At 71.4% G+C, this 113,911-nt stretch carries 95 protein-coding genes and 6 pseudogenes (1 of these 101 cut by a window edge); 48 read left to right on the top strand and 53 right to left on the bottom strand.

What is annotated here, in order from left to right; translation table 11 throughout:
- Window positions 1–197: the 5' portion of a DUF1304 domain-containing protein gene (locus tag ACWCRD_RS35060; protein ID WP_450969756.1), read on the bottom strand. The gene continues 166 nt to the left of window position 1, outside the view; only the first 197 of its 363 coding nucleotides appear in the window; it begins with the start codon at window positions 195–197; its stop codon lies off the left edge, out of view.
- Between the two features lie 106 nt (window positions 198–303).
- Here ACWCRD_RS35060 and ACWCRD_RS35055 point away from each other — a divergent pair, with 106 nt between their 5' ends.
- Window positions 304–780 carry an N-acetyltransferase family protein gene (locus ACWCRD_RS35055; RefSeq protein WP_450969755.1) on the top strand — a complete coding sequence of 159 codons (477 nt, stop codon included), beginning with the start codon at window positions 304–306 and terminating at the stop codon, window positions 778–780.
- On the opposite strand, the gene ACWCRD_RS35050 is transcribed toward ACWCRD_RS35055, so the two are convergent.
- Window positions 758–1,984: a PucR family transcriptional regulator gene (locus ACWCRD_RS35050; RefSeq protein ID WP_450969754.1), complete on the bottom strand. Its 1,227-nt coding sequence runs from the start codon at window positions 1,982–1,984 to the stop codon at window positions 758–760. The two genes, ACWCRD_RS35055 and ACWCRD_RS35050, sit on opposite strands and share 23 nt — an antisense overlap.
- A gap of 317 nt (window positions 1,985–2,301) precedes the next feature.
- Between ACWCRD_RS35050 and ACWCRD_RS35045 the strand changes: the two genes are divergently transcribed.
- Genes ACWCRD_RS35045 through ACWCRD_RS35025 form a run of 5 tightly spaced genes read left to right on the top strand, consistent with a single transcriptional unit; the run spans window position 2,302 to window position 6,652 of the window.
- Window positions 2,302–4,038, top strand: coding sequence for an ATP-binding protein (locus ACWCRD_RS35045; RefSeq protein WP_450969753.1), 1,737 nt, complete (start codon window positions 2,302–2,304; stop codon window positions 4,036–4,038).
- A 5-nt stretch (window positions 4,039–4,043) separates the two neighbouring features.
- Window positions 4,044–4,454, top strand: a complete 411-nt coding sequence (locus tag ACWCRD_RS35040; RefSeq protein ID WP_099933429.1) for a roadblock/LC7 domain-containing protein — start codon at window positions 4,044–4,046, stop codon at window positions 4,452–4,454.
- A complete protein-coding gene (locus tag ACWCRD_RS35035; protein ID WP_390697695.1) occupies window positions 4,451–4,822 on the top strand; it encodes a DUF742 domain-containing protein in 372 nt (123 codons plus the stop codon). Before ACWCRD_RS35040 ends, ACWCRD_RS35035 begins: the two co-directional genes overlap by 4 nt.
- Window positions 4,803–5,408, top strand: a complete 606-nt coding sequence (locus ACWCRD_RS35030) for a GTP-binding protein (protein ID WP_344401300.1) — start codon at window positions 4,803–4,805, stop codon at window positions 5,406–5,408. Before ACWCRD_RS35035 ends, ACWCRD_RS35030 begins: the two co-directional genes overlap by 20 nt.
- Window positions 5,405–6,652, top strand: a complete 1,248-nt coding sequence (locus ACWCRD_RS35025) for a cytochrome P450 (RefSeq protein ID WP_450969752.1) — start codon at window positions 5,405–5,407, stop codon at window positions 6,650–6,652. The genes ACWCRD_RS35030 and ACWCRD_RS35025 overlap by 4 nt, the downstream gene beginning before the upstream one ends.
- A 67-nt stretch (window positions 6,653–6,719) precedes the next feature.
- Here ACWCRD_RS35025 and ACWCRD_RS35020 read toward each other — a convergent pair whose 3' ends face one another.
- The 3 genes and pseudogenes from ACWCRD_RS35020 to ACWCRD_RS35010 all read right to left on the bottom strand — a co-directional run bounded on the left by ACWCRD_RS35020 (window position 6,720) and on the right by ACWCRD_RS35010 (window position 12,037).
- Entirely contained in the window at window positions 6,720–8,444 is a 1,725-nt protein-coding gene (locus ACWCRD_RS35020; protein WP_450969751.1) for a hypothetical protein, read from the bottom strand.
- Between the two features lie 436 nt (window positions 8,445–8,880).
- Entirely contained in the window at window positions 8,881–10,515 is a 1,635-nt protein-coding gene (locus ACWCRD_RS35015) for an amidohydrolase (protein ID WP_450969750.1), read from the bottom strand.
- Window positions 10,516–10,534: 19 nt separating this feature from the next.
- Window positions 10,535–12,037, bottom strand: a pseudogene (locus ACWCRD_RS35010) (APC family permease).
- Window positions 12,038–12,161: 124 nt separating this feature from the next.
- Here ACWCRD_RS35010 and ACWCRD_RS35005 point away from each other — a divergent pair.
- Window positions 12,162–12,905 carry a TetR/AcrR family transcriptional regulator gene (locus ACWCRD_RS35005; RefSeq protein WP_450969749.1) on the top strand — a complete coding sequence of 248 codons (744 nt, stop codon included), beginning with the start codon at window positions 12,162–12,164 and terminating at the stop codon, window positions 12,903–12,905.
- A gap of 78 nt (window positions 12,906–12,983) precedes the next feature.
- The gene (locus ACWCRD_RS35000; RefSeq protein WP_450969748.1) at window positions 12,984–13,376 is read left to right on the top strand and encodes a VOC family protein; all 393 of its coding nucleotides are present in this window, start codon (window positions 12,984–12,986) and stop codon (window positions 13,374–13,376) included.
- A gap of 94 nt (window positions 13,377–13,470) precedes the next feature.
- Here ACWCRD_RS35000 and ACWCRD_RS34995 read toward each other — a convergent pair whose 3' ends face one another.
- Window positions 13,471–13,755 carry a DUF4235 domain-containing protein gene (locus tag ACWCRD_RS34995; protein ID WP_344401654.1) on the bottom strand — a complete coding sequence of 95 codons (285 nt, stop codon included), beginning with the start codon at window positions 13,753–13,755 and terminating at the stop codon, window positions 13,471–13,473.
- Between the two features lie 42 nt (window positions 13,756–13,797).
- Window positions 13,798–14,811, bottom strand: coding sequence for a glutathione S-transferase family protein (locus tag ACWCRD_RS34990; RefSeq protein WP_450969747.1), 1,014 nt, complete (start codon window positions 14,809–14,811; stop codon window positions 13,798–13,800).
- A 50-nt stretch (window positions 14,812–14,861) separates the two neighbouring features.
- Here ACWCRD_RS34990 and ACWCRD_RS34985 point away from each other — a divergent pair, with 50 nt between their 5' ends.
- Window positions 14,862–15,923: a cation diffusion facilitator family transporter gene (locus ACWCRD_RS34985; RefSeq protein ID WP_450969746.1), complete on the top strand. Its 1,062-nt coding sequence runs from the start codon at window positions 14,862–14,864 to the stop codon at window positions 15,921–15,923.
- A gap of 126 nt (window positions 15,924–16,049) precedes the next feature.
- On the opposite strand, the gene ACWCRD_RS34980 is transcribed toward ACWCRD_RS34985, so the two are convergent.
- Window positions 16,050–16,502, bottom strand: coding sequence for a nitroreductase family deazaflavin-dependent oxidoreductase (locus tag ACWCRD_RS34980; protein ID WP_450969745.1), 453 nt, complete (start codon window positions 16,500–16,502; stop codon window positions 16,050–16,052).
- A 328-nt stretch (window positions 16,503–16,830) separates the two neighbouring features.
- Here ACWCRD_RS34980 and ACWCRD_RS34975 point away from each other — a divergent pair, with 328 nt between their 5' ends.
- A complete protein-coding gene (locus ACWCRD_RS34975) occupies window positions 16,831–18,030 on the top strand; it encodes a cytochrome P450 (protein ID WP_450969744.1) in 1,200 nt (399 codons plus the stop codon).
- A gap of 13 nt (window positions 18,031–18,043) precedes the next feature.
- Window positions 18,044–18,250 carry a ferredoxin gene (locus ACWCRD_RS34970; protein WP_344401312.1) on the top strand — a complete coding sequence of 69 codons (207 nt, stop codon included), beginning with the start codon at window positions 18,044–18,046 and terminating at the stop codon, window positions 18,248–18,250.
- A gap of 11 nt (window positions 18,251–18,261) precedes the next feature.
- Here the strand turns inward: ACWCRD_RS34970 and ACWCRD_RS34965 are convergent, their stop codons facing one another.
- Window positions 18,262–18,813 (bottom strand): TetR/AcrR family transcriptional regulator, encoded by a 552-nt coding sequence (locus tag ACWCRD_RS34965; protein ID WP_450969743.1) that lies wholly within the window; start codon window positions 18,811–18,813, stop codon window positions 18,262–18,264.
- Between the two features lie 128 nt (window positions 18,814–18,941).
- On the opposite strand from ACWCRD_RS34965, the gene ACWCRD_RS34960 reads away from it, so the two are divergent.
- Window positions 18,942–19,403 carry a nuclear transport factor 2 family protein gene (locus ACWCRD_RS34960; RefSeq protein ID WP_450969742.1) on the top strand — a complete coding sequence of 154 codons (462 nt, stop codon included), beginning with the start codon at window positions 18,942–18,944 and terminating at the stop codon, window positions 19,401–19,403.
- Between the two features lie 26 nt (window positions 19,404–19,429).
- Window positions 19,430–19,963, top strand: a complete 534-nt coding sequence (locus ACWCRD_RS34955) for a flavoprotein (protein ID WP_450969741.1) — start codon at window positions 19,430–19,432, stop codon at window positions 19,961–19,963.
- Between the two features lie 4 nt (window positions 19,964–19,967).
- Here the strand turns inward: ACWCRD_RS34955 and ACWCRD_RS34950 are convergent, their stop codons facing one another.
- The gene (locus ACWCRD_RS34950) at window positions 19,968–20,831 is read right to left on the bottom strand and encodes a hypothetical protein (RefSeq protein WP_450969740.1); all 864 of its coding nucleotides are present in this window, start codon (window positions 20,829–20,831) and stop codon (window positions 19,968–19,970) included.
- Between the two features lie 211 nt (window positions 20,832–21,042).
- Between ACWCRD_RS34950 and ACWCRD_RS34945 the strand changes: the two genes are divergently transcribed.
- On the top strand, window positions 21,043–22,014 hold the full coding sequence (locus tag ACWCRD_RS34945) for an aldo/keto reductase (RefSeq protein ID WP_450969739.1): 972 nt from the start codon (window positions 21,043–21,045) through the stop codon (window positions 22,012–22,014).
- A gap of 173 nt (window positions 22,015–22,187) precedes the next feature.
- Here ACWCRD_RS34945 and ACWCRD_RS34940 read toward each other — a convergent pair whose 3' ends face one another.
- Window positions 22,188–23,006, bottom strand: coding sequence for a phytanoyl-CoA dioxygenase family protein (locus ACWCRD_RS34940; protein ID WP_450969738.1), 819 nt, complete (start codon window positions 23,004–23,006; stop codon window positions 22,188–22,190).
- A 64-nt stretch (window positions 23,007–23,070) separates the two neighbouring features.
- Between ACWCRD_RS34940 and ACWCRD_RS34935 the strand changes: the two genes are divergently transcribed.
- Together ACWCRD_RS34935 and ACWCRD_RS34930 are read left to right on the top strand one after the other, a co-directional pair.
- Window positions 23,071–23,988, top strand: a complete 918-nt coding sequence (locus ACWCRD_RS34935; RefSeq protein WP_450969737.1) for a helix-turn-helix domain-containing protein — start codon at window positions 23,071–23,073, stop codon at window positions 23,986–23,988.
- Between the two features lie 373 nt (window positions 23,989–24,361).
- On the top strand, window positions 24,362–26,209 hold the full coding sequence (locus ACWCRD_RS34930; RefSeq protein ID WP_450969736.1) for a ricin-type beta-trefoil lectin domain protein: 1,848 nt from the start codon (window positions 24,362–24,364) through the stop codon (window positions 26,207–26,209).
- A 9-nt stretch (window positions 26,210–26,218) separates the two neighbouring features.
- Here ACWCRD_RS34930 and ACWCRD_RS34925 read toward each other — a convergent pair whose 3' ends face one another.
- From ACWCRD_RS34925 to ACWCRD_RS34915, 3 genes are all read right to left on the bottom strand, one after another.
- Window positions 26,219–27,472 (bottom strand): SLC13 family permease, encoded by a 1,254-nt coding sequence (locus tag ACWCRD_RS34925; RefSeq protein WP_450969826.1) that lies wholly within the window; start codon window positions 27,470–27,472, stop codon window positions 26,219–26,221.
- Window positions 27,473–27,554: 82 nt separating this feature from the next.
- Window positions 27,555–28,238 carry a DUF4232 domain-containing protein gene (locus ACWCRD_RS34920; protein ID WP_450969735.1) on the bottom strand — a complete coding sequence of 228 codons (684 nt, stop codon included), beginning with the start codon at window positions 28,236–28,238 and terminating at the stop codon, window positions 27,555–27,557.
- A gap of 127 nt (window positions 28,239–28,365) precedes the next feature.
- Window positions 28,366–29,730 (bottom strand): serine/threonine-protein kinase, encoded by a 1,365-nt coding sequence (locus ACWCRD_RS34915; RefSeq protein ID WP_450969734.1) that lies wholly within the window; start codon window positions 29,728–29,730, stop codon window positions 28,366–28,368.
- 19 nt (window positions 29,731–29,749) lie between these two features.
- Between ACWCRD_RS34915 and ACWCRD_RS34910 the strand changes: the two genes are divergently transcribed.
- The gene (locus tag ACWCRD_RS34910) at window positions 29,750–30,319 is read left to right on the top strand and encodes an RNA polymerase sigma factor (protein ID WP_450969733.1); all 570 of its coding nucleotides are present in this window, start codon (window positions 29,750–29,752) and stop codon (window positions 30,317–30,319) included.
- Between the two features lie 95 nt (window positions 30,320–30,414).
- Here the strand turns inward: ACWCRD_RS34910 and ACWCRD_RS34905 are convergent, their stop codons facing one another.
- Window positions 30,415–32,787 carry a SpoIIE family protein phosphatase gene (locus tag ACWCRD_RS34905; protein WP_450969732.1) on the bottom strand — a complete coding sequence of 791 codons (2,373 nt, stop codon included), beginning with the start codon at window positions 32,785–32,787 and terminating at the stop codon, window positions 30,415–30,417.
- A 256-nt stretch (window positions 32,788–33,043) separates the two neighbouring features.
- On the opposite strand from ACWCRD_RS34905, the gene ACWCRD_RS34900 reads away from it, so the two are divergent.
- Together ACWCRD_RS34900 and ACWCRD_RS34895 are read left to right on the top strand one after the other, a co-directional pair.
- The gene (locus ACWCRD_RS34900; RefSeq protein WP_450969731.1) at window positions 33,044–36,139 is read left to right on the top strand and encodes a glycoside hydrolase family 2 TIM barrel-domain containing protein; all 3,096 of its coding nucleotides are present in this window, start codon (window positions 33,044–33,046) and stop codon (window positions 36,137–36,139) included.
- Between the two features lie 156 nt (window positions 36,140–36,295).
- On the top strand, window positions 36,296–38,539 hold the full coding sequence (locus ACWCRD_RS34895) for a glycoside hydrolase family 9 protein (protein ID WP_450969730.1): 2,244 nt from the start codon (window positions 36,296–36,298) through the stop codon (window positions 38,537–38,539).
- A 6-nt stretch (window positions 38,540–38,545) separates the two neighbouring features.
- Here the strand turns inward: ACWCRD_RS34895 and qcrB are convergent, their stop codons facing one another.
- Both qcrB and sigJ read right to left on the bottom strand, forming a co-directional pair.
- Window positions 38,546–40,045, bottom strand: coding sequence for a cytochrome bc1 complex cytochrome b subunit (gene qcrB / locus ACWCRD_RS34890; RefSeq protein WP_450969729.1), 1,500 nt, complete (start codon window positions 40,043–40,045; stop codon window positions 38,546–38,548).
- Complete coding sequence (gene sigJ, locus ACWCRD_RS34885; RefSeq protein ID WP_450969728.1) at window positions 40,042–40,968, bottom strand: RNA polymerase sigma factor SigJ; 927 nt, start codon at window positions 40,966–40,968, stop codon at window positions 40,042–40,044. Before sigJ ends, qcrB begins: the two co-directional genes overlap by 4 nt.
- Window positions 40,969–41,222: 254 nt before the next feature.
- Here sigJ and ACWCRD_RS34880 point away from each other — a divergent pair.
- The 3 genes and pseudogenes from ACWCRD_RS34880 to ACWCRD_RS34870 all read left to right on the top strand — a co-directional run.
- Window positions 41,223–41,576, top strand: a pseudogene (locus ACWCRD_RS34880) (MFS transporter); the annotation flags it as partial.
- 67 nt (window positions 41,577–41,643) lie between these two features.
- A complete protein-coding gene (locus ACWCRD_RS34875; RefSeq protein ID WP_450969727.1) occupies window positions 41,644–42,315 on the top strand; it encodes an MFS transporter in 672 nt (223 codons plus the stop codon).
- A complete protein-coding gene (locus ACWCRD_RS34870; protein ID WP_450969825.1) occupies window positions 42,312–42,923 on the top strand; it encodes a hemerythrin domain-containing protein in 612 nt (203 codons plus the stop codon). Before ACWCRD_RS34875 ends, ACWCRD_RS34870 begins: the two co-directional genes overlap by 4 nt.
- A gap of 29 nt (window positions 42,924–42,952) precedes the next feature.
- Here the strand turns inward: ACWCRD_RS34870 and ACWCRD_RS34865 are convergent, their stop codons facing one another.
- Complete coding sequence (locus ACWCRD_RS34865; protein WP_450969726.1) at window positions 42,953–43,672, bottom strand: 2OG-Fe(II) oxygenase; 720 nt, start codon at window positions 43,670–43,672, stop codon at window positions 42,953–42,955.
- Between the two features lie 14 nt (window positions 43,673–43,686).
- Window positions 43,687–44,178 (bottom strand): methylated-DNA--[protein]-cysteine S-methyltransferase, encoded by a 492-nt coding sequence (locus ACWCRD_RS34860; protein WP_450969725.1) that lies wholly within the window; start codon window positions 44,176–44,178, stop codon window positions 43,687–43,689.
- Window positions 44,179–44,324: 146 nt separating this feature from the next.
- On the opposite strand from ACWCRD_RS34860, the gene ACWCRD_RS34855 reads away from it, so the two are divergent.
- From ACWCRD_RS34855 to ACWCRD_RS34845, 3 genes are all read left to right on the top strand, one after another.
- Window positions 44,325–44,570, top strand: a complete 246-nt coding sequence (locus ACWCRD_RS34855; RefSeq protein ID WP_030937710.1) for a hypothetical protein — start codon at window positions 44,325–44,327, stop codon at window positions 44,568–44,570.
- 3 nt (window positions 44,571–44,573) lie between these two features.
- Window positions 44,574–44,951, top strand: a complete 378-nt coding sequence (locus ACWCRD_RS34850) for a toxin Doc (protein WP_365838911.1) — start codon at window positions 44,574–44,576, stop codon at window positions 44,949–44,951.
- Window positions 44,952–45,397: 446 nt separating this feature from the next.
- Complete coding sequence (locus tag ACWCRD_RS34845) at window positions 45,398–46,990, top strand: RICIN domain-containing protein (RefSeq protein WP_450969724.1); 1,593 nt, start codon at window positions 45,398–45,400, stop codon at window positions 46,988–46,990.
- Window positions 46,991–47,116: 126 nt separating this feature from the next.
- On the opposite strand, the gene ACWCRD_RS34840 is transcribed toward ACWCRD_RS34845, so the two are convergent.
- From ACWCRD_RS34840 to ACWCRD_RS34830, 3 genes are all read right to left on the bottom strand, one after another.
- Window positions 47,117–48,094, bottom strand: a complete 978-nt coding sequence (locus ACWCRD_RS34840; protein ID WP_450969723.1) for a 2-hydroxyacid dehydrogenase — start codon at window positions 48,092–48,094, stop codon at window positions 47,117–47,119.
- A complete protein-coding gene (locus ACWCRD_RS34835) occupies window positions 48,091–49,260 on the bottom strand; it encodes a lactate 2-monooxygenase (RefSeq protein WP_450969824.1) in 1,170 nt (389 codons plus the stop codon). Before ACWCRD_RS34835 ends, ACWCRD_RS34840 begins: the two co-directional genes overlap by 4 nt.
- A 392-nt stretch (window positions 49,261–49,652) precedes the next feature.
- Complete coding sequence (locus ACWCRD_RS34830) at window positions 49,653–50,228, bottom strand: hypothetical protein (RefSeq protein WP_450969722.1); 576 nt, start codon at window positions 50,226–50,228, stop codon at window positions 49,653–49,655.
- A gap of 324 nt (window positions 50,229–50,552) precedes the next feature.
- Here ACWCRD_RS34830 and ACWCRD_RS34825 point away from each other — a divergent pair, with 324 nt between their 5' ends.
- On the top strand, window positions 50,553–50,987 hold the full coding sequence (locus ACWCRD_RS34825) for a protease inhibitor (RefSeq protein WP_450969721.1): 435 nt from the start codon (window positions 50,553–50,555) through the stop codon (window positions 50,985–50,987).
- A gap of 139 nt (window positions 50,988–51,126) precedes the next feature.
- Here ACWCRD_RS34825 and ACWCRD_RS34820 read toward each other — a convergent pair whose 3' ends face one another.
- The 4 genes from ACWCRD_RS34820 to ACWCRD_RS34805 form a co-directional block, all read right to left on the bottom strand.
- Entirely contained in the window at window positions 51,127–51,504 is a 378-nt protein-coding gene (locus ACWCRD_RS34820) for an STAS domain-containing protein (protein ID WP_450969720.1), read from the bottom strand.
- Window positions 51,505–51,667: 163 nt separating this feature from the next.
- Window positions 51,668–52,675 (bottom strand): Ppx/GppA phosphatase family protein, encoded by a 1,008-nt coding sequence (locus ACWCRD_RS34815; protein ID WP_450969719.1) that lies wholly within the window; start codon window positions 52,673–52,675, stop codon window positions 51,668–51,670.
- A 39-nt stretch (window positions 52,676–52,714) separates the two neighbouring features.
- Window positions 52,715–53,209 carry a methyltransferase family protein gene (locus tag ACWCRD_RS34810; RefSeq protein WP_450969718.1) on the bottom strand — a complete coding sequence of 165 codons (495 nt, stop codon included), beginning with the start codon at window positions 53,207–53,209 and terminating at the stop codon, window positions 52,715–52,717.
- 98 nt (window positions 53,210–53,307) lie between these two features.
- Window positions 53,308–54,810: an MFS transporter gene (locus ACWCRD_RS34805; protein ID WP_450969717.1), complete on the bottom strand. Its 1,503-nt coding sequence runs from the start codon at window positions 54,808–54,810 to the stop codon at window positions 53,308–53,310.
- A gap of 222 nt (window positions 54,811–55,032) precedes the next feature.
- Here ACWCRD_RS34805 and ACWCRD_RS34800 point away from each other — a divergent pair, with 222 nt between their 5' ends.
- Window positions 55,033–55,560 (top strand): SRPBCC family protein, encoded by a 528-nt coding sequence (locus tag ACWCRD_RS34800; protein WP_450969716.1) that lies wholly within the window; start codon window positions 55,033–55,035, stop codon window positions 55,558–55,560.
- A 4-nt stretch (window positions 55,561–55,564) separates the two neighbouring features.
- On the opposite strand, the gene ACWCRD_RS34795 is transcribed toward ACWCRD_RS34800, so the two are convergent.
- The 5 genes from ACWCRD_RS34795 to ACWCRD_RS34775 form a co-directional block, all read right to left on the bottom strand.
- Window positions 55,565–58,384, bottom strand: a complete 2,820-nt coding sequence (locus ACWCRD_RS34795; RefSeq protein WP_450969715.1) for an NHLP bacteriocin export ABC transporter permease/ATPase subunit — start codon at window positions 58,382–58,384, stop codon at window positions 55,565–55,567.
- 1 nt (window position 58,385) lies between these two features.
- Entirely contained in the window at window positions 58,386–60,608 is a 2,223-nt protein-coding gene (locus ACWCRD_RS34790) for an NHLP family bacteriocin export ABC transporter peptidase/permease/ATPase subunit (RefSeq protein ID WP_450969714.1), read from the bottom strand.
- On the bottom strand, window positions 60,605–61,411 hold the full coding sequence (locus ACWCRD_RS34785) for an HlyD family efflux transporter periplasmic adaptor subunit (RefSeq protein ID WP_450969713.1): 807 nt from the start codon (window positions 61,409–61,411) through the stop codon (window positions 60,605–60,607). Before ACWCRD_RS34785 ends, ACWCRD_RS34790 begins: the two co-directional genes overlap by 4 nt.
- A 142-nt stretch (window positions 61,412–61,553) precedes the next feature.
- Entirely contained in the window at window positions 61,554–61,769 is a 216-nt protein-coding gene (locus ACWCRD_RS34780; protein ID WP_123969611.1) for a type A2 lantipeptide, read from the bottom strand.
- A 483-nt stretch (window positions 61,770–62,252) separates the two neighbouring features.
- Window positions 62,253–62,666 carry a PaaI family thioesterase gene (locus tag ACWCRD_RS34775; RefSeq protein ID WP_365838826.1) on the bottom strand — a complete coding sequence of 138 codons (414 nt, stop codon included), beginning with the start codon at window positions 62,664–62,666 and terminating at the stop codon, window positions 62,253–62,255.
- 189 nt (window positions 62,667–62,855) lie between these two features.
- Here ACWCRD_RS34775 and ACWCRD_RS34770 point away from each other — a divergent pair, with 189 nt between their 5' ends.
- Window positions 62,856–64,301: a S1 family peptidase gene (locus tag ACWCRD_RS34770; RefSeq protein ID WP_450969712.1), complete on the top strand. Its 1,446-nt coding sequence runs from the start codon at window positions 62,856–62,858 to the stop codon at window positions 64,299–64,301.
- A 157-nt stretch (window positions 64,302–64,458) separates the two neighbouring features.
- Here ACWCRD_RS34770 and ACWCRD_RS34765 read toward each other — a convergent pair whose 3' ends face one another.
- Entirely contained in the window at window positions 64,459–66,603 is a 2,145-nt protein-coding gene (locus ACWCRD_RS34765; protein ID WP_450969711.1) for a PP2C family protein-serine/threonine phosphatase, read from the bottom strand.
- Between the two features lie 334 nt (window positions 66,604–66,937).
- Here ACWCRD_RS34765 and ACWCRD_RS34760 point away from each other — a divergent pair, with 334 nt between their 5' ends.
- On the top strand, window positions 66,938–67,546 hold the full coding sequence (locus ACWCRD_RS34760) for a LuxR C-terminal-related transcriptional regulator (RefSeq protein ID WP_450969710.1): 609 nt from the start codon (window positions 66,938–66,940) through the stop codon (window positions 67,544–67,546).
- Between the two features lie 231 nt (window positions 67,547–67,777).
- Here ACWCRD_RS34760 and ACWCRD_RS34755 read toward each other — a convergent pair.
- The 4 genes and pseudogenes from ACWCRD_RS34755 to lanKC form a co-directional block, all read right to left on the bottom strand.
- Window positions 67,778–69,199, bottom strand: a pseudogene (locus tag ACWCRD_RS34755) (ATP-binding cassette domain-containing protein); the annotation flags it as partial.
- 760 nt (window positions 69,200–69,959) lie between these two features.
- Window positions 69,960–71,663, bottom strand: a complete 1,704-nt coding sequence (locus tag ACWCRD_RS34750) for an ABC transporter ATP-binding protein (RefSeq protein WP_450969709.1) — start codon at window positions 71,661–71,663, stop codon at window positions 69,960–69,962.
- Between the two features lie 99 nt (window positions 71,664–71,762).
- Window positions 71,763–71,882 carry a SapB/AmfS family lanthipeptide gene (locus ACWCRD_RS34745; RefSeq protein ID WP_232648652.1) on the bottom strand — a complete coding sequence of 40 codons (120 nt, stop codon included), beginning with the start codon at window positions 71,880–71,882 and terminating at the stop codon, window positions 71,763–71,765.
- Between the two features lie 75 nt (window positions 71,883–71,957).
- Entirely contained in the window at window positions 71,958–74,525 is a 2,568-nt protein-coding gene (gene lanKC / locus ACWCRD_RS34740; protein WP_450969708.1) for a class III lanthionine synthetase LanKC, read from the bottom strand.
- Window positions 74,526–74,721: 196 nt separating this feature from the next.
- On the opposite strand from lanKC, the gene ACWCRD_RS34735 reads away from it, so the two are divergent.
- The 3 genes from ACWCRD_RS34735 to ACWCRD_RS34725 all read left to right on the top strand — a co-directional run bounded on the left by ACWCRD_RS34735 (window position 74,722) and on the right by ACWCRD_RS34725 (window position 79,116).
- Complete coding sequence (locus ACWCRD_RS34735; RefSeq protein WP_450969707.1) at window positions 74,722–77,169, top strand: SpoIIE family protein phosphatase; 2,448 nt, start codon at window positions 74,722–74,724, stop codon at window positions 77,167–77,169.
- Between the two features lie 679 nt (window positions 77,170–77,848).
- A complete protein-coding gene (locus ACWCRD_RS34730; protein WP_450969706.1) occupies window positions 77,849–78,316 on the top strand; it encodes a sugar nucleotide-binding protein in 468 nt (155 codons plus the stop codon).
- Window positions 78,313–79,116, top strand: a complete 804-nt coding sequence (locus ACWCRD_RS34725) for a class I SAM-dependent methyltransferase (protein WP_450969705.1) — start codon at window positions 78,313–78,315, stop codon at window positions 79,114–79,116. Before ACWCRD_RS34730 ends, ACWCRD_RS34725 begins: the two co-directional genes overlap by 4 nt.
- Before the next feature lie 213 nt (window positions 79,117–79,329).
- Here ACWCRD_RS34725 and ACWCRD_RS34720 read toward each other — a convergent pair whose 3' ends face one another.
- The 4 genes from ACWCRD_RS34720 to ACWCRD_RS34705 form a co-directional block, all read right to left on the bottom strand.
- The gene (locus ACWCRD_RS34720) at window positions 79,330–81,279 is read right to left on the bottom strand and encodes a glycosyltransferase family 2 protein (protein WP_450969704.1); all 1,950 of its coding nucleotides are present in this window, start codon (window positions 81,277–81,279) and stop codon (window positions 79,330–79,332) included.
- Between the two features lie 120 nt (window positions 81,280–81,399).
- The gene (locus ACWCRD_RS34715) at window positions 81,400–81,984 is read right to left on the bottom strand and encodes a hydrolase (protein ID WP_450969703.1); all 585 of its coding nucleotides are present in this window, start codon (window positions 81,982–81,984) and stop codon (window positions 81,400–81,402) included.
- A 3-nt stretch (window positions 81,985–81,987) separates the two neighbouring features.
- Window positions 81,988–83,397: an MFS transporter gene (locus tag ACWCRD_RS34710; RefSeq protein WP_450969702.1), complete on the bottom strand. Its 1,410-nt coding sequence runs from the start codon at window positions 83,395–83,397 to the stop codon at window positions 81,988–81,990.
- Window positions 83,394–83,855, bottom strand: a complete 462-nt coding sequence (locus ACWCRD_RS34705) for a MarR family winged helix-turn-helix transcriptional regulator (protein ID WP_450969701.1) — start codon at window positions 83,853–83,855, stop codon at window positions 83,394–83,396. The genes ACWCRD_RS34710 and ACWCRD_RS34705 overlap by 4 nt, the downstream gene beginning before the upstream one ends.
- Window positions 83,856–83,951: 96 nt before the next feature.
- On the opposite strand from ACWCRD_RS34705, the pseudogene ACWCRD_RS34700 reads away from it, so the two are divergent.
- The 4 genes and pseudogenes from ACWCRD_RS34700 to ACWCRD_RS34685 form a co-directional block, all read left to right on the top strand.
- Window positions 83,952–84,347, top strand: a pseudogene (locus ACWCRD_RS34700) (SAM-dependent methyltransferase); the annotation flags it as partial.
- A gap of 59 nt (window positions 84,348–84,406) precedes the next feature.
- Complete coding sequence (locus tag ACWCRD_RS34695; protein WP_450969700.1) at window positions 84,407–84,907, top strand: metallophosphoesterase family protein; 501 nt, start codon at window positions 84,407–84,409, stop codon at window positions 84,905–84,907.
- A gap of 103 nt (window positions 84,908–85,010) precedes the next feature.
- Entirely contained in the window at window positions 85,011–86,438 is a 1,428-nt protein-coding gene (locus ACWCRD_RS34690) for an MFS transporter (RefSeq protein WP_450969699.1), read from the top strand.
- 140 nt (window positions 86,439–86,578) lie between these two features.
- Entirely contained in the window at window positions 86,579–86,797 is a 219-nt protein-coding gene (locus ACWCRD_RS34685) for a hypothetical protein (protein ID WP_450969698.1), read from the top strand.
- Between the two features lie 36 nt (window positions 86,798–86,833).
- On the opposite strand, the gene ACWCRD_RS34680 is transcribed toward ACWCRD_RS34685, so the two are convergent.
- Together ACWCRD_RS34680 and ACWCRD_RS34675 are read right to left on the bottom strand one after the other, a co-directional pair.
- A complete protein-coding gene (locus ACWCRD_RS34680; RefSeq protein ID WP_450969697.1) occupies window positions 86,834–87,934 on the bottom strand; it encodes an XdhC family protein in 1,101 nt (366 codons plus the stop codon).
- Window positions 87,927–88,157, bottom strand: a pseudogene (locus ACWCRD_RS34675) (hypothetical protein); the annotation flags it as partial. The gene ACWCRD_RS34680 and the pseudogene ACWCRD_RS34675, both read right to left, overlap by 8 nt.
- 167 nt (window positions 88,158–88,324) lie before the next feature.
- On the opposite strand from ACWCRD_RS34675, the gene ACWCRD_RS34670 reads away from it, so the two are divergent.
- Together ACWCRD_RS34670 and ACWCRD_RS34665 are read left to right on the top strand one after the other, a co-directional pair.
- The gene (locus tag ACWCRD_RS34670; protein ID WP_450969696.1) at window positions 88,325–90,298 is read left to right on the top strand and encodes a GTP-binding protein; all 1,974 of its coding nucleotides are present in this window, start codon (window positions 88,325–88,327) and stop codon (window positions 90,296–90,298) included.
- Window positions 90,299–90,392: 94 nt separating this feature from the next.
- Complete coding sequence (locus ACWCRD_RS34665; RefSeq protein WP_450969695.1) at window positions 90,393–92,249, top strand: cellulase family glycosylhydrolase; 1,857 nt, start codon at window positions 90,393–90,395, stop codon at window positions 92,247–92,249.
- A 72-nt stretch (window positions 92,250–92,321) separates the two neighbouring features.
- Here ACWCRD_RS34665 and ACWCRD_RS34660 read toward each other — a convergent pair whose 3' ends face one another.
- Window positions 92,322–93,569 (bottom strand): YncE family protein, encoded by a 1,248-nt coding sequence (locus tag ACWCRD_RS34660; RefSeq protein WP_450969694.1) that lies wholly within the window; start codon window positions 93,567–93,569, stop codon window positions 92,322–92,324.
- 177 nt (window positions 93,570–93,746) lie between these two features.
- On the opposite strand from ACWCRD_RS34660, the gene ACWCRD_RS34655 reads away from it, so the two are divergent.
- The 9 genes from ACWCRD_RS34655 (at window position 93,747) to hypA (ending at window position 101,653) form a co-directional block, all read left to right on the top strand.
- The gene (locus ACWCRD_RS34655) at window positions 93,747–94,409 is read left to right on the top strand and encodes a TetR/AcrR family transcriptional regulator (protein ID WP_450969693.1); all 663 of its coding nucleotides are present in this window, start codon (window positions 93,747–93,749) and stop codon (window positions 94,407–94,409) included.
- A gap of 873 nt (window positions 94,410–95,282) precedes the next feature.
- On the top strand, window positions 95,283–96,773 hold the full coding sequence (locus ACWCRD_RS34650) for a hypothetical protein (RefSeq protein WP_450969692.1): 1,491 nt from the start codon (window positions 95,283–95,285) through the stop codon (window positions 96,771–96,773).
- 1 nt (window position 96,774) lies between these two features.
- Window positions 96,775–97,863, top strand: a complete 1,089-nt coding sequence (locus tag ACWCRD_RS34645; protein WP_450969691.1) for an NADH-quinone oxidoreductase subunit B family protein — start codon at window positions 96,775–96,777, stop codon at window positions 97,861–97,863.
- A gap of 69 nt (window positions 97,864–97,932) precedes the next feature.
- Window positions 97,933–99,726, top strand: a complete 1,794-nt coding sequence (locus ACWCRD_RS34640) for a nickel-dependent hydrogenase large subunit (RefSeq protein ID WP_450969690.1) — start codon at window positions 97,933–97,935, stop codon at window positions 99,724–99,726.
- Complete coding sequence (locus ACWCRD_RS34635; RefSeq protein WP_450969689.1) at window positions 99,719–100,261, top strand: NifU family protein; 543 nt, start codon at window positions 99,719–99,721, stop codon at window positions 100,259–100,261. Before ACWCRD_RS34640 ends, ACWCRD_RS34635 begins: the two co-directional genes overlap by 8 nt.
- A complete protein-coding gene (locus ACWCRD_RS34630; RefSeq protein ID WP_450969688.1) occupies window positions 100,258–100,854 on the top strand; it encodes a DUF5947 family protein in 597 nt (198 codons plus the stop codon). Before ACWCRD_RS34635 ends, ACWCRD_RS34630 begins: the two co-directional genes overlap by 4 nt.
- A 41-nt stretch (window positions 100,855–100,895) precedes the next feature.
- A complete protein-coding gene (locus tag ACWCRD_RS34625) occupies window positions 100,896–101,102 on the top strand; it encodes a hypothetical protein (protein ID WP_450969687.1) in 207 nt (68 codons plus the stop codon).
- A 19-nt stretch (window positions 101,103–101,121) separates the two neighbouring features.
- Window positions 101,122–101,307: a hypothetical protein gene (locus ACWCRD_RS34620; protein ID WP_450969686.1), complete on the top strand. Its 186-nt coding sequence runs from the start codon at window positions 101,122–101,124 to the stop codon at window positions 101,305–101,307.
- Between the two features lie 7 nt (window positions 101,308–101,314).
- The gene (hypA, locus tag ACWCRD_RS34615; RefSeq protein ID WP_450969685.1) at window positions 101,315–101,653 is read left to right on the top strand and encodes a hydrogenase maturation nickel metallochaperone HypA; all 339 of its coding nucleotides are present in this window, start codon (window positions 101,315–101,317) and stop codon (window positions 101,651–101,653) included.
- A gap of 55 nt (window positions 101,654–101,708) precedes the next feature.
- On the opposite strand, the gene hypE is transcribed toward hypA, so the two are convergent.
- The 9 genes from hypE to ACWCRD_RS34570 all read right to left on the bottom strand — a co-directional run bounded on the left by hypE (window position 101,709) and on the right by ACWCRD_RS34570 (window position 111,374).
- Entirely contained in the window at window positions 101,709–102,776 is a 1,068-nt protein-coding gene (hypE, locus tag ACWCRD_RS34610) for a hydrogenase expression/formation protein HypE (protein ID WP_450969684.1), read from the bottom strand.
- Window positions 102,769–103,902: a hydrogenase formation protein HypD gene (gene hypD / locus ACWCRD_RS34605; RefSeq protein WP_450969683.1), complete on the bottom strand. Its 1,134-nt coding sequence runs from the start codon at window positions 103,900–103,902 to the stop codon at window positions 102,769–102,771. The genes hypE and hypD overlap by 8 nt, the downstream gene beginning before the upstream one ends.
- Window positions 103,899–104,216 (bottom strand): HypC/HybG/HupF family hydrogenase formation chaperone, encoded by a 318-nt coding sequence (locus ACWCRD_RS34600; RefSeq protein ID WP_450969682.1) that lies wholly within the window; start codon window positions 104,214–104,216, stop codon window positions 103,899–103,901. Before ACWCRD_RS34600 ends, hypD begins: the two co-directional genes overlap by 4 nt.
- Before the next feature lie 3 nt (window positions 104,217–104,219).
- A complete protein-coding gene (hypF, locus tag ACWCRD_RS34595) occupies window positions 104,220–106,559 on the bottom strand; it encodes a carbamoyltransferase HypF (protein ID WP_450969681.1) in 2,340 nt (779 codons plus the stop codon).
- Window positions 106,556–107,305 (bottom strand): hydrogenase nickel incorporation protein HypB, encoded by a 750-nt coding sequence (gene hypB / locus ACWCRD_RS34590; protein WP_450969680.1) that lies wholly within the window; start codon window positions 107,303–107,305, stop codon window positions 106,556–106,558. Before hypB ends, hypF begins: the two co-directional genes overlap by 4 nt.
- 46 nt (window positions 107,306–107,351) lie before the next feature.
- Window positions 107,352–107,948 carry a hydrogenase maturation protease gene (locus ACWCRD_RS34585; protein ID WP_450969679.1) on the bottom strand — a complete coding sequence of 199 codons (597 nt, stop codon included), beginning with the start codon at window positions 107,946–107,948 and terminating at the stop codon, window positions 107,352–107,354.
- Window positions 107,945–109,663: an enoyl-CoA hydratase-related protein gene (locus ACWCRD_RS34580; RefSeq protein ID WP_450969678.1), complete on the bottom strand. Its 1,719-nt coding sequence runs from the start codon at window positions 109,661–109,663 to the stop codon at window positions 107,945–107,947. Before ACWCRD_RS34580 ends, ACWCRD_RS34585 begins: the two co-directional genes overlap by 4 nt.
- A 66-nt stretch (window positions 109,664–109,729) precedes the next feature.
- Window positions 109,730–110,098: a low affinity iron permease family protein gene (locus ACWCRD_RS34575; protein WP_450969677.1), complete on the bottom strand. Its 369-nt coding sequence runs from the start codon at window positions 110,096–110,098 to the stop codon at window positions 109,730–109,732.
- A 46-nt stretch (window positions 110,099–110,144) separates the two neighbouring features.
- On the bottom strand, window positions 110,145–111,374 hold the full coding sequence (locus tag ACWCRD_RS34570; RefSeq protein ID WP_450969823.1) for a glycosyltransferase: 1,230 nt from the start codon (window positions 111,372–111,374) through the stop codon (window positions 110,145–110,147).
- Window positions 111,375–111,560: 186 nt separating this feature from the next.
- On the opposite strand from ACWCRD_RS34570, the gene ACWCRD_RS34565 reads away from it, so the two are divergent.
- Window positions 111,561–113,528: an RICIN domain-containing protein gene (locus ACWCRD_RS34565; RefSeq protein WP_450969676.1), complete on the top strand. Its 1,968-nt coding sequence runs from the start codon at window positions 111,561–111,563 to the stop codon at window positions 113,526–113,528.
- Between the two features lie 90 nt (window positions 113,529–113,618).
- Here ACWCRD_RS34565 and ACWCRD_RS34560 read toward each other — a convergent pair.
- A pseudogene (locus ACWCRD_RS34560) lies at window positions 113,619–113,911 on the bottom strand (hypothetical protein); the annotation flags it as partial.

The raw sequence follows: 113,911 nt of genomic DNA, 5'->3' as shown, positions 1-113,911 counted from the left end.
CAGACCAGACCGGCCGCGAGAAAGCCGTTGTAGAGCCCCTGGTTGGCGGCCATCGGCGCGGTGGCCCGCGCCATCTCGCGGTCGAAGCCGTGCAGCGCGCGCCCGGGCTTCTTCTGCCACAGGAACATCTCCATCACCAGGATGTAGGCGTGCAGGGCGGCCACCAGACCGACCAGTATGTTCGCGACCGTTTCCATTGCGAGGCTCCGTCATTCTTGTTTCGACTTCCTGGACAGGTGTCCACTATAGCGGGACAGGTGTCCAGGAAGTGTCACTGTCAGTGCCCGCCGATAGCCTGCGGGCATGACTGACCGACAGGTGATCGTGCGGCGCGCTCGCGCCGAGGACATACCGGGCCTCGTCGCCTCCAGCGCCGGGTTGTTCGCCGAGGACGGCGGCACGCGGGACAGCAGCGTGAACGTCGACTGGCCGCGCGAGCACGGCGCGCAGTCGTTCGCCGCGGCCCTGGAGGACCCGGCGCGACTCGTCCTCGCGGTGGAGCACGGCGGACAGGTCGTCGGACACCTGACGGGATCCGTCACCGGGCCCACGGAGAAGCGGACCGTCACCTCCGCGACCCTGGTCAGCATCCACGTCCGACCCGAGCACCGGCGCGCCCGCGCCGGAGACCGGCTGGTGGAGGAGTTCCTGGACTGGGCCAGGCGGCAGGGAGCCGAGTACGCCGAGGTGACCGCCTACGCGACGAACGCGGACGCCATCCGCTTCTACGAGCGGGGCGGCTTCACCGCCATGACGGTCACCCTGCGCCAGTCCCTGTAGCGCCGCGGCGCAGCTCCAGGGCGCGCAGGGCCAGCTGCATCTCGAACTGGGCTGCCGGGTCGTGCAGTCGGGAGCCGAACAGCTCGTCCAGCTGGCGCATGCGGTAGCGCACCGTCTGGGGGTGCACGGCCAGCCGGACGGCGACCTCGCTGGCGTTGTGGCCGCACTGCAGCCAGCTGAGCAGGGTCTCCGCCAGGCGCTCGCGCTGCGGCGGCCGCACCTGCTCCAGCGGGCGCAGCCGGTGCTCGGTCATGGCGTCGATCAGGGCGTCGTCGCGCAGAAGCAGCAGCGTGGCCAAGTGGTCCTGGCAGCGCACCATTTCACCGCCCGGGAGCACGCCCCGCCGCACCAGGTCCAGCGCCTCGGACGCCCAGCGCAGTGATCGCGCACCCTCCTGCAGGGCCACCGTCGGGCCCATCGCGGCCCGCCGACCGTGCAGCGCTCCGGCCACCGATCGCGCCCGGCCGGGCCCCTCCGGGTCCGGGACGACCAGCACGGCCGGCTGGACGTCGAAGCGGGCGAGGAACTCCGGCGCCACGATCGGCTGCCCGCCCGCCTGCGGGCGGTGGTCGATCGCCACCACCGCGAGCGCGCGCGGCACCGGCCAGCGTGCGCTGTGCGCGAGGTCCGCGATGGCCTCCGCGGAGGCCGGCGGATCCGCGGTGAGCAGGTCGAGCAGCCGGGTACGCCGCTGCTGCAGCTCACCGGCCGCGTGCAGCCGCGCCTCCGTGTAGCCGGCGGTCGTCGCTGCCGCCATCTCGTCCAGGTGCAGAAACAGTGCCTCGCCGAAGGCCGCCAGGACATTGCGCGGCAGCAGATCCGCGTCGACCAGCGCATTGACCCGTCGCCACGTCACCCGCGCGCCCAGCCGAAGCGCCGACTGGAACGAGTCGAGGCTGCGCCCCTCCTCGGCCTCCCCGCGGCCGATGCGCTGATACGTCGCCTTCACCGGCTTCCAGTCCGTGTCCGGCTTCGCCATCCGCTCCAGGAAGCCCTGCAGCGCATGGTCCACGCCGCGGTGCACACCCTGCATGTACGTGTCGTCGGCGGGGCGTGCGTACTCGGGGATCTCGGTCCTGATCGCCCGTACGACCTCCTCGGTGATGTCGGCGAAGAACGGTCTGAGGTGGTGGTGCAGGCCTGCCGGCAACGCGTTGAACGGACCGCGCGGTTCCTCCACCGGCACAGCGGCTCTCTTCGGCACGGCCGCGACGATACCCGTGGGTAATCCGTCAAGGCTTATCAACGGCGGACAGTCATGGACAGGTTAATTGTCATCACCTGACAAGTTCGCAGGTCCGTAAAGGGATTTGTCGATGTGTGTGTCGCTGTCTGAGAGTGATGGAACCCTCACTTCCGTCGGCTGTTCGAGGTTGATCCTTTCGGGTTCAAACCCGATAAGCTCCTGTGCGGCGCTGCGAGTTGACTCGATCGCGATCGGTCGTCCCGTGGTGCTTCACGCATCAGTGCGCTTCCCCTTGCACACCCCCCTGTTCGTTCGTGTTGCTTGTAAGGATGCAGATGGAACTCGCCACTCCGCCGCCGGCGGCGCGGGCCCCTGTCGCCTGGTACAGCTGGTGGTTGATGCCGCTGGCCTTAGGAGGCGGGACGGTTGCCGCCACGTTCATGAGCTCCGAGCGAATCGCCGCCGGTGCCGCGGGCATCGCGGCCACTGCCGCAAGCGCCGTGTGCGTACGGCTGCTGCTCCGCACCCGCACGCAGCTGAGCGCCGGCGAGAGCTCCTTCCGCGCCATGCAGGCCGAGCACTCGCAGCAGTGGCAGCAGCATGTCGCGGGCCTGGAGCGGAAGTACGCCGCCGAGCGCGGTTCGCTGGAGGCCCGGCTGGGCGATCAGTCCGGCGCCTACGAGGCGCGGCTGGCGGAGCAGAGCTCGACGTACGAGGCCCAACTGACCGAACAGGCACGGGCCTTCGAGGGACGCCTCGCCGACCAGGCCAAGTCGTACGAGGCCCAGATCGCCGACCAGGCCGAGGTCTGGCGGGAGCAGCTCGCCCACCAGCACGACGCGGTGGCCCGCCTCGCCAACGAGCAGCTGCCCGACGCGCTCAAGCAGCTGCGCGCCGGTGAGGCCATCGACGACCTGCTGCCCGAGCCCGGCCAGTGCGCCAAGGTCAGCGCCGACCTGCAGGCCGAACTGCGCAAGGTGCTGCGCACCGCCCTGATCGGCGTCGAGGAGGAGTTCAACCGCTCCACCACCGCCGAGCAGGCCGTGATCAGCATCGGCAACCGCATCCACGTGCTGACCAGCAAGCTCCGCGGCCGGCTGCACGAGATGCAGGGCGAGCACGGCCGGCTGCCGGCCGTCGCCCGCGGTCTGATGGAGCTGGACCAGGAACTCGGCCCCGCCGACTCCCTCGCCGCGAGCATCGGCGTGCTCGGCGGCTCGGACCGCCCGGGCCGGCAGTGGCAGGAGCCGCAGCGTCTGCTCAGCGTGGTGCGTGGCGGTATCGGCCGGATCAAGGACTTCCACCGTGTCGAGGTCCGTCATCTGCCCGAACTCGGCGTCGACGGCGGTCTGGTGGACCACCTGACGCTGATCTTCGCCCAGCTGCTGGACAACGCGGCCCGCTACTCGCCGCCCAGCGAGCCCGTGCTCGTCTCTGGCAAGGAGGTGCCCAACGGCGTCGGCATCGAGATCCAGGACTCCGGCAAGGGCCTGAGCGAGGAGAAGAAGCGCGAGGCCGAGGAGGCCCTCACCGGCACCGCGGCCGGTCCCGGCATCGGCGGGATCTCCGAGGACGCCAACATCGGTCTGCGCGTGGTCGGCGCCCTCGCTCGCCGCTACGGCATCCGCGTCACCTTCGCGGACTCGCCCTGGCTCGGCACTTCGGTGGTGGTCGTGGTCCCGCACAAGTACTTCAGCCCCCTTCCCACGGCTGCTGCGACGACTGCCACGACCACGGCGTCGACCTCGGTGGCCCCGCCCGCGGCGGCTGCGCCGGTGTCGGCGGCGGCGTCCGCCCAGCCGGTGGCCGAGCCTTCCGAGGCGGTGGAGACCACTCCCGGCGGACTGCCCCGGCGCCGCAGCAAACGGCACGAGGGGGAGGGCACGGCGCGGCCCCAGCCGGCCGAACGTACCGAGGAGACGACGGTCTCCGCCGTCCCGCCGGACGCCTCGTTCACCGGCCTGGCTGCCTTTGCCACCGCCGGCCGCGAGGCAGACGAGGAGTCCACCACGGAGGACACGCCGCCTTTCGGCAGCCGGTCCACCGAGCACCGCACTGAAGAGAGCGACTAGTCCACATGACGCAACAGGGAACCGACGTGAGCTGGGCGCTGCGCGATCTGGTGGAGTCCATCCCCGAGATCCGCTTCGCGCTCGTGGCCTCCAGCGACGGCAAGGCCATCACCTCCTTTGGCGCCGAAGACCCCGACGACGTGGACCGGTTCGCGGCCGTGGTGGCCGGCCTGCAGGCGCTGGCCCAGCCGGTCGCCGAGCAGTTCCCCAGGTATGCGGGGCAGCTGCGGCTGGCCATGATCGAGGTCGACGGCGGCCACCTCTTCGTCGTACGGGCCGGTGTGGAGACGTATCTCGGGGTCCTGGCCCGCGAAGGCCTCGACCAGGGGCTGCTCGGACACCAGATGAGGGACCTGGCCCGGAGGATGGGCGAGCTCCTCGGCACCACTCCGCGCCTGGAGGAGCACTCTGGATGAGTGCTCCCCGCAGGCCCACGGACCCGTCCGGTCTCGAGCGCTACTACGTCCTCACCGGGGGGCGCAGCGGACCGGGCGGTTCGGCGTCGAGTCTCGACGTGGCGACCCTCATCGTCTCCCTGGCCGCCCCCGCACCGGGTATGCAGCACGAACACGAGGACATCCTCCGGCGCTGCCGCGAACCGCTGTCGGTGGCCGAACTCGGCGCCCATCTGGGACTGCCCTTCAACATTCTCGCGGTGCTGCTGGCGGATCTGCTCGAGGCAGGCCGCGTCGAAGCCCGTGACCCCATCCCGGCGCACGGTGCCGGTCGCGGGCCCGACCTCGCGCTCCTTGAGGAGGTACTCAGTGGACTTGAACGGCTTTGATCACCCTGGCCGCCCGGCAGCCGGCGGCACCCGCTCGGTGAAGGTGATGATCGCCGGCGGCTTCGGCACCGGGAAGACCACCATGGTCCGCTCGGTCAGCGACATCAAGCCGCTGACCACCGAGGAGACGCTCACCCAGGCAAGCGCCGACGTCGACCATCTCATCGGCGTCGCCGACAAGACGGAGACCACCGTCAGCCTGGACTTCGGCAAGATCAGCCTCAACGACAGCCTGATGCTGTACCTGTTCGGCACGCCGGGACAGGAGCGCTTCTGGTTCCTGTGGAACGGACTGTTCAAGGGCGCGCTCGGCGCGGTGGTCCTGGTCGACACGCGGCGCCTGGCCTCCAGCTTCCGGGCCATCGAGGAGATGGAGCGGCAGAACGTCCCGTTCGTCGTCGCCCTGAACGTCTTCCCCGACTCCAAGGACTATCCGGTCGAGGAGATCCGCGACGCCCTGGACATTCCCGAGAGCATCCCGGTCGTGGCCTGCGACGCCCGCGACCGTGCCTCCAGCCGTGACGTGCTCGTCACGCTGATACGCCATCTGAAGGACCGCTCCGCCGTCGCACTGGAGTCCCGATGAACGCCCAGACCTTAAACGGCCCCGACGCGCCCCGCGGGTGCCCCGTCGCGCACGGCGGGGCGGAACTCGCGCGGCTGTACGGCCCGGACGCGGCCACTGACCCGCAGGCCATCTACGAGCGGCTGCGCAAGGAGCACGGCTCCGTCGCGCCGGTGCTGCTGGAGGGTGACGTTCCGGCCTGGCTGGTGCTGGGCTACCGGGAGAGTCGGCGGGTGCTCGACAATCCCAGCCAGTTCCCCCGGGACGCGCGGACCTGGCGGGACTGGCAGGAAGGACGGATCGCGGAGACCTCTGCGCTGGTTCCTATGCTCGCCTGGCGTCCTGACTGCGTGTCCCAGGACGGCGAACCGCACCGGAGGCTGCGCGGCGCCGTCAACGACGTGCTGCAGGCCGCTGTCGGACGCGGTATCCGGCGCCACGCCACGCACTTCGCCAACAAGCAGATCGACGGGTTCGCGGCCGACGGCCGCGCCGATCTGGTGGCGGACTACGCCGATTATGTGCCGATGCTCGTGATGAGCCGCGTTCTGGGGCTCGCCGAGGCGCAGGGGCGCCGGCTGGTCGAGGCCTGCTCGGGGGTGCTCAGGGGCGGCGCGGAAGCCCTGGTGCACGACGGCGTGATCAGGGAGATCCTTCGTGAACTCGTCGAGCGCAGACAGTCCGAACCCGGCTCCGACCTCGCCAGCGACCTGCTGGAGCATCACGCGGCTCTCGACCACGACGAGGTCGTCGACCACCTGCGCATGGTGATGATCGCCGCGGCCGTCACGACCAACCTGTTGGCCCGGGTGCTGGGGCTGGTCCTGACCGACCCCTCCCGGCTCTCCGGGCTGATCGGCGGTCAGCTGAACATCTCGGCGGTGATGGAGGAGGCCATGTGGAACTCTCCGCCGCTATCCGTACTGCCGGGGCGCTTCGCCGCCGGGGACGTCGAACTGGGCGGCCATCGCATTGAGGGGGGCGACCTGCTCGTTCTCGGTCTCGCCCCGGGCAACTTCGACCCCGAGATCCGGCCCGACCCGCATGTCTCGGTGGCGGGCAACCAGGCGCACCTGGCGTTCGGCTCGGGCCCGCACGAATGCCCCGGGCAGAGCATGGGGCAGTCCATGATCGAGATCGCGGTGGACGTCCTGTTGCACCGGCTGCCGGGCCTGCGGCTGGCAGTGGAGGCGGACGAGCTCACGTCGACCGCCTCCACCTGGGAGTCCCGGCTGGACAGACTGCCGGTCGAGTTCCCGGTGTGAGCGCGCTGCTGCCCGGCCGGAAGCCGGCCGGGCAGCAGCGTTTTCTCATGCGCCGGCCGGTCGTCCCTCAGCCGTCGAGCCAGTCGCCCGTGACGCTCGTGGGACGGTGTCCCGTGGCGTTCCAGATGAAGTGCGGGTGGGCGCAGCCGAACATGTAGGAGAGCAGCGCGGTGTCCTCCCTCCCGGTCTGAGGGTCGTACAGGGTGGAGAACATTTCGGATCCGACTGCGCCGGCGTCCTGTTGGACCTGCCGAGCGCGGTCCGGGGACGGCGCGTCCATGGATGCCTCCACGGCGGCGATGTAGGTGCGTCGCAGGATCTCCCATGCGCTGCCGGTGTTGCCCTGCCAGGGGCCGTGCAGTGCTTCGAAGGCATGGAGCTCGGCGTCGAAGAGGGGCCAGGTCCGGGGGAACTGGGCTCGGCAGAGTGCGGACAGCTCGGCGGTCCGGGGGCTCAGAGCCGGTGCGGTGGGCCGCGGGGCGAGGGTGAGGGTGGTGCCGTGGGTGAGGATGCCGGCGCATGAGTTGGGCTGCAGGTCGCAGAGCGGGCACTCTGCGGCCGGCGGCAGGCCCTGGGTGATGCCGTCGAACCACAGGGCGTGGCGGCCCGTGAGCCCCAGCCAGACGATGGTGCTGTTCATCAGCCAGGTGTTCCACATCGCGTGGTGTGCCTCGGGCATGCACCCGTACTTGATCAGGGCGATCGTGCAGGCGGCGTAGAGGGCCTTGGTGTGGGTGGGTATGTCGGCGAGCCAGAAGTTGCTGATCTCGCCGGTGAGGGAGTCGACTCGTACGTCGGCCATGTCGTCGACGATGCGGCACAGCAGCAGGGAGGCGAGGTGTTCCTCCTGCCAGAGTTCGGTGTCGGGTGAGACGTGCCAGAACAGGCAGTCCAGCATCTGCAGGGCCGAGTAGGCGCTCTGGCTCAGCGGGTTGGTCTGGGGGAGCGTGACGCTGCCCGCGTGGTGCTGCTGGAGCCAGTACTCGTCGGCGGAACGCTTGTGGGCCGCGTAGAGTCCGCAGACCAGGGCCCGTGCGCTGTTGGTGCTGAAATTCTCGGCCAGGCGGCCTTCGACGAGTCGGATGACGCTCGCGGTGTCGATGGTGTCGATCACGCGCTTGTACTCGTGGAAGACGAGGATGTCGTCTTCGAAACGGTGGCGGAGGCCAAGGTCTCGTTCAAGGTCGTTCAACTGACGGACCCAGATCCATCCGGCGGTCAGGACGCTGTCGAGTTCCTCGCGGTACGGCCAGGCCTTGACGGTGAGGGGACGACCGGCGCTCTGCCGCCAGTTGTAGTCACCCAGCGTGCGCGCGGGGGGTGTGGGCAGCCGACGGCACAGCGGGCAGGTGCAGGCTGTTGTCTGCTCCTCCTCACGCGCTGGGGTGAGCGCCCGGCTCCGCCAGGCCCCCTCCAGCATCGTGCAGGTCAGTCGGCAGATCTCGATATCGGTGCTGACCTGGGGGAAGGCCGCTTCGATCATACGCAGGCCGGCATCGAGGTGCCGCAACCTGGCGTAGCCCTCCTCGTCGGGCGGGAGAAACGCGGGTTGCGCCAGGTGGAGGGCTCCCGCCACTTGCAGCGTGGTACTGGAGCGGGGGGAGCCGAGGTCTTCCAGCCGCTGCTGAGCGGCGTTCCGGCTCCTGCGGTACTCCTCAGTGCTCCCCTTGACATGCCTCTCCAGGAGGCGGGCCAGGGCGTTCGCCGCCTCCGTGGGCTGGAGCTGGGCGCTCGGCTGCGCCGGGATCAGGGCGGACGCCTGCGAAACAGTACCTGCGACTCGGGATTTCACACCGGTCTCCCATCAAGGTGCGGACATTCAAGCTGTGGACATGACAAAGAATCGATCGGCGCTGGTGATCGGCCGATCGTGTCCGAGAGTTTTCTGTGCCTTCTGTGACGGCCTCGCCGGTCGCCTGTGCGGCCGGTCAGGCGGAGCGCAACCGCCGGATGCGGGGTGCGCTACAGCTGGAGGAAGGCCAGGGAACCCCATGAAGTCTGCTGATGGGGGTGTCGAAGGGGAGATCGAACGTGACGTCCTGAGGCATGCGCTTCCTTCCGGGAGACGGCGATGCAGAGTCCCCCCGGCCCTGCGAACGGGTGGCCGAAATGGCCACCCGTGCCCTCGAACTGAGCTTCTATGGCCGAAAGTTGAACCGAGAAGCGATACGAGGCTGCCCAGAGCGTAAATGATCTACGCGTGACCTCACCGTGATGTGCGTTACTGCTTACGCCTCATGAGCTGCGTACACTGCCTCCCCTCCCACATAGGTCAGGTCCACCCCCGTCTGTGCGATCGCCTCGCTCGGCCCGTCGAACGGGTCACGGTCAAGCACCACCAGATCGGCCAGTGCGCCGGCCTGGATCCGGCCGGTGTCGTCCAGGTGGTTCACATGGGCCGATCCCGCGGTGTACGCGGTCAACGCCTCGGCGAGCCCGATGCGTTCGCCCGGCAGGAACACCGGGGCGCCGTCGCCGTCGGGGGCCACGCGGTTGACGGCGACATGGATCCCCTGCAGCGGGTCGGGGCTGCTGACCGGCCAGTCGCTGCCCGCCGCGAGCCGCGCCCCGGAGCGCAGCAGCGCACCGAACGGGTACTGCCACGCGGCCCGTTCGGCCCCCAGGAAGGGGATGGTCAGCTCGTCCATCTGCGGTTCGTGGGCGGCCCACAACGGCTGGATGTTCGCCGTCGCGTCGAGCCGGGCGAAGCGCGCCACGTCGTCGGGGTGCACGACCTGAAGGTGCGCCAGATGCGGCCGGGTGTCGCTCGGCCCGTTCGCGGTGCGCGCCGCCGCGACGGCGTCCAGGGCGTCGCGTACGGCCCGGTCGCCCAGCGCGTGAAAGTGGCACTGGAAGCCGAGGGCATCCAACTCGGTCACGTACGTAGGGAGTTGGCCGCTGTCGATGAAGCTCTTGCCGCGATTGGCGGTGGCGCAGCCGCACTTGTTCAGATAGGGATCGAGCAGGGCGGCCGTGCCGTTCTCGGCGACCCCGTCCAGCATCAGCTTCACCGAGCCGGCCCGGAACCGGCCGCAGCTCAACTCTGTCCGCCTCTCGACGAGTTCGGGAATCTGCTCGGCCCCGCGCTCACGGTCCCACCACAGCGCACCCACGACACGAGCGGTCAGTGAACCGTTTCGCGCCGCTGCCAGATACGCCCCCGAGGGGTCGTCCATGCCGAGGAAGTCCCCGACCAGCGCGTCCTGCCAGGCCGTGATGCCGAGCGCATGCAGATGGCGCTGCGCGTGCAGCAGCGCCGCCAGCCGGTCGGCCGCGGTGGCCGGGGGAGTGAGCCGCCCGACGAGCTGCATCGCCCCCTCCTGCAGGGTGCCGCTCGGTTCACCCGCAGCGTCCCGCTCGATGCGCCCGTCGGCCGGATCGGGAGTGTCGCGGCCGATGCCCGCCAACTCCAGGGCACGGCTGTTGACCCAGGCGCCGTGGTGGTCACGGTTGGGCAGGTACACGGGCCGGTCGGGGACGACGGCGTCCAGGAGTTCCTTGGTCGGCGTACCTCCCTCGAAGGCCTCCATGGACCAGCCGCCGCCGAGGATCCACTCCCGCTCGGGATGTGTGTCGGCATACGCACGGACCGCGGCGAGCGTCTCGTGTGCCGTCCGGGCGCCGGTCAGATCGCACTGGCTCAGTTCCAGCCCCGCCGGGATCGGGTGGACGTGCGCGTCCTGGAAGCCCGGCAGCAGCAACCGCCCGGCCAGGTCGACCACTTCGGTCCGCGGCCCGGCGAGATCGTGGACCTCGTCGTGCCCGACGGCGGTGATGCGGTCGCCGGTGACGGCCACGGCGGTGGCGGTACGGCCCTCGGGGGTGAGGACCGGACCGCCGGTGAAGAGAAGGTCTGCGTGCATGTTCCGTTCCTGGTGGGGGTCAGTTGGGGGTGGCGAGCAGCTGCGGCGCGTCGGCGTCCGTGCCGTCGCCCGTGCGGAAGTACGGCGACCTGCGCACCCACTTGGCCCATGCGGCCGCCACGAAGCCCGATGCGATCATCGCCAGAGGAGTCAGGAGCAGGAACTATCCGTTGTCCGCGCGGAGTTCGAGATGGTCGGTGGAGGAGTAGAAGGACCAGCCGAGACAGCCGCCGAGTCCGAGCAGCGCCACGGCGCTCAGCGCGGGCAGCACGACCGCCCGTACACCCTGGCGCCAGTCCTCATGCAGCAGCGAGCGGAAGCGGGCGGCCGCCGCGAGGGCTGTGAGCGCGTACGACAGGGCGACCACGATGCCCACGGCGCTCACCGTCGCCATGATCATGTCCGCGAGCCGCGGTATGACCAGGGCAAGGGCCGCGATCGCCGTCGCGAGGGCGCCGATCAGCAGCGTCCCGGCTGCCGGAGTCCCGTACCGGAAGCTGACCTTGGACCACACCGGCCCGAGGGTACGGTCCCGGCTCATCGCGAACATCGCCCGGGCCGTCGGAATCACACCGGCCTGCAGCGAGGCGACCGCCGAGAACATCAGCGCCACCAGGGGGAGCGCGGCCAGCGGCCGGGAGGCCAGCCGGTCCCCGAAGAACGCAAGGCCCTGGGCGCCGTGCCCGGCCAACTCCGGCTCGGACAGGACCCGTTGGAAGGCCACCGAGCCGATCAGGAAGAGCGTCAGCATGGTGACCAGGGTGATGATCCCGGCGCGGGAGGCGTCGCGCGGGTCGCGCACCTCCTCGTTCACACTGAAGGCGGCCTCGAAGCCCCAGTAGCAGAACACCGACAGCAGCAGTCCTTGGGCGAGCGCCGACGCCGACGGGATGGCGAACGGGTCGAACCAGCTCAGGCTGAAGGCATGCGTCCCGTGGACGATGCCGTATCCGCAGAACCCGAGCAGGACGAGGTACTCGAAGACCAGCAGCCCGGTCTGCAGCCGCGCCGCCGTCCGGATGCCGGTGACGGCGGTGAGCGTGACGGCGACCAGGACCACGATGCCGACCGCGGTCGTCTGCACCGTCGAACCCGGGTCCAGGGCGAGCCCGGCCACCCTGTGCAGCCCGGCCTCCCCGGCGAGCTGGATCAGCGCCGACCCGGTCACCGCGGTGGTGTACGCGAGGAACGCCAGCGTGGCCACGATGTTCACCCAGCCGACCATGAAGCCCAGCCACGGGCTGAGCGAACGGCCCACCCACACATAGCCGTTGCCCGCGTTCGGCTCCACCCGGTTCAGCCGGGAGAAGGCGCCCGCGATGCCGAGGACCGGCAGGAACGCCAGCAGCATGATCGCCGGGAGATGCAGGCCCACCACGCCCGCCGTGACGCCCAGGCCGATGCCGATGCTGGTGGTGGCGGCCGTGCTGGACGCGGCGATGGCGATGCCGTCGAGCACGCCGAGCGACTTGCGCAGCGCGGGCCTCGCTGGTGGGGCTGCACCGAAGGGCTGGTCGGACATGGCCGGTCTCCGCTCGCACCTGGGGGCCCGGTCGGCCCCGGTGAACGCACATGAAACTGCCCGGGGACTTAACAGGTCAACGGTGTTGTCATAAGGTGCGGGCACCGGCCCAGGGAGGCAGTCCATGAGCGAGCGCGTCGTCCCGCCCACCGCCCGGCAGCGCAGACGACCCACCAAGCAGGGCGTCGTCCTCTCCGAGGAACTGATCGTCGCCACAGCCCTCAGACTGATCGAGGAACACGGCGCGGAGGCCCTGTCCGTCCGCCGCCTCGGCCGCGCCCTCGGCGCCGACCCGAGCTCGCTGTACCGCTACTTCCGGCACACCGACGACCTGATGCTCGCCCTCGCCGACGAACTCATCGGCCGTACCCTGCGCAGCTGGCGGCCCAACGGCGACTGGCAGGCCGACCTGCGCGACCTCGGTCTGCGCATGCACGCGAGCGCCCTCGCCCATCCGCAGGCGGCCGTCCTGAGCTCGTACCGGGTGACCGGGCGGGCGTACGAGATCCAGGCCGTCGAGACCATCCTCGGCGTGCTGCGCGACGCCGGCTTCCCGGACGCCGAGGCCGTGCGGATCTATCACGCCTTCGTCGACCAGTCCCTCGCCTTCGGCGCCCTCGACTCGGCGAGCACGGCGCTGCCGAAGACCGCCCAGGAGGCGGAGGCGGCCGTGTGGCGGGCCACCTACGCCCGGCTGCCCGCCGACACGCACCCGCACATCGCCGCGACTGCCCGCCACCTCGTGGCCGACATGCCCCGCAGCTCCTATCCGGCCGCCCTGGACCTGCTGTTGTCCGCTGCGGCGGCACGGCTGGCGGAGATCCGGGCACGGCCACGCGGGGCAGGGGAGCGGACGGCCGCCGACTGAATCCGCCGGACCGGGATATCCGTGAGGTACAGGGCCGCGGGGCACGAAGTCCCGCGCCCCGGACCGTTCGGAGGAGACATGCCACTGGTGGAAGCGGGTTATCTGGTGCTCGACTGCCTCGAGCCCGAGAAGCTCGCCGTGTTCTACAAGGAGCTGCTGGCGGCCGAGGAGACGGACGCGACCGCCAACCGCGTGGAGATCAGGAGCGCCGACGGCACCCGGCTGGCCTTTCGCCGCGACGTGAACGCGACGCCGCCCAGCTGGCCGCGCCCGGAGAACTCCCTCCAGGTCCATCTGGACTTCATGGTGGAGGACCTGGACGCGGTGGAGCGAAAGGTGATCGAACTCGGCGGACGCCCCCTGGACACGAAGGACGCGTCCGGGCCCTTCGAGGAACGCGGCTACGCCGACCCGGCAGGCCACTCCTTCACCCTGCGCCGCACCACACCGACCGCGCCCAAGCAGGGCTGAGACGGGCCTGTACGGCGGATCAGCCCGGCCTCACGGCCCTTTGCGGGGCACGGGAGCCCCCCGTCTGATCCGCCCCGGCAGGTTCCTGCCGGTGTCAGTCCCGCCCGCCCTGGTCGTCGGCCGGCCAGACGCCGGTCGAGCGCTCGATGGCCTTCGCCCCCGTGCGGTCCACCGCACTGCGCACCACGGCGAACAGGGCGCCCTGGACGGCCGCGGCGAGCAGGATCTCTCCCCAGCCGCGGTCCCGGTCGAGAGCGTCGGGCGCATCCTCCTCGTGCCGCAGCGCCATCCACGTCTTGCGGAAGGCGAGGGAGGCGATCGCACCGCTGGCCCATCCCATGGCGAACCCCAGGGGCTTGTAGGCGAGGGGCAGCTTCATTTTCCTCTTCTTCGTCTTTGCCACGTCTGTCTCCTTCGTCGGTCAGGGCCGGCCCGGCGCGGCAATCTCCTCGTCCGCCGGGACGGGCCCCGGCGGCGTCCCGTCGCCGAACGGCCGGCCGCCCAGCTCCTCGCGGTGATGGGGCGTCAGCCACCCGGACAGGTCCGGCCCGAGGGGCACGATCCGGGTCGGGTTGATGCCGGTGTGCACCTGGTAGTAGTGCCGTTTGATGTGGTCGAAGTCGACGGTGTCACCGAAGCCGGGCGTCTGGTAGAGGTCGCGGGCGTACGCCCACAGGACCGGGTCCTCCGCGAGCTTGAAGCGGTTGCACTTGAAGTGGCCGTGGTAGACGGCGTCGAAACGCACCAGGGTGGTGAACAGCCGGATGTCGGCCTCGGTGATCGTGTCGCCGACCAGATAACGCTGCCGCTCAAGCCGCTGCGTCAGCAGCTCCAGCCGTCGGAAGACACCGGCGCACGCGGCCTCGTACTCCTCCTGGTCCGTGGCGAAACCCGCCCGGTACACACCGTTGTTGACGTCCTCGTAGACGTCCGCCATCACCGAGTCGATCTCGTCGCGCAGGGCGTACGGGTAAAGGTCCGGCGCCCCCTCGCGGTGCAGGGCCCGCCACTCGGTGGCCAGGTCCAGGGTGAGCTGCTGGTAGTCGTTGGTGACCAGTTTCCCGCTGGGGATGTCGACGATCGCGGGCACGCTCACGCCACCCGGGTAGCCGGCCTCCCGCCGGCCGTAGGCCTCGCTGAGGAAGCGGATGCCGAGGACCGGGTCGCGGCCGTCCGGGTCCAGGGAGAAGCGCCAGCTGCGGTCGTCCTGGATCGGGTCCGCGATGCCCAGGGACAGGGCATCCTCCAGGCCGAGCAGCCGGCGTGAGACCAGCGCCCGGCTCGCCCATGGACACGCACGGCTGGCCACCAGCCGGTAGCGACCCGCCTCGACGGGCCATCCGTCCCGGCCGTCCGCCGTGATCCGGTCCGTGAAGTGGCTCTTGGCCCGCTTGAACGCCGTCTGCCCGTAGCTGCTGTTGCCCCCGCCGCCCATGGTTCCTCCCTGCGTTGCCTGTCCCCCTGATAACCGGTTCCCGGTGTCTGATGACCGGGTTCCCCACATTCCCTCAATTCCCCCGAATTCCGCGCGCGCGGTGTGAGCCGCCCCGAGCGGGGCAGTCGGCGAAGGTGAGCGGGACATCCTCGACATCCTCGGACGGCAAGGCGGACCACAGGACACACGTCACGGTGCTGGTGGCGCTCGCCGCCAATCTGCTGATCGCGGTGGCCAAGGCCGCCGGCGGCCTGATCGCCGGATCACCGGCGCTGCTGTCGGAGGCGGCGCACTCGGTGGCCGACAGTTTCAACGAGGTCTTCCTGTTGGCGGCGCTGCGCCGCAGCCGCCGCCCGGCCGACAAGCGGCATCCCTTCGGCTATGGCAAGGAACGGTTCTTCTGGTCGCTCCTGGCAGCCGTCGGGATCTTCGTCATGGGCGGCTGCTTCTCCTTCTTCCAGGGCGCCGAGGCCCTCAAGAACGGGGCCGAGGAGAAACTGAGCGGTTATGTCGCGGGCCTGATCGTGCTGGGCGTCGCCTTCGTCGCGGAGGGCGTCTCACTGGCGCGGGCCCTGCACCAGGTGCGCCGCCAGGGCGGCACACAGCCCTTGCGTGACCCGGCGTTGCGCACGGTGGTCGCCGAGGACGGCACGGCGGTGCTCGGTGTGACGCTGGCCGCCGCGGGCATGGCGCTGCACATGGTCACCGGGCAGGTGGTGTGGGAGGCCTCCGCCTCGCTGGCGATCGGCGCACTGCTCGTCTTCGTCGCCTACCGCCTGGGCCGCGAGGCCCGCGACCAGCTGATCGGGGAGTCCGCCGACCCGCGCACAGCGGCCCGGATCCGGTCCCTGCTGGAGGCGCAGCCGGAGATCGACAGCGTGGAGGCGCTGTTCACGATGAAGACGGGTCTCGACACGGTCCTCGTGGCCGCCCGCGTCGACCTGGTGCCCGGCCTGGACAGCGAACAGGTCGAGGAGGTCGCCGTGCGGATCAAGCGGTCCCTCGCGAACACCGTGCCCGAGGCCGCCGAGATCTTCCTGGACATCACCGACCGGCCGGCCGATGAGGCACGAGAAAGCCCCGCCGCGACGGGGGAACGCGGCGGGGCCTGACGCACGCGTGCCCGGCGCCACCCGGTTCATGCGTCCTCTGACGAAGATTTTTTTCCGGCCCGGTTCAGCCGCCGCTCGGGCGGCTGTGGGAGCACCCGGTTCCGGGAGAGCCGGACCCGGCCCGCATCAGTGCTCCCCGTCGACCGGCTCCAGCACGAACACCGGGATCTCCCGGTCCGTCTTCTTCTGGTAGTCGGCATACGGCGGATACGCCGCCACGGCACGCTCCCACCACTCGGCCTTCTCCGCGCCGGTGACCTCGCGGGCCGTCATGTCCTGCTTCTCGGGCCCGTCCTGGAGTTCCACACGGGGATCGCCCTTGACGTTGTGGTACCAGACCGGGTGCTTGGGCGCGCCGCCCTGCGAGGCGACCAGGGCGTAGCGGCCCTTGTGCTCGACGCGCATCAGAGGCGTCTTGCGGATCTTGCCGCTCTTCGCACCCCGGGTCGTGACCAGGACGACGGGCAGGCCGGTGTCAAGGAGCGTCGTCCCCTTCGTGCCGCCGGAGCTCTCGTACAGCTCCACCTGCTCGCGTACCCATCGCTCCGGGCTGGGTTCGTACTCGCCCTCAAGAGGCATGTCATCCGTCCCATCGTCGAGTTGTGTGGCTGACTGGCACCGCTTCAACACCGGTGCACGCAAGATTCATCCATACCGCACTGCCCTTTGGGGGCGTGATCACGCCACTCGTCAGCGGACCGGTCACCGGCCGACCCCGCAGCGGCTCCGGACATGGCCGGATTGTGGGGGCGGCCACCGCCGCCCCGGCCGGATTCAGATGCCCGAGCGAGCATCCCCGGCCAGAATGCCCTCACCACGCATCTGGCCGAACTTCACGTCGTCCCATAGATGCCCCGGGCATCTAATGAAGATCTGCACGACGCACTCTTCGTCTGCGAGGTCTTCCATGACGGAAACGGAACCCGTCGCGTTCCCCCAGGACCGGACCTGCCCCTACCACCCGCCCACCGCCTACGACCCGCTGCGCGCCACCCGCCCGCTGAGCCGGATCACGCTCTACGACGGCCGTCCGGCCTGGCTCGTCACCGGGCACGCCCTCGCCCGCGAACTGCTCTCCGACCAGCGCCTGTCGACCGACCGCACCCATCCCGACTTCCCGGCGCCCACCGAGCGGTTCGCCGCGGTGAGGAACCGGAGAGTGGCGCTGCTCGGCGTCGACGACCCGAAACACCGCACGCAGCGGCGGATGATGGTGCCCAGCTTCACTCTCAGGCGCGCCGTCGAACTGCGGCCGCAGATCCAGCGGATCGTGGACGAGCGGCTCGACGCGATGATCGCCCAGGGGCCGCCCGCCGAGCTGGTGAACGCCTTCGCGCTGCCCGTGCCGTCGATGGTGATCTGCGCGCTGCTCGGCGTCCCCTATGCCGACCACGAGTTCTTCGAGGGACAGTCACGCCGGCTGCTGCGCGGCCCCACGGTCGACGACGTGCAAGAGGCACGCAACCAACTGGACGCGTACTTCGAGGAGTTGATCGACAGCAAGCTGAAACAGCCGGAGCCCGGCGACGGCGTGCTGGACGAACTCGTCCACCGGCAGCTGCGCGAGGGAGTGCTCGACCGCCAGGAGGTCATCTCGTTCGCGACCATCCTGCTGGTCGCCGGCCACGAGACGACCGCCAACATGATCTCCTTGGGCACCTTCACCCTCCTCCAGCACCCGGAGCAGCTGGCCGAGTTGCGCGGCGACCCGGAACTCCTGCCCGGCGCCGTGGAGGAGCTGATGCGCATGCTGTCGATCGCCGACGGCCTGCTGCGCCGGGCCACCGAGGACATCGAGGCCGGTGGCACGACGATCCGGGCGGGCGACGGCGTGGTCTTCGCGACCTCGGTCATCAACCGCGACCAGGACGTCTACCCCGCCCCCGACACCCTCGACTGGCACCGCTCCGCCCGCCACCACGTCGCCTTCGGCTTCGGCATCCACCAGTGCCTGGGCCAGAACCTGGCCCGCGCCGAGCTGGAGATCGCCCTGCACACCCTCTTCGACCGGCTGCCCACGCTGCGCCTGGCCGCCCCGGCCGACGAGATTCCCTTCAAACCCGGCGACACGATCCAGGGGATGCTGGAACTCCCCGTGACCTGGTAAGAGGCTCAAGGCCATGCACACCGACACGCACATCGAGATCGACAAGGACGTCTGTATCGGCGCGGGCCAGTGCGCCCTGGCCGCCCCGGGCGTCTTCACCCAGGACGACGACGGATTCAGCACGCTGCTGCCGGGGCGGGAGGACGGCGGAGGGGACCCGATGGTGCGGGAGGCTGCCCGGGCCTGCCCGGTCGGCGCGATCACCGTGTCCGGGGGCTGACAGAACAGCGCTCAGCCCGCCCGCAGCAGCCGCCGTGCCGCCTCGCGCGCCTCCCGGGCGGGCTCCGTGCTCCGAACGATCCCGGCGGTGACCATGGCGCCCTCGGCCAGCAGGAACAGCTGCCCGGCCAGGGCGCCGGGCAGCCCCGCGTCCGCCACGAGCCCGGCGAGATACTCCCGGAACGCCCCTTTGTGTGCCCGCACCTGGGCCGCCACCCGGGCGGACGAGGCGCCCAGCTCGCCGTAGGAATTGATCCACGCGCACCCGCGGAAGCCGTCCTCGCCGAACCACAGCTCCAGCCAGTCGAAGACCGCCAGGATCCGCTCCTCGGGCCCCTCCTGCTGCTCGACGAAGTCGGCCAGGCGACCGCGCCAGCGCACGTCGCGCCGCTCCAGGTACGCCTCCACCAGCTGCTCCTTTGCCGGGAACAGCTGGTAGAGCCGCTTGAGCGAGACGCCGGAGGCGCCGCGGATGTCGTCCATGCCGACGGACTGGATGCCCCGTCCGTAGAACAGCTCCTCCGCGGCGTCCAGCGCCTGCTCGCGGGCGACTGCACTGTCCATGACGGCCATGCGGCGTACGACCTCCCCTTGATGTGCCCGCTTGACGCGAGAACGAGCGTTCTCCTACGGTAGCAGCCCGGTGGAGAACGCTCGTTCTCCGCTGCTGTACGGCCTTCGAGGAGGAACTCATGCCGGACGACCGCCCGCCTCTGCCCCCCTTCACCCGCGAAACCGCGGCGCAGAAGGTCCAGGCCGCCGAGGACGCCTGGAACACCCGCGACCCGCACAAGGTGGCACTCGCCTACTCGGAGGACTCGGTGTGGCGCAACCGCGACACCTTCGTCACCGGGCGGGCCGAGATCGTAGAGCTCCTGACCGCGAAGTGGGAGCGCGAGCTGGACTACGCGCTGCGCAAGGACCTGTGGGCCTTCGACGGCAACCGCATCGCGGTCCGCTTCCAGTACGAGTCCCACGACGCCGACGGCCAGTGGTGGCGCTCCTACGGCAACGAGCTGTGGGAGTTCGACGAGCACGGCCTGATGACCCGGCGCGAGGCCGGCATCAACGACGTGCCCATCGAGGAGAAGCAGCGCCGCATCCACGGCCCGCGGCCCGAGGCCGAACGGGGACGGTCCTTCCCGCTCGCCTAGCGATCCCGGTGAGTAGGGTTTCGCGGATGACCGAACAGGCCGAGAAGCCCTTCCTCTACGTCGTCGTGTGCGCCGCCGGGATCGCCGCGGACGTCAGCAAGCTGATCACCGCCGCGCAGGAGCGGGACTGGGAGGTCGGCGTCATCGCCACACCGGTCGCCATGAACGGCTTCTTCGACACCGCCGCCGTCCAGGCGCAGACCGGCCGCCCCATACGGTCCGCCTGGCGCACCCCCGGCGAGCCGCGCCCCTTCCCGCCACCGGACGCCGTCGTGGTCGCGCCCGCCACCTTCAACACCGTCAACAAGTGGGCGGCCGGGCTCGCCGACACCCTCGCGGTGGCCACCCTGTGCGAGGCCTATGGCCTGGGCGTCCCTGTCGCCGTACTCCCGTGCGTGGCCGACGCGCTGGCCGCCCATCCCGCCTACCGGGACAGCCTGGTACGGCTGCGCGGGATGGGCGTCCGGTTCGGCGAGCCGTACTCCGGCGAGCCGGAAGAGGACGGCGCGCGAGGGGAGTTCGGCTGGGAAGGGGCGCTGGATCTGGTCGAACGGCGGTGACGGGTCAGGCGCAGCGGACCGTCGGACCCGCCAGCATGCCCCCGGTGTACAGCGCCTGCCCCTGCGGCATCCAGTAGCCCAGCTTGGAGACGACCGTCGAGCAGGCGGACCCCACCGAGACGCGAACCACGACCGTGGCCGGATGACCCGGCTGCAGGTCGGTGAGGGCGCAGTCGAGGGCGTACGCATTCCTGGTCGTGGCGGGGTAGCGGCCGGTCAGCGGATTGACACAGCGGACGTCCGACGTGGACAGCCGCACCCCCGAACCCTCCTCCCCGATCAGCCCGAACCGCGCGCTGCCGTCCCCCTGTTCGCTGTCACGGTGGATCCGGTACGTCAGCGTGGTCGCCGCGCCGCGCTGCAGCGTGGTCCGGTCGACCTCGATGCGGTGCGTGGCCTGCGGCTTGGGTGCGGTCAGGGTCAGCGTGGCGTGGACGGTGCCGTGCAGGTTCAGTCCGGCGGGCGACGACTTCACGCGGACGTCGGCCGTCACGTCGTACGTGCCCGGGCCGGGATACTCGCCGCCTCCGGGAAGCCTCCCGGAGGCGGCCGTCACGCCGTCCTTGCGTGCGGTCCAGGTGCCCGAGGTCAGACAGGCGCGGTCGTCGTCGTCCTCTCCCGGACCGGTGCAGGTCGCCGGGGCCGACATCGCCATCGTCGGGGTGCCGCTGCCCGCGCACAGGCTGACCACGGCACGCTGCCCGTTCGCGCCCCGCAGGACGCCCGCGGGTGCGCACAGCGTCGACGGTTCCGGCGGGGGACTGGGACTGCTCCATGCGGGCGAGACCAGCATGAGGGGAAGAGCGAGGGTCTGCGCCGCCGTTCCCATCAGGAGCTTCGGCTTCGTCTTCGTCGCACCTGTCGGCATCGGGTTCCTCCCGGGGGCCACGACCGGCCGGGCGCCGGTCACCTGCGCCGAGGATGCGCGAGCGCGCCGACCGCGAGGCGGCTCCCACGCCGGGCGGTCACCTGCGGGCAGCAACGGCAGGTGCCCCGGTCGTCCGGGGGCGTGCTGCTTGGAGCGCGGGCGAGGCCGTACGCTCCCCTTCGTACCCATCCCGAAGGCAGGAGCAGCAACGATGCAGTACGTGAAGCTCGGTTCGACGGGCCTGGACGTGTCGCGGGTCTGTCTCGGCTGTATGACCTACGGCCTGCCCGACCGCGGCGTGCACGAGTGGACGCTCGACGAGGAGGCCTCGCGTCCGCTGATCCGGCAGGCGCTGGAGGCCGGCATCAACTTCTTCGACACGGCCAACGTCTACTCCGACGGCACCAGCGAGGAGATCGTCGGCAAGGCGCTGCGCGATTTCGCCCACCGCGACGACATCGTCCTCGCCACCAAGGTGCACGGCCGGATGCGCCCCGGGCCCAACGGCGCCGGCCTGTCCCGCAAGGCGATCATGACGGAGATCGACCACAGCCTGAGCCGGCTCGGCACCGACTACGTCGACCTGTACCAGATCCACCGCTTCGACCCGCACACCCCGGTCGAGGAGACCATGGAGGCCCTGCACGACCTGGTGAAGGCCGGCAAGGTGCGCTACATCGGGGCGAGTTCGATGTTCGCCTGGCAGTTCTCCAAGATGCAGTACACGGCCGAACGGAACGGCTGGACCAAGTTCGTGTCCATGCAGAACCACTACAACCTCCTCTACCGCGAGGAGGAGCGCGAGATGCTGCCGCTCTGCGCCGACCAGGGCGTCGGCGTCCTGCCATGGAGCCCGCTCGCCCGCGGCCGCCTCACCCGGGACTGGGGCACGGTGACGGAGCGCAGCGCGGGCGACGACTTCGGCAGCCGTCTCTACCCGGAGGGCGACCGCACCATCGTCGAGGCCGTCACCCGCATCGCCGACGACCGCGCCGTCCCGCGCGCCCAGGTCGCCCTCGCCTGGCTGCTGCGGCAGGACACGGTGGCGGCCCCGATCGTCGGCGCCGCCAAGCCGCACCACATCGAGGACGCCGTGGCCGCCGTCGAACTCGAGCTCAGCGACAAGGAGATCGAGGAGCTGGAGGCCCCCTACTCGCCGCACCCCGTCGTCGGTCACAGCTGACCAAGCGCTCCGCCGGCTGTGCCGATGTGCGGCGTCGCCGCGGGCTCGCGATGCCGTCGATCGTCTGCGGCACCATCGTGGCTGGTCGCGCCCACGCGGCGGAGCCGCAAGTCGATACAGCCCCGCGCCCCTTCAGGGCGCGGCCGAACGGCAGCGGACTTCTACCGTCCTGCTCAGTGGGGCCCGTGCGGTGCGAACTCCGTGCCGCACGGGCCCGCGCCCTCGCTCTCCGCCAGGACCACTCGCTCGCCGTCCATCGACAGGGTGCGGTAGTAGGGACCGATGCGCTCCGCCGACCGCCCCACGTAGTGGCCGATGAACGACCGGCGGAAGCGGTCGGTGGTCCCGTTGGGCTGCGAGCCGTGCACCAGGCTGCCGTTGAAGAACAGGACGTCCCCCGGCGCCATGTCGACCGGCACGGTCGCAAGGCCCGGTGGCGGGGCAACGTACTCCCGCGCGAACGACACCTCGACGTCCGCCTCCTCCGGACAGAACAGGCCCATGCGGTGCGTACCGGGGACGACCTCCAGACCGCCGTTGTCGCGGCCGATCACGTCACAGGCCACCCACGCCGCCACACAGGTGCCCGGCTCCACCCGCAGATAGAAGTTGTCCTGGTGCAGTGCCTGCCCCCGTGCGCCCGGCGGCTTGAAGTAGAACATGCTCTGGGCCGCCAGGACCTCCTCGCCGAGCAGCGCCTCCAGCGCCCTGCGCAGCCGGGCGTCGAGCAGCATGCGCAGCGCCGTCTCGCTGATCTCGTGCGGGTGCATCACCCTCGGACAGGCCGCCAGCGGATCCTCGGACACGCGGGGCTCGAAGTGCCCGGGCACCGGCCCGGCCGCGTGCAGCGCCGCGAACTCCGCACAGATCCGGTCGATCTCGTCCGACCCGAACAGTCCGCGTACGACCGTGAACCCGTCCTCCTGGAACTGCCTCAGCCCGTCCTGGGTGAGGATGGAGGCGCCGACGGCGCCCATGTCCATGGCTGTCATGTGTCCGCTCCCTCGATCGGGTGTCCTCGGCCCATCACGCTAGGTCGCCGTGCGCTTCAGGAGGATGCCCGTGAACGCTGACGGATTGCCCGGGACTGCTGCGCCCGGCGATCCCGCCCCGCCGCCGGGCCTCGTCGTGGTCGGCCGCTACGACCGGTTGGAGGGCTACGGCGTCAACCGGCCGCGCGGCGCGGACAGCTGGCTGTTCACCTGGACCACGGGCGGTCGCGGCCGGCTGCGCCAGGGCGCGGCCGAGGCACGGGCCGGTGCGGGCGACCTGGTGGTGCTCGCCCCGGGCGTCGGGCACGAGTACGCGGTCGAACCCGGCTCCCACAGCTGGCAGTTCTGGTGGGTGCACTGCCAGGCACGGCCGTCCTGGGCGCCGTGGCTGCGGCCGTACGACACCGGCGACGGACTGTTCGTCGTCACGCCGACCCCGGCCGCCCTGCACGACCGGGTCGACGCGGCCTTCCGCCGGATGCACGCCGACGCCCGCTGGACCGGCAGTGGGTCACCGCCCGCCGCCGCGCCGGACGACCGGGTCGCCGTGGCGCACGGCACCGCGGCCCGCGAGCTCGCCCTGTCCTGCCTGGAGGAGATCGTCCTGCTCACCGCCGCCACCGCGCGCACCCCGGCGCCGCCGCCCGGCGTCGACGGCCGGGTCCGCCGCGCCGAGGCGCTGATCGCCGCCGACCCGGGGGCCCCGCACACGGTGCACTCGCTCGCCGAAAGCGTCTCCCTCTCGCCCTCCCGGTTCGCCCACCTGTTCACCCGGCAACTGGGCCAGTCCCCGATGCGGGCCCTGCGCGAGGCCCGGCTGCGGCATGCCGCCCGGCTCCTGGAGAGCACCGACCTGTCCGTGGACCGGGTGGCTGCCGCCTCGGGCTTCGCCAGCCCCTTCCACTTCAACCGGGTCTTCCGCACACGCTACGGAGTGCCGCCCGGCGTCTACCGAAGAGGCGGCTCAATGGTTGAGACGTGAACCGCGGCACTCCGTCCGGCCCGTGGGACGGGCGGTGGAACGCCTGCTCAATGGTTGCGGAGCGACTGGTGCGCCGACCAGCTGAATCCCATTTCCCATTGCCGTGCCGACAGGCTTGACCGTTCGTCAAATCTCGCCGGCGGGCCCGCGCGGCAGAAATCCGCTGGATCTCTTGTTAGGCCTCCCTGACCTGTGCAAAGGTGTGCCCTGTCGGCGCACGGACAATACATTTTCCGGCTGTGTGCACGAGGCCGCTCCCGTTCGACCTATGCTCCAAAAGAGCTTCCCCAGGTGGGCATTGGAGCTGCCGAATCCTGTACCCATACCTGCTGGTATGGACTTTATGACGCATGCCCCCGAGAGGAATGCAGCCGTGAAAGACGCGGGCCTGTCGAATTCCCCCACGCCCGACCGCCGGTTCTTCGTGACGGACGAACAGCTGAGCGCAGAACTGAAGAAGTGGACGGGGACGACACCCGCGCTGCAGCCCGTCGGCGAACTTCTCGACCGGCACTGGGAAGCGGCGTTCGCCTATGCCCGGCTGTGCACCGACGGTGCCGCTTCGGCGGGAATGCTCACGACCGCCGCATTCACGCGGCTCTTCGGTGAAACCCTGCGGCAGAACGGACCGACCTCCGCCTGGCGGCCCCAACTCCTGGTCACCGTCCGCCGGATCGCCGCGGAGTGGGACAACGACCACCGGCGCGAACACCTCCACCCGGAGCTGTCCCCCGAGGGCGAAGACCGCGTCGCGGCCCGGCTGCTCCCGCCGTCCGACCGCCGCCTGCTGTCCGGGGCCTTCCAGCGGCTGCCCCAGTCGGCCCGCTGCCTGCTGTGGCATGTCGAGGTCGAGGCGGAAGCGCTGGGGATACCCGCCGGCCTGCTGGGCATCGAGGAGCAGGACGCAGCCGTCGAACTGGAGCGGGCCCGTGAACGGCTGCGTGAGGAGTGCCTCCAGGTCCATCGCGAACTCGCCCCCGAGCAGGAGTGCCGGCGCTATCTGCGGATGCTGGACGTGACCTACCGGCGCGGCGGAGTCGACATCGACCCCGACCTCAACGCCCACCTGGCCGGCTGCAGGCACTGCCGCCACACCGCCGACCAGCTGGCGCAGTTCAACGAGGGGCTCGGCCTCGCGCTGGCCGAGGCGGTGCTCGGCTGGGGCGCGCGGGCCTATGTGGAGTCCCGGGTGGCCTCGCTGACCGAGGAGTCCGGCGCCCTGCCCCCGGAGACCCCCCTCCCGCCGATCCCCGGCGAGCCCTTCACCCCGTCTCCTCGCGAGTCCGGTACCGCCCCCCGCCCCGGTGGCCGTTCCGCCGCCCGGCGTGCCGCCCACAAGGCCGCCCGGCACGCCGCCGCCCGCCGCCGCAATCTCGCCGTGGCCGTCCTGACGGTCAGCGGACTGGTCGTCCTCCCGCTGGTCCTGTGGTCCGTCCTCGGCTCCGGCGACGGCACCACCAAGGCCGACGGCGACCACCCCTCCGAGACCCCCGGCAGCGGCACGGGCACACCGTCCGCGGGGCCCTCCTGGGCCCGCACCGGCACGGGCTCCCAGGGCACCATGCGCGGCAAGCTGCACAACGCCGACTCCGGGCTGTGCGTCGCCGTCGTCGGCAAGAAGACCGTCAAGGGAGCCGAGACCGAACTCGCCGACTGCTCCTCGCCGTCCGTCCAGCAGTGGACGTACGAGACCGACGGCCGTCTGCGCAGTGCCACGGACCCCGCCCTGTGCCTGGACTCCCACCTCGGCTACTCGGTGCAGCTCGCCCCGTGCACGGGCGCCTCCGAGCCGGGTGCCAAGAACATCCGCTACGACTTCACCCTGCAGGGCACCCTGGTGCCGCGCTGGAACCAGGACCTGGCGCTGACCCCCGCGGCCACCGACGGCTCGGGCGCCCTGGTCGTCAAGACCCGCGACGACGGCACCGCCCAGCGCTGGGTGTTCGACACGTCCAAGGCCGACCTGCAGATGCAGGTGGTCAACTGGGACGCCGACAACAGCCCCTCGCCGACGCCGAAGGCCACCCCCAAGGCCGCGAGGACCCCGAGCCCCACACCCACGCCGTCGGCCGCTCCGACGACCGCGCGGCCGACGCCGACGAGCCCCCACTCCACGAATCCGTACTGCTACTACAACCCGTCCTACTGCGGATGGGGCGGCTACGGCTCGGGCTCCGGATACGGCAACGGTTACGGATACGGCGGTGGCGGCCACCGCTGACCGCCAGGCTCAGCCGGCCACCTGCAGCGACAGCCACAGCGCCGCCACGGCCGCGACGAGCGCGGCCGGAGTGGCGAGCAGACCGAGCCGGGTGAACTCGCCGAGCTGCACCTCCTGGCCGTGCCGCTGCACGATGCGCCGCCACAGCAACGTCGCCAGCGATCCCGCGTACGTCAGGTTCGGGCCGATGTTCACCCCGAGCAGCACCGCCAGCACCGCGCCGGGCCCACCGGCGGCGGTCAGCGGCAGCAGGACCAGCACCGCGGGCAGATTGTTGATCAGGTTCGCCAGTACGGCGGCCAGTGCGGCGATGCCGAGCAGCGCGAGCAGCCCCGTGCCGCCGGGCAGCACATGGCCGAGGGCGTCGGCGAGCCCGTTGTCGACCACCGCCCGCACCACGATGCCGAGCGCGAGGACGAACGCCAGGAACGCCGGGGACGAGGCCCGCACCACCGACAGCGGGGTCGCCCTGCGCCGTACGAGCGCGCGGCCGGCCAGCACCAGCGCGCCCGCCGCGGCCACCCAGGCCGGGTCGACTCCGACCGCGGAGGCCACGACGAATCCGCCCAGCGTGCACCCCACGGTGACCAGCGCGAACAGCGGCAGCGCGGGCGTCTCACCGGGTTCGCGGGAGTGCACGGACGCGGCCAGGTCCTCGTCGAAGAACCGCCGGAGAACCAGGTACTCGGCGCCGATCGCGACCAGCCACGGCAGCGCCATCAGCGCCGCGAACCGGGTGAAGCTCAGCCCGCTCGCCTCGAAGGCCAGCAGGTTGGTGAGATTGGAGACGGGCAGCAGCAGCGAGGCCGTGTTGGACAGGTGGGCGCACGCGTAGAGATGCGGTCTGGCCCGCACGCCGGCCCGGGCGGCGGTGGCGAGCACCACCGGAGTCAGCAGCACCACCGTGGCGTCCAGGCTGAGCACGGCCGTGATCGCCGACGCCAGCACGAAGACCGCCGCGAGCAGCCGCCCGGGAGAGCCGGCCGCCCGCCGGGCCATCCACGCCCCGCACGCCTGGAACAGCCCCTCCACGTCACAGAAGTGGGCCAGCACCAGCACGGCGGCGAGGAAGCCGACGACGGGCCCGAGGCTTGCGGCCTCCGCCCGGGCGTGGTCCAGGGAGATCGCGCCGGTGGCGATCACGATCCCCGCGGCCGGGACCGCCAGCACGGCCTCCGGCAGGCCCTTCGGGCGCAGTACCGCCCAGGCGAGGACCGCGACGAGCAGGGCGGCGGAGAGTATTTCGGCGAGCGCGGTGTTCAGGGCAGGGTCCTTCAGGCGGATCAGGGCGGGAGCCTCAATGAAAACAGGTCACAGTAAGAGATCCGCCGGGGCCCCCGCCCGCTCAGGGACCGGTGCCCGGGCTGAGCACCGTCAGGAACACGGAGGAGGCGTTGCCGGAGACGGGGACCGGGCCGCCCTTCCACGTCACCGTGAGATGGTCCCGCTCGTTGGGCGGCGTCACCAGCAGCGAGGCGGGGGTGGCCGCATGGGCGCCGCTGACCTCCGGGTTGGAGAAGGTCAGCCCGGCCCAGGCGCTCTTGCCCGGCGCCAGCGTCACCGTCGTGGGACTGCCCGAGGAGCGCTTCGGGTCCGGGCCCAGCTGTCGGCCGGACGCGTCCACGAACGCGGCACCCGGATAGCCGCGCACCGTGCAGGTGCGGGAAGAGGCGTTGGTCAGGACGACCGGGAAGTTCTCCTGTCCGGCACCGGGGTCGTTCTGCCCGACGGTCGCCCGCAGCTCCGAGGTGTGGCAACGGCCTCCCGTACTGCCGGCCGGCGTGGACTGCGCCGCCGACGCGGTCAGGGTGGCCGTGCCGGGAGCGGTGCTCGCCGTGGAGGCGGACGCGCTCGCCGGGTCGGTGCTGTGGCGGCCGCCGGTGGCGGGCGCGGCCGTACCGGGCAGCGTCGTCGGAGCGCTCGCCGTGCCGCCGTTGCCGCTGCTGCCGCAGGCCGTCAGCAGACCGAGCACCGCGACCGCACTCGCGAGCAGGGCCGCCCGGTGGACGGAGGGGGACTTCTTCGCCATGTGCCTCAACACTCCCGGTGATTCCTCGAACACGTCGTGGCGTGTACGTACGGCGCTCCGTGCCCCGTCATGCAGGTCCGATGCATGCCGGGGCGAAAAAGTTCGCGCGCGGCCCGAGTGTTCCGCATCAGCTTCCGATGCGTACGGCGGCCAGGATGCGGTCGGTCGCCGCCGCTCGGCCACTTTGTCGGATCTGTACGTACACCCGAGTCTGCGCGCTGCCGGCCGCCGGGGCGAGCGCGGCCTCCGTGACCGACCCGCCGCCCGGGCAGCCGTCCCAGGTGCGGACCCTGCCGTGCCACACGGTGCCGGTGTAGGCGCGGGCGCCGTCGTAGTGGCAGCCGGGGTGGGTGAGGGCGTTCACCGCGGCCGTGAGGTCGCCGTGCTCGCTCAGGCCCACCAGCACGCCGTTGACCTCGGCCGTCAGGTCCTGCCACGCGGTCAGGCGGTCCGCGACGGCGAACCCCGGCTCATGGCCCGAAGGCAGGCCGAGCGCCCGCGGATCCCATCCGGAGTCGCGCACCTGCCGGTCCCAGCCGCGGGGAACCTCGGCCATGACCCGGCCGGTCGTGTCCGAGACCCGCACATCCGTGGTGGCCGGGGCCTGCCGGTCGACCAGCGCCAGCGCCACACCGACGGCCGCGACCACGGCCACGGCACCCGTAAGGGTGAGCGCCGTCCGGTGTCTTCGGGGCCGGTGACCGGAGGCGGCGAGCCGTTCCAGCTCCTGTGCGAAGGCCTCGGCATCGGGCCAGCGGCGGCTGCGGTCCGGTGCCAGCGCCCGCATCAGGGCCCGCCGGACCGCAGGAGCCAGATCCGGACGCAGCCGGTCGGGCCGTACGACCCTGCCCGGCTCACCCGGAACGGTGCCGGTGACCAGGTGGTAGGCGACCGCGCCCAGGCTGTACACATCGGCCCGGGCGTCGATGCCGATGCCGGCTTCGGCCTGCTCGGGCGGCCGGTATCCCGCCGAACCGGCGGCCTGCGTGAGCCCGGACGCCTCCGCCAGACTCTTGGCGAGCCCCAGGTCGGCCAGCAGCACCCGCGACCCGCCGTCGGGGGAGGAGCACAGCAGCACATTGCTCGGCTTGATGTCCCGGTGCACGATCCCCGCCGCATGCAGCGCCGCCGCACCACGGGCGGCCAGCGCCGTCAGCCGCAGCGCCTCCGCCACCGGCAGCGAACCGCCGGCCAGGAGATCGGCGAGGGTGCCGCCGTCGGCGTACTCCATCACGAAGTACGGCCTGCCGTCGGGCAGTTCACCGATGTCGTAGACCTGCACCACCCGGTCCGAACCCGCCCGCCGCAGCATCCGCGCCTCGGCCAGGAACCGCTCGCGCACATCGAGCCGGTGGGACCAGTTGTCGGCGAGGACCTTGACCGCCACCGGCGCGTCGAGCTCGTCGTCATGGGCCAGCCAGACCGTGCCGAACGCACCCGTGCCCAGGCGCCGTTCGAGGCGGTAGCGCCCGATCCGCTCGACGGAATGCATACGACTATCATGCCTGGACGTGGATCGTTCCCGAGGAGAGCCCCAGGTCGCGCCCACCGAGGACCTGGCCCGCAGCGCAGCGGCGGGCGACCCGGCGGCGCTGGAGGGGCTGCTCCGGGCGATAGGGCCCGAGGTCGTCCGGCGCTGCGGCCGTTTCCTGCCCTGCCGCGAGGACGCCGAGGAGGCCGCGCAGGACGTCCTGCTCCAGGTCGCCCGGAAGATCTCCACCTTCCAGGGCCGCAGCCGCTTCAGCACCTGGCTCTACACGGTCGTCGCCAACTGCTGCCGCCAGAAGTACCGCGAACTCAAGCGCCGCTCGGCCGAACAACCGGCCCCCATCGACGCGGGCCGGCTCACCGACCCCCGCACGACCAGCGTCATCGCCGGCTCCCGCCTCGACCTGCTGGAGGCCCTGGACCGCCTGGAGCGCGAGCACCCCCAGCTCGTCGACCCCCTGGTCTACCGAGACATCTGCCGGCTCGACTACGCCGAGGCAGCCGAGCGCACAGGCATCCCCCTGGGCACCTTCAAGTCCCGTCTCCACGAGGCCCGCAAACAAATAAGACCTTGGCTGCTGGAAGCGCCCTGATCAGGAGCGCCCCAAAGGGGCGCGGGGAACTGCGCGACCAGCCACGACGGGCGCGCACTTGAACGACGACCTATCGCGCCCCTTCCCGCGGAGCGCTATTCGTCGAGCAGCCCGATCTCCGCCCAAATGGTCTTCCCGTCGGCCGTGTGCCGGCTCCCCCACCGCTGCGTGAGCTGAGCCACCAGCAGCAGCCCCCGCCCACCCTCGTCCCACGTCTTCGCGCGCCGCAGATGCGGAGCCGTGTGGCTGGTGTCCGACACCTCGCAGATCAGTGTGGCCTCGTCGTGGATCAGCCGCAGCCGGATGGGGTGCGCGCCGTACCGGATCGCGTTCGTGACGAGCTCGCTCACCACCAGCTCGGCGGTGAACGCCGCCTCCTGCAGCCCCCAGCCGTCCAGCTGCTCGACGACCTGCTTGCGGATCGGCGCCACCAGTGCCGGGTCGGCGGGGATGTGCCAGGTCGCCACCTGCGAGGACGGCAGCCCGCGGGTGCGGGCCAGCAGCAGGGCCACGTCGTCCAGGGCGCCACCCGACGGCAGCAGGGCGTGCAGCACCCGGTCGCAGGTCTCGTCCAGCGAGTCGGAGTACGTCTCCAGCGCGTCGCACAGCATCCGGTGGCTGGCGTCGACGTCCCGATCCCGGGTCTCGATCAACCCGTCCGTGTAGAACGACAGCACACTGCCCTCACGCAGCTCCAGCTCGGCCGACTCGAACGGCAGCCCGCCCAGGCCCAGCGGCGGCCCCGCCGGGAGCTCCACCTGCTGCGGAACGCCGCCCGGCGGGACCACGACCGGCGGCGGATGCCCGGCCCGGGCCAGAGTGCAGCGCCGCGACACCGGATCGTAGACCGCGTACAGGCAGGTGGCGCCGACCTCGCCGGGGCTGCCGTCGTTGCCGGCGTCCGCGGACAGCCGGACGACAAGATCGTCCAGATGGGTGAGCAGCTCGTCGGGAGCGAGGTCTATGTCGGCGAGGGTGCGCACGGCGGTGCGCAGCCGGCCCATGGTGGCCGAGGCCTGGATGCCGTGCCCGACGACGTCCCCGACGACCATGGCGACCCGCATCCCCGACAGCGGGATCACGTCGAACCAGTCACCGCCCACACCCGCCCGTGCCGCGGGCAGATAGCGCGAGGCGGCATCCACCGCGGCCGTGCGCGGCAGCGAGCGGGGCAGCAGGCTGCGCTGCAGGGCGAGGGCGGTCTCCCGTTCGCGGGAGAAGCGGCGGGCGTTGTCGATGCAGACGGCGGCCCGCGTGGTGATCTCCTCGGCCAGCAGGACGTCGTCCGCGGAGAAGGGGTCCGGCCGCCGGAACCGGGTGAGGACCGCGACACCGAGGGTCAGCCCGCGGGCCTGGATCGGCACGGACATCGTGGAGTGGATGCCGTACTCCTTGACCCGCTCGGCGCGTGCCTTGTGCCAGCTGAGCCACTGGTCGAGGTCGCCCGAGGAGACGGACGCGACGATCGTACGGCCCGCGATCAGCGAGTCGGCCTGGGGTGAGCCCGCGGGGTAGTGCTCCAGCTGCCCGGGCTGGAGGACGGCCTCGGGCGTGCCGGGATTGACCGAGAGGTGTGCGGCGCGGCGCAGTCCGATCGGGGCGGTCAGCCTGAGCGGGGGCTCGCCGCCGTGCTCCTGGAGGTCCAGCAGGTCGACGCTGACCAGGTCGGCCAGGGCGGGCACGAGAACGTCCACCAGCTCCTGCGTCGTACAGGTGACGTCGAGCGTGGATCCGATGCGCACGCTCGCCTCGTTGACCAGCTGAAGCCGCTCCCGGGCGAGGTAGTTGTCGGTGAAGTCGTGCGCGGCCAGGCACACTCCCCGCACCCGTCCCTCGGCGTCCGTGACCGGCGCCATCCGCGCCAGCCAGGCGTGTGCGCGATCCTCGCCGCCGGTGCGCATGTACGTCTGGACGTCCAGCGGGCGCCCGGTGGTGAGCACCTGCACCATGTGCGCCTCGAGCTCCTCGCTCTGCGGCTTGCCGCCGATCTCCGGCAGTCGAAGCCCCCGCATGCGCTCCTCGGGCAGGCCGATCACGTCGACCATGGCGTCGTTGACCCTTCTCAGCCGCAGCCGCTCGTCGTACACGGCGACCGCGCAGGGCGACTGGGTGAGCGCCGCCAGGGCCAGCGGGTCGTCGGGGGAGTGCGGGGCGTCGCCGTCCAGTGGGCTGAAGAGGAGCCACCGGCCGGGTGTGTCGTTGCGCGACGGACGATGGTGGGCGAGCAACCAGACGGACACCTCGTGGCCGTCGCGGTGGCGCAGTGCGACGGTGCCGTCCCAGCGGGCCGCGGCGGGCGCGAGGACATCCCTGTCGATCAGCAGGTTCCGGCCCGGACGGCCCACGACCTCGTTGACCGGCCAGCCCAGCAGGCGCTCCGCCCCCGCGTTCCACTCGACGAGCGTGCCGGATTCATCGATGACAGCCCGCGCCGTCGCGGTCTCGTCGAACGGATACTCCGGGCTCATCGTCGCCACTCCATCGCGAACACTCACAGTGAACCGCCGGGTCACTTGAGTTCCAGCCTAGTCCGTCGCCGAGCCGCACGGACGGGAACCCCCATGGGCGCGCGGCGGCCCGGTCAAGGGGCAATTCCGGCCGTTGTGACGCGTGGGGCAGAAGAGCGTCCCCGGCCCCTTGACGGCCGTGTGTGGCGTCGCGTCAGAATCTGTTTGTTCACGATCAGTTGTGAGTACTTCTGGGCCCTGATGAGGGGGAGCCGCCATGACAGTCACTCGGAGATCGGTTCTGCTCGCCTCCGCCGCCGCGCCGGCCGCCGGAGCGCTTCTTGCCACCCCGGTGGCCCGGGCCGCCGAGGCCGCCGCGGGCGGTTCCGGCCGCCGCACCGTCGCCCTGCGCGACGGCTGGCGTTTCGCGCTGGCCAACCCGGACGGGATCACCGATCCGACCGGCGCCTACGCACGGGCCGCCGACCCCGGCTACGACGACTCGGGCTGGCGCGAGGTGGCGGTGCCGCACGACTGGAGCATCGAGCAGACCCCGACCACCGAGCACGGCACCACCAGCGGCACCGGGTTCTTCCCCGGTGGCCTCGGCTGGTACCGCCTGGCCTTCACCCTGCCGCCCGCCTTCGCCGGCAAGCGGATCTCGGTGGAGTTCGACGGCGTCTACATGGACTCCTACGTCTACTGCAACGGCACCCAGGCCGGCCGGCACCCCTACGGCTACACCGGCTTCGCCTTCGATCTGACCGACCTGCTGCACACCGACGGCACCAGCGAGAACGTGCTCGCCGTCAAGGTGCAGAACCAGCTCCCCAGCAGCCGCTGGTACTCGGGCAGCGGCATCTACCGCGAGGCCCGCCTGGTCGTCACCGAGCCGGTGCACGTGGAGCGCTGGGGCACCTACGTCACCACGCCGGACATCACGGCGGAGCGGGCCGTCGTACGCGTACGGACCTCGGTGGTGAACGAGTCCGGCGCCGCGAGCCAGGTCGAGATCCGCTCGACCGTCAAGGACCCCGACGGCCGTACGGCGGCCCGCGCCGCCACCACGGTCGCGGTCACCGACAAGACGGCCCAGACCCACGAACTCACCGTCCCCCAGCCCCAGTTGTGGGACATCGAGGCCCCGCACCGCTACACCCTGGAGACCGAACTGCGCGTCGGCGGCAGGACCGTCGACACCTACCGCACCGACTTCGGCATCCGCACCTACCGCTTCGACCCCGACGAGGGCTTCTCCCTCAACGGCACCCACACCAAGATCAAGGGCGTCGACCTGCACCACGACCAGGGTGCCCTCGGCGCCGCGATCAGCATCGACGCCGTGCGCCGGCAGATGACCATCATGAAGTCGATGGGCGTCAACGCCTTCCGCACCTCGCACAACCCGCCCTCGCCGCAGATGATCCAGGTCTGCGAGGAACTGGGCATCGTGATGATGGTCGAGGCCTTCGACTGCTGGCGGACCGGCAAGACGAAGTACGACTACGGCCGGTTCTTCGACGAGTGGTGCGAGAAGGACGCCACCGAGATGGTCCTCGCGGCCCGCAACTCGCCCGCCGTGGTGCTCTGGTCCATCGGCAACGAGATACCCGACTCCACCTCCACCGCCGGACTGGCCATGGCGGACCGGATCATCGGTGCCATCAAGGCGGCGGACGACACCCGGCCGGTGGTCATCGGCTCGAACAAGTACCACGGTGTGCCGGCCACCGGCTCCGCGGCCGACCTCATGCTCGCCAAGCTCGACGGCCTCGGACTCAACTACAACACCGCCAAGTCGGTCGACGCCCTGCACGCCAAGTACCCCAAGCTGTTCCTCTTCGAGTCGGAGTCCTCGTCGGAGACCTCGACCCGCGGCTCCTACCAGGAGCCCGAGCACCTCAACACCGGCGAGAACCACACGCCCGGCAGGCGCGAGGTCTCCTCCTACGACAACAACCTCGCCTCCTGGACCATGAGCGGCGAGTACGGCCACAAGAAGGACCGGGACCGCAAGTGGTTCGCCGGGCAGTTCCTGTGGTCCGGTATCGACTACATCGGCGAGCCGACGCCGTACGACGTCTTCCCGGTCAAGGCGTCCTTCTTCGGCGCGGTCGACACGGCCGGCTTCCCCAAGGACATGTACTACCTGTTCCAGAGCCAGTGGATCAGCGAGCCCATGGTCCATCTGCTGCCCATGAGCTGGAACCACGAGCAGGGCGACACGGTCGAGGTGTGGGCGTACTCCAACGCCGACACCGTCGAGCTGTACCTCAACGGAAAGTCCCTCGGTACGCGCACCTTCGACACCAAGAGGACCACGGACGGCCGTACGTATCTGGAGACCACGGAGGCGACCGGCGACGACAAGACCTTCACCGCCGGCCCCTACCCCGGCAGTTACACCAGCCCGAACGGCAGCGCCGGCAAGCTGCACCTGACCTGGAAAGTGCCGTTCCAGCCGGGCGAGTTGAAGGCGGTGGCCCGCAGGGACGGCAAGGTCGTTGCCACCGACGTGCTGCGCACAGCGGGCGAACCGCATGCCGTACGGCTCACGGTGGACCGCAAGTCCCTTGCCGCGGACGGGCGTTCGCTGGCGTTCGTGACCGCGGACGTCGTCGACGCCCGTGGGGTGGTGGTGCCCGACGCCGAGCATCTGATCACCTTCGACGTGACGGGCGGATCACTCGCCGGGCTCGACAACGGCCGGGAGGAGAGCGCCGAGCGCTACCAGGCCACCACCCGTACAGCCTTCCACGGCAAGGCCCTTGCGATCGTGCGCGCCGGCACCAAGGCCGGCACCCTGAAGGTGACCGCACGCGCGGAGGGACTGCGGGCAGGAACGGCAACCGCACGCACCACACCCGCCCGGTCGGCCGCCACCACCCCGGCGGCCGCCTTCGGGCCGGAGCACCCCGCGCCGCCGAAATACCCCTATGCGGACGCCAGTTACTCCGGCCGTCCGGACACCCTCCCCGCCGCGATGCTCGACGGCGACACGGCCACCGGCTGGTCCAATGCCTTCAGCAAGTCGGCCACGGCCCTGCTGCCCGCCTTCAACGGCGCACGGGAAAAGGACTGGGTCTCGGTGGACTACGGGCGGGCCCGGACCTTCGACCGGGTGGAGGTCTCCTTCACCGTTGACGCGACGCACAGCCTGCCCGCGAAGGTGGAGGCGGCCGTGTGGGACGGGAGCCGGTATGTGCCCGTCACCGGGGCTGCGGTCGACTGGGCCACCGCCTCGGACGCGCCCACGGTCCTCACCTTCGATGCGGCGCGCGGCTCCCGCCTGCGGCTCACGCTGACCAGCGCTCACCCGGGCGAAGTCCTCGGGGCCGTGCGGATCAGCAAGCTGGAGGCGCCGGGCGGCTGAGCAGCCGATGTGGTCCGGGCGGGAAACCAGTCCCGTCCGGACCGTTGACGGGGTGTCATGGCACGAACAAACATGAGCTGCGTCCGCATCTGGGAGCGCTCCCACCCTGTTGGGTCCGGCGAGCGTCACCCGTACCTCAGCCCGAGGAGCCCAGACGTGCAACGACGCAGAACCGTTCTGCTGACCCTGACGGCCCTGTTGGGGACGGCGCTGACCGGGGTGCCGGCCCCTCCGGCCGCCGCCGACCCGGTCGAGCAGCTCAAGAACGGCACCTTCGACACCACCATCGACCCCTGGTGGGCCACCACCAACGTCACCGCAGGCGTGTCCGGCGGACAGCTCTGCGCGGATGTGCCGGGCGGCACCACCAACCGCTGGGACGCCGCCGTCGGCCAGAACGACGTGACCCTGAAGAAGGGAGAGTCGTACAAGTTCAGCTTCAAAGCGACCGGTTCGCCCGAAGCGCACGTGGTGCGGGCGGTCGTGGGGCTCCAAGTGGCGCCCTACGACACCTACTTCGAGGTGAGCCCGCAGCTGAGCGTCTCCGGCAACACCTACTCGTACACCTTCACCTCACCCGTCGACACCACCCAGGGCCAGGTCGCCTTCCAGGCCGGGGGCAGTGCCGACGCCTGGCGGTTCTGCATGGACGACATATCGCTGCTCGGCGGCGTCCCGCCCGAGGTGTACCAGCCGGACACGGGACCGCGGGTCCGCGTCAACCAGGTCGGCTATCTGCCCTCCGGTCCCAAGAACGCCACCCTGGTCACCGACGCCACCGCGAAACTGCCCTGGCAGCTGAAGGACGCCGGCGGTGCGACGGTCGACCACGGCTGGACCGTGCCGCGCGGGGTCGACGTCTCCTCCGGGCAGAACGTCCACTCGATCGACTTCGGGGACTACCGCAGGCAGGGCAAGGGCTTCACGCTGGTGGCCGACGGGGAGACCAGCCGCCCGTTCGACATCGGCACCGGCGCCTACGAGCAACTGCGCCTGGACTCGGTGAAGTACTACTACACGCAGCGCAGCGGCACAGCGATCCGCGACGATCTGCGTCCGGGGTACGGCCGGGCCGCCGGGCACCTCGACGTGGCGCCGAACCAAGGCGATTCACACGTTCCCTGCCAGCCGGGCGTGTGCGACTACTCGCTCGACGTCACCGGCGGCTGGTACGACGCCGGCGACCACGGCAAGTACGTCGTCAACGGCGGTATCGCCACCTGGGAGCTGCTGAGCACCTATGAACGCGAAAAGCTGGCCCGCACGGGGGAGCCGGAGAGGCTGCGGGACGGCACCCTCGCCATCCCGGAGAGCGCGAACAAGGTGCCCGACATCCTCGACGAGGCCCGCTGGGAGCTGGAGTTCCTGCTGAAGATGCAGGTGCCCGACGGGCAGCCGCTGGCCGGCATGGCCCATCACAAGATCCACGACGCACAGTGGACCGGCCTGCCCCTGCTGCCCAGTGACGACCCGCAGAAGCGCGAACTGCACCCACCGTCCACCCAGGCGACCCTCAACCTGGCGGCGACGGCCGCCCAGGCAGCCCGCCTCTACCGCCCCTACGACCGCGCCTTCGCGGCCAAGGCCCTCACCGCGGCCCGCAAGGCCTGGTCGGCGGCGCTCGCTCACCCGGCCATGTACGCCTCCGCCAGTGACGGCACCGGAGGCGGCACCTACGACGACAGCAACGCGACGGACGAGTTCTACTGGGCGGCGGCGGAGCTTTATCTCACCACCGGCGAGAAGGAGTTCGCGGACTACGTGCGCAACTCGCCGGTGAACACCGCCGACATCTTCGGCCCGCTCGGCTTCGACTGGGGCAGGACGGCCGCGGCGGGCCGCCTGGACCTGGCGACCGTGCCCAGCAAACTGCCGGGCCGGGACAAGATCCGCCAGTCCGTCGTCAAGGGCGCCGAGCGCTACCTGGCCACCCTGAAGTCACAGCCGTACGGCATGCCCTACGCACCTGACAACAACGTCTACGACTGGGGCTCCAGCCACCAGATCCTCAACAACGGGGTGGTCCTGGCGACGGCGTACGACATCACCGGAGCCTCGAAGTACCGGGACGGCGCGGTTCAGACCATGGACTACATCCTGGGCCGCAACGCGCTGAACATCTCGTACGTCACCGGCTACGGCGAGGTCAACTCCCACAACCAGCACAGCCGTTGGTACGCCCACGAGCTCGACCCGAAGCTCCCGAACCCGCCGCACGGAACCCTGGCGGGCGGGCCGAACTCGTCCATCCAGGATCCCTACGCACAGAGCAAACTCCAGGGCTGTGTCGGTCAGTTCTGCTACATCGACGACATCCAGTCATGGTCGACCAACGAGACGGCCATCAACTGGAACGCGGCCCTGGCCCGGATGGCGTCGTTCGTGGCGGACCAGGGCTGAGACACGTCAGGGCCGCGGCTCGCGCTCCGCGAGTTCGGGCCGCGGCTCGTGTTCCACGAGTTCGCCCTGCCGCCGGTGGGCGGTGAGGGTGTGCAACTCGGCCTGATCGAGCGGCTGGTGCACCTCGACGTACTCGCCGTGCGGCAGCCGCTTGATCACACCGGTCTCCCGGCCGTGCAACACCAGCTCCGCGTCCCGTAGTTGCAGACCCAGACAGACGCGCCGGGTGACGACGAAGACGACTGCAGGGAGGACGAACACCGCGACGCGGACCGTCCAGGTGACCGTATTGATCGACAGATGGAGACGGGTGGCCACGATGTCGTTGCCGCCACCCGCCAGCAGGATCAGATAGAGGCTGATCCAGGCGGCGCCGATCGCCGTGCGGACCGGGCGGTTGCGCGGGCGGTCCAGCAGGTGGTGCTCGCGTTTGTCGCCGGTCGCCCGTGCCTCCAGGAACGGGTAGATCCCGATGAAGACGAGGAGCAGCGGGAAGACCACGACCGGTATCAGTACGCCGAGGACAAGGGTGTGGCCCCACAGGGTGATCTCCCAGCCCGGCATCACCCGGACCAGCCCCTCCGCGAAGCCCAGATACCAGTCGGGCTGGGCGCCCGTGGAGACCTGGTCGGGGCGGAAGGGGCCGTACACCCAGACCGGGTTGATCGTCGCCACCGCCGCGACCGTCGTCAGCGCGCCGAAGACCAGGAAGAAGAAGCCGCCCGCCTTCGCCAGGTACACGGGCATGAACGGCGTGCCGACGACGTTGCGTTCGGTCCGTCCCGGCCCCGCGAACTGGGTGTGCTTGTGGTACACGACCAGGATGAGGTGGGCCACGACGAGCGCCGCCATGACGCCGGGGATCAGCAGGATGTGCAGCGAGTAGAAGCGGGCCACGATGTCATGGCCGGGGAACTCGCCGCCGAACAGGAACATCGACAGATACGTTCCGACGACCGGCATCGACAGCAGGGCGCCGTTGACGAAGCGCAGGCCCGTTCCCGACAGCAGGTCGTCCGGCAGCGAGTAGCCGAACAGGCCCTCGAACAGGCCGAGGAACAGCAGCAGCCAGCCGAACAGCCAGTTGATCTCACGGGGCTTGCGGAACGACCCCGTGAAGAAGTGCCTCATCATGTGCGTCAGCATCCCGGCGACGAAGACCAGCGCCGCCCAGTGGTGCAGCTGCCGGATCAGCAGCCCGCCGCGCACGTCGAAGCTGATGTGCAGCGTGGAGGCGTACGCCTCGGACATCCGCACGCCGTTGAGCGGGACGTAACTGCCGTGGTACGTCACCTCGTTCATCGACGGGTGGAAGAACAGGGTGAGATACACGCCGGTCAGGACCAGCACGACGAAGCTGTACAGACAGATCTCGCCGAGCAGGAACGACCAGTGGTCGGGGAACACCTTGCGCAGGTACTTCCTGCCCAGCGAGTGGATGCCGAGGCGTCCGTCGAGCCAGTCGGCGACGCGCTCGCCCCGGCCCGCTGTCTCGGTGGCGGTCACTCGTCCTCCTCCTCGTCGTCGTCCTTGTGCACGTGCGTGAGCTTGTCGGGGTTGGTGACGATGTAGACGCCGTTCACCCGGTCGCCCTCGGGCGTGAGGTCCATGACCATCACGGCGTACGGCGAGTCGCCCTGGAAAAGCACCGCGGCGTCGTCGCCGTTGACCCGGCGGTAGCGCAGGTCGAGCTGCTGGGGGCCGCGCCGCGCCGCGTACGAGGTGATCAGGCGGACCGCCTTGTCCCGGCCGTGCACCGGGCGCAGCCCCGCCGGCCTGCGGTTGCCGCCGCCGTCCGTCCACACCGTGACGTCCGGCGCCAGGATCTCCATCAGCTCGGCGAGGTCCCCGCCCAGCGCTGCCCGCACGAACCGCTCGGTCGCCTCCTGCCGGACGCGGGGGTGCGCCCGGTAGCGCGGCCGGCGCGCGAGCACATGGTCCCGGGCGCGATGCGCGAGCTGCCGTACGGCCGCCGGGCTGCGGTCGATGATGTCGGCGATCTCGGTGTGGGCGTAGCCGAACACCTCGCCCAGGACGAACACCGCGCGTTCCAGCGGGGTCAGCGCCTCCAGGACGACCAGCATCGCCAGGGACACCGACTCGCCCCGCAGCACCGGGTCGTCGGCGCCCGCGTCGTCGGCGACCAGCGGCTCGGGCAGCCACGGGCCGACATACGTCTCGCGGCGGCGGGCGATCACGGCCTGCCGCTGCAAGGCCTGGTTGACGGCGATCCGGACCAGATAGGCGCGCGGGTTGGTGATCCCGCCGACGCCCCGGCCCGACCACGCCAGCCAGGTCTCCTGCAGCACGTCCTCGGTGTCGGCGACGCTGCCCAGCATGTTGTAGACGAGGCTGAACAACAGCTCCCGATGGTTCATGAAGACGTCGGTCGCCTCGTCGGCGACCGGACTTCCGGTGCTGTGCGTCATGTGTGGGCCTCCCCGGTGCGGCGCTCACTACTTCGAGGGCCGGGAGGGGGCCGAATGTGACATGGAGCGGTCGCAATGTGACCTATGTCTCAGCAAATGGGCAGCGTGTCACACCCGTCCGCCGTCCCGCCCTCTTGAACGCGAGTCCGACACGGGACCCACTCGGGTCCGACCGCAAGGAGACCGACATCGTGTTCAAGAAATGGCACGGCAACCCGTGGGCGATCCTGATCACCCTCTCCCTCGGGTTCTTCATGACGCTGCTCGACCTGACGATCGTGAACATCGCGATCCCGCAGCTGGGCGAGGATCTGAACGCGTCCCTGGACGAGATCCTGTGGGTCGTCAACGCCTACACCCTGGCGCTGGCCGTTGTGCTGATCACCGGCGGACGCCTCGGCGATCTGCGCGGCAAACGCAACCTGTTCGCCGCCGGGGTCGCCCTGTTCACCCTGGCGAGCCTCGCCTGCGGCCTCGCCCGGGACCCCGCCCAGCTCATCGCGTTCCGGGCGGTCCAGGGGCTGGGCGCGGCGCTGCTGATGCCGCAGACCCTGTCGATCATCGCCGAGGTGTTTCCGGCCGACAGGCGCGGAGCGGCAATGGGCATCTGGGGCGCGGTGGCGGGTGTGTCCGGCGCGCTCGGACCGATCCTCGGCGGGACGCTGATGTTCGTTCGTGACGGCGGGGCCCGCCGGAGCGCTCGCGGACCGGCTCGGCGGCAAGTTCATCCTGATGAGCGGGCTGCTCGCCTGGGCCGGCGGACTGACCTGGGTCGTGACCGTCGCGCACGTCGGAACGGGCTGGCCGAGCATCGTCCTGCCGCTGTTCCTCGTCGGCCTCGGCGTCGGCTGCACCTTCGCCCCCTTCGCCACAGAGGTCATGCGGGGCGTACCCGCCCGGCTGGCCGGGGCGGCCGCCGGCGTGACCAACGCGCTCAGGCAGGTCGGCTCGGTCCTCGCGGGCGCCGTGGTCGGCGCGGTGCTGCAGAACCAGCTCGCCTCCGCGCTTTCGGACCGGGCGCGGGAGAGCGCCGGACGGCTGCCCGCCGCATACCGGGACACCTTCGTCGCCGCCTTCTCCAAGGCCGAGTCCGACGTCGGCGCCCGGCAGCAGGGCGGCGCGCCGCACGGAGTGCCGCAGGACGTCGCCGAGCGGATGCGCGCCCTCGGCGGACAGGTCTTCGGCCACGGCTTCGTCGACGCGATGGGCCCCGCCGTGTACGTGTCCGCCGCCGTGCTGCCGGCCGGAGCGCTCGTCTGTCTCGCCGTACGGCGTCACCGCGGCCCGTCCGCCAACCCCCATGCCCTGCCGATCAACGAGACCGAACTGGAGGAAGCCACCCGATGAGTATCGACTTCACCGCCATGTACGCCTCCCACGACGCCTTCCGACGCGACCTGGAACGCCTCGCGCAGGCCGTCGCGGAGGGCCGCGCCCACACCCCCGGCGTCCGCGCGGGCTGGGAGAACTTCACGCACCAGTTGCACATCCACCACACCGCCGAGGACAGCGGCCTGTGGCCGCGCGTCCGGGCGCGCGTCGCGGGGCGCCCGAGGGAACTCGCCCTGCTGGACGACATGGAGGCGGAACACTCCCGGATCGACCCACTGCTGGATGCCGTCGACACCGCTCTGGACGACCGGGCTCCTGAACTGCCCGATCTCGTACGGGCGTTGACGGCCACCCTCGACGACCATCTCAAGCACGAGGAGGACAGCGCCCTGCCGCTGATGCAGGACGTCCTGACGGCCGCGGACTGGGCCGCCTTCACCGGCCGCATCCGCGAGACCCAGGGCCTGCGCGGCGCCTCGGTGTTCGTACCGTGGATCGTCGACGGCACCCCGCAGGCGGACCGCGCCCGCTTCCTCGGCGCCTTGCCGCCACCGGTCCGGGTCCTCAACCGGATGTTCTGGGAGGGGAGTTACCGCCGTAAGGGGATGTGGTCCGGAGCCTGAGCCGCTCATCGGTACAGCAGGCGGAGCACTCACGCCTCGTGGAAGACGATGCCCAGCGCATGCCGCCGGCCGGAGCGGACCGTGCTCACGCCGTGCCGCATCGCTCCGGCCGACCAGCCGCGCTTCGTCCGCACCGGCCGGTCCCGGGTGGTGAAGACCAGCCCGTGGCCCTGCCGGAGCGCGGTCGCGGTGCCCCGGGACTGGGCCCGCGGCCGCTGCTCGACCATCAGGAACTCGCCACCGGTGTAGTCGCTGCCGTACCCGTCGAGGCCGACGACCACCTGCAGCGGGAAGAGCATGTCGCCGAACACGTCACGGTGCAGGGCGTTCCAGTCGCCCTCGGTGTAGCGCAGCAGGATCTGCGCCGAGCGGTCCTGTCCGGCCGCGTGACAGGCCTCCAGCCACTCGTCGAGGGAGTCCGGCCAGGGTGCCGGACGGCCAAGGCGGGCCGCCCAGTCCCGCGCGATCGGCAGCAGCCGCGGGTAGAGGGCGGCCCGCAGGGCGGCCACCGCGGCCGGCAGGTCGTGGGTGAAGTACCGGTACTCGCCGGAACCGAAGCGGTGCCGTGCCATGTCGACCGTGGTCCTGAACAGCTCCGGCTTCTCGTACAGCGCGGCCAGGTCACGGCACTCGGCGGGCGTCAGCAGCGGCCCCGTCGGCGCGCTGCCGTGGACGTCCAACTCGGCGGCGACGGCCGCCCACTCGGTGCCGGCGACCCGCCTGCGGGCCCCAGCCTCGGTGAGAGTCACGCCATTTCCTCCCGTCACCCCAGCATCGGCTGCAGCGCACCCTCGTGGGTGAGCAGCCGCACCTTGCTCTCGACGCCGCCCGCGTACCCGCGCATCGAACCGTCGGCGCCGATCACTCGGTGGCAGGGGCGGACGATCAGGAGCGGGTTGGCGCCGATCGCGGCACCCACGGCACGGATCTCGTTTCGCGGCACGTCGAGCCGGGCGGCGAGTTCCCCGTACGTCGTCGTGGTGCCGTACGGGATCTCGTCGAGCGCCCGCCACACCGACCGCTGGAACTCGGTCCCCTCGGGGACGAGGCTCAATTCGAAACGGGGGAGCCGGCCCGTGAAATAGGCGGAGAGCTGCCGGGCGGCCTCCCCGAACGCCTCGTCGTCGCGCCGCCAGTCGGCACGGACGACGGGCGCGCTGCGCTGCCCCGGCAGGGACAGCGAGGTGAGGGCCGTGCCCTCGCCCACCAGCAGCAGCTCACCCACCGGACTGTCGATCTTCGTGTACGTCGTCATGGCTCCAGTCTGCTGCGCCTCGCCCCTGGGAACCGGCGGGAAACGGACATGGTCCTCGGTTGGGCCCGACGCCTGGAGGTACCGTAGAAAAGCTGCTGTGACCAGCGGCTATTTACGAGTGAGTACCCCGGCGGTACCGTGAAGGCATGCCAGCCCTGAATGTCGAGTTCAGCGACCGCGAACTAGAGGACCTGCGGCAGATCGCCAAGGAGCGGGGTACGTCGATGAAGGCCCTTGTGCGCGAGGCGGCCGCGGCGGACATAGCCCGGCACCGCGCGCTGCAGGAGGGCGCGGAGGCGTTCCGCCGCTTCTTCGCCTCCCATGCCGACGAGTTCGCCGCCGCCTTCCCCGACGACGAACCCGCCCACGCCGGTGAGGGGCGGGTCGCCTGACCGATGGCACCCGTCATCCATATCGATGTGCCCTGGCTGCTGCAGCGCCATGAAGAGGTCCTGCCGGACCAGCCCACCATCAACGACTTCTCCGCGCTGGTCGCCGCTGTCGCGCGCCACCGCGTGGACCCGCCCCGGCTCGGCGTGGACTCCGACCCTGCCTGGCGGGCCGCCGCCCTGCTGCACACCCTCGCCCTGCTCAAGCCGCTGCCCTCGGCCAACGCCCGCTTCGCCTGTGCGACAGCCGTGGCGTACATGTTCGTCAGCGACGTCGGCATCGACCCGCCCTACGGCGCCCTCGTCGACCTCGCCCGCGATCTGATCTCAGGCAAGGCCGACGTCTACGGAGCGGCCGACCGGCTGCGTTCCTGGCAGATCTGAGGGCCGCCGACCGCAGCCGCGACGACCCGCCCCCGGGGCCGCCGACCGAGGGCGGGAGGAACAAGGCCGGCGGCCCGTGCGGCGCAGGAGAGCCGCCGTCCTGCGCAGGGCCTCCGAGAAGGGCCGCTACCCAGTGCACTACGGGGTGGTGCACGCCGGGAGCGTGCGCGGTGCTCCGGCGCGTGCGCCTGTTTCACACGGGGCGCATGGAATGACGAAAGCTCATGCAGGCGAGGCGAGTTGCCGCCGTTTCTGACCAACCTTCAAAGAGGCAGATGTTGCCCAAGTGCCTTGTTGGTCATGAGTGTGTTGTGCAAGGGTGAACTACCCGTGCGGGGGGTGTAATGGCCGGGTGTCGATCGGCCAATCGGAAAACCGGGCCGGACGGACCTACCTGAATTCACGCCCTCCTGTGAGTCCCATGCGTGTGGGAAGGAATCCGCTCAGTGCCCACCCCCCACCCACCTCATCCCCCTTACCCGCCGCCGGGCGGTGTTCCCGGAGAATCCGACGAGAACCTCGCCACTCGGCTCAGGGGCCGTCCCGACGGCGAGGTCGCCCAATCCGTCGCGCTGCTGATGGCGCGGCACTGGCAGCCCGCCCGCGACTACGCCGCCATCTGCCTGGCCTCCCCTGCCGACCTCGCCTCCATGGTGACGGCGTCCGCCTTCCACCAGGTCCTCGACCGGCTGGCGCTTGGCGAACCCGCGCTCGCGCTGCGGCCCCGGATTCTGGTGGCCGTACGCGAGACGGTCCGCGTGTGGTCCGCCGAGGACCGGATATCCAGTGTTCTGCCGGAGCTGCAGAAACCCTCCGGCGGCCGCGGTATACGGACCGCGAAGTCCATGACGCCCGAAAACCGCAGGCTCGCCGAGCGGTCTTTCCAGGCCCTTCCCGGACTCTCCCGGTGCTTGCTCTGGCACACCGAGGTCGAAGCGGAGTCCATAACCGTTCCCGCCGGTCTGCTCGGCATGGATACCGACACCGCGTCGGCGGCACTCGAACAGGCGCGTGAAAAATTCCGCGAAGGTTGTGTACATGCCCATCGGGAACTCGCGCCGAGCAAGGATTGCCGGTTCTACAACCGTCTCCTCGACGTTCCGATTCGCCGGGGCGGGGCACTGCTGCCGGATGTCCAGCGGCATCTGGCGGAGTGCAGTTACTGCCGTTCCGCCGCTGAACAACTGAGCCATTTCGAGGGCGGGTTGGGGGTACTCCTCGCCGAGGCGGTGCTCGGCTGGGGCGCCCGCCGCTACCTCGAGTCCCGTCCCGGGCGTGCGCCGCAGGAAGCGCGCGCGAGCGGCTCCGCCCGGCACGGCGGCGGGCGTCCGCGCATCCTGCCCCGTATCCCGCTGCCCGGACGGCGGCCGCGGGGCGCGTTGCGGAACTCGCGGGCGCTGCTGACCGGGGTGGGTGTCGTCTCCGCCGGGCTGCTCGCCAGTCTGTTCGCGGCCGGCCTGTGGTCCCACGACGACGGCGTCGACCCGGCCGCCTCCACCAGCGCGGGGGGCGGCACGGCGCCGGGCATCGGCTCCCAGCCGTCGCCCGGCACCGCCCAGCTCCCCACGATTCCCGGGCAGTCGAGACTGCGCAACGCGGGCGCCGACCTCTGCCTCGACATCACCGGCACGGTGAAGGCCGGCGCCGGGACCGACCTGGCGGCGTGCTCGAACGCCGACACCCAGCAGTGGTCGTTCGACAAGGACGGTCTGCTGCGCAGCGCGGCCGACCCCAGCCTGTGCCTGGACTCGCACGTGGACGCCGGCGTAGCCGTCCTCGGCAAGTGCGCCGCCGAGAAGGACAAGCGGGGCGCGGACGTGCGCTACGACCTCACCGTGCAGGGTGAGTTGCTGCCCCGCTGGAACAAGCGGCTCGCCCTCGCCTCCACCGCCGGGAAGCCGGGCGCGGACATCGTCGCCAAGGCCCGCGACGGCTCCCCGGCGCAACGCTGGCTGGCGGATCCGTCGGCGACGGCGACGGCGACCCCGGGCTCGCTGTCGATCACGGGGAGGGGGACGCCTGCGGCTCGGCCTGCGTGATTGCCGGAGAGCGCCCAATGGCTCGGGGGTGCGGGAATGTGGCGGCTGCGGGTTCGTCGTGGCTTGTCGCGCCCCTGCGGCGGAGCCGCGTATCGACACAGCCCCGCGCCTCTTGACGGGTGACGCCTAGCTCACGACGTCCCGCGGGTGCCCTTCCGCCAGGAAGTCGGTGACGTTCTGCACGGCGGCCAGCGCGATGCGGATCAGGGTTTCGCGGGTCACTCCGCCGACGTGCGGTGAGAGCACCACGTTCGGTGACTTGAGGAGGCGCAGGGCCGGGGTGGGCGGTTCGGGGTTGAAGACGTCGATGCCCGCCCCGGCCACGGCGCCCTTCTCCAGCGCGTCCGCGAGGGCGTCCTGGTCGATGAGGGCGCCCCGCGCCGTGTTGATCACGAACGCCGTCGGTTTGAGAAGGGCCAGCCGTTCGGCGTCGAGCAGATGCCGGGTCTCGTCGGTGAGCGGCGCATGCAGGGAGACGTAGTCGGCCGTACGCAGGAGCTCGTCGAGCGGGACATGGCGCGCCCCGCCGAGCCGGGCCTCCGCCTCCTCGGGCAGCCTGCGGCGACCGGCGTAGACGATGCTCATGTCGAACGCGACCGCACGGCGGGCGACTTCCTGCCCGATGCCACCGAGACCGACGATGCCGAGCGTCTTGCCGCACAGTTCGGTCAGGGAGCGCTGCAGCCGGGGCAGCGCCCAGTCCGCCTCGACGAGCGCCGTGTGCGCGGGGACCAGCTGTTTGGCCAGCGCCAGCATGAGGGCGAAGGTCTGCTCGGCCACGTTCTGCGACTCGGCGCCGCTGGAGCCGATGTTGCACACGAGTACGTCCCGGGCGCGGGCCGCGTCCACGTCGACGTACTCGAAACCGTGGCTCGCGCACTGCACCAGCTTCAAGTCCGGTGCGGCGGCGAGGTGGTGGGCGGTGACGGGGGAGAGTGCCGTGATGATCACGTGTGCTGCGCGGAGGGCGGCCGGGTCCTCGTCGGCCGCCTCGACGACGGTGACGTTCGCCTCGCCGGGAAAGAGCGTGGCGAGCCCGGCTCCGGCGGCGCGGCCCCCGACGTGCGGGGCGATGACCGCGAGGATGTTCTTCGGGGGTGTCATGCGGATTCCTCGATGAGGTCGGCGGGGCCGATCGTGGCGGGCGTGGCGTGTCCGGACAGGGCGAGCGTGAGGTCGAACTCGGCGAGCAGGCAGCGGATCACATGCTCCACGCCCGACTGCCCGTCGAGACCGAGCCCGTACACGTACGGCCGCCCCAGGAGCACCGCCTGCGCGCCGAGCGCGAGTGCCTTGAAGACGTCGTCGCCGGTGCGCACGCCGCTGTCGAACAGGACCGTCAGCCGGTCGCCGACCGCCTCGGCCACCCGGGGCAGCGCATCGGCGGCCGCGACGGAGCCGGCCACCTGGCGGCCGCCGTGGTTGGAGACGACCACGCCGTCCATCCCGGCGTCGGCGGCCAGCAGTGCGTCGTCCGGGTGCAGGATGCCCTTGAGGACGATCGGGCCGTCCCAGTTCTCGCGCAGGAACGCGAGGTCCGGCCAGGTCTTGCCGGGGTCCGCGAACATGCCGACGAAGTGCAGCACGGCCGCGTTCGGGTCTTCGTGCACCGGCTTGGCGAGACCCGCCTGGAAGGCCGGGTCGGAGAAGTAGTTCGCGGTGCCGACGCCGTGCAGGAAGGGGAGGTACGCCTGGTCGAGGTCGCGGGGCCGCCAGGCCAGCAGCGGTGTGTCGAGGGTGACGAGCAGCGCCGTGAACCCGGCGGCCTTCGCCCGGTTCAGGAAACTCCGTGTCACCTCACGGTCCTTGGCCCAGTACAGCTGGAACCAGCGCTCCGCGTCGCCCATGGCCTCCGCGACCTGCTCCATCGGTGTGCTGGACGCCGAGGACAGGATGTACGGCACTCCCTGCGCGGCGGCGGCTCGGGCGGCCGCGCACTCGGCGTCCGGGTGCATGATCGACAGCACGCCGACCGGCGCCAGCGCCAGCGGGGCGGGCAGCGCGCGGCCCAGCACCTCGACGGAGAGATCCCGCTCGTGCACGTCCCGCAGCATCCGCGGCACGATCCGGCGCCGCCCGAGCGCCGCCCGGTTCGCTCGCGCCGTGCTGCCGTCGCCCGCACTGCCCGCGACATAGCCGACGGGTCCGGGACCGAGCCGCTGCTCGGTCAGCTCCTCCAGCCGGCTCAGATCGGTGGGCAGCCTCGGTACGGCGCCCGACATCCCGCCCAGATAGATCTCGTACTGGAAGTCCGCCCAGTGCTTGGCCATGGGTACGTCCCGCCCCTCGTCGCTGAGAACGCGTTGCACCCCGACGATACTGGTGAGTAAGTGCAGGTCCGTCCACAGGGGTGGAGCGCCGGTACGAAGTGCGTCACGCCCGCAGCGTGGCGGAAGGGTCCGGCGAAGCCCCCTCCTCGACTCCCGCTCCCGGCCCCGTGATCGGCGGCACCGCGACCTCGACGCCATGGGCCTCGACCTCGGTGCGGCGCGGTGGAGCGCGTTGTGGCGCGGCGGGGTGGACGGCCGGTCGTCGCCGCGGGGGTGTACGGCGGGCATGGCGGCCGTCCTCTCGGCGGTCTGCCGACCGTAATGCGGTGTGCAGGACCCGCACCAGAGGACGGTTCATCCATCCTTGGCACGGCGAGTGTACGAATCCTCCATCAGTCGTCGTCGGCCGGTGTGTCCGTCGAACGGTCCGTGGCGGCGTCCTGCGGTTCCGTGTCGGGGCCTTGCGCCCGCACCCGCTGGACGTGTTCCAGGGATGCACGCAGCTCGGCGAGCCAGTCGTCGGTGTGCTGCTGGACCAGACGCACACACCAGGCGAGGGCGTCGCTGCGGCTGCGGGCGACACCGCCGGCGATCAGGGTGTCGAGCACCTGGCGCTCCGGCTGGCGCAGCCGGGTCATCACGGGCGCGGCCACGTGTGTGAACAGGGCGCGCTCGCCACCGCACTCGACGCCCCAGGACACCTTCCGGCGGAAGCGGTGCTCGGCCTCGCGGGCCACCTCGATGCGCGTCTCCCGGGTGCGCTCCCGGAACTCCTGGATCCGGCCCTGGACGGCGGCCTCCCGTTCGGCGTCCGAAGCGCCCTCGGCGAGCCGGGGTGCGGGGATGCGGCCGATCACGGTGATCTCCTCGCGGTCGACCGTGAGTTCGGCCGGCTCCTCGAAGAGATCCTCGGGCAGCCGGCCGGCGAACCAGCCGCGCAGCTTCTCTCGTTGCTGTGTCGTAATCATGTAATGACGATTACTCGACGGGACCATGAACGCAAGGGGGTGCGGGAGAGTCTGCCGACAGCTCAACCGGAATGTTTCAGGCCTATTAACGAAGCGCTGGAAATCGGCCACTTGGCTACTTCGTGCGATCAAGAACCGCTCAGTTCCGGGGTTCATGCGGTCGAACTCTGTGACTTCGCGCCACTGATTCAACACGCAAGGTTACTGAAACGCATGGGGTCGAGGTGTTTTTCCGCGGCGGACTCGGCAGACTCGCGCTCGCCGGTCCGGCACCAACCACGAACGGGCCGACACACCCTCGAATCCTGCGGAAGGATGCACACAATGCGGAACACCGCGCGCTGGGCAGCCACCCTCGCCCTGACGGCCACCGCCGTCTGCGGACCCCTGACCGGGGCCGCGCTCGCCACCCCGGCCGCCGCTCCCGCCTCGCTCTACGCCCCCTCGGCCCTGGTGCTCACCGTCGGTCACGGCACGAGCGCGGCCGCCGCGACCCCGATGCGGGCCGTCACCCTGAGCTGCGCCCCGACGGCCTCCGGGACCCACCCGGCCCCGGCCCTCGCCTGTGCCGAACTGCGCGGGGTCGCCGGTGACATCGACGCCCTGAAAGCGCGAGAGGGCGTGATGTGCAACAAGCTGTACGACCCGGTCGTCGTCACGGTCGACGGCGTCTGGCAGGGCCAGCGCGTCTCCTACGAACGGACCTTCGGCAACGAGTGCGTGAAGAACTCCTACGGGACCAGCGTCTTCGCGTTCTGAGAGACCGGGATCGCCGAGTCCTCGTGCACACCTGAAGAGGCCCGCCGGTGGGGAGTGCGAGTCCCTTGTCGCGGGGTACCCGTCGGTCCCGCATCAGGGGTCGGCAGGGCGGAGTGGGGCCGCCCGCCGACTCCTGGCATCAGTTCCGCCCCTCCCCGGGGATCGCGGGGAGGGGCGGAAAACGTCTCAGCAGTCCCGCACCGCTCAGCAGCCGGCGGAGGCCGGGTGCGTCGGAGACGATGCGCAGCCGGCCGCCGCGCTCCCGGGCCCGCGACTCGGCCCGGCACAGCACCCGCAGGCCCGAGCAGTCGAAGAACTCGACCTGCCGCAGGTCGACCAGCACATCCGGCACCGGCCGCGCAGTTGCCGCGTCCAGGTGTTCCCGAAGGAACTCCGCGGTCGCCAGATCGATCTCACCCGCGACCACGACCACGGTGAACCGGCTGCCGACCCGAGTGCGGGCATGAGGGTTCGGCGCGGGCGGTTCGGAAGTGCGGTCGTCCGCATGCGGCGTCATGTCCGCTCCACCTGGGCAAAGGGCGCATTCGGTCTCGGTAGTTACCCCGACCGGCGGGGGAGCATCCCCGACACGCCGAGCGCAAGATTTGATTCACTCGACCTGGTGAATTGCGGTGGAGATTCTTGACAATTTGCGCACGCAACGATTGAAGGGGCTTGGTTCAGGGTGTCGGGGCCGCGATGCGCAGGGGCACCGGTTCAGGGGACGGGGGCGCCTCGTCAAGATTGTTGATCTTCGTCCACCAGGATGTGCCGTCCTCGATCTGGCGCAGCAGGACGCCTTCACGGATCGCCCAGGGGCAGATCGTGACCACTCTGAGGCCGGTCAGCTTCATCGAGGTGTGGGCGACCACCGCACCGGCCAGGCTCTGCTCGGCGCGCGGCGCGGAGATGCCGGGGAGCCGGGCGCGTTCGGCGGCCGGCAGTGCGGCCAGCCGGCCGACGGCGGCCCGTAGGTCCGAGCGCTTCAACTGCCGGTCCATGAACGGCCCGTGGCGCCCGGGCGGGGCTCCGCACAGCCGTCCCAGCTGCTGGAAGGTGCGCGAGGTGGCGACCGCCGTGCGCGGGCCCTCCCAGCGGATCCGCGCGGCGACGTCCCGCAGCTGGTGCCGGACCTTGCGGCGCAGCGCCCGCACCTGCTCGTGCGGCGGCGGATCCTGCCCCTGGAAGAACTCATGGGTGAGCCGTCCCGCGCCCAGCGGCAGCGAGGCCACGAAGTCGGGCAACCGGCCGCGCCCGAACGCCACTTCGAGGGAGCCGCCGCCGATGTCCAGCAGCGCGAGGGGCCCAGACCGCCAGCCCATCCAGCGCCGCGCCCCGAGGAAGGTCAGCTCGGCCTCGACCTCGCCGGGCAGCGTGCACAACCCGACCCCGGTCCGGGACCGGACGGTGCGCAGCACCTCCCGCCGGTTCGGAGCGGCACGCACCACGGCCGTCGCGAAGGCAAGCGGTGCGGTCGCACCCCACCGGGCCGCGGTCCGGCTCGCGTCGGCGACCGCCCCGGCGATCCGGTCGATGTCCTCCTCGGAAATGCTGCTCCCCGGCCTCACGTGTTCCGACAGCCGCAGACGCCACTTGGCGGTGTGGACCGGCAGCGGCACCCCGCCCTCGGCGTCCGCCACAACCAGTCTGACCGTGTTCGATCCCACATCCACCACGCTGATCCGCATGGGCCAGGGGGTACCCAATTCCGCGCAGGCCAACGCCCTTCAGTCACCGCGCCAGGGTGTCATCCGAGGCAACCAGCCCGGCACCGCGCGCCGGTAGCGGGTGTAGTCGGCGCCGAACCGGCGGGCCAGTGCGGGCTGCTCGTACCAGGTCGCGAATGCCCACATCGCCCCTCCCGCGAGGACGTCGTACCCGAACAGCACCGGCCGGGCGAGCAACAGGCCCTGACCGCCGATCGCCGCAATCACCGCGACGTGCATCGGATTGCGCACGTACCGGTACAGCCCGCCCACCACCAGGTGCTCGGTCGGCGCGACCGGCGCCGGTGTGCCCGACCCCTCGGTCAGGAAGCGCGCGAAGGCCGACAGCAGGACGAGCGCCCCCGCTGCCAGGGGGACCAGGCCGAGCACGCGCACCGGCGGCCACCAGTCGCCCGCCCGCCAGCCGGTCAGCCACCACGGCACCAGGACGACCACCGTGCCGGGTGCGAGGAAGAGGAAGAGCGTGGACCCGAGTGCCGCCGGCGTTCTACGCATACGGCCACCATGGCAGCGAAGAGGGGCCGCCGTCTCCCTGCGGACGGCGGCCCCTTGGACCTGTGCGGATCGAGCCGGTGCGGCTCAGCCCGTACCGATCACATGTGGACGACCGGTGCGGCGTTCGCGTCCTGATCCGGCACCCCGCGGCGGAAGAGTACGAAGGCGATCACGGCGCCGACGGCGAACAGGCCCGCCGACCACCAGAAGGCGGTGGTGTAGCTCTGGATCGTCGCCTGGGCCTGTACCAGCTTGCTGGTCGCGTCCTTGCCGGCCAGGTAGTCGGTCGCGGCGCTCGCGGCGAGGGTGTTCAGCAGGGCCGTACCGATCGAACCGCCCACCTGCTGCATGGCGTTGACCGTGGCGGAGGCGACGCCCGCGTCCTCGGCGGCCACCCCGCCGGTGGCCAGTTGCATCGCCGCCGGCATCACCAGGCCGAGGCCCGCGCCGGTCACGATCAGCTGCGGCAGCACCGCGCCGGCGTAGTTCGAGCCGACGCCGATCCCGGTCAGCCAGGCCATGCCGATCGCGGCGATCGCGAAGCCCAGCGGGACGACGACCTTCGGCCCGATCCGCGGCACCAGGGCCGTGGTGCCGAGCTGCGCCGCCACCATCAGCGCACCGACCATCGGCAGGAACGCCACGCCGGTCTTCGTCGGGCTGAAGCCGAGGTTGAGTTGCAGGTAGTAGGTGAGGAAGAGGAACACCCCGAACATGCCGCCGCCGGAGATCAGCACGGCGAGGAACGAGGCCGCCCGGTTGCGGTCCAGCAGGATGCGCAGCGGCAGCAGCGGGTGCGCGGCCTTGGTCTGCCACCAGGCGAAGGCCGCGAGCAGCAGACCGCCCGCAACCAGGAAGCCCCAGGTCAGGCCCGAACCCCAGTCGTGTGTCTCGGCGTTGGAGAAGCCGTAGACGAGGGAGAACAGACCGGCGGCGACCAGCAGCGTGCCCGGCACGTCCAGCTTGGAGTTCTCCGCGTCGCGGTGGTTGGTCAGCAGCAGCCAGCCGCCCACGAAGGCGACGACGGCGATCGCGACGTTCACGTACAGCGTCCAGCGCCAGTCGAACGCGTCGGTCACGACACCGCCGAGCAGCAGGCCCACCGCGCCGCCGGCACCGGCGATGGCGCCGTAGACACTGAACGCCCTGGCGCGTTCCCGGGCGTCGGTGAAGGTCGTGTTGAGGAGGGAGAGCGCGGCCGGCGCGAGCAGTGCGCCGAAGGCTCCCTGCAGGGCACGCGCGGTGACCAGCATGCCGAAGCCGTTCGCGGCACCGCCGAGCGCGGAGACGCCGGCGAAGCCGACCACGCCTATGAGGAAGGCGGTCTTGCGGCCGAAGAGGTCGGCGATACGGCCGCCGAGCAGCAGCAGGGAGGCGAACGACAGCGCGTACGCGGTGACGATCCACTGCCGGTTGCCGTCGGAGAAGCCGAGGTCGGCCTGGGCCGAGGGGAGCGCGATGTTCACGATGGTGGCGTCAAGGACCACCATCAGCTGCGCGACGGCGACGACCGCGAGGATCCACCAGCGCTTGGACGAGGCGGCGGGCTCGGCCTCGGCCGCCCGTCTGGGGGTGCTGTCGGTCAGGGTGTTCTGAGACATGGGAGAACCACTCCAGGGAAGTCGTTCCGGAGACATTGAACGAAACGGTTTCGTACACCAGCAGATTAGACCCTCCATAAGCGAAACGGCAACGTTTCGCTAGGTGTGGCCTCCGTCTCATGCGGGCTGTCGTCGCGCTGCCCCTGGAGCGGTCGCGGCCCGTGGGCGGGATCGTGGAGGCGTGTCCACGCCCTCGCCCCCGCCCCAAAGGACTGATCCACCATGGCCGCTGAACTCACCGGCACGTATCTGACGCTGGACGACGGCCGCCCGGCGGTCCGCTTCAGCCGTACCTACGGCCATCCCATCGAGCGCGTCTGGCAGTTCGTGACCGACGCCGAGGAACTCGCCCACTGGTTCCCCTCGCGCGCCGAGATCGACCCCCGGCCCGGCGGCACGATCAACTTCAGCGGCGATCCGAACATGCCCGAGTCCACGGGCCGGGTGCTCGCCCTCGACGAGCCGCGTCGCCTGGCCTTCGAGTGGGGCGGCGACGAGCTGCACTTCGACCTGGAGGCGCTGGACGTCGAGCGCACCTGCTTCACCCTCACCAACGTCCTCAAGACCGCCGACACCGCCGCCCGCAACGCCGCAGGCTGGGAGATGTGCCTGGCCGCCCTCGACGCGAGGGCGGAGGGGGAGCGGTTCGAGGGGCCGCACGCCGGAGCGAACGCCCGCTGGAAGGACTTCTACGAGGGCTACATCGAGGCCGGTGTGCCCTCCGGGGCGCCGGTGCCCGGCCTCGAGTGACCTCTCACGCCATCTGCCGTCGCACCAGCTCGTGCAGCCGCCCGCCCGTGTCGGCGAGCAGCTGCGCGGGCGGGCCCTGCTGGGCGACCTTGCCGTCCTCCATCACGATCACGCGGTCCGCGTCCAGGACCGTGGACAGACGGTGGGCGATGACGACGCGGGTGGCGTTGAGCGCCTTGGTCGACTCGATCACCGTGCGCTGCGTCTCGTTGTCGAGGGCGCTGGTCGCCTCGTCGAAGAAGAGGATCCGCGGCCGGCGGATCAGCGCCTGAGCGATCATGAGGCGTTGGCGCTGGCCGCCCGAGACGGCGCCGCTGCCCTGGACGATCGTGTGAAGTCCCATCGGCATCCGCTTGATGTCCTCGGCGAGCCCCGCCATCTCGGCAGCCGCCATCGCCTCCTCCGGCGTGTACGGCTCGGTGCCGCAGATGACGTCCAGGATGGAACCGGTGAACGGCTGCGCGTGCTGCAGCACCACACCGCACTGTCGGCGCACGGCCGACTGGTCGAGCGCGCCGAGGTCCTGGCCGTCGTACAGGACACTGCCGGAGACCGGCTTGTCGAAGCCGATCAGCAGCCTGAGCAGCGTCGACTTGCCGCAGCCGCTGGGGCCGACGATCGCCACGAACTCACCCGGTCGTATCTCGAACGACACGTCGTCCAGGACCAGCGGACCGTCGTCCGTGTAGCGGAAGGACAGCCGCCGCGCCTCGATCGCGCCGGACAGCGGGCCCGGCCGGGTGCTCGCCGTGCGCACCTCCGGCGTCGCCTCCAGCACCGGCTTGATCTCCTCGAACAGCGGCAGCGCGGCCACGGTCGAGACGAACGCACTGGTCAGCTGGGTGACAGAGGTCAGCACCATGGTCACCGAGGTGTTGAAGGTCAAGAACGCGGCCGCCGACATCACCCCGCGGGCCGGGCCTGCCAGCAGCATGAACATCAGCAGGGTGCACAGCGGCAGATAGACCGCGCCCATCACCGTGGTGAGGTTCTTGATGCGGCCGACCTTCTGCTGCAGTTCACGGCTGTGCGCGAACTCCGAGGCCCAGGCCGCGTAGGCGTAGTTCTCGGCCGCCGCCACCCGCAGCTTCGGCAGCCCGCGCAGGGTCTGGAAGGCCTGGTTGTTCAGCTTGTTGCTGAGCACGACCAGCTTGCGCTGCCAGCGCACCTGCCACAGGCCGAGCCCGAGGAAGACGCCCGCGATGACGACGAGCATGCCGATCGCCGCCAGCGCCATGGACGGGCTGTACCAGAACAGCAGCCCCAGGTTCATCGCGCCGACGGTCACCGACTGGGCGATGACGGGCCCGAGCCCGGCCATCATGCGGCGGATCGAGCTGATGCCCATGGCGGCGCTCGCCAGCTCGCCGGTCGAGCGCTCGGTGAAGAACTTCGTCGGGAGCCTGAGCAGCCGGTCCCAGACGGCCGGCTGGAGCGTGGCCTCGATGCGGCCCTCCAGCCGGAGGATGGTGAGGTTCTCCAGCAGCATGAAGGCCGCCGCCACGATGCTGGTGAGCATCACAGCCAGACAGACCTGCGCGATCAGGCCCGTCTGCGCCTTCGGGACGAACTCGCCCAGCACTTTGCCGGTCGCGATGGGCACCAATGCGCCGATCACCACCGTCACCAGACCGCTCAGCAGCAGATTGGTCAGGTCGCCGCCGGTGCCGCGCATGCTGAACCGCAGCAGCCGCAGGGGGCTCAGGGTCCGTTCGGGCAGCGGGCGGTAGAACATCACCGCACGCGGCTCGAACTCCTCCGCGTTGTCCTTCTCGATCGGCGTCTCACGCCCGGTCGCCGGATGTACGGCGACATAGCCGCCGCGCCGCCACAGCAGGGCGACCGGCGCACCCGACAGGGCCCGGTGGCCCACCAGCGGGCCGATGTTGTCCCGCCACCAGCGTCCGTCCAGGCGTACCGCCCGGGTGCGCACGCGGGAGGCGATCGCCACCAGCTCCACCGGGTCGAGACGCTCACTCTCGGTGCCGCTCTGCGCGGGTTCGGCAAGCGTGATCCCGGCGGCCTCGGCGACCAGCTTGCAAGCCGCGTACGAGGCGTCCGCGTCGGCGGCCGTGGTGCGCTTGCCGGACGACTTGCCGATGGAGGCCAGCAGGGTGCGGTCGGCCTGGGCGCGGACCGCCTCACCGGCCTTGATGCCGGCGGCCGTCCGGGTCTCGTGGGTGCGCTCCAGCTGCTCGATCCACCGGTCCAGCGTGGTGAGCAGGCGGTACTGCTGGTCGACCATGGACTGCCACACCGCAGGGTCCATCAGCAGGTCGGCGGCGGCCTCGGCGCCGTACAGGGAGCCGTACTGGACGCTGCCCGGCGGCACCTGCATCCAGAACACGTCGTCGTCCGTCACCTCGGCGGCCGACCCCTCGGTCGCCATCGGCGCCTGGAAGAGGACGGACAGGCTGCGGCCGACGCCGAGGGCGAGGGCGTACTCGAGGGGGCTGGTCGTCGGCGGGACGTACTGGGCGTTGCCGTACTCGTCGTAGGACCAGGTCTGGGTGTCGGCCGTCTGGTACAGCTCACGCAGGCCGATGCGATGGACGACGCAGTCCCTCAACGGGCGTGCGACAAGGGTGTGTTGGGGGCCCGGGACCGGGCCAAGGATCAGCGAGCCCGCCTCCAGGCGGCCCAGGTGGTGCCAGTGGCCCTGCTGCACGGCGTCCACCGCGAACAGGTCCAGGCTGCCGGCCGCGACCAGCCACAGCACCTGCGGGCCCTCCAGGTCGAGCCGGGTCAGGCCCGAGCAGTCGACGTAGCTGCCCATGGAGCCGAGGGCGCCGAGAACCAGGTCGCCTTCGTGTGCGGTCGTCATCTCATCGCTCCCTGACCAGCGCCGCGTACGCGCCGCCGCGCGTCACCAGGTCCTCGTGCCGCCCGCGTTCCACGATCGTGCCGTGCTGCAGTACGACGATCTCGTCGCTGTCGCGCACGGTGCTGAGCCGGTGGGCGATCACCACGCAGGCACAGCCGCGCTTGCGCAGGTTGTCCATCACGACCTGCTCGGTCTCCGCGTCCAGCGCGCTGGTGACCTCGTCGAGGACCAGGATGCTGGGGCGGCGCACCAGCGCCCGGGCGATCTCCAGGCGCTGGCGCTGCCCGCCGGAGAAGTTGCGGCCGTCCTGCTCGACCTTGCTGTGGATGCCGCCGGGGCGGCGCGTCACGACGTCGTAGAGCGCGGCGTCGCGCAGCGCGTCGACGACCGCGTCGTCCGGGATCGACGGGTCCCACAGGGCCACGTTGTCGCGCACCGACCCCTCGAACAGGAAGACCTCCTGGTCGACGAAGGAGACCGAGGCGGCGAGCGCGCCGCGCGGGATGTCGTCCAGGCGCTGTCCGTCGATGCGGATCACGCCCTCCCAGGGGGTGTACAGGCCCGAGATCAGCCGGGAGACCGTGGACTTGCCGCTTCCCGAACCGCCGACCAGGGCGACCTGCTGGCCGGGGCCGACCGTCAGGTCGAAGCCGGTGAGCAGCGGCTTGTCGAGCGGGTTGTAGCCGAAGGTGATGTTCTGCAGCTCGACGTGGCCGTGCAGACGGCGCGTGGAGTCGCCGGCGCCGGGGCGGCCGTAGAGCGGGTCGGCCTGGAAGTTCTCGACGTCCTTCAGCCGGGCCACGTCTGCGGCGAAGTCCTGGATGCGGCCCGCGACGCCGTTCAGCCGGGTGATCGGCGCGGTGAAGCGGGTGACCAGGGCCTGGAAGGCGACCAGCAGACCGACCGAGATACCGCCCTCGACCGCGCGCATGCCGCCGATCCACAGGATCAGCGCGCTGTTCAGCGAGGCCAGCGTCGGTGCGACCACGCCGAGCCAGGCGCTCGGCACACCGAGCCGTTGCTGCTCCTCCAGGGTGGTGGCGTGCTGCCCGGCCCACTTGCGGAAGTAGCCGTCCTCACCGCCGGTCGCCTTCATCGTCTCGATCAGCTGCAGCCCGGTGTAGGCAGTGTTGGTGAGCCGGGCGCTGTCGGCCCGCAGCTTCGCCGTCCGGGTGGCGCGCAGCCGGATCACGACCCGCATGGCGACGATGTTCAGCAGGGCCACGCCGATGCCGAGGAAGGTCAGCTGTGGGTCGTACGTGTAGAGCAGGACGGCGTAGAGCACCACGACCACCGCGTCCACGCCCGCCGCCGCGAGGTCGCGGGCCAGGGTCTCGGCCACCTGGTCGTTGGACTGCAGCCGCTGCACCAGGTCGGCCGGGCTGCGCTGGGCGAAGAACGTCACCGGCAGCCGCAGCAGATGCCGCAGGAAACGGGCGCTGGAGAGAGTTGAGGAGATGATGCGGCCGCGCAGCAGATTCGCCTGCTGCAGCCATGTCAGCACCACCGTGAGCAGCACGGACGCGCCCATCGACGCGAACAGCACCCCCAGCAGCGAGGTGTTCCCACCGATCAGGAACTCGTCGATGTAGGTCCGGCTGAGCGCGGGCACCGCGGCGCCGACCGCGACCAGCAGCAGGCTCGCCAGCACCGCGGCGGGCATGGTGCCCGCGGTGCCGCGCAGCCGGGCCGGCATCGCGCCCACGATCCCGGGCTTGCGGCCGCCCTTGCTGAAGCCGTCACCGGGCTCCATGACCAGGACGACCCCGGTGAAACTGCCGTCGAAGTCCTCCATCGGCACGAAACGGCGGCCCTTGCCCGGGTCGTTGATGTAGACGCCGCGGCGGCCGAAGCGGCGCCCCATGCCGTCGTAGACGACGTAGTGGTTGAACTCCCAGAACAGGACCGCCGGCGTCTTGACCTCGGCGAGGGCGGCCGTGTCCATCTGCATGCCCTTGGCCGTCAGGCCGTAGCTGCGGGCCGCCTTCAGCAGGTTGCTGGCGCGGGAGCCGTCGCGGGAGACACCGCAGGCGATGCGCAGCTCCTCCAGCGGGACGTGCTTGCCGTAGTGGCCGAGCACCATCGCGAGCGAGGCGGCGCCGCACTCCACGGCCTCCATCTGCAGCACCGTCGGCGTGCGGACGGTCTTCGCCCTGCCCTTGGGGACGGGGCGCTTGGGCGGAGCGGCACGGCGCCTGCTCCGCGTCTCCTGTGCGGTGCTCACGGCAGCAGCCAATCGATGGGACGCTGATCGGCCAGCCGGATCGAACCCGAGGCCAGGGTCATGGAGGTGAGGTCGAACGGCGGCCCGTCCTTCGACGACCACTGGTAGCCGCTCTTGGTGCTCGACGACTTGTCGAGCCCGACCAGTACGGCCACCGGGCGGCCCTTCTTGGTGAACTGCTCGCCCAACTGGCTGTCCCCGAGGAACGCGGCGATCTCCTGGGCCGACTGCGCCGAGCGGTCCACCGACTTCACATGACCGCGCAGCACGCCGTACGTCTGGGTCGGCACCGAGGAGACGGTCAGGTCCACGGCGGCGTCCTCGGGGATGGACGCCGCGTTCTCGGCGGGCACGTACACCGTGGCGTACAGCGGATCGCCGGCGTGTGCGACCTTCTCCACGGCGGCGACGTTCGCGCCGGTCTGGATGATCTGCCCGATGGTCGCGGCGAGCCCGGTGATCCGGCCCGCGGCGACGGTGCGGACGACGCTGTCGCCCTGGGCCGTGCGGACCTTCAGGACCGGGGAGCCGGCCGGCAGCCGCTCGCCCTGCTTGGCGAGTACCGCCGTGACCTGGCCCGCGACGGGGCTCTGCAGGATGTAGCTGCCCTCACCGTGCGTGAGGATGGCGGGCGCACCCACCGTGGACGTGACCGTGCCGGTCACCGCCCAGACGGAGGCGGCCGCCATCGCGACCACCGTCACCGACAGGACGAGCCAGCCCTGCGGGCGGGCGAAACGCACCGGAAGATCGAGCTCCTCCGGCGACTGGAGCTTGGCGAGGGCCTGCTGGCGGAACTGCACGGAACTTTCCCTCACCTGAAAACGAGAGAGGACCGGCTCGCGCGAGCCGGCTGGTTCAAGAACCTGTGTGAGGCTCTTACGGCAACCGAAGGCCCCGGAGTCGCGATACGACTCCGGGACTCGACGATCACAAAAGGCGCGATCAGAGACCGGCGACCAGGTTGGTGACCGGAGCCGTGTTCAGGCCGGTCACACCCTCGACGGTGCCGACGACCGTGTCGACCGTGCCGGAAACGGGAGCAATGCCGTCCAGCGCACCGGTGACGGAGTTGACAGCGTTGATCGACAGGCCGCCGGAAACAGCGTCGAGCTCGGCGTCCGAGATCTCAACGGTCTCAACACGGGGGGTGGAGTTCATGATGGAACTTCCCTTCGTATGGATATTTCACAAGGGGGGAGCGGCCCCCCTCTGGGGGACAGAGCGACGGCCGCGACCGCAGGCGCCGGGCTTCCGTTTCCGGTGACCCTTCGCGGCCCCTGCGGTGCGATGGATCAAAGCACGCTGCAGGCGCGGGCTTCCAATCAACCCATGGCCTCACCAGGCAACTTGAGCCCCAGTGGCATCCATCCGTGCAGGCTTGCGCACGGCTCGATGGCGAGTTCTTCACATGCGTCACGGCATCGGTTCATCCGCGGCCTTGCCCGCTCCGCGACGAATCCGACACTCCCGTCCCAATGGCGTGACGAAGGCCGCCGCCGTGTGCAGATCCCCTGCACCCGGTGACCCGGATGGGAATTGGATGTGCAGATTCCCTGAAGTTGTGATTCAGATCGCATTTCTGAACGGAACGTCGTCGATCGACTGCGGACCGTGTCGGCCCTCAATCGCGCCGAGAAATGCTCAGCCCAGAAGTGCGTAGACCGTGCTCGCACGTGCCGCCAGTTCACCGGAAGCCTCGGCGGTCATCGTGATGTCCGCGAATGCCATACGGCGGCCCAGTTTGGTGAGCACCGCTTCGATCAGGACATCCGAACCGGTCACCGCGCGCTGGAACGACGTCGACTGCTGGACCGTCGTCATCGGTCCGTAGGCCCCGCGGGCGGCCGACACGGCGATCACGGTGGCCGTGTCGGCGGCGGCCATCAGCGCCTGCCCCGACAGCCCGCCACCCTCCCGGGCCAGCCGGTCCGACCAGGGAAGTCGCAGCGTGGCCCGGTCGTCGGCGAGGGCCTCGACCGTCAGGCCCAGCTCCAGGACCCAAGGGGCGAAGTTGGCGGAGAGGATCTTGTCGGCTTCGGCGGTGGTCATCGTCATATGGGCGATTGTTCCCCGCGTCGGTTCGTCGGACGCGGGTCTTGGCCGATTCGGCGTTGCGCAAAGCGAGTTGGCAAACGGAATTGAACGCACCGTGCGACCCGTGCGTACCAACAGCCATCCAGGCGCCCGAACAGAACAGCTGCCGTACGGCGGCACAGACTCCGGTCCCCCAGGAGGTCGAGAAGTTTGAGTCACAAGCGAATTCCGAAGCGCAAGGCCGCGATCGCGGCAGGCAGCGTCGCGGCGCTCGGCGCAGCCGCCATCCTGCTGCCGCACGCCAACGCGTCGCAGGACGGGGCGTCGACCACTGCCGCTCCCAAGACCCTGAAGGCGACGGACGCCTCGAATCTCGCCTCGCAGCTCCAGAACCTGCTCGGTGACGCCTTCGCCGGTTCGTACTACGACTCGGGCACGCAGCAGCTGACCGTCAACGTCATATCCGGCGACAAGAACAACGTGGTCGTCCAGGCGGAGAAGGCGGGCGCGAAGGTCCGCGAGGTCAAGAACAGCCTCGCCGCGCTGAAGGCGGGCGCACGGACCCTGAAGGCCAAGGCGACCATCCCGGGCACTGCCTGGGCGATGGACCCGAAGACCAACAAGCTGGCTGTCACGGCGGACTCCACGGTCACCGGCGCCAAGTGGGACAGACTGACGTCGACGGTCAAGAGCCTCGGCGCCGACATGGCCACCGTGAAGAAGTCCTCCGGCACCTTCAAGACGAAGGTGTCGGGCGGTGACGCCATCTTCGCCCAGACCGCCCAGGGCGGCGTCCGCTGCTCTCTCGGCTTCAACGTCAAGGCCAGCGACGGCAGTCCTGCCTTCCTGACCGCCGGTCACTGCGGGGTCGCGGCCAAGCAGTGGTCCGACTCCCAGAACGGCCAGCCGATCGCCACCGTCGATCAGGCCAAGTTCCCGGGCAACGACTTCTCCCTGGTCAAGTACGACGACGCCGCCACCCAGGCGCCCAGCGAGGTCAACGCGGGCAACGGCCAGACCGTCCAGATCACCAAGGCCGCGGACGCCACCGTGGGCGAGACGGTCTTCCGGATGGGCAGCACGACCGGTCTGCACAACGGCCAGGTCACCGGGCTCGACGCCACGGTGAACTTCGCGAGCGAGACCGTCCCGGGCGGCACCGACACCGTCAACGGCCTCATCCAGACCAACGTCTGCGCCGAGGCCGGCGACAGCGGCGGCTCCCTGTTCACGCAGGACGGCAGCGCGGTCGGTCTGACCTCCGGCGGCAGCGGCGACTGCACCGCCGGCGGCGAGACGTTCTTCCAGCCGGTGACCGCGGCCCTGCAGGCCACGGGCGCGACGCTGGGCGACGGTGGCGCAGGCGCGGGTGCCGGTGCGGGCGCGGGTGACCAGGCCGGCACCGCCGACCCGTCCGCCTCGGCCTCGGCCGGCGACCAGGCGGGCGGCGGCGACGCGGTCGGCGGCGGCGACCAGGTGGGCACTGCCGATCCGTCCGCGACGGCAAGTGACGGGGCCGGGGCCGGTGTGGGTGACCAGTCCGGGAACGGTGTCGGCGATCAGTCCGGTGCCGGTGCAGGTGACCAGTCCGGCACCGGTGCGGGCGACCAGAGCGGCGTCGGCAACGGTTCGTCGTCCCTCACCGGGACCCAGTGATCGAGTCCCGCTCGCTGACCGAGCGCACTCATCGAGCGCGGACCCCCTGATGGAGACCCACTGATCGGCCTCCGGTGCGGTTCCGGTCGACGGTGGACGGTCCGGCCCTCCGGCGGGAGGGCCGGACCGCGTCGTGTCCGCGCCCGTTCGGACGTCGTCAACGGGCCCGCAGCAGCAACAGCGCCACGTCGTCGAGCCGTTCGCGTGCGGCCGTGCTGTGCCGTACGAGATGGTCGGCGAGCTCGTCCAGGGGCAACTCGCCCGCCTCGGTGAGCCGTTCACCGAGGCCTGCAAGGGCGTCCTCGATGTCGACACCGGGCGATTCGATCAACCCGTCCGTATAGAGGGCGAGTACGGAGCCGGGGGCGAGGTCGACCTCCGTCGTCGGGTAGCCGGCGGAGCCGTCGATGCCGAGCAGCGGTCCACCGGCGAGGTCGAGCACCCGCACCCGGCCGTCGGGGCGGCGCAGCAGCGGCGGCGGGTGACCCGCCCGGGCCATCACGGCCCGCCCGCGCGCGGGATCGAGCCGTAGATACAGACAGCTGGCGAACAGATCCGCGCCGAGATCGATCAGCAGCCGGTTGGTGCTGCCCATGACCTCCTCGGGGGCCTGCCCCACGGTCGTGTAGGCGCGCACAGCGGTGCGGATCTGCCCCATCAGCCCGGCCGCGGTCACGTTGTGGCCCTGCACGTCCCCGATCACCGCCGCCGCCCCGCCCCGCGTCGGCACCAGGTCGTAGAAGTCGCCGCCGATCTCCATGCCGTGCGTGGCGGGCAGATAGCGCGAGGCCGAGTCGATGCCGGCCAGCGGTGGCAGCGAGTGCGGCAGCAGGGCCGCCTGCAGGCCGTGGGCCAGCTGGTGCTTGGCGTCGTAGAGCAGGGCCCGCTCCAGGGCCTGCGCGATCAGGCCGCCGAGGCTCGTCAGCACCGCCCGCTCGTCCGCAGGGAACGGATGCGGTTCCGCGTAGGCGAGCACACAGGTGCCCACCGGGCGCCCCGAGGCGATCAACGGCAGATAGGCCCAGGCCGCGAAGCCGTCCGGGGTGGCGTGCCGCGAGGGATACAGGCGCTCCAGCTCCTCCCGGGAGTCGAAGAACGCCGGCACCCCGGTGTTCAGCGCGTGCGTGCCCGGCGTGGGCTCGGCCAGCGGCAGCCCGTCGAACCGCTCCACGAGCTGCGCGTCCGGATATCCGCGGTGCCCCAGCACATGCAGCCGCCCCGCCCGGGAACCGAGGACCACCAGCGCCTGGCTGCCCACGGCCGGCGCGATCTCGTCCGCGACCAGCTGCACCACGTCCTGCACCCCCACCGCCTCGGTCAGCGCACCGGCCAGCGTCAGCACCTGGGAGATGGTGACCAGCCGGGAAGGGGCGTCCCCGGGCTGCGGCCCCGCCCGGTTCATCTCCGCCACCGCCCGCGCCCGGGTGACACGGACACTGAGCCCGGTCGTACTGGGATACATCCGGAAGGACATCCAGTCCCCGGGCGGGCGCAGCGCCACGAACGAGGTGGTCTGCTGGCTCATCAGCGCGGCCCGGTAGCGGTCCTCGTACACGGGGTCGTTGAGCCAGGGCACCGACGCCCACAGCTGCGTGCCCAGCAGTCTGCTGACCGGGAGACCGATCAGTTCGGCCGCCGCCGCGTTGGCGAAGGCGACCCGGCCGTGCAGATCCAGCGAGCACAGCCCGTACGGCAGCCGTGCCACCATCCGCGCCGCCTCCACCGTGCCGAGGGTGCCGGACAGGCCGCCCACCGGCGGTCCACCGAGCAGATCGGGCTCCGGCAGCAGTTGCCGGCTCTCCTCCAGGGCACGCTCCAGCCGCTTCGCGAGCCGGTCGCAGGCCGCGGTCAGATGGTCCCGCTCCCGGTCGGACAGGTCGGGCGGATGAGAGCCGGGCCAGGTCACGAAGACCGCGCCGTACGCCGTCGAACCGGTCGCCACCGGCACCGCGGCCAGCGCGAAGGGATAGGGCAGCACCACGGCGATGCGCGGATAGCGGGCCGCCATCTCCTCCTCGCCGCCCACCCACACCAGCCGCCGCTCGCGCACCGCGTCCGCGACCGGGATCGGCGCGCTCAGCCCCACCCGCTCCCAGGGCGCGGCGAAGGCCCGGGGCAGGCCCGCCATCACGGCCATCTCCAGCACGGGTTCGGCGGGCGACAGCAGATACACCGCGCCGGAGTGGGCGTTGACCTCGTCCATCATCGACGCCAGCGCCAGGGAAAGCAGCGGCCGGCCCACCCGCGTCCTCGTGGTCGCCGGCGCCTGTGCGGACGTCTGCCCGTCGGACACGCCGACCACCTCCTCGCACGGCCGGGCGACGGGTCCCAGGGATCAATCTGCCCCCTGGCGGCCGGTCGCGCACGGCGAGCGGTGGCCGGGACGGCGCCGCCCGGCTCGAGTACGGGCACACGACGGCCCGCGGCCCGGTGAAGAAGCCCCGCGTACCCCCTTGCCGCCGGTGCATGCCCCCTCAGTTGATGCGCGGCACGGCGTGCGGGCGCCGCGCGTGCGCCCCCGCGCACCCTGTTGGCCGGTTCTTCGCGCCCATGAACGGTCGCGGACGCCAACAATGGGCACGCGTTCAACACCAATGCGACCGCAGGCGGAATGACGGAATGCTGAGGGGCGGGCAGTGATCCGGGTACTTCTGGTACATGACGAGTGTCTGGTCCGATCGGTGCTGGCGGACTGGCTGCGCCGGGAACCCGACCTTGGAGTGGAGGACACGCCGTGGCGCAGCGCACCCGGCCGGGTGAGATCCCTGCGGCCCGAAGTCTGTGCGGCGGACCTGGAGTGCGCGGACGCGTACGGCATCCCGCCGCTCGGCGAGTTACGCTCGCGGGGCCCGAACGGGGCTCCGCCGAGACTTCTCGTGCTTGCCAGTGCGAACAGGCCTGGCCTGCTGAAACGGGCGATCGAGGCGGGGGCGCTCGGCTACGTCGACAAGGAGGCGTCCCCGGAACACCTCGTGCACGGGATCCGGCGGGTCGCTCAGGGGGAACGTTTCATCAGCGACTCCTTGGGCTTCGGGTTCCTCAAGGCCGCCGAGATGCCGCTCACCCGGCGGGAGCTGAGTGTGTTATCCCTGGCCGCCGAGGGTGCGTCCGTCGCGGAGATCGCCGGGAGCCTCCACCTGTCCCACGGGACGGTGCGCAACTACATGGCGGCCATCACCCGCAAGACGGGGGCCCGCAACCGGATCGACGCGATCCGTATCTCTCAGGGGGAGGGCTGGCTGTGACGGCACGGGCGTCCAGCTGCCGACGAGCTCCCGGTACAGCGGCGAGGTCTCCAGCAGCTCGTGGTGGGTTCCGCACGCGGTGCCCCGCCCGTCCATGACCAGCACACGATCCGCCCGCCGCGCCGAGCTGATGCGGTGGGCGACCACGACCAGGGTGCCGCCCGGCCGCTGCGCGAACGCACGCTCGGCGCGCTCCTCCGCCTGCGGATCCAGATGACAGGTCGCCTCGTCGAGCAGGGCGAGCGGGGCGTCCGAGAGATAGGCGCGGGCCAGTGCGATCAGCTGCCGTTCGCCTGCGGAGAGCGCCGCGGGGTCGATCCGGGCACCGGGCCCGCCGAGCGCGTCGACCAGCGGACCGAGCCCGACGGCGTCGGCCGCCGCGAGCAGCTCCGCCTCGGGCACGGGGCCCTCCCGGAAGTGGGCGAGATTGTCGGCGACGGTCCCGGTGAACACGTACGCCTCCTGCGGAATGAGCACCCGCCGTCGAGCGGCAGCCGCCGACGGCACCGGCTCCCCACCCACCCGGATCGTCCCGCGACGCGGCTCCAACACTCCCGCGACGAGAGCGGTGAGCGTGGACTTCCCGATCCCGCTCGGGCCGACGACGGCCAGGTGGGAGCCGGCAGGAAGGACGAGGTCCAGGTCTTCGATGACGGGGGTGGCGGCGGGGCCGTAGGCGAAGGTGACGGAGGCGAGGGAGAGGGCGGGGGCGTTGGTGGGCGCCGGGCGTCGCGGGGCCGGTGCGGGGAGTTTGCTCCGGCGGACCGGTACGGCCGGGGGGCGGTGCGGGTGGTCGCCGGGGGTGGCCGCGGTGGCGGCTGTGTCGTCGGGAGGCGATGGGTGCGGGGCAGGGGTGGGTGGCCCGTCTTGGCTGTCGGGTGCTGCGCCGGGGGACGCGTGAGCGGGAGTCGTTCGGTGGGGGTCAGGGGCTTGCCTGTCGGCCGGGGCTGGGATCGGCGGTTCGCTTTGCCGGTCGGGCACGGCAACCGTGTGGGGAGCCGGGCCGCCGGTGGGTTGGTCGGTGGGTGTCGGCCGGGTCAGAGCCCGTACGGGGTGGCCGTCGGGGCTGTCTTTTGCGGTTCGCACCTGGGGCGGACGGTCGGTGCCGGCCCTGTGGGGCGGAGCCAGACGCCGCAGCACCACCGTCAGGCGGGAGCCGCTCGTGCCCAGGCCGTGGACGAGGTCGCCGAGGGCCGGGAGGAGGGACTGGGTGATGTAGGCGAGGGCGCCGACCAGGGCGCCCGTCGTGACACCCCGGGACAGGAGCCAGGGGGCGGCGGCGAGCAGCAGCACGATCGGGAGCTGGCCGCCGACGGCGAGCGACGCGATGCGCAGGACGCCCCAGCGGGCGAGGGAGCGGGCGGCCCGCAGTTCGGCGTCGACGAGTTCCCCCGTGTCGGCGGCGATCCGCTCCTCGGCGCCGGTGGCCGTGATGTCCCGCAGCCCCGGGCAGACGGCACCCAGGCGGTCGGCCAGGGCCTCGTCGGCGACGAGGAACGCCTCCTGCCGGCGGGCCAACGGCCGCAGCGACGCCGCGAAGAGGGCCACTCCGGCCACCAGCGGCGGCCCCACCACCAGCAGGAGCAGCGGAGCGAGCGAGAACAGGCCGACGAACGCCCCCACCGCGGTGAACACGAACGAGCGCGACACCATCACGAGCCCGGCGAAGGTGTCCCGCGCGATCTCCACCTGCTGCGTCAGCCCCGACAGTGCCCCGCCGTCGGCCTCCCGCACCCCGCGCCCGACGACCCCCTCGACGAGCCGGTCCCGCAGGGGTTCGACCAGGGCGGCGACGGCCGTGTAGACCCGTCCGGTCCCGTACGCCCCCACCACGACACCGAGCCCGGCCACCCCGAGCCAGGCCAGCCCGACCTCGGCCCGCCCGGCCAGGAACCCCGCGTCGAGTGCCCGCGCCGGGGCGTACCCGGTGACAAAGGTCTGTCCCGTCTCCAGCACGGACCACCCGCCGAGCCGCACCACGACCCGCCACCGGTCCCGCAGGAAACGAAGCCCCCGCACAAGGATCCCCCCGCCGTGCTCGGCGCCGCCCCGGCCGTTCATGCGGGCGCCCCGTCTCCGCCCACCATCCGGAACCGGACGCCCTGCCACCGCCCGATGCACGCCCTCGCCGCCAGGCCGCCGCCCGACAGCGAACGAGGACCGCACCACCCGCCCCCCTCCTGCCAGAGACACACCTCGTCACCGAGCCCTGCCGAGCAGCCGGCGGTCCGCCGGGGCTGCTCCGCTCGCGCGTCGCTCCGCCGAATGTGCCGGGGGCCGTGTCGTTTGATCCCGCCCTGCCTGGGACACCCCTCCTCACCGAGCCCTGCCGCGCAGTCGGCGTTCCGCGGAAGCCCCTCCACTCGCGCGTCGCCCCGCCGAAACCCCCGACCACGCCAGCGGCCCCCGCCGTTCACGCTTGCCCCCCGTCTCCGAACACCGCCCGATAACCGGCCGTCCGCCACAACTCCGCATGTGTGCCCACCGCCCGCACCCGCCCTCCGTCCAGCCACGCCACCGCATCCGCACGGGCCGCCGTGGCCGCTCGGTGGGCGATGAGGAGTCGGGTGCCGGCGGCGCCCCGGGTCAGGGACTCGGCGATCTGTGCCTCCGTCACCGTGTCGAGGCTGGAGAGGGCGTCGTCGAGGATGAGCAGGCGGCCGTCGTGGGCGAAGGCCCGGGCCAGGCCGAGGCGTTGGGACTCCCCGCCGGAACGGGGTGCGTCGGCGCACGCGGTGGCGTAGCCCTTCGGCAGGCGGTGTACGAAGTCGTCGGCACGTGCCAGGCGAGTCGCCTCGCGGATGCGGGCGGGCGAGGGGGGCTGCAGGCCGAGCGTGAGCGCGTCCTCGATGGTGGTGCCCAGGAGGGCGGGGCGTTCGAAGGCGTAACCGACCGAGCCGCGAAGGTCTTTGTGGGTCAGCTCGCGCAGGGGGACGCCGTCGAGCAGGATCTCTCCCGCGTCCGGCTCGGCCAGCCGGCCGGCGAGTGCGGCGAGCAGCGACTTGCCCGTGCCGGAACGGCCGACCAGGGCGAGTGTCGTGCCGCCGGGGACGACGAGGTCGACGCCGTCGAGAACGGTACGGTCGCCGCGCCGCGCCGTCACGCCACGCAGCTCCAAGCGGCCGGAACCGGGCGGCAGTTGGCGGTGGCCGTATGTCATGGTCGGTTCGGTCAGTACCTCGTTGAGGCGCCCGGCGGCCGCCTTGGCCCGGGCCAGGCTCGCGAACTGGCCGACCAGCACGCCGACGCCGGTCGCCAGGACCGCGTACCGGGAGGCCGCGAGCGCCTCGCCGACCGACAGCCGGTGCCGGGTGAGGAGCAGTCCGGCCACGGCGACGACGCCCAGCTGCAGCAGCGGCGCCACGGCGCTCGCCTGCGCCGCGGCCCGCCCCTGCACCCGCCACATGCGGTGGCCCGCGCGTGACAGTTCGGGCAGGGGTCGTAGGATTCGCGCCGCCTCCTTGTCCGCCGTACCCGCCGCCTCGATGGTGCGGTGGCCGGCCACCGCCTCCGCCAGCGCGCCCGCGATCCGCCCCTGCACCTGCTGGTAGTCCGCCACGCAGCGGGTCGTGTCACGGGAGAAGGCGCGCAGCAGGAGCGTCAGGAGTGGCCCTCCGGCCAGGAACACGGCCGCCAGCCACGGGTCGATCAGGCCGAGCGCCACCATGCCCCCGACGGGGCCGGCCAGCGCGGCGAGCAGTGCGGCGCGGGCGGCCGGAGCGGTCCCCGCCTGGGCCGCGTTGCCGACGAGGCGGGCGACCAGGTCGCCGGGTCCGAAGCGGGCGGCGGCACGCGGGCCGACGGCCAGCACATGTCCCGTCAGCCGTCGCCGCAGCCAGGCCGTCGTCCGGGCGTCGACGGTGCCGCTCAGCACGGTCTCGCCGGCGTCGAGCAGGGCCAGCAGCAGCACGATCCCCGCGCAGTACAGCACCCAGCGGGTCGCCGGGGAGTGGGCGAGGAGGAGGTCGAGAGTGCGGCCGAGCGCGGCCGGCAGCAGGAGTCCGGCACCGGTGGACGCCGTGCTCATCAGGCAGAGGGCGATGCAGCGTGCGCCGCTGTGCCGGGTGGCGGAGTTCAGCAACGCGGCGGGAGGTGCGGCGTCGGCACGAGTCGTCATACGGCTGCGGCCTCGCATCCGGGGTCGGGGGAGCGCAGGACCCCGGGCGGCCCCTCCCTCGCGGGAGCGGACCGCCCGGAGCCGTGGATCACGGTGCCGTCAGAGACAGAGCAGAACGCTCGCCGCGCTGATGCAGGAGAGCAGGCTCGCGGTGCTGGCGCCGCCGCCACCGCCGGTGTGCTCGTCGGATTCCATCGTCTGCAGGTCGAGCAGTGCCATTTCGTGTCCTTCCATCTGTGTGTTCACCCGTGGGGACGGGGTTGGGTCACGACTCCGTCAGGTCGCGGAGCCGCGTCATAGGGGCCGCCGCAGCGGCGGGAGGAACGGCAGGTGGGCGCTGCCACCGGTGGCTGCCGCGAGCGCGAGCAGGCACCCTGCCGTTCCGGTGGCGAGGTCCATGGACAGCCGCATCATCTGGTGCCCGGGGAAGGCCAGTTGGCCCTCGTACGCCATCGCGTACCAGCCGAGGGCGGCGATCTGCTCGGCCAGGTGGCGGTCCGTCGCGCTCGGCTCCGTGGTGCGGCCGAGGTGCAGGATCATCCCGGCGCGGCCCTGGAACAGGCCGGGCTGTGCGTAGAAGCGGGAGGTGGCGGCGGTGAGGATGCCGGAGCGCGCCTTGTCGAACTCCGCGTCGGCGGCGTGCGCGAGATAGTCGTCCAGCACCATGCCGAGGCCCGCGCTGCCGTCACCGAGGTAGGGCAGGGTCCGCCAGCCCTCGTCGACCTCCAGACCACCGCCGCTCTTCTGCACCACGCAGCACTCCAGATCCCGGCGCAGCGCCACTGAGGCCGCGTCCAGCAGCCCGGCGTCGCCGGTCCACTCGTACTGCCGCAGCAGGAACAGCGCCGGCCCGCTTGCACCCCGCAACAGCCCGGCCCGCCGCCGGGGCGTGTCGGGCAGCGGCTCGGCAAGGCGTCCCACGACGATCTCCGCCGCTTCGGCGGCCCGCTCGCGCAGCTCCGACTCACCCGTGGTGCTTGCCAGTTGGCCGAGGACCAGGCCGAGGCCGGCCAGGCCGCCGTGCAGGGTGGAGGAGAGGTTCTGCCACTTCTCGGCGAGGATGCCCTCGACCAGGTCGAGCGCCCGCTGCCGGTGGCCGAGCCGGTCCAGGACGTGCGCGACGCCCGCAAGCCCGTCGTAGAGGCCGAGCGGTGTGCCGGGCGGTGGCGGGGCCGTACGGTTGAGGAGCCAGCGTTCGCCCTCCTCGTACCGTTCGGCTCCGGTCTCGGCCAGCGCGTACAGCACTCCGGCCGCACCGTGCGCGAGCCCGAGTCCGCCGCCGTCGGAGAACTGGGCGATGTCGCCCGGGAAGAGCCGGTCCTCGCGCTCCGGGGTGGCCGAGGCGAGGATCGCCTTGACCATCGAGTCACGGCTGTGCGGCCAGTCGCCGGGCCGCACCAGCGCCGGTGCGCCCACACCGGCGCCGCGCGTGATCTCCGCGACCGCCTCGTCCAGGAACTCCCGCGGCACGTCCGGGAACTGCTCCGCGATCACCTCGGCCAGGTGCGCCGCCTTGCCCCGGTCGACCACAAAGAGAGTGGTCACGGGCAGGAACAGCGCGAGCCGTAAGCACGCCAGCGCATAACGGTCGACATCCGTGCCCCTCCGGTCGGGCGGGGCGAAGAAGCCGGGGTGCGCGACGACCTGACGGCCGTTTTCCGTCACCGGCGCCGCCGCCTCGAAGTCGAGCAGGAACACCGACTCCTCGTCCGGCGCCACCATGATGTTGAAGACGTGCAGGTCGTTGAAGACGATCCCGCGCGCATGCACCGCCTCCACCGCACGCTGCACCGCCCCGTGGATGCGCACCGCCCACGCCGTGTACCGCGCGACGGCCTCCGGATCCGGGTCCGGGGTGAGCAGCGGATGCCGTTCGGCGAAGAAGGAGTTGAGCGGGCGCCCCTCCAGGAAGTCCATGACCAGGAACCGGTGGTCGCCCAACGTGAACCAGTCCCGTACCTCGGGCACCACTCCGGTGCCCGCCACCTGCTCCAGCGCCTGCTTCTCGCGCTCCAGCCGGGTGATCGCGTCCGCGCCGTCGGAGGCCAGGCCCGCGTGCGGCCGCCCCTCCTTGAGGACCACCTTGCGCCCGTCACGGGTGTCGGTGCCCGCGTACACCCCGCCGCCGTTGGAGAAGTGCAGCGCCTTCTCGATGCGATACGGCAACTCGCCCACCGTCGTGGTGTTGCGGGCCGCCAGATGCGGCTCCAGGAACGCCGGCAGCGTCACCCACTCAGGCACCTGGAAGGACGGCGCCCGCCGGTCCGGAACCAGTGCCCCGGCGCCGTCCCGCACCGCCGGCACGAGCGAGCCCCGCTCGTCGACGACGAAGGTGCGCGCGAAAGCGCCGTAGCGGACGTAGAGCGGCCCGTCGTGCCAGCGCAGATCGGTGAGGATGTACGGCCCCTCGAAGCCCTCCAGCAACTGGCCCAGTTCGCGCAGCACCTGGTGGAGCTGCTCCTCGTCGGCCGGGTAGACGGTGACGAACTTGCCGCTGGTGTCGCGGGCCGCGTACTTGGTGTTGCGCAGATGCAGCAGATGCGGTCCCGGCACGAACTTGAACGGGATCCGGCGCGGCACGCAGTAGTCCCACACGATCGCCGCGATCCGCTCCGCGTTCGCCCGGGTGGCCGATGCGTGGATCTTCCAGCCCTGCGCCGGGCCCGGCAGCGCGCTGCCGTCCGCGCCGAGCGGCGTCAGCGTCAGCCAGTCGCCGATCCGCGCCGCGTCCCAGCCCTCCGGCACCTGACGACGGGCGGTCTCGAAGAGCGGCGCCGGCTGCTGTCCGGCGCCGGCAATCCGGTCCGGCGTCTCGTAGAAGTGTCTGTCCGCGAGTGCGTACACCTCGTACCGCTTGTCCATGGATTCCCCTCCGTGGCCCGGCACCGACACTTCCAGCCGTCCGAGGGCCCGGGACAGTCACGCCTGTCACGAGATCACCGTGCGATACGCATGCGTTAAGACATGTTCGGCGCGTTTCGAGTGGGCAGGCCCGACGGCCTCCACGGAATGCTCACAGGGGCTGCGCAGGCGTCTCATACGCGCTGTAATTGCGGACGTGGTCAGTGAGGGCGCCGAGGCACGCAGAACGAGAACTGTGCGCGCCGAAGGTGCCCTGAAAGCGCTCGCGTCCGGTCCGGCCTCACCCGAGCGGGTGCGCCGGGTCCTGGAGCAGGCGCTGGTCTTCGCCGGGGCGGCGTTCGCCGGTGTGTACACCCCGGAGGAGGGCGGCGACCTGCTGTGCCTGGTGGAGTCGGCGGGCGTACCGCGGACGCTGTTCGGGCTGCGCGACAGCTACCCGCGCTCCGGCGGCTCCCCGGTCGCCGACAGCCACCGCTCGGGGAGCCCGGTGTGGCTGGGGCCCGAGGAACTCGCGGGGGACGCCGAGGCGCGGCGGACGCCGCCGCGGGACTTCCACCTGGCGGTGCTTCCCGCGCGCGGGAACGGGGACGGCGGCTGTCTGCTGGCCGTCAGCGAGCGGCCGGACGGCTTCGACACCGAGGACCGCAAGTGCCTGGAGCTGATCGCCGACGCCGTCGGCTGTCCCGCCCCCGCCCGCGCCGCCGAGGGCGCTGAGCTGCCGGCCAACGCGTTCAGCCTCGCCATGGACAGCGGCCGGGTCGAGGTCGGCGACGACATCCTGGAGCTGTTCGCCGTCACCCGCGCCGAGTTCGACGGCAGGGTCGAGACCCTGCTGGGCCTGACGGTGCCGGAGGACCTGCCCGCACTGATGTCCGTGGTCGAGGCGGACCACATGTCGATCGGCGACCGTGAGCTGGAGTTCCGGGTCCTGCAGCCCTCAGGCCCGCCCAAGTGGCTGCGGCTGCGCGGGCGTCTGCTGTCCGGGGGCGAGGGCCGGCCCGCCATGCTCGTCGGCACGGTCGCCGACGCCTCCAAGCTGCGCTCCGAGGTCACCGACGTGGCCCGCGTCCAGCGCCTCGCCGCCATGCTCGCCACCGCCGGCACCGTCCGCGACGTCAGTCAGGCCGTGGTGTCCGCCCTGCGCAAGCCGCTGCAGGCCGACCGGATCGCGCTCGCCGAGCTGGAGGGCGACCGGCTCGTCGTCACGGTCCTCGATCCGCCCGATCCGGAATCCTGGCCGGAGCTGTGGCGCCTGGAGTGGCGCACCGAGTGGCCCGACGCGCCCGTGCGCGCCATGCCCACCCTGGCCGCTGCCCTGCGCGAGGGCCGTGCCCGCATCTGGCCCGCCGGCACCCCCCTGGAGCCGGCCCTCGCCGAGGTCGGCCCCGGCGGACTCGCCGTGCTGCCGCTGCCCGCCGGCAACCGCATGGCCGGCGCCTGTCTCATCGGCTGGGACAGCCCGCACGACTTCGGCCCCGACGAGCGCGCCCTGCTCACCGCGTCCGCGGGCCTCGCGGGCCAGGCTCTGATGCGTGCCCACGCGTTCGACGCCGAGCACGAACTGGTCGGCATGCTTCAGCGGCAGCTGCTGCCGCGCCGCCTGCCCAAGCTGCCCGGCGCGGTCGCCGTCGCCCGCTATCTGCCCACCACGGCGGGCCTGGAGGTCGGCGGCGACTGGTACGACGTGATCCCGCTGCCCGACAACCACGTCGCCCTCGTCATCGGTGACGTCCAGGGCCACAACGCGAGCGCCGCCACCCTCATGGGCCAGATGCGCACCGCGCTGCGCGCCTACGCCGTCGAGGGCCACCCGCCGGACGTGGTCGTCTCCCACGCCAACCGGCTCCTGACGGACATGGAGACCGACCTCTTCGCCACCTGCTGCTACGTCGACGTGGACATGGAGGAGGGCTCCGCCTGGTACGTGCGCGCAGGTCATCTGCCGCCGGTGCTGCGCCACCCGGACGGCAGCACCGAGGTGCCCGAGTCCGACGGGGGGCCGCCGCTCGGCGTGGTCGCCCAGGCCGACTTCCCGATGAGCGCGCTGCGGCTGCAGCCCGGCACGGTCCTCGCGCTCACCACGGACGGCCTGGTCGAGTCCGCGGAGGCAGACATCGACGACGGTATGGAGCGGCTCGCCCGGGAACTGTCCGGTTCCGACCCCGGTCACCTCGGCCTGGTCGCCGACGCCCTGCTCGGCAACGCCCGGCGCAGCGACGACGTCGCGCTGCTCCTGCTGCGCTACGACGGCATGGCGCTGCGTCCGCTGCGCGACAGCTGGACGGTCTGGCGCGTGCCCGAGGCGGTCGGTCACACCCGTCGCTTCACCCGCCGCACCCTCCGGGCCTGGGGGGTGACGCGCGACGACATGGATGCCGTACTCCTGGTCGTCTCCGAACTCGTCACCAACGCCCTGGTGCACACCGACGGCCAGGTCCGCCTCGACCTCACCCTGCTCGACAACCGGCTGCGCGTCTCGGTCGCCGACGCCTCGCCGCGCACCCCGGTGAAACCGACCAGCATCGGCTGGGAGGCCACCGGCGGCCGCGGCATCCTCCTTGTGGAAGCGATGTCCGAGACGTGGGGGACCGTGCCGGCCAGCGGCGGCAAACAGGTGTGGGCGGAGCTCCTGCTCAGTTCGTGACGTTGGCGGTGATCAGGCGGAGCAAGTGTTTGGCCAGGGCGTCCCCTGAGTGTCGACAGGACGCCGAAGTGGGGCCTGCCCGCGGCGTGTTCCACGGGGCGGATACGGCGTTTGACCGGGCCGCCGAAGGGGACCCGGTCAACAGCCACTGAAGCAGAAGGAAGATGAACCGCCGTGACGCCGCACACCACAGACAAGCCAGCGATCCGTCGACCGGAGACCGGTTGGGCGAGGGCCCGGCGGCTGCGGGGCAAGGGCGTTCTGCGTACCTGCGTTCCGGCGGTTCTCGAGCAGGGCACCTGCCGAACGGACCACCTTGGCCCGGAGGGCAACATCGTGCGGGGCGAGGACTGACCACCGGCGCGCCCACCCGCACCAGCGCGTAGTAGTCGCACTTCGGCCAACAGCTCGTCCCCCGTGGCCGACAAGCGGGGCCCACACGCCCCTGATTCACCAGGCGCTGGGCCTCGACATCCCCAACAGGACGCCGCCCGGCGGGTGTTGGCCGACCCGGATCAACGCCGATGGGCCCGGCCCCCAATCCCGCCTGTGCCTGCGCGGGGCCCGCCTGATCCATCTCTGCACCGAAGGACGTCTTCGGCGGGCGACGTGCCTACCCCGTATCCCGAAGATCATGCCACCGTCCTGAGCAGCGCGTACGGCCGCACCGTGCTCGCCGGTGGCCGAGGAGCTTCCCACATCGAGCGCAATCGCGCGAACCGCTTGGCTCGACGGCGTTCACGGGCGTAGTTTCGTCCGCACGATGATCGACCTGGAGTCCCGCCACGACACCCTCGACGTCGTCGACGACCAGCGCGGGCAGCCCACGTGGAGCGCGGACGTCGCCGTACGTCGCGCCGACCTCGGCCCGCACCCGGGCCGGGGTGCGAGCGGTGTCCTCCATGCCGCCGGCTGTGGCAAGGCCTCCTGGTACGAGTCGGCCCGAGAGGTCTGCGCCCGCCTCGGCGCGGACCCCGGCCCGGTGCGGCGAGTGAGCAGCGGGGCCTTCCCGCGGCTTGCTCCCCGCCCCGCGTACGGCGCCCTCGCCCACGGTCGTCGGCAGGAGCTGGGTCTGCCGGCGCTACGCGACCGGCGATCCGCCCTGCATGAAGCATTCCCCCTTATCCGCAAGGAGTCCCCTTCGTGAAACGCCATGAATTCCTGCGGGGTCTGCACAAGGCCACCGCGAACCGCAACTACCTGGAGATCGGAGTCAACGACGGCCGCAGTCTCACGCTGTCCCGCGTCCCCAGCATCGCGGTCGACCCCGCGTTCAAGGTGGTCACGGAGATCCGGTGCGACGTCCACCTGGTGAAGGCCACCAGCGACGACTTCTTCGCCCGCGACAACCCCCTCGGCCACCTCAAGGGCGGCCGCCACCCCGTGCGCAACCTGCGCCGGGGCCGCAGCCCGATCGGTTACTGGCGGCGCACCACGCTCGACCTCGCGTTCATCGACGGCATGCACCTGTTCGAGTACGCGCTGCGGGACTTCATCAACATCGAGAAGCACTCGGACTGGTCGAGCGTGATCGTCTTCGACGACATGCTGCCGCGCAGCATCGACGAGGCCGCCCGCGACCGGCACACCGACGCCTGGACCGGCGACGTCTACAAGCTCATCGAGATCCTGAACCGCTACCGGCCCGATCTCGTGACCGTCCTCGTCGACACCCAGCCCACCGGCCAGCTGATCGTCTTCGGCGCCGACCACCAGAACACGGTGCTGAAGGACAAGTACGACGAGATCATCGCCGAGTTCCAGGTGCCCGACCCCCAGAAGGTGCCCGAGACGGTCCTCGAGCGGGTGAAGGCGGTCACGCCCGAGACCCTGCTGGGGGCCGACTTCTGGCGCCCCCTGGTCCGTGCCCGCAACCGCGGCCTCAGCCGCTCCCGCGGCTGGCAGCCGCTGCGCTCGGCCCTGGAGGGCCTGACGGCCGGCCGCTGAACTGCCGGCTGCCGCGCAACTCCTCGTAACGGGAGGTGCAGGCGTCGTACGACGGCAGGAGCCCGGTCCGCCGGGGCCCTGCCGACGACGGCGCCTGCACGCCCTTCGGGGACAGCACCGGAGGGATGCCCTCGGGCCAGGCGACGCCCAGATCCGGCGGCAGGGGGTGCACACCGTGCTCACGCGCCCGCTGTGCCCAGGGAGCGCCCCTTTTCACGCCTTGGCCGCCCGGGATGCCGCACGCCGTCTGAGGACCGCGGCCAGCGCGCGCCGTGCCCTGCGGGCCAGCCGCCGTACCGCCGAGGGCCTGGGAGTCCGTACCACCTTGATCGAGTTCGCGTCCGCGTGCAGGGCGAGCGGCAGCGGGAGGAAGCGCGGCTCGGCTGCGTCGGGGGCCGCGCACAGGGCGGTCCGCCAGGTCGGGCCGCTGAGGCCGGCAACGGTCGGGGCGGCCTCCAGCAGGGCCCCGCCCCCGGCCGGGGACAGCGTGCCGGGTACGTCCACCGACCTGTCGGGCGAGGTCAGCCGCAGCAGTACGGCCGTCTCGGCAGGGACGTGCAGCGGCAGGGGTGCGCGCAGTCGGCCCCCGGAGACACTCACGGCGTCCGGAGCGAGCCGGCCGAGGCCGAGTCGCTGGTTGGCCCGGTCGACGTCCAGGGAGAGATTGCCGTGCTGGTCGGTCCAGTACGGCAGGACCACCCGCCCGCCCACGACCGCCGCGGACGTGGCGGCACGGGCCTTGCGCGGGCCCGGGCCCACGCGGGACGTCTTGCTCCAGCCGCCCAGCCTGACGCGGGCGTACATGTCCCACACCCCGGCGCGCAGCGGCGCGCCGTCCACCGCGCCGGCCGGGTCGACGGTGGCCGTGGCACGCAGCACCAGCCGAACCTGCCCGCTGTCCTCGACCGGCACGATCTCCCGGGTGACCTCGATGGGCTGGAAGTACTGGGCGGCGCTGGAGCGTTCGCGCACCAGCAGGTCCACGGTGGCCTGGCCGAACCGGGCGACGGTGTCGGCGCCCACCCACGCGATCGCCTCGTCGAGGTCCTTCGGCGGTCCGTCCAGCGGGGTGCGGACCCCACCGCCGGGGAACGTCAGCGGCGTACCGCCCGCCGTGAGCTCGGCGGCGACATCGAAGCGCAGCCTGCCGTCCTGCCACTCGACGGTCCCGGGCCGGGCCGAGAGGCCGAGCCCGGTCTCCCACTCGGCGAAGGCCACCACGTCGTCGTACCGGTCGGCGGCGACGAATGCGGCCACGACCTGCTGCGTCGGCTGCAGTCCGACGGCGACACCGGGGCCGAAGCGTTCGACGACGACCCGGCGGATCTCCTCGAACTGCTTGCGCCGGTAGTCGTCCGGCTGGGTGAGGAGACGGTTGCCGCGCAGCCGCTCCACCATCTCCACGCGCAGCCAGCGGCGGTGGAGGCTGTCGCGCACCGCGCCGGGCTCGGTGTACTGGTCGACGACGTCCAGCGCCTCCCGCAGGTTCTTGAAGTACCCGACCGGGTCGAACTGCTGGAAGCCCGCGTTGGAGGAGTCGTCGCGCCGGATGTGGTAGTAGCAGACGTAGTCGCCGATCACGGACACGTTGGCCGCGCGCAGATACGCCTCCGTCACGAAGACGTGGTCCTCCAGGCGCCGTCTGCCCTCGGGGAAGCGCAGGCCGATCTCGTCCAAAAAGGCCCGGCGGAACATCTTGTGCGGGGTGAGGCTGTCGATGAGCGGGGCGTCCCGCACACTGGCCCGCGGCCGGTTGCGGCGGAACAGCTCCACCGGCACCCCGCGGCCCTGGCCGGCCATCTTGCCGACGACGACGTCGGCGCCGTTGGCCACACCGTAGCCGTACATCCGCTCCAGGGCCTCGTCGCCGAGGCGGTCGTCGTTGTCGACGAACATCACGTACTCGCCCTGGGAGGCGTCGATGCCGACGTTGCGGGGCTTGCCCGACCAGCCGGAGTTCTCCTGGTGGATCACCCGGACCCGGGGCTCCTGTGCGGCGAGCGCATCGAGCCGGGCCGGGGTCCGGTCGGTGGAACCGTCGTCGACGAAGATCACTTCGTACTCGTCGGGTGGCAGTGACTGCTTCAGCAACGAGGTGATGCAGTCCTCGATGTAGGGCCCCGGGTTGTAGACGGGGACGATGACGCTGACCTTGACCGGCATCGGGCTTCCGAGCCCCCTCGGGTCGCTCGCCGAAAGTGTGGGTACGGGTGGCCAGATGCTATCTCCGCCGGGCACTCGGCCCCACTCCGCGCCTGCCCCGAGATCGTTTCCGCGGGCCGGTCAGTCGTGCGTCTTGGCCAGCAGTTCCAGGATCTCGGCGGTGGTGCCCGTCTCGCCCAGCCGCGGGAAGATCCGCTCGACGCTGCCCCGGTGGGCCTCCGGGTCCAGGTCGCTCATGGCGTCGGTGGCGAGTGTGACGTGGTAGCCGTGCTCGTGCGCGGCGCGGGCGGTGGACTCCACGCCGATGCTGGTGGCGATGCCCGTCAGCACGATCTGCGTGACACCGCGGCGGCGCAGCTGGACATCGAGACCAGTGCCGTGGAAGGCACCCCAGTTGCGCTTGGTGACGGTGATGTCGCCGGGGCGACCGGCCAGTTCGGGGACCACGATGTCCCAGCCCTCCGGGAAGGCACCGCCCGGGCGGGAGACCTCGGTGCGGCCTGGGACCGTGTCCGCCCCGTCGGCGGCGAAGGAGACCCGGACCAGCACGACGGGCAGACCGCGGGCGCGGAAGGCGTCGGCGAGTTCCACCGTACGGGTGACGACGTCGGCGCCGCTGTGCGGCTGCACGGGCGCGGCGACGATGCCGGCCTGGAGGTCGATCACGACGAGGGCGGTGCGCGGGTCGAGGGCGGTGACGGTCATGGATCAGGCCTTTCGTTGCGGTACGAGGCTGTCGAGTGAACGGTCGGGGAGGGCGGACGCCAGGAGCAGCGCCGACCCGGCGAGCATGAACACGGCCAGGTCGTGCATCCCGGAGGTGTCGGCGCGGTGGGGGAAGAAGGCCGCGGCGGCGGCGGACGCGGCGAGCGCGCCGAGGTAGCCGAAGGTGCGCAGCAGTCCGGCGGCCGAGGCGGTGCGGGCCGGCTCGGCCTGGCGGTACAGGGCGTTCTGGATGGCGAGACCGAGGAGGCCCTGCGGCACGCCCATCACTGCTCCGACGAGGATCAGCGCCCACATCGGGGTTCCGGCACCGACCAGCAGCAGCGCGGCGCAGCCGGCCATCTGCAGAAGGCTCCCGACGACGAGCTTGCTCCGTACGGCCTCCCGGCGTCCGGTGACGGCGGAGACGGCGAGCCCGGTGGCGGACAGCGACAGCAGCACCAGTCCCGCCGTCGCGGCGGGCAGACCGCGCCCCTGCTCCAGCCACTGGGTGAAGCCGTACATGAAGGCGTACGAGGTCGTGTAGCCGAGCAACTGCCGCACATACGTGACGATCAGCGGGACGTTGCCGCCGAGGACGCGCAGGTCGACGAACGGGTTCGGCACCCGCAGCTCCCGCACCGCGAAACCCGCCGCGGCCACCGCGGCCAGGACCGGCAGGTACCACCGATCGAGCCTCAGGCCCGTCAGGAAGACCATCAGGGAGACCAGCATGACCGCGAACAGCGCCATGCCCGGCAGGTCGACACCCTTTCCCCGGCCCGTCGGCCGCCCGGACGCCCTCGGCAGACGGCGCGCTCCCAGGACCAGACAGGCCACCGACAGCGGCACGTTGACGGTGAAGACGGCCCGCCAGCCACCGAGGCCGATCAGCAGACCACCGAGGGCGGGACCGATCACGGCCACGACCTGGTTGGCCATGGCGAGCGCGGTCAGCACCCCCGCCGGGCTGTCCCGGCCCGTGCGCTCGGCCTCGCTGCGGGTCAGCTGCATGGCCGCCGGATACGCCGCAGACGTCCCGAAGCCGAGCAGCACGCGCGCGCCGATCAGCGCGCCGAGCGAGGGGGCGAGCGCGCCGAGGAGCCCGGCGATCCCCACCAGACCCGTACCGGTCAGATACAGGCGACGCGGCCCGTACATGTCCACGAGCCGCCCGACGACCGGCTGCCCCACCGCGGTGGCCAGGTACAGGGCGGACACCAGCCACACCGTCCGGGCCGGTGGCGCACCGAAGGCGACCCCGATCGGCACCAAGGCCACCGCGATCATCGAGGAGTTGACCGGGTTGAGTACCGAACCGACCAGCATCGGCGCGATCAGCCGCCGGTCGAACCCGGTGGGGGAGGGGCGGGCGGTCCGCGCGCCGCCCCCGATGCCGGAGAGCCGACGTATCACGGCTGCGTGAGCCGTTCCAGCAGCGCCAGCCCCTGGAGGACCGTACGCCGTTCGGCCTCGGTGTAGCGGTCCTGCAGCGCCCGGGCCAGCCATTCCTCACGCGCCTGCCGGTCACCCTCGACCCGCAGACGGCCCGCGTCGGTCAGGGTGACGAGCTGGCGGCGGCCGTCGTCGGGGTCGGGACTGCGCCGGATCAGCCCCTGCCGGTCCAGCGCGGCGAGCGTGGTCGCCATCGACTGCGGCCGCACACCCTCCGCCGTGGCCAGCGCACTGGCCGTGGCAGCCCCGTGCTTCGCCACCAGGGTGAGCGCGGAGACCTGGGGCGGCGTGAGCTCGTCGTCCTCCGCGACCTCCCTGATGCGCCGCCGCAGCCGACTGACCACCACCCGCAGATCGCGCGCCGCACGGGAGGCGGACTCGCCGATTCCCTCGGTGGGGCCGGTGGCCTGTGTATCCATACCCCGACCGTAAAACCGTAAGGTGAAACTGTCCAGTCCAGGCTGAACAGTTTTCCCTGTAGATCAACTTGTCGTGACGGGCCAACGGCATCCGCACGGCCCGACCCCGGCGCCCGCGTGCTCTACGTCGACCACGACCCCGTCGTCCTGGTCCACGCCCGGGCGCTGCTCGTCGGCTCCCCGGAAGGAGCGACCGACTTCCTGGAGGCCGACCTGCGCGACCTGCACCGCATCCTCAGCCACCTCGTCCTCTTCCACCCCGCCGCGGACATCGGCGCCGAGGCGGTCGCCGCGTCGATGCGCGTGTACAACGAACGGGCCGCCGACCACGCCGGCGCGACACCTCGCATCCACGCCGAGGTCACCCGCTTCTTCGCCGGAACGGACCTGCTCGCCCCGGGTGTCGTCGAACTCCCCGAATGGCGCCCCGGCCCCGGAGACGGCCCGGCGCCGGGCCTTCCGATGTGGTGCGGTGTCGGCCGCAAACCCTGAGCGACGCACCGGGCGGACCGCTCACCCCGCGGCGCCGACGCCGTCTCTAGGCTGAGCACGTGCGCCTTCTGCTGACGACCGACACCCACCTCCCCCAACGCGCCAAGCAACTGCCCGAGCCGCTGCTGGCCGAACTCCCGCGCGCCGACGTCGTGTTCCACGCCGGGGACTGGGTCGACACCGCCACCCTCGACCTGCTGGAGGCCCGCTGCCGCAGGGTCGTCGGCGTGTACGGCAACAACGACGGACCGGAGCTGCGCGCCCGGCTGCCCGAAGTGGCGTACGCCGAGCTCGGCGGAGTGCGTTTCGCGGTCGTGCACGAGACGGGCCCGGCACAGGGCCGGGAGGCGCGCTGTGCCGCCCGGTTCCCCGACGTCGACGTGCTGGTCTTCGGGCACAGCCACATCCCCTGGGACACGACGGCCCCCGGCGGGCTGCGCCTGCTCAACCCCGGCTCCCCGACCGACCGGCGCCGCCAGCCCCACTGCACGTACATGACCGCCTCCGTGGCCGACGGCCTCCTCACCGACGTGCAGCTGCACCGCCTGCCCCCGAGATAGCCACCGGTTTCGGGACAGCGGGGCGGGGCACCCGGCAGCGGCGGCCGTACGTGCGCATCCGGCATCCGGCGGCGTTGTCAGACCCTCCTGTTACCAAGGAACCATGATTGGATCACCGGCAACGCTTCTGCGGCGCGCGGTGAGCCCCGCACGGCACGAGGGCTCGCCGCGGACCGTCCTGTTCGTCATGTGCACCGGGTACTTCCTGGTGCTGCTCGACGTGACCATCGTCAACGTGGCACTGCCCCGCATCGGTTCGGGCCTGGGCACCGACATCGGCGGCCTGCAGTGGGTGGTGGACGGCTATGCGCTGGCGCTCGCCGCCCTCATGCTCACCAGCGGCACGGCCGGGGACCTGTACGGACACCGGCGCGTGGTCCTCGCCGGACTCGTCGTCTTCGGCGCCGGCTCGCTGGCCTGCGGACTCGCCCCCGGTGTCCCCGTCCTGGTCGCCGCCCGGGTGGTCCAGGGCGTGGGTGCGGCGCTGCTGCTGCCGGGCACGCTGGCCATCATCAGCCGCGCCTTCCCCGACGACGCGGCACGCGCCCGGGCCATCGGCGTCTGGGCCGGCACAGGCAGCCTGGCGCTGCCCGCAGGCCCCTTGCTCGGCGGCGCCCTCACCGAAGCCCTCGGCTGGCGGGCGATCTTCCTGCTGAACGTGCCGATCGTGCTGGTCGCCCTCGTGTGGTCCGCCGCGATCGTGCGGGAGAGCAGGGAAGAGCAGGCCCGGCGTCTGGACGTGCCGGGACTGCTGCTCGCCAGTCTGCTGCTCCTGGCGACCACGTACGCCTTCATCGAGGGCGGACGCGCCGGCGCCGGTGCCCCGCAGGTGCTTGCGGCCGCGGCGCTCGCCGTCCTCGCCGTGCCGGCACTGGCCGTGGTCGAACTGCGCCGCGGGGACGAGGCGATGCTGCCCGTTCCGCTGCTGCGGCGACCCGCCTTCGACGCGGCCAACGTGGTGGCCGGGATCATGAACATGGGCACGCTCGGCACGCTGTTCGTGCTGATGCTGTTCCTGCAGTCGGTCCAGGACCGCTCCGCACTGCTCGCGGGCGCCGCCGTGATACCGCTGTTCGCCCCGCTCGCCGTCATCGCCCCGTTCGGCGGGCGCATCACCAGCCGGATCGGGGCGCGACTTCCGGCCGCCGCCGGTCTGCTCGTCGCCACGGCCGGGCTCGCCCTCCTCGCCCTGGCCGCACCGCACTCCACGTACCTCGTCCTGCTGCCCGCGTTCCTGCTGTGGGGCATCGGCATGGGCTTGCTGACCCCCGCGGTCGTCGCCGCGGCCATCGCGGCCGTCCCGGCCGAACGGTCGGGACTGGCCTCGGCGATGAACAACACCGCACGCCAGACCGGCGGTGCCATAGGCATCGCGGTGGCGGGCGCGGTCGCCGGACAGCCCGGTGACGAGACACGTTTCGTACGGGGCTTCCACGCCGTCGCCCTCGGGGCAGCGGGCCTCTACGCGGCGGCCGCGGTGCTCGCCCTGCTGGTGCTGCCGGGCGCCCTGCTTCCGGGCGGCGAGAGGTGACGTGAGCGGCGTTCGTGGAAGCAGCGGTGCTGTGTCGCGGGAGCGTGCAGGCCCCATCGGGCGCCGCCTACCCCTCCGGCGGCGCCCCACGCCCCGAAATCCGATCGAAGTCCAGCCGCCGCTCCGCTGAGATGGACGGCGTGCTGATCGACGCAGCTCTCGTACGTCGTCTGCTCGTTGCCCAGTTCCCGCAGTGGGCCCAGCTGCCGGTCGTCCCGGTGCCGCAGTCCGGCATGGACAACGCCGCCTTCCGGCTCGGCGACGAGCTGTCCGTACGTCTGCCGCGTCACGCGCACTGGGCCGGCCAGGTGCCCGCCCTGCAGGTCGCCGACCCCACCGGCGGCCCGGCCCCGAAGTGAACTCGTGGTGAACTCCAGGACTTCCTCCAACGGGCGTTACGCCGACGGATGGATGGCCCCTCCGGTAGCCGTCAGCGGGGCGCCGCTGCCGCCCCAGCGCAGCGCGACGATCTCGGCGGCGACGGACACGGCGACCTCCTCGGGTGTACGGGCGCCGAGGTCGAGGCCGACGGGCGAGCGCAGCCGGGACAGTTCGCTCTGGGTGAGCCCGGCGTCGAGCAGGCGTTTCATGCGGTCGTCGTGGGTGCGGCGGCTCCCCATCGCCCCGATGTAGGCGGCCGGCCGGCGCAGTGCCTCCTCCAGCAGCGGCACGTCGAACTTGGGGTCGTGGGTGAGGACGCAGATCACCGTGCGTTCGTCGGTCTCGGTGCCCCGCAGATGGCGGTGCGGCCAGTCGGCGATCACCTCGACGGCGTCCGGGAAGCGTTTGGGCGTGGCGAACACCGGGCGGGCGTCGCACACGGTGACCCGGTAGCCGAGGAAGCTGCCGATGCGGGCGACCGCGGCCGCGTAGTCGATGGCGCCGAAGACCAGCATGCGCGGCGGCGGGGCGAAGGAGTGCAGGAAGACGGTGACCGCGTCCTCGCGGCGCTCGCCGTGCGGGCCGTAGTGGCGCAACCCGGTGGCTCCCAGGGCGAGTTCGCCACGCGCGTCGGCCGTGACGGCGACATCCAGGCCGGTCGGACCCAGCGTGCCGGACACCTGGTCGGGCCAGACGGCGAGGGTGGCCCCGATCGTCGCCGGCCCGTCCGTCACCGTCGCCACGGTCACCGGGCGGCCCTCGGCCACGGATCGCGCGACCGCGGCGAACCCCGGGTCGGTCTCGTGCGTGACGGGCCGCACCAGCAGCGTGATCTCACCGCCGCAGGTGAGCCCGACCGCGAACGCGTCCTCGTCGCTGTAGCCGAAGGTCTCCAGGCGGGCCTCGCCGGTCTCGACGACCTCGCGGGCGAGCTCGAACACCGCGCCCTCCACGCAGCCCCCGGACACGCTGCCCACGACCTCGTCGCCGGGCCCCACGGCCATGGCCGCACCGGGATCACGCGGTGCGCTGCGGCTCACGGCGACCACGGTCGCAAGTCCGAACGGGACCCGGGCCGCGTACCACTCGCTCAGCGTCGGGAGAATCTCACGCACGATCCGCTCCTTCCACGGGCGCCGGGCAGTCCCCCCGCACCGCCGCCGCCGGACTGTGCCCCTCGACGAAAGCGTCCACGCTCGGCAGCGCCGCCGCCATCCAGACGGCCACAGGTGCGCAGCCGGGGCGCGCCTTGCGCGGATCGGCCCGGATCACCCGGTGCGGACGCCGCATCCGGGCGCCGAGCAGCCCGGGGTCGCCACGCTCCCACCCGTCGGACAGGAACTCGCGCAGCAGTCATTGGGTGAGCATTAATCCGTTGCCGCCGTGACGCCGGTTCTGATGCACTTCATGGGTTGTGTCACCGCACCGTCCAGGAGAAGCAATGCGAGCACCGTTCATGTCCGCCCAGGAAGGAATGACCCACTCTTCGAAGGACATGACGCTTCGTGCACTTGCTCAACCTTGGCATCCTCGCGCACGTCGACGCAGGTAAGACCAGCCTGACCGAGCGGCTGCTGCACTCGGTCGGAGTGATCGACGAGCCCGGCCGTGTCGACGACGGGAACACCCGCACCGACACCCTCGCGCTGGAGCGGCAGCGCGGCATCACCATCAAGTCCGCCGTCGTCTCGTTCGCGATCGACGACGTGACGGTCAACCTCATCGACACCCCCGGCCACCCGGACTTCATCGCCGAGGTGGAGCGGGTGCTCGGAGTGCTCGACGGCGCGGTCCTCGTCGTCTCGGCCGTCGAGGGCGTCCAGGCGCAGACGCGCGTCCTGATGCGGACGCTGCAGCGGCTGCGCATCCCCACCCTCCTGTTCGTCAACAAGACCGACCGCCGCGGGGCGCGGTACGACGGCGTACTGCGGGAGATCCGCGAGCGGCTCACCCCGGCGGTCGTGCCGACGGGGACGGTCGGCGGACTCGGCACGCCCGCTGCCCGGTTCGTGCCGGGACTCCCTGAGGCGGCGCTCGACGTCCTGGCGGACCATGACGACGAGCTGCTCGCCGCCTGGGTGGAGGGCGGTGATATGTCGCATGCCACCCTCCGTGCAGCCCTCACCACCCAGACCCGCCAGGCCCTCGTCCACCCCGTCCACTTCGGTTCAGCCATCACCGGCTCAGGCGTGAACGCCCTGGTCGCAAGCATCAAAGAGCTCCTGCCCCCGTCCGACGGCGACCCCGACGGGCCGGTCTCGGGCACCGTCTTCAAGGTCGAGCGAGGCCCGGCAGGGGAGAAGGTGGCGTACGCGCGCATGTTCTCCGGCACCCTGCGCACCCGCGACCGGATCCCCTTCGGCGAGACGCGCACCGAGGGAAGAGTCACCGCGATCAGCGTCTTCGACCACGGCACCGACGTCCGGGCGGACGCCGTCCCCGCCGGACGGATCGCCAGGCTGTGGGGCCTGACCGACATCAGGATCGGCGACGCGCTCGGCGAACCCCGCAAGGTCCACGAGCACTTCTTCGCCCCGCCCACGCTGGAGACGGTGGTCGTCCCGGGCCCGGGCGTGGACACCCGCAAGCTCCACCTCGCGCTCACCCAGCTCGCCGAACAGGACCCGCTGATCGACCTGCGCCACGACGAGGTGCGCCAGGAGACCTCCGTGTCCCTCTACGGCGAGGTCCAGAAGGAGGTCGTCCAGGCCACGCTCGCCGAGGAGTTCGGGCTCGACGTCACCTTCCGGGAGACCACGGTCATCTGCATCGAGCGGCCGTCCGGGCCGGGAGCGGCGGTCGAGTTCAACAAGAAGGACCCGAACCCGTTCCTGGCCACCGTCGGACTGCGCGTCGACCCCGCACCGGTCGGCTCGGGCGTGCGGTTCGGCCTGGAGGTGGAGCTCGGCGCCATGCCGTACGCCTTCTTCAAGGCAGTCGAGGACACCGTCCGCGAAACCCTGGGCCAGGGTCTGCACGGCTGGCAGGTCACCGACTGCACGGTCACCATGACCCACTCCGGTTACTCGCCCCGGCAGAGCCACGCCCACCAGGGCTTCGACAAGAGCATGTCCAGCACCGGCTACGACTTCCGCGGCCTGACCCCGCTGGTCCTCATCGAGGCACTGCGCCGGGCGGGTACCCGGGTCCACGAGCCGATGCACCGCTTCCGCCTCGAAGCCCCGGCCGACACCCTCGGCGCCCTGCTGCCGGTGCTGGCCGTCCTGCGTGCCGTGCCGCAGACGACCCGGACGCAGGGCGCCGCCTGCGTTCTGGAGGGGGCCGTCCCGGCCGGCCGGGTGCACGAACTGGGGCAGCGGCTGCCCGGACTCACCCGGGGCGAGGGCGAGTTGGAGAGCGCTTTCGACCACTACGCACCGATCACTTACGGAACGGTTCCCGAACGTCCGCGCACCGACCACAACCCCCTCAACCGCAAGGAGTACCTGTTGAACGTGACGCGTCGCGTGACGGGTTGAGGTGGCTGAGAACGAACGCTCTTCGAAAATCCTGAAACTTACTCAAGAGTCAGAAGTATTGACGGTGTCCGGAAATCGCCGGACTGTAGTGGACATGCCGAATATCCGGACACGTCTGCTCCTTGTGCTGGTTGTCCTCTTCGGATCTCTGACGGTGGCGGGCGCACCCTCCGCCACCGCCGCGACCCTTCCCGACTCCCTCTGGTTCGACGAATCGCCCCTGACGGTGCAGAACGGCAGATTCGTCGACGGCAACGGCCGCGAGGTCGTGCTGCGCGGCTACAACGTCTCGGGCGAGACCAAGCTGGAGGAGAACAGCGGTCTGCCCTTCGCCTCGGTCGCCGACGCGAAGAAGTCCGCGACCGCGCTGCGCGCCCTCGGCGGCGGCAACTCGGTCCGCTTCCTGCTGTCCTGGGCGCGCGCCGAACCCACCCGTGGCACGGTCGACACCGCCTACCTGGCCGCCGTCACCGCGCAGATGCAGGCCTTCCTCGACGCCGGCATCCGCGTGTACCCCGACTTCCACCAGGATCTCTACTCCCGCCACCTCTTCAACTCGGGCAGCTGGTACACGGGCGACGGCGCACCCAAGTGGGCCGTGGCACTGGGCGGTTATCCGCAGGAGTCGTGCGGAATCTGCCTCTTCTGGGGCCAGAACATCACCCAGAACCAGGCCGTGACCAAGGCGCAGTACGACTTCTGGCACAACAACCACGGCCTGCAGGACGCCTTCCTCGCCACCGCGCAGAAGACCATGGCGTACGTCGGACAGCATCTGAGTGACGCGGAGTTCGCGGGCGTCGTCGGCTTCGACCCGTACAACGAGCCGTTCGCCGGCAGCTACGACTCGGGCCAGACCAGCCGCAGCTGGGAGCAGAACCTGCTGTGGCCCTTCTACCAGAAGTTCCGGGCCCGGATGGACGCGGCCGGCTGGCAGGCCAAACCCGCCTTCGTCGAACCGAACCTCTTCTGGAACGCCAACATCGACTCCCAGAAGCAGGAGGGCGGGCTGCTGGACGCCGGCACGCTCGGCCCGCGCTATGTCTTCAACACCCACTTCTACGACCAGAAGGCCATCTCAGGGGTCCTGATGTGGGGAAACGCGTCCGACGGGCAGTACGCGACGGACTTCGGCACGATCCGCGACCGGGCGTCGGGCGCGGGGACGGCCGCCGTGGTCAGCGAGTTCGGCCATCCGCTGTCGGGATCGGTGGCGGGCAAGGCCCCCACGGTCGACAAGGCGATGTACCAGGCCCTCGACTCCCGGCTGCCGGGCTCCAGCTGGTGGTCGAGCCCGGCCTCGTCCGGCCCGGTCCTCTCCGGCAACCAGTGGCAGTGGGACATCTACAACGGCCGCCACCACGAGCTGATGAACGACAACCCCGACAAGGTCCAGACGTCGGGTGACGCCTGGAACGACGAGGACCTCTCCGCTGTGAAACTGGACGACTCGGGCACGGTGACACTCCGTCAGGACGCCCGGCTCCTCGACCGCGTCTACCCGAGTGCCACGGCCGGCACGACGCTCGCCTTCACCTACGAGGACCGCTCACGCGACGGTTCCACGACCCTGACCTGGAATCCGGTGCCGAGTTCACTGCCGAACGTGTCCCAGCTGGTCGGCTCCGGCCAGTACGGGCTGCTCGTGTGGAAGTCGGGCAGCGGCACGGCACCCACCGAACTGCACCTGCCCGCCTCGTTCCCGACCGCGACGACCACCGTCGTCTCCGACCTCGGCGCGGTCTACGGCCCGTCGGCGTACACGACCTCGACACCGGTCGCGGCGGCTCCCGAACCGGGCGGCACGGGCAGCCGGCGCCTCCTGCTCACCGACTCGGACTCCGGCGTCCTGCACTACGCGCTGGTGACCAACGGGGCAACGGCACCATCGGCGAACCTGCTCAGCGCGGCCAAGGCCGAGCTGGCGACCTGGGCGGCGGCGCACTTCTGAGCCGAGGGCTCGGGCGGGCCGACAGGCCGACGGCGCCGGACTCCATCGTCCGGCGCCGTCGGTGAGGGGGGATCAGTTCGCGGACGGACCCGTCCAGCCGGCCTGCACATGGCCGAGCCGTACCCGCTGCGGATGGTCCCCGACCGGCACGGACGTGACCTTCTGGCCGGTGGCGAAGTCGATCGCCGTGACCTGGTCGGCGCCGCTCTCGGAGATGATGCAGTCCTTGCCGTCTCCGCTGACCGTGGCCCAGTACGGGGTGGACGCCGTGACCAGCGGGCCCTCCTGGAGGGTGGCCCGGTCGACGACGGTGGCGTAGTTGTCCATCGTCCCGGCGACGCACAGCTTGCTGCCGTCGGGGCTCATCGAGATGCCGTGGTGGCGCGAGTCCAGCAGCCAGGTGGTGCGGTCGGGGTTGGTCGCCGGGTTCGCCGGCAGCGTCTTCACCCGGGTGATCTTGTCGGCGGCGATGTCGTACTCCAGGAAGCCGTTGAAGAACGACACCTGGAAGTACATCTTCGACCAGTCGGGGGTGAAGGCGGCGGGCCGCACCGCATCGGAGAAGTCCTTCAGACCGATCGCGTCCAGCCGGTCGCGCATGTCGATGGTCTTGATCGTCTTGAAGGTGGTGGCGTCGACGACGGTGATGTGACGGTCGCCCTTGGTCCAGTCCGCCGACGGGTCGTCGAGGGAGGTGGTGACCTCGCCGATCGACATGTTCCAGATGTACTTGCCGCCGTTGGTGAAGACGTTCTCGTGCGGCTTGTCACCGGTGGCGAACTCGCCCAGTTCCTTGCCGGTGTTGATGTCCAGCACCTGCACCTTGTCGGCGGTGGACGCGGAGACCGCGACCTTGGTGCCGTCGGGGGAGACGGCCATGTGGTCGGCACGGTAACCGGCCACCGGGAAACGCCAGTTGATCTTGTCGGTGGCCAGGTCGATGGAGACGACGTCGGCGAAGCTGGGCCGGGAGACGACCACGGAGGTGCCGTCCGGCGTGGAGTACATGTCGTCGACGAATTGGTCGTGGCCCTGGCCGACCTGGTTGCGGATGGCCGTGTAGTAGATCCACTTGATGGGGTCGGCGTTGATCTCCGCGATGCGCTGCGCCTTGTCGGGAACGACGTTGATCTCCCCGACCTTGGCGAAGTCGCCTGACGACTTCAGGACGGTGGCGGTGCCGTCCCAGTTGTTGCCCACGAACAGCACCTCGCGCAGCGCTGCGGACGAGTCCGCGGTGGCGGCGGTCGCGGGTGCGGCGACGGTCAGGACGAGGGCGGCGGCTACGGAGCAGATGTGCCTGGATCTGAAGGCAGGCATGAGTGCTCTCTCCTCTGCGGACGGGGTGTGATGAGGGCATGCCAAAGGCAACAAAAGGTCGAATCTGAAAACAGGCGCGTTCAGATTCTTACTTACTGGAAAGTAAGGAAGAGGTGCCCTTCTCCACAAGACTGCGTACACGACAAAATTGGCGCGGCGGGCGACAAGGGAGGCTCAGTGGCGGGAAGGCTCAAGGCGCCGACCGGACGGTACGGCGGCAAGACCGCCGAGGAACGGCAGGCCGAGCGGCGCAGGAGATTCCTGGACGCCGCCCTCGAACTCTTCGGCGGCGACCCCGGCTACCGCGCCACCACGGTCGCGGCCCTCAGCGAGGCCGCGGGCCTGTCCACCCGCCAGTTCTACGAGGAGTTCCGCACCCTCGAGGATGTGCTGGCCGCGCTGCACCTCCAGGTCAACGACTGGGCCGAGGAGGCCGTCCTGAACGCGTTCGCCGAGGCCCAGGGGCTCCCGCTCGCCGAGCGCGTCACCGCCATCTTCCGGGCCTACGCGGGGAACGTCACCGGCGATCCACGCCGGATCAGGATCACCTTCGTCGAGATCATCGGCGTCAGCGCACGCCTGGAGGAACAGCGCCTGGCCCGCCGCTCCCGCTGGGTGGACCTCATCTGCGCCGAGGCGGACAGTGCCGCAGCCCGCGGAGAGGCCGCGCCCCGCGACTACCGCATCGCGGCGACGGCGTTCATCGGCAGCGTCAACGGGCTGCTGCACGACTGGAGCGCCGGCTGGGTCAACGCCACGCTCGACGAAGTGGTGGACGAACTGGTCCACCAACTGCTGGCGATTCTGCGCCCGCCGGGGTGGGCGACTCCGACGGGCTGAAACGACGCGACGCTCCCGCCGGAGCGGGGCGTGGTGTCTTCACGGGGCCGGGGCGCGGTGCGCCTGTCGGGCTAGGGTGTGGCGCTTCTGGCGCGGCGGCCCCGGAGGCGCAGCCACCAACGGCGGTACAGCGCCGCGCCGTTGGAACTTGGCACGGGGCCGGGCAGAGCCATGGCGTGGCGCTCCCGCAGACCCACGGCGCGGCGCCTTCGCCGACCCGCGCTGTACGACCTGCCGGGCCGTAATGTGGCTTTCCCGCCGGTCCACGGCGTGTTGCCTTCGCCTGACCGTGGCGCGACGCTCCTGCCGGGCCATGGTGTGGCGTTCCCGCCGGCTGACGGCGTGTTCGCAGGACCGCGGCGTGGTGTCTTCGCCGGGCTCACGGCGGTGCGCCTGCCGGGCCATGGCGTGTCGCTCCCGCAGACCCACGGCGCGGCGCCTTCGTCGGCCCACGGCGCGGTGCGACCTGCCGGGCCATGGGGTGGCTTTCCCGCCGGTCCACGGCGTGGTGTCTTCACCGGGCCGCGTCGTGGCGCTCATGCAGGACCATGGCGTGGCGTTCCTGCCCGCCCACGGCACGGCGCCTTCGTCGGCCCGCGGCGCGGTGCGACCCGCCGGGCCATGGAGTGGCGTTCCCGCCGGTCCACGGCGTGCCGCTCCCGCCGGCCCGCGGCGCGGCGCCCCGTCGGATCTGTGACGACTTCTGCCGCCGAGCGGTCGACGACACTCCCATCTCCTGTGCCGGGGGCCGCCCGACCACGCCGAGTGACCCCCCGAACGGCTCAGTGATGATGCGCCGGAGGAGGCGAGGGTGCGTGGACGGTGTGACCGTGGTGGAAGACATGGGCGTGCACGCGGTGACGAGGAGGCGCGATGTCGCAGGGTTCGGTCGAGGGCGGCATGGGGCCCCCCGCCACGAGGGACGCCCCGGGCCTGCCGGCCGACCGGTCCCGGCACGGCTTCGAGCAGTTGAGCGCCGTCGCCGACGCGATCCTGTATGAGGGCTACCTGCTCTACCCCTACCGCCGGTCGTCGGCCAAGAACCGCGTCCGCTGGCAGTTCGGGGTGCTCTTCCCGCGGGCCTGGGTGGAGCAGGACGGCCCGGTCGTCCCCAACGTGTCCGGCTCTGCCGACTCCTGGTACCAGCGGACCGAGGTGCTGCTGAGGATCCGGCAGCCCGGCGCAACCCTGCGGGTGAGGCTTCGATACCTCCAGCTGCAGCACAAGCAGGTGGAGGAGACGGGCCACGGCCGCCTCCGAGAGGTCGAGTCGCTGCGCACCGAAGACGGCACGGTGCATCTGACCTTCGACGAGGCCGTGCCCTGCGAAGTGGACATCGCGGTCCCGCTGAACGACCTCCTCCGGGGCGAACGCATTGTTCCGGCGGGAGCGGCGGCCGGCCGGGACATCGAGGCACTGCCCTCGGGCGTGGGGCGCGTGGTGCGTCGCCGCGAGGAGGTACGGGCCGACGTCACCCTCAGCGCTCAGCAGTTGGGGGAGAACCTCTGCCGTCTGCGGGTGTGCACCACCAACACGGGACCTGCGCCGGATCCGCGGGCCACGCGCGAGGAAGCGCTGAGTGGCGCGCTCATCGCCGCGCACACGCTGATCGGCGGTGACGGGGCCGAGTTCGTCTCGCTGATCGATCCGCCCGAGGGTCTGCGTGCACAGGCAGGTACCTGCCGGAACGAATTCACCTTCCCCGTCCTCGGTGGCGCACCCTCCACTTCCCCTGCCGGCGCCCCGGGCCACGTCCTGCTGTCCTCGCCGATCATCCTTCCCGACCATCCGCAGGTGGCCCCGGAGAGCCCCGGGGATCTGCACGACGCCGCGGAGATCGACGAGATCCTCACGCTGCGCACCATGCTGCTGACGGACGAGGAGAAACGCGAGGCACGCGCCACCGACCCACGGGCCGCCGCGATCCTCGACCGGGTCGACACCATGCCCCCGGAGGTCTTCGCACGGCTGCACGGCGCCGTCCGCTCCCTGGCCCCGGCCAACCCCTCGTCCCCGCGCGCCGAACGCCCCGCCTGGTGGCAGGAGGGCGCCGACGACGGACTCTCCCCGTCCACCGACACGGTGCTCGTCGATGGCGTCGCCCTCGGTGGCGGCAGCCGTGTACGGCTCCGGCCACGCAGCCGGGGCGCCGACGCCCAGGACATGTTCCTGGCCGGACGGACCGCCGAGGTGGCCGCCGTCTTCCACGACGTGGACGGCAGCGTGCAGCTCGCCGTCACCCTCGACGACGATCCCGCGGCCGAACTGCACAGCTGGTACGGCCGTTTCCACTACTTCCGTCCCGACGAACTCGAACCACTCCAGCCCACCGACTCCGACACCCCCCGCAGCGGAGGCCGTTGACATGACAACGCACAGCAGCACCACCGAGGTCAGCGCCGAACCCGGTCGCGGCGAGGAACGGCAGGGCTTCGACGAGCTCCACATCCTCTGGATCTCCGAGGGCATGAGCTGCGACGGCGACACCGTCTCCCTCACGGCCGCCGACCAGCCCTCCATCGAGGACCTGGTCCTCGGCCTGATCCCGGGCCTGCCCAAGGTGAACCTGGTCAACAAGGTGCTCTCGCCGAGCCTGGGCGGCGAGGACTTCCTCGCCCCCTACCGGGCCGCGGTACGCGGTGAGCTGGCCCCGTTCATCCTCGTCATCGAGGGTTCGATCCCCAACCAGAACATCATCGAGGGCGACGGCTACTGGACGTCCTTCGGCAACGACCCGGAGACCGGCGAACCGCAGACCCTGAACTGGTGGATCGACCAACTCGCCCCCAAGGCCTGGGCGGTGGTGGCCGCCGGCACCTGCGCCACCTTCGGCGGCATCCACGCCATGGCCGGCAACCCGACCGGCTGCATGGGCCTCGCGGACTACCTGGGCTGGGACTTCAGGTCCCAGGGCGGCCTGCCGGTGGTGAACGTCCCCGGCTGCCCCATCCAGCCCGAGAACTTCATGGAGACCCTGATCTGGGTCCTCTACCACGCGGCCGGATCCGCTCCGCCGCCCCCGCTGGACCACATGCTGCGCCCGCAGTGGCTGTTCGGCAAGACGGTCCACGAGGGCTGCGACCGTGGCTCGTACTACGAGCAGGGCAACTTCGGCAAGGACTACAACTCGCCGAAGTGCCTGGTGAAGACGGGCTGTTGGGGTCCGGTCGTCAACTGCAACGTGCCCAAGCGCGGCTGGATGGCGGGCATCGGCGGCTGCCCGAACGTCGGCGGCATCTGCATCGGCTGCACCATGCCCGGCTTCCCCGACGCGTTCATGCCGTTCATGGACGAACCGCCCGGCGGAACGCTCTCCTCGATGATCGTCAAGCCGTACGGCGCCGTCATCCGCCGACTGCGCGGCTTCACGAACGAGCTGGTCAACCACGAACCCAGGTGGCGCCACAACAAGCAGAAGCTGACCAGCGGTTACGACCCGCACTGGCGTCCCTGACCCCGCCCGACACACACCCCCACCACGGACCGACCTACGGAACAGCGACAGCAAGGGGCAGTAACAGCGATGACCACAACCGAGGCCCGGCCCACGGGACGCAAGCCGCCGCAGCTCGTGGACATGTCCTGGGACCCGATCACCCGCATCATCGGGAACCTGGGCATCTACACGAAGATCGACTTCGCCAACCGGGAAGTCGTCGAGTGCCACAGCACGTCGTCGTTGTTCCGTGGCTACTCGGTCTTCATGAAGGGCAAGGACCCACGGGATGCGGGTTTCATCACCTCCCGCATCTGCGGCATCTGCGGCGACAACCACACCACCTGCTCCGACTACGCCCAGCAGATGGCCTACGGGGTCAAACCGCCGCGGCTCGCCGAGCACATCGTGAACCTCGGCGAAGCCGCCGAGTACATGTTCGACCACACGATCTTCCAGGACAACCTGGTCTTCGTGGACTTCTGTGAAGCCATGGTCAAGGCCACCAACCCCGGTGTGCTGGCCCGCGCCGAACGCTCCGACGCCCCCCGCGGGGACATCCACGGCTACCGGACCATCGCCGACATCATGAAGGCCTTCAACCCCTTCGAGGGCGAGGTCTACAAGGAGGCCCTGAAGGTCAGCCGGGTCACCCGCGAGATGTTCTGCCTGATGGAGGGACGCCACGTGCACCCCTCCACGCTGTACCCCGGTGGCGTGGGCACGCTGCCGCAGCCGACCGTCTTCACCGACTACCTCAGCCGGCTCATGCGGGTCATCGACTTCGTCAAGAAGGCCGTCGCCATGAACGACGACGTCTTCGACTTCTTCTACGAGGCGCTGCCCGGATACGAGGAGGTCGGCAACCGCCGCATCCTGCTGGGCTGCTGGGGCGCGTGGCAGAACCCCGACGTCGTCGACTACCGCTACGAGAACATGAACACCTGGGGCAAGGCGATGTACGTCACCCCCGGCATCGTCGTCGACGGTGAACTGGTCACCAACAACCTCGTCGACATCAACCTCGGACTGCGGATCATGCTCGGCAGCTCCTACTACGAGGACTGGGTGGGCGAGCAGCCCTTCGTCACCCACGACCCGCTCGGCAACCCCGTCGACATGCGCCACCCGTGGAACCAGACCACCGTGCCGGTGCCGCAGAAGCGCGACTTCGACGACAAGTACAGCTGGGTGATGAGCCCGCGCTGGTACGACGCGCGCAGCGGCGACCACCTCGCCCTGGACACCGGCGGCGGCCCGCTCGCCCGCCTCTGGTCCACCGCGCTGAGCGGGCTGGTCGACACCCCGTACATCAAGTCCACCGGCCACAGCGTGCGCATCTCGCTGCCCAAGGGCGAGTCGCTGCCGGAGACGACCCTGGAGTGGCGCATCCCGAAGTGGAGCAACACCATCGAACGGGACCGCGCCCGGCCCTACTTCGTCGCCTACGCCGCCGCCATGGCCCTGCAGTTCCTGGAAGAGGCGATGGGGCTGGTGCGGGACGGCGACACCAAGGTGTTCGAGAACTTCGAGGTGCCGGACGAGGCCATCGGCTGCGGCTTCCACGAGGCGGTGCGCGGGGTCCTCTCCCACCACCTGGTGATCAAGGACAAGAAGATCGCCAACTACCACCCGTACCCGCCCACTCCGTGGAACGCCAGCCCCCGCGACAAGTTCGGCACCCCCGGCCCCTACGAGGACGCCGTCCAGGGACAGCCGATCTTCGAGGAGAACGGGCCGGACGACTTCAAGGGCGTCGACATCATGCGCACCGTCCGCAGCTTCGACCCCTGTCTGCCGTGCGGTGTGCACATGTACGTCGGCAAGGGCAAGACCCTGACCACCCTGCACTCGCCGACGTACGGCGCGAACCATGGCTGAGCCCGAGCGGCTCGCGGACCCCGCCGTCGAGGCCCGGCTGACCCGGCTCGACCAGCTCCTGGAAGGGCTCGAGTCCACGCCCGGACCCGCCACCCGCTCCGCGGTCGAGGCCGTACGGCTGCTGACCGAGATCTACGGCGAGGCGCTCGCCCGGGTCATGGACCACGCGGACGCGCAGCTCGCCGAACACCTCGCCGACGACGAGCTGTTGGGGCATCTGCTGGTACTGCACGCGATCCACCCGGAGCCCATGGAGCGCCGGGCGGCCCGCGCGGTCGAGAGGCTGCGGCCCGCCGTACAGGAACGCGGCGGTGACGTGGAGTGGGCCGGCGTGGACGGTGCGGTGGGCCGCGTACGGCTGACGGCGGGCGGCGGCTGCGGCTCCGGCTGCGGCGGCGGGACGGGCGACGTCACCGCCGCCGTCCGGGAGGCGGTGCTCGCCGTAGCCCCGGAGCTGACGGAGGTGGAGCCGGTGCAGACCGCCGCTCCGGCCTTCGTACCGCTGACCACGCTCACCCATCGAGGCACACCGTGACCACGGACGGCGCGCTCGCCCGCCTCATCCGCTCGGCCGCCGAGGCCACGCCGGCGGCCGAGACGGAGCGGTGCGACCTGTGCGCCGCACCGGTGCCCGAGGAACACCGCCACCTGTACGACACCGCAGCCGGGGAGGTGCGCTGCGCCTGCGGCCCCTGCTCGGTGCTGTTCGCCGACGGCGGCGCGGGCGACGGGCACTACCGGCTCGTTCCCCGCAGGCGGATCAGGCTCCCCCGGGTGGACACTGAGATTCTGGGCGTGCCCGTCGGCCTGGTGTTCTTCGTGCCCCGGTCCGACGGCACGGTCACCGCCGAAGGCCCCAGCCCGGCCGGGGCCATGCGGTGGGAGATCGACGCGGCGGCCTGGCAGCGGCTGACCGAAGCCTGTCCGCAGCTCGCCTCCCTGGAACCCGACGTGGAGGCACTGCTCGTGAACACCGTCCACGGCCTCGACCACCACTGGATCGTCCCGGTCGACGACTGCTACCGGATGATCGCCGTCGTACGCCGGGAATGGCGCGGCCTGTCCGGCGGCGGCCGGGTCTGGCCCGCCGTCGAGCAGTTCTTCGACGCCCTCACCGAGCGGCCATGACCACGACTCCGCGGCGCGGAGGCGAGGAAGGAGAACACCCCATGGGCAACATCAGAGTCGGCCGACCCCAGGCCAAGCCCGACTCCACCGGGCATGTGCCCGGCATGCACCAGGGCAACACAGGGCCCTACGGCCACCAGACCGGACACCACAAGGACGGCACCGCAGACGCGCGCCGCTCCACCGGGATCCATTGGAAGCGGCACGACGCCCTCCTCGACGTCATGCCGAACATCCCACCGGGATGAGGAACGACAGGGAGCCGGAATGAAGGTCCAACGAGCAGACGGCGCGCAGAGCGCAACGACGGGACGGCAGCTGCTGATGGCGGAAGCCGCCCTGGCGGGTGCCGTGGCCCTGGCGCTGTTCGTCCGGGAGCTGCCGAGCCTGAGGCGCGAGTGGCGTATCTACCGAATGGCGGGTGGCTTGCGCGCAGGCCACCGCTATCCATGAGCCGACCGTGCACGAGTTGTCGATCGCGACCGCGATCATCGACCGGGCCGACGAGCTCGCCCGGGCGGACGGAACGGAAGCCGTCTCGGCGGTGACCGTCCGGGTCGGCGAGCTGGCCGGGGTCGTACCCGACGCACTGAGTTTCGCGTTCGAGGTGGCCCGCGACGGCACCGCTCTCGCCGCGGCCCGGCTCGTGGTGGAGCCGGTCCCCGCGCACGCCTACTGCGGCGCGTGCGCGCAGGAGTTCCCGGTGGGCATGCCCCCGTTCTTCTGGTGCCCGCAGTGCGACCGGCCCTCCACCGACCTGCGCAGCGGCCGGGAACTGGAGATCACCGGGATCGAGTGACACGTACGAGGCCCCGCCGCAGCATCGAGCTGCGGCGGGGCCTCGTGTGCCGGGCTCAGCAGATCCGCGGGAGCTGCTCGCCGAGCGGCAGGTCCACCACCCGGGTGCCGCCGAGGCCGGTGGAGACCACGACCATGCCGGGGTGTTCGGCCACACACTCGCCGATCAGCGTGGCCCCGGCGCCCTGCGGGTGGGCGCGCATCGCCGCGAGGACCTCCTCCGCCGCGGTCGGCGGCACGAAGGCGACGAGCCGGCCCTCGTTGGCGACGTAGAGCGGGTCGAGGCCCAGGAAGCCACAGGCGTTGGCGACGGCGTCCGGCACCGGGATGGCCCGTTCTTGCAGGCGGACACCTGTCCCGGAGGCGCGGGCGATCTCGTTGAGGGACGCGGCCAGACCGCCGCGGGTCGGATCGCGCAGAACGTGGAGGTCGGGCGTGACCGCCAGCATGGCCGCCACCAGATCCGCGAGCGGCGCGGTGTCGCTGGCGAGCTCGACACCGAACTCCAGTCCCTCCCGGACGCTCATGATCGCCACTCCGTGCAGGCCGATCGGACCGCTGACGATGACGGCGTCACCGGGCCGCGCACGCTGGGGCCGGATGTCCACCCCGTCGGGGACGAGTCCCACGCCGGCGGTGGTGACGTACACGCCGTCGCCGTGCCCGGACTCCACCACCTTGGTGTCACCCGTGGCCACGACGGCCCCCGCCGCCTCGGCCGCTGCGCCCATTGCCCGCGCGATCCGCTCGACCACGGTCAGTTCCACGCCCTCTTCCAGCACGAAGGCGGCGGACAGGTAGGCGGGCCTGGCACCGCTCATCGCGAGGTCGTTGACCGTGCCGTTGACCGCGAGGTCGCCCAGGCAGCCGCCGGGGAAGAACAGCGGCCTGACCACATAGGAGTCGGTGGAGAACGCCAGCCGCGCGCCGCCCAGTTCGAGGACGGCGGAGTCGGCGAGCGCGGCCAGGGTGGCGTTGCCGTAGGCGGGGGCGAAGACCTGCTCCATCAGCTCCGCGGACAGGGCGCCGCCTCCGCCGTGTCCCATGACGACCACGGGCTGGTCGCGAAGAGGCGCGGGACAGGTCCAGCCCGCGGGGTCGACGGTTTCGAAGAGTTCAGGCAACGGGGTTCATCTCCTCCCGCGCGGCCTGAGGCGTCGCGGTGTTCATCCGGCGGTAGAGGTAGTAGGCCGCGCAGGCGCCCTCGCTGGAGACCATGGTGGCGCCGAGTGGGGTACGCGGGGTGCAGGTGGTGCCGAACGCGGCGCACTCGGTCGGCTTGATCAGCCCCTGCAGCACCTCCCCGGCGCGGCACTCGGCGGGCTCCTCGGTGCGGATCCCGGTGACGTCGAAGCGGTGCTCGGCGTCGAACGCGCGGAACGCCTCGGTCAGCCGCCAACCACTGAGGGGGATGGGCCCGATGCCCCGCCAGTTGCGGTCGGTGACCTCGAAGACCTCCTCGATCATGCGTACGGCGGCCGGGTTGCCGTCCTCGCGCACGGCACGCGGGTAGGCGTTCTCCACCCGGTGCTCTCCGCGCTCCAGTTGGCGCACCGCCCGGCGGATGCCCTCCAGGATGTCCAGCGGCTCGAAACCGGTCACCACGAGCGGCACCCGGAACCGCTCGGCCAGCTCGGGGTACTCCGCCGTGCCCATCACGCTGCACACGTGCCCGGCGGCCAGGAAGCCCTGCACCCGGCAGGCAGGGGCCGTCATGATGGCCTCGATCGCCGGGGGCACCCGCACATGCGACACCAGGAGGCTGAAGTTGGTCAGCCCGAGACGGCGTGCCTGGTGGACGGCCATCGCGTTGGCGGGGGCCGTGGTCTCGAAGCCGATGGCGAAGAAGACCACCTCCCGGTCCGGGTTGCGGCGGGCCAGCTCCAGGGCGTCGAGCGGTGAGTACACCACGCGTACGTCGCCGCCCTCGCCCTTGACCCGGAACAGATCCCGGTCCGTGCCCGGAACCCGGAGCATGTCCCCGAAGGAACAGAAGATCACCCCGGGACGCGCGGCGATCTCCAACGCCTTGTCGATGACCTCCAGCGGGGTGACACACACGGGGCAGCCCGGTCCGTGGATCAACTCCACCTGCTCGGGGAGCAGTTGGTCGATTCCGTGCCGGATGATGGAGTGCGTCTGCCCGCCGCACACCTCCATCAGGGCCCACGGCCGGGTGGCGGTGGCGTGGATCTCGTCCAGCAGGCGCCGGGCCAGATCGGGGTCGTTGAACTCGTCGATGTATTTCACCGGGCCTCGCTCTCTCGGGATTCCTCGGTCACGGCGGCGACTCCCGCGTCCCGCGAGGCCTGCTCCCAGGCGTCGCCGAACTCCTCCTCCAGCAGCCCCAGTTCCTCGAAGAGCTGCAGGGAGGCCAGCGCCGATTCCTCGTCCAGGCGCTGGAGAGCGAACCCGACGTGCACGATGACGTACTCACCCACCCGCACGTCCGACACGTACTCCAGACACGCCTGTTTCTGCACACCGCCGAAGTCGATCAGCCCGGTGAGCGGGTCCGCACTGTCGTCGATGGCCACGACCTTGCCGGGCACTGCCAAACACATGGGTCACTCCTCTTGTCGTTCGTGCGCCGCGACCACGAGTTGTCCAAGGGCCAATCCGCCGTCGTTCGGGGGGACTTCGCCGTGCCGCAGCACCGCGAAGCCGTCCTCGGCCAGCAGCCGTGTGCACTCCTCCTCCAGCAGCGCGTTGGCGAAGACCCCGCCGCTGAGGGCGACCGTGGCCAGGCCGGTGTCCCGGCGCGCTTGCCGGGAGATCTCCAGGACGGCCCGCGCGACGCCCCGGTGGAAGCGCGCGGCGAGCACGGGGACCGGGGTGCGGCGCCGCAGATCCGCGACCAGCGCGCGAAGCACCGGTGCTGGATCGCACAGGCCGGAGCCGATACCGAAGGTGTACGCCGAGGTGTCGGCGTCCCGGGCCGAAGCGGCCGCGGCCTCCAGCTCCAGGGCGGCCTGGGCCTCGTATCCCGCGCGGTGGCACACCCCCAGCAGGGAGGACACCGCGTCGAAGAGCCGGCCCATGCTGGAGGTCGCCACGCAGGCCACCCCGCGCGTCAACTGCCGTTCCAGGATGGACAGTTCGTGGGGCGAGCAGGCGGCCACACAGGGCAGGTCCGCGTCCCACCGCACACCTGCGGCCCACAGCCGGGCCAGCGCCAGACGGCATGGGTTGGCCACCCCGGCGTCACCGCCGGGCAACGGGGCGGGGGAGAGGTGGGCGAAGCGCCGGTGGCCCGTGTAGTCCGCGAGCAGGAACTCGCCGCCCCAGACGGTGCCGTCGTCGCCGTAGCCCGTTCCGTCGAAGGCGACGCCGATCACGGGGGTGGTGCCGTCGAGGCCGTGCTCGGCCATCGTCGAGGCGATGTGCGCGTGGTGGTGCTGCACGAACACCGGTGTGTGCCCGGTAAGTTGAGCGGCGCGTCGGCGGGCCCAGCGGGCCGAGTGGTAGCCGGGGTGCCGGTCGGCTGCGACGAGTTCGGGGGTGACACCGCTCAGCCGCCGGATGTGCCCCTCCGCACGCTCGGCGGCCTCCAGCGTGGTCAGATCGCCCATGTCACCGATGTGCGGGCCGAACCAGGCCTCGTCGCCCTCGCCGATGCACAGTGCGTTCTTGAGGTCGCCGCCCACCGCGAGCGCGGGCCGCACAGCGACCGGCAGACGCAGCGGGCGGGGGACATATCCGCGGGACCGGCGCAGTACCTGCTCGCTGCCGTCGGGGCGGACCCGCAGCAGGGAGTCGTCGCACGGTGAGGCGATGACCCGGTCGTGGGTGAGCCAGGCGTCGGCCAGCCCGTCCAGCCGGGTCAGCGCCTCCTCGTCGTCCGTGACGATCGGTTCTCCCGACCGGTTGCCGCTGGTCATGACCAGCACCCGAGGGCCCGGCGGATCACCGGGCAGCCCCGACAGCAGGACGTGCACCGGGGTGTAGGGCAGCATCACGCCGAGCTGCGGGCTGCCCGGACAGACACCGGGAGCGAGGCCGAGGTGTGGGGCCGGCGTCCGCGGGCGCAGCAGGACGATGGGACGGCGGGGGCTGGTGAGCGCCGCGCGCTCGGCCGCCGAGACCCGGGCGATCCGCTGCACGGTGTCGAGATCCGGGCACATCACCGCGAACGGCTTGCCACCGCGCTCCTTCCGGGCGCGCAGTGTGTCGACGGCCCGTCCGTCGGTCGCGTCGCAGGCCAGGTGATAGCCGCCGAGGCCCTTGACGGCGAGGACGCGTCCCGCTGCCAGCAAAGACCGGGCCGCCACCAGGGCGTCGCCGTCCCGCGCAGGACGGACACCGCTGCCGGCCGCCGGCACCAGTCGCAGCCGGGGACCGCACTCCGGGCAGGCGACGGGCTGCGCGTGAAAGCGCCGGTCGGCGGGATCGCCGTACTCCCGAGCGCATACGGGACACATCGGAAAGCCGGCCATCGTGGTGACCGCCCGGTCGTACGGCATCCCCGTCGCGATGGTGAAGCGGGGGCCGCAGTGGGTGCACGTGACGAACGGATGCCGGTGACGGCGGTCGGCTGGATCGGCCAGCTCCCGCAGACAGTCCGCGCAGGTCGCCGTGTCCGGCGGGAGCAGCGTACGGCCCGCGGACCGTTCGGTGGCACGGATGGTGAAGGCGTCGTCCGCGCCCGTGGCGGGCAGGTCCTCGACGCCGACGCCGGTGACGGCGGCCAGCGGTGGCGGCTCCGTGGCCAGAAGGCCGCAGAAGCGGGCGACACCGTCGGGCGGGCCCTCCACCTCGATGACCACGCCGCTCGCCGTGTTGCTCACGAACCCGGCCAGCGCGAGATCGGTGGCCAGGCGGTGCACGAAGGGGCGGAAACCCACGCCCTGCACCGTGCCGCGCACCACCACGCGGCGGCGTACGGCCTGCGCGGCCGGGGCGGTCACGAGACGCGGCCGGCCGCGAGACCCGGGGCCTGGTGCGCGTGCTGGTGGCCGTGGGGGTGCGGCGCGAGGGGAGGCCGGTGCACGGGGGCCCCGTCCCGCGCGGCGAGCACCCGCTCCAGCACGGTGGCCACACCGGCGCCGTCACGGGCGCAGGTCCGTACGACCTCCACCCCGGGGTTGACCCGCTGCACATGGGCGACGAAAGCGGCCTCGTCGAAACCGGCGGGCTCGGCCAGATCGGTCTTGGTGAGCACGACCAGCTGGGCGGAGCCGAAGGCCGTGGGGTACTTCAGCGGCTTGTCCTCGCCCTCGGTGACCGCCATGAGGACGATCCGCAGGCTCTCACCGAGGTCGTAGGCCGCCGGGCAGACGAGATTGCCGACGTTCTCCACGAACAACGCCGCGGTGTCCTCGGGCAGCCAGCTCTGCACATGGCCGCTGAGCTGTCGCGCCTCCAGATGGCACAGCCCGTCGGTCAGCAGCTGTTTGACCGGCGCTCCGGAACGGGCCAGCCGGTGGGCGTCGTTCTCGGTCGCCAGGTCGGCGGTGAGGGCGGCCACCGGGATGTGCCGCTTGACCGCCAGGGCCAGCACCTGCCCGAGCAGTTCCGTCTTGCCGCTGCCCGGGCTGGACAGCAGGTTGACCACGGCGGCCCCGCGTCGGGCCAGTTCCTCGCGCAGGCTCGCGGCCAGGCCGTCGTTCTTGGCCAGGACGGCCTGGGTGACGTCGTCCATGGACTCGCACATGGGCGCTGCTCCTCGCGGTCGTTCGAGGGAGATGGGTGTCGGTGCCTCACCGATCCTCAACGCCGCCGGCCACCGGGAGCGGGACCTCGGCCGCGGACAGGCCCGTGGATTCGTCCGGGCGGCTCAACGAAGGTGTCGCCGTGGGGTCGGCGAGCAGTGCCGGGACCAGGGTGTGCAGGGCTGCGACGGCCCGGTCGACCGCCTCGCGCACCGGTGCGCTGATGCCCGGGGTGATGTCCTCGTCGCCGCGTGGCCGTACCTCGGGCTCGCAGGCGAGGACGAGGACCCGCGGCAGTGGCTCGTCGCCCAGGTGGGCGGCCAGGGCCAGCACCTTGGCCGGATCCATGCCATGGGCCTCGGGAGGGGCGGCGCCCGTGGTGCCGTCGGGCAGTTCCGGCTCGATCAGCGACAAAGTGCCCGGTCGGTGCCCCCGCGCTGCCGCGTCGACCAGGACGGCCACGTCGTAGCCGTCCAGCAGTTCGTACGCGAGATCCAGGCCGCGGATGCCGAAGTCCCGCACCCGGACCTCGGGAGGCAGCGGCCGTCGGTCCAGGGCCTGGATCACCTCGGGGCCGAAGGCGTCGTCCGCGAGGAAGATGTTGCCGACGCCCGCCACCAGCAGGCGCGAGCCGGACCGCGTCACCGGGCATCCCCGGTGACCGGGTCACCGGCCGGGGCCAGGGGCCGGGCCTCGCCGTTCGGCAGCTTGCGGACGAAGGCGGAGCGCAGGGCGTGGTACGGGGCCTGCGGATCGGAGAAGATGGCACGCATACGGGCGAGTTCGTCCCGCCGGTACTCCGCGAGCGGCTGCCGTGCCTCGTCCGCCTGGCGTTTCGCGGCCTTCGTGGCGATCCGCTGCGGAAGGTCCGGGTCGCCGGCGAGTTCGATCGCCAACCGTTCGATCTCGGCGGTGAACTCATGCGGCGGCGCCTGCACCAGACGGTCCACCAGGCCGATCCGTGCCGCGCTCGCGGCGCTCACCGGCAAGGCCTCGGTCGTCAGCCGCTGGGCCGTCTCCGTCCCGACGCGGCGCGGCAGGGTGTACGTCCAGAACTCCGACCCGTACAGGCCCATCCGCCGGTAGTGCGGGTTGAGGACGGTGCCCGTGCGGCACCACACCTGGTCGGCGGCCAGGGCGAGCATGACGCCGCCGGCCGCGGCGTTGCCGCCGAGCGCCGCCACCACCATCCGGTCGGTGGTGCGCAGCACCGCCTCGACCAGGTCGTCCATGGCGTTGAGATTGGACCAGGACTCGCCCGCGGGGTCGGCGGCCGCCTCGATGACGTTGAGGTGGATGCCGTTGGAGAAGAAGTCGCGGGCTGCGCCCAGCACCAGCAGCGAGGTGGGACGAGTGAGCGCGTACCGGTAGGCGGCCAGCAGCCTGCGGCAGTGGCCGGTGCTCATCGCCCCGCCGGGGAAGGAGAAGCTCAGGAATCCGACGTCGCCGTGCTGCCGGTAGCGGATGTCGCTCCAGGTGATCCGGCCGGAGGGCAACTCCAGCGGTGCCGCGACCTCCGGCAGCGACGGGGCCGTGAAGGAGGCGAGCACGGAGGCCGCCGGGCGGCGGAACGGCGCCGGGTCGCCGGAGGCCTTGCGGGGCCGCAGCTCGGGAATCCACACCGCCCCGTCCCGGGTGGCCCGGCAGACCGCCCCGGCGCGTGTCGCGAGCAGTTCTCCGGGGCGTCCGTGCAGCCGGTCCTCGGGATGCCCGCCGTGCAGGAACACCTCCTGGCCGCAGAGTTCGTCCAGGACCCCCGGCTGGGAGTCGGCCCCGCGGAGCTTGCGCAGGACCGTCTCCGTCGTGTCGGTCTCCCAGTCGATCCTCCGCTGCTCCCGGCGGAAGAAGTCGCGCCAGACCACCCGGATCGCGGGATCGCTCTGCGGCTGCGGCTTGAACGATCCGTCGGCGAAGCGCCGCACCGCCAGCCGGACGGCGGCCGAGGCGGCGTCCGAGGCCTCGCCCCGGTACAGGTTGCTCTTGCCGACCGGCGGCACCGGGAAGGACTCGGCCGCCCATACGGCGCCCGCGTCCATGGCCGCTTCGGCCTGCAGCACCGTCACCCCCCAGCGCAAGGCCCCCTCGGCGATCGCCCAGTCCAGGGAGGACGGGCCGCGGTCGCCGGGCGGCCCCGGGTGCACGATGAGGCAGGTGTGCCCCTGCCAGATGTCCTCCGGCAGCGCCGTCCTCAGCATCGGGGCGATGATCAGTTCCGGGCGGGTTTCGTGAACGGCGGTCCGGATCGCCTCGGCGCCGTGCGAGGCGAGCACGACGTCCACCCGGTGCCCTTCGTCGGACAGTTCCGCGTACACACGCTGGCACAGGCTGTTGAACGCGCTGGCGACGAGCAAGATGTCCATGACGCGGAATGATCGTCGGTATGAGGAGGGGCGAGAAGGACCCCGGCGGCGTTTCGTGGTCCGGCGTCAGGTCTCTTCCTCCATCCGGATCGAATTCCTGAGGTCCTCGAACGCCTCGCTGTGGTCGCCGTGGTGTCCTTCGAGCAGGGCGGCGGCGATCGCGTCGAGCTTGCGCTGGACCGCGTGCTCGGCACGCATCTCGGCATTCTTCAGCAGCGCCAGGAGCAGCAGGGTCACCGCGGTCATGGACCCGCTCGCCAGCAGGAGCAGTTCGATTCTCAGATGCGCCAGGTGGGAGGCCACGAAGAAGGCGATGAGGGTCAGACAGACCAGGAAGAAGAGCGGGGAGCTGGTGAAATTGGAGGCGTATTCGGCGAATTGATCGAACCGGCCGCGCCGCGGGCCACCGCGCTGAACGGGACTCTTGAAGGTCATGAGCGAGACTTACCCCGCCGTCCGTGCGGAGGGCGCTCATGGCCTCCTAGCCACCCCACCGGTCCACTGCCGCCAGCACCGGAGCCACCCCGTCCTCCCCGCGGATGCGTGCCCCGAGTGTCTCGGCGCGCCGTGCGAAGGCGGGGTCTGTGGTGGCCCGCATCAGTGCTGTGGCCAGTGTGCCGGTGGTGAGGCGGCGCAGGGGCAGCGTGCGGGGGGCGACGCCCAGGGCGACCAGGCGGGCGGACCAGAAGCCCTCGTCGAACTGGATCGGCACCGGCACGGCCGGCACCCCGGCGCGCAGACCCGCCGCCGTCGTGCCCGCCCCCGCGTGGTGGACCACGGCGGCCATGCGGGGGAAGAGGACGGAGTGCGGGACCTCGTCGACGCTCAGCATGTCGTCCCCGGAGGCCTCCAGGCCGGACCAGCCGCGCTGGATCACTCCGCGCAGCCCGGCCCGGCGCAGGGCGCGCACGATGCATGCGCTGAGCCGCTCGGGATCGGGCACGGTCGCGCTGCCCAGGCCCACGAACACGGGTGCCGGCCCAGCGTCGAGGAAGTCTCGTACTGGACCCGGGAGTTGAGGCTCTGCGTCGTACGGCCACCAGTATCCGGTCACCGACAGGCCCGGCCGCCAGTCGTCCGGGCGCGGCACCACCAGCGGGCTGAATCCGTGCAGCACCGGCCGCCCCTGCCGCTCCCGCGCCCGCCGGGCCGCGGCGGCACTCACCCGGGGCAGCCCCAGCCGCTCCCGTACCGCGGGCAGCGCCCCGGCGAAGACCTGCTCCACGGCCAGGCCCACCCCATGCCCGGCGATCCGGTTGCCCACCGCTCCCAGGGAGCGGACACCCAGCATCGGCGGCCCGAACTCCCGTGTGGGAGCCAGGGGTTGGAGGGGCACGTCCAGGTAGGGCAGCGACAGCCCCTCCGCGATGGTGTGCCCCAGCGGCCCCACCGAACCGGACAGCAGCAGCATGTCGCTCGACCGGGCGGCCGCCACCAGATCGTCCGTCATCCTGCCGACCAGTGCCCGCGCCATCGCGACCACCCGCACCAGCTTGCCCACACCGGTCGCACTGCGATGCAGCCCGCGCCCCCGCGAGGACTCCAGTTCCGCCCGTGGGTCGACGGGGAGCGGATGGAAACGCACCCTCGAGCCGGCCACGAGCGGCTCGAAGCGGGCATGCGTCACCAGGGTGACCTCGTGCCCGGCACGGGAGAGCCCGTGTCCCAGTCCGGTGTACGGGGCGACGTCGCCCCGGGATCCCGCCGTCATGATCGCGATGCGCACGAGGGCCAGTATGGCGCCGCCGTACCCCTTTCAGCGAGAACGCCCCGTCGAGACAGGCGACTTCACGCTTGTCACTTCCGTTGACTTGACGCTCGCGGTGGCTCTACTTTCGGCGCGCAATGTGTTCGGAACACCGATCCGCGTTCGATATGTCGAATGAAACGGAGCCGCATGTACCCCCCTCCGCGCTCGACCCGCAGAGGTCTCGCAGCCCGCTGCCGAGCCGCCGCCGTACGCCTCCTCGCCCTCGCCGTCACCGCGGCCGCCGCGCTCCTGTTCGTGGCGCCCGGACCCGCCCAGGCGGCGACGACCCGTCAGATATCCGTGCCCACCGCCCCCATGGGCTGGGCCTCCTGGAACAGCTTCGCCGCCAAGATCGACTACAACGTCATCAAGCAGCAGGTCGACGCCTTCGTCGCGGCGGGCCTGCCGGCGGCCGGCTACAAGTACATCAACATCGACGAGGGCTGGTGGCAGGGCACCCGCGACAGCGCCGGCAACATCACCGTCGACACCAGTGAGTGGCCCGGCGGGATGAGCGCCATCGCCGACTACATCCACAGCAAGGGCCTCAAGGCCGGCATCTACACCGACGCCGGCAAGAACGGCTGCGGCTACTACTACCCGACCGGCCGCCCCGCCGCCCCGAACACCGGCAGCGAGGGCCACTACGACCAGGACATGCTCCAGTTCTCCAAGTGGGGCTTCGACTTCGTCAAGGTCGACTGGTGCGGCGGAGACGTCGAGGGGCTCGACGCGGCGACGGCGTACCAGTCGATCAGCGACGCGGTCGCCAAGGCGACGGCCACCACCGGCCGCCCGCTCACCCTCTCCATCTGCAACTGGGGCAAGCAGAACCCCTGGAACTGGGCGCCGGGGCAGGCCCCGATGTGGCGCACCAGCACGGACATCATCTACTACGGCAACTCGCCGTCGATGACGAACCTGCTGTCCAACTTCGACCAGACCCTGCACCCCACCGCCCAGCACACCGGCTACTACAACGATCCGGACATGCTGATGGTCGGCATGGACGGCTTCACCGCCGCCCAGAACCGTACCCATATGAACCTGTGGGCCATCTCCGGCGCACCGCTCCTGGCCGGCAACAACCTCGCCACGATGACGTCGGAGACCGCCGGCATCCTCAAGAACCCAGAGGTCATCGGCGTGGACCAGGACCCGCGCGGCCTCCAGGGCGTGAAGGTCGCCGAGGACACGACCGGGCTCCAGGTGTACGGCAAGGTCCTCGCCGGCGCCGGAAACCGTGCCGTCGTCCTGCTCAACCGCACCTCCTCCGCCCAGAACATCACCGTCCGCTGGTCGGACCTCGGTCTGACGAACGCGTCCGCGACCGTGCGTGACCTGTGGGCGCGCGCCGATGTCGGTAGTTACGGCACCAGTTACACCACCAGTGTTCCGGCGGGCGGCTCGGTGATGCTGACGGTCACCGGCGGGACGGAGGCGGCCGGCAGCACGTACACCGGTACCTCCGGCTTCTCGGGCGTGGCCGCCGGGAACACCGGCATCAAGGTCGTCGACGTGTCGTACACCAACAACTCCTCTACGGCCCGCACCGGCACCCTCAAGGTCAACGGCCAGGGAGCGACCGCGGTCTCCTTCCCGCCGACGGGCGCCGGCCCGGGCACGATCTCGGTCCAGGTCGGTCTGTCCAAGGGCTCCGCCAACTCGCTCACCTTCTCCGGCGCCCCGACTCTCGACTCGATCACCGTCAGAACCCTGCCGGGGGCGGGCGGATCCCAGGTCGTCGGCAAGCAGTCCGGACGCTGCCTGGACATCTACAACAACACGATCACCAACGGCACCCAGGGCGAGCTGTGGGACTGCAACGGCGGCCAGAACCAGGCCTGGACGTACACCTCCCGCAAGGAACTCGTGGTGTACGGCAACAAATGTCTGGACGCCTACAACCAGGGCACCACCAACGGCACCAAGGTCGTCATCTGGGACTGCAACGGCCAGAACAACCAGAAGTGGAACGTCAACGGCGACGGCACCATCACCAACGTCAACGCCGGCCTCTGCCTCGACGCCTACAACAACGGCACGGCCAACGGCACCTCCACGGTGCTGTGGTCCTGCGGCACGGGCGACAACCAGAAGTGGACGCTGAACTGACGGCTCCGGCTCGGCCCGCCCAGGGGATCCCCTGGGCGGGCCTGGGACGCTGTTGTGCCAGGGTGCCCTTGGTCAGGACGGAGCCGGTTTTCACTGGAAGAAGCTGCGGTTGCGACGCACGAAATCGGCAAAGCCAAGGGCTCCTCGGCCGGTGAGATCGGCCACGGTCGAAGTGACCGTCTCGGCACCGCCGTCGCGGTAAGCGCGAGCAACCCCGATCAGGGCATCGATATGGAACTCGGGTATCCCGCGACTCAGCATCGCTGCCCGCGCCTCGTCGTCCTCCAGTGAGGGGCCACGAAGTTTCCGGACAGGCACCCAATAGGGTTGTCCTGAACAAGGAAACGAGGAAGAAGTGGCGCCACCCAGTAAGTATTCGCCGG

Source organism: Streptomyces sp. NPDC002092, from assembly GCF_053593775.1.
The sequence above is the reverse complement of the archived record's forward strand: the minus strand, read 5'-3'. Positions and strand labels throughout refer to the sequence as shown.

What these genes read in the sequence shown, in the direction of transcription:
- ACWCRD_RS34960 (WP_450969742.1), top strand. Translation starts at nt 18,942, where the DNA reads ATGCCGGACGACCGCCCGCCTCTGCCCCCCTTCACCCGCGAAACCGCG.
- ACWCRD_RS34840 (WP_450969723.1), bottom strand. Translation starts at nt 48,094, where the DNA reads ATGACACCCCCGAAGAACATCCTCGCGGTCATCGCCCCGCACGTCGGG.
- hypB (WP_450969680.1), bottom strand. Translation starts at nt 107,305, where the DNA reads ATGTGCGAGTCCATGGACGACGTCACCCAGGCCGTCCTGGCCAAGAAC.
- sigJ (WP_450969728.1), bottom strand. Translation starts at nt 40,968, where the DNA reads ATGACGCACAGCACCGGAAGTCCGGTCGCCGACGAGGCGACCGACGTC.
- ACWCRD_RS34870 (WP_450969825.1), top strand. Translation starts at nt 42,312, where the DNA reads ATGAGTATCGACTTCACCGCCATGTACGCCTCCCACGACGCCTTCCGA.
- ACWCRD_RS34780 (WP_123969611.1), bottom strand. Translation starts at nt 61,769, where the DNA reads ATGAACTCCACCCCCCGTGTTGAGACCGTTGAGATCTCGGACGCCGAG.
- ACWCRD_RS34805 (WP_450969717.1), bottom strand. Translation starts at nt 54,810, where the DNA reads ATGTCTCAGAACACCCTGACCGACAGCACCCCCAGACGGGCGGCCGAG.
- ACWCRD_RS35035 (WP_390697695.1), top strand. Translation starts at nt 4,451, where the DNA reads ATGAGTGCTCCCCGCAGGCCCACGGACCCGTCCGGTCTCGAGCGCTAC.
- ACWCRD_RS34575 (WP_450969677.1), bottom strand. Translation starts at nt 110,098, where the DNA reads ATGACCTTCAAGAGTCCCGTTCAGCGCGGTGGCCCGCGGCGCGGCCGG.
- ACWCRD_RS35055 (WP_450969755.1), top strand. Translation starts at nt 304, where the DNA reads ATGACTGACCGACAGGTGATCGTGCGGCGCGCTCGCGCCGAGGACATA.
- ACWCRD_RS34995 (WP_344401654.1), bottom strand. Translation starts at nt 13,755, where the DNA reads ATGAAGCTGCCCCTCGCCTACAAGCCCCTGGGGTTCGCCATGGGATGG.
- ACWCRD_RS34900 (WP_450969731.1), top strand. Translation starts at nt 33,044, where the DNA reads ATGACAGTCACTCGGAGATCGGTTCTGCTCGCCTCCGCCGCCGCGCCG.
- ACWCRD_RS34970 (WP_344401312.1), top strand. Translation starts at nt 18,044, where the DNA reads ATGCACACCGACACGCACATCGAGATCGACAAGGACGTCTGTATCGGC.
- ACWCRD_RS34965 (WP_450969743.1), bottom strand. Translation starts at nt 18,813, where the DNA reads ATGGACAGTGCAGTCGCCCGCGAGCAGGCGCTGGACGCCGCGGAGGAG.
- lanKC (WP_450969708.1), bottom strand. Translation starts at nt 74,525, where the DNA reads ATGGACAAGCGGTACGAGGTGTACGCACTCGCGGACAGACACTTCTAC.
- ACWCRD_RS34835 (WP_450969824.1), bottom strand. Translation starts at nt 49,260, where the DNA reads ATGGCCAAGCACTGGGCGGACTTCCAGTACGAGATCTATCTGGGCGGG.
- ACWCRD_RS34600 (WP_450969682.1), bottom strand. Translation starts at nt 104,216, where the DNA reads ATGTGTTTGGCAGTGCCCGGCAAGGTCGTGGCCATCGACGACAGTGCG.
- ACWCRD_RS34665 (WP_450969695.1), top strand. Translation starts at nt 90,393, where the DNA reads ATGCCGAATATCCGGACACGTCTGCTCCTTGTGCTGGTTGTCCTCTTC.
- ACWCRD_RS35045 (WP_450969753.1), top strand. Translation starts at nt 2,302, where the DNA reads ATGGAACTCGCCACTCCGCCGCCGGCGGCGCGGGCCCCTGTCGCCTGG.
- ACWCRD_RS34705 (WP_450969701.1), bottom strand. Translation starts at nt 83,855, where the DNA reads ATGGATACACAGGCCACCGGCCCCACCGAGGGAATCGGCGAGTCCGCC.
- ACWCRD_RS34625 (WP_450969687.1), top strand. Translation starts at nt 100,896, where the DNA reads ATGGGCAACATCAGAGTCGGCCGACCCCAGGCCAAGCCCGACTCCACC.
- ACWCRD_RS34620 (WP_450969686.1), top strand. Translation starts at nt 101,122, where the DNA reads ATGAAGGTCCAACGAGCAGACGGCGCGCAGAGCGCAACGACGGGACGG.
- ACWCRD_RS35000 (WP_450969748.1), top strand. Translation starts at nt 12,984, where the DNA reads ATGCCACTGGTGGAAGCGGGTTATCTGGTGCTCGACTGCCTCGAGCCC.
- ACWCRD_RS34745 (WP_232648652.1), bottom strand. Translation starts at nt 71,882, where the DNA reads ATGGCACTGCTCGACCTGCAGACGATGGAATCCGACGAGCACACCGGC.
- ACWCRD_RS34775 (WP_365838826.1), bottom strand. Translation starts at nt 62,666, where the DNA reads ATGACGATGACCACCGCCGAAGCCGACAAGATCCTCTCCGCCAACTTC.
- ACWCRD_RS34750 (WP_450969709.1), bottom strand. Translation starts at nt 71,663, where the DNA reads ATGACGACTCGTGCCGACGCCGCACCTCCCGCCGCGTTGCTGAACTCC.
- ACWCRD_RS35040 (WP_099933429.1), top strand. Translation starts at nt 4,044, where the DNA reads ATGACGCAACAGGGAACCGACGTGAGCTGGGCGCTGCGCGATCTGGTG.
- ACWCRD_RS34635 (WP_450969689.1), top strand. Translation starts at nt 99,719, where the DNA reads ATGGCTGAGCCCGAGCGGCTCGCGGACCCCGCCGTCGAGGCCCGGCTG.
- ACWCRD_RS34975 (WP_450969744.1), top strand. Translation starts at nt 16,831, where the DNA reads ATGACGGAAACGGAACCCGTCGCGTTCCCCCAGGACCGGACCTGCCCC.
- ACWCRD_RS34640 (WP_450969690.1), top strand. Translation starts at nt 97,933, where the DNA reads ATGACCACAACCGAGGCCCGGCCCACGGGACGCAAGCCGCCGCAGCTC.
- ACWCRD_RS34570 (WP_450969823.1), bottom strand. Translation starts at nt 111,374, where the DNA reads ATGACGGCGGGATCCCGGGGCGACGTCGCCCCGTACACCGGACTGGGA.
- ACWCRD_RS34905 (WP_450969732.1), bottom strand. Translation starts at nt 32,787, where the DNA reads ATGAGCCCGGAGTATCCGTTCGACGAGACCGCGACGGCGCGGGCTGTC.
- ACWCRD_RS34800 (WP_450969716.1), top strand. Translation starts at nt 55,033, where the DNA reads ATGGCCGCTGAACTCACCGGCACGTATCTGACGCTGGACGACGGCCGC.
- ACWCRD_RS34920 (WP_450969735.1), bottom strand. Translation starts at nt 28,238, where the DNA reads ATGGCGAAGAAGTCCCCCTCCGTCCACCGGGCGGCCCTGCTCGCGAGT.
- ACWCRD_RS34950 (WP_450969740.1), bottom strand. Translation starts at nt 20,831, where the DNA reads ATGCCGACAGGTGCGACGAAGACGAAGCCGAAGCTCCTGATGGGAACG.
- ACWCRD_RS34815 (WP_450969719.1), bottom strand. Translation starts at nt 52,675, where the DNA reads ATGCGGATCAGCGTGGTGGATGTGGGATCGAACACGGTCAGACTGGTT.
- ACWCRD_RS34830 (WP_450969722.1), bottom strand. Translation starts at nt 50,228, where the DNA reads ATGATTACGACACAGCAACGAGAGAAGCTGCGCGGCTGGTTCGCCGGC.
- ACWCRD_RS34915 (WP_450969734.1), bottom strand. Translation starts at nt 29,730, where the DNA reads ATGCATTCCGTCGAGCGGATCGGGCGCTACCGCCTCGAACGGCGCCTG.
- ACWCRD_RS34650 (WP_450969692.1), top strand. Translation starts at nt 95,283, where the DNA reads ATGTCGCAGGGTTCGGTCGAGGGCGGCATGGGGCCCCCCGCCACGAGG.
- ACWCRD_RS34935 (WP_450969737.1), top strand. Translation starts at nt 23,071, where the DNA reads ATGCCCGTGAACGCTGACGGATTGCCCGGGACTGCTGCGCCCGGCGAT.
- ACWCRD_RS34985 (WP_450969746.1), top strand. Translation starts at nt 14,862, where the DNA reads ATGACCGGGTTCCCCACATTCCCTCAATTCCCCCGAATTCCGCGCGCG.
- ACWCRD_RS34955 (WP_450969741.1), top strand. Translation starts at nt 19,430, where the DNA reads ATGACCGAACAGGCCGAGAAGCCCTTCCTCTACGTCGTCGTGTGCGCC.
- ACWCRD_RS34940 (WP_450969738.1), bottom strand. Translation starts at nt 23,006, where the DNA reads ATGACAGCCATGGACATGGGCGCCGTCGGCGCCTCCATCCTCACCCAG.
- ACWCRD_RS34860 (WP_450969725.1), bottom strand. Translation starts at nt 44,178, where the DNA reads ATGACGACGTACACGAAGATCGACAGTCCGGTGGGTGAGCTGCTGCTG.
- ACWCRD_RS34820 (WP_450969720.1), bottom strand. Translation starts at nt 51,504, where the DNA reads ATGACGCCGCATGCGGACGACCGCACTTCCGAACCGCCCGCGCCGAAC.
- ACWCRD_RS34810 (WP_450969718.1), bottom strand. Translation starts at nt 53,209, where the DNA reads ATGCGTAGAACGCCGGCGGCACTCGGGTCCACGCTCTTCCTCTTCCTC.
- ACWCRD_RS34720 (WP_450969704.1), bottom strand. Translation starts at nt 81,279, where the DNA reads ATGCCGGTCAAGGTCAGCGTCATCGTCCCCGTCTACAACCCGGGGCCC.
- ACWCRD_RS34795 (WP_450969715.1), bottom strand. Translation starts at nt 58,384, where the DNA reads ATGACGACCGCACACGAAGGCGACCTGGTTCTCGGCGCCCTCGGCTCC.
- ACWCRD_RS34690 (WP_450969699.1), top strand. Translation starts at nt 85,011, where the DNA reads ATGATTGGATCACCGGCAACGCTTCTGCGGCGCGCGGTGAGCCCCGCA.
- ACWCRD_RS34715 (WP_450969703.1), bottom strand. Translation starts at nt 81,984, where the DNA reads ATGACCGTCACCGCCCTCGACCCGCGCACCGCCCTCGTCGTGATCGAC.
- ACWCRD_RS34990 (WP_450969747.1), bottom strand. Translation starts at nt 14,811, where the DNA reads ATGGGCGGCGGGGGCAACAGCAGCTACGGGCAGACGGCGTTCAAGCGG.
- ACWCRD_RS34580 (WP_450969678.1), bottom strand. Translation starts at nt 109,663, where the DNA reads ATGGACATCTTGCTCGTCGCCAGCGCGTTCAACAGCCTGTGCCAGCGT.
- ACWCRD_RS34565 (WP_450969676.1), top strand. Translation starts at nt 111,561, where the DNA reads ATGTACCCCCCTCCGCGCTCGACCCGCAGAGGTCTCGCAGCCCGCTGC.
- ACWCRD_RS34660 (WP_450969694.1), bottom strand. Translation starts at nt 93,569, where the DNA reads ATGCCTGCCTTCAGATCCAGGCACATCTGCTCCGTAGCCGCCGCCCTC.
- ACWCRD_RS34980 (WP_450969745.1), bottom strand. Translation starts at nt 16,502, where the DNA reads ATGCCTCTTGAGGGCGAGTACGAACCCAGCCCGGAGCGATGGGTACGC.
- ACWCRD_RS34825 (WP_450969721.1), top strand. Translation starts at nt 50,553, where the DNA reads ATGCGGAACACCGCGCGCTGGGCAGCCACCCTCGCCCTGACGGCCACC.
- ACWCRD_RS35015 (WP_450969750.1), bottom strand. Translation starts at nt 10,515, where the DNA reads ATGCACGCAGACCTTCTCTTCACCGGCGGTCCGGTCCTCACCCCCGAG.
- ACWCRD_RS35025 (WP_450969752.1), top strand. Translation starts at nt 5,405, where the DNA reads ATGAACGCCCAGACCTTAAACGGCCCCGACGCGCCCCGCGGGTGCCCC.
- ACWCRD_RS34850 (WP_365838911.1), top strand. Translation starts at nt 44,574, where the DNA reads ATGGCACCCGTCATCCATATCGATGTGCCCTGGCTGCTGCAGCGCCAT.
- ACWCRD_RS34945 (WP_450969739.1), top strand. Translation starts at nt 21,043, where the DNA reads ATGCAGTACGTGAAGCTCGGTTCGACGGGCCTGGACGTGTCGCGGGTC.
- ACWCRD_RS34645 (WP_450969691.1), top strand. Translation starts at nt 96,775, where the DNA reads ATGACAACGCACAGCAGCACCACCGAGGTCAGCGCCGAACCCGGTCGC.
- ACWCRD_RS35005 (WP_450969749.1), top strand. Translation starts at nt 12,162, where the DNA reads ATGAGCGAGCGCGTCGTCCCGCCCACCGCCCGGCAGCGCAGACGACCC.
- ACWCRD_RS34855 (WP_030937710.1), top strand. Translation starts at nt 44,325, where the DNA reads ATGCCAGCCCTGAATGTCGAGTTCAGCGACCGCGAACTAGAGGACCTG.